Here is a 110,406-nt window from a genome sequence, read left to right on the forward strand (position 1 = left end):
GTGTAGGCGGCGTGGAAGCCGAGGTCCTCGGCCCGCCGCCAGATCTTCTGCCCCTCGCTCCACCGGTGGATGGGGAGGATCACGGTACTCAAGCGCATGTCCCGACCCTACGTCGCCACCGTCCCGTCCGAGCGCGACGCTGAAGACGCCCCCGGCCGGGCCGATCGTCGCGTTCCTCGACCTTCGGGGACGCCGTACCGGGCGTGAGCCGGATTCCCCCGCTCTCGGTGACCTGCCGACGTCGTGGGGCAGGTGGTCCTCCGCGGTGTCGAGGGACGACTCGTCGTCAGGCGCGGTGCCCCTCCACAGGTGTGGCGAACGGCGGCGCCGCCCGCTCTCGGTGCTTCGTCCCCGACCCCCCGGCGGTGGGCGGCGGGGGCGCCTTCTACGCTTCGGTCTCGCGCCGCGGCTGCGGCGGGTCGAGGGGAGAGGACCGGCGATGAGCAGCAACGGGGACTGGCGCGGGCCGCAGTACGGACCGGGCGCACCCGGCGGGGTGCCCTGGGGGTACGTCGTGGAGGCGCCGAAGCCCGGGGTGGTGCCGCTCCGGCCGCTGGGCGTCGGCGAGATCATCTCGGGCGTCTTCGCGACCGTGCAGCGCTACCCGGCCGCCCTGCTCGTGCCGGTGATGTGGACGGCCCTGGCCGCCGTCGCGGCGTTCGGCGCGTTCGCCGCCGTCGCCGCCGTCGCACTGGACGGGCCGTGGCAGGCCCTCCACAACGACGATCTGCCCTCCACGGCGGACGCGGTCGCCGTGGCGGCGACCGTCGCCGGCGCCTTCCTGCTCCTCCTGGTGGTCCTGGCGGCGCTCTCCGCCGTCGCCTCGGCGACCGCCACGGTGGTGGTGCGGTACGCCGTGATCGGCCGCAGGATCTCCACCCGGCAGGTCTGGGCCGAGGCACGGCCGGTGCTGTGGCGGGTGCTGGCGACGCAGCTGCTCACCGGCCTGATCTGCGCGGGCATCCTGGTGGCCTCCTTCGTGCTCCCGGTGCTCGCCGGGCTGCTGTTCGGCTCCGAGGCGGGACTCGTCCTGGGCGCGCTGTTCTTCCTGCCGGGCTGGGTGGGTGCGGTCTACGTGCAGGTGCGCCTGGTCCTGGAGGTGCCCGTCCTGGTGCTGGAGGACGCCCGGCCGGTCGCCGCGATCCGCCGCGCCTGGCGGCTGAACGAGGGCAACTGGTGGCGCAGCCTGGGCATCCCGTACATCGTCGGACTGGTCGGTTCCTTCGCCGCCCAGATCGTCGCGGTGCCGTGCATGGTGGTCGGCATGTTCGTGCTGTTCGCCTCGACGGGGAGCACGGCGGCGGGAGACCCGTACGCGCAGGCGTCCCCGCCGAGCGTGGCCGCACTGGTGACCTTCGCCTTCTGCACGGTGATCGGCGTCGTGCTCGCCACCGCGCTCACCGTCCCGCTGACGCCGCTCACCAACGGCCTGCTGTACATCGACCGCCGGATCCGGCGGGAGAGCCTGGACGTCGCGCTCGCCGAGGCCGCCGGGCTGGGCGGCGCGCCGGCCGCGTACGTCCCGGGCCAGCCCGGCGCCCCCGCCGCCGAGCCGACGCCCGCTCAGCCCACCGCGGACGGGCCCGCCGCTGACGGGCCGTCGGCCGCCGCTCCCGGGACGGCGGCGGAGCCGGGATCCGCAGAGGACTGACACCGGAGGAACCGCCGCTCGTTGCGCCCGCCGCTCAGGCGGCACCGGGGACGGCCGGAGCCCACCGCCAGGTGGCCCTGCCGCAGTCGCAGCCGCTGCGGTGATTCCGGGCCGATGCCGGGCCGACGGACCGGCCCCGGCAGGTCACGGGCGGCGGCGACCCCTAGGGGACGTCGCCGCCCCGTCATACCGGAGGATCACGCCGGGCTCGTCATCCCAGCTCATTCCCGTGGCGGCCCCGCACCACTACGTTGAGGGACGTGTCCACAGTCATCGCAACGGACGGCCTCACCAAGAGGTTCCCCCGGGTCACCGCCCTCGACCAGCTGACCGTAGAGGTGCAGCCCGGGGTGGTCGGCCTGGTGGGCGCCAACGGTGCGGGCAAGTCCACCCTGATCAAGATCCTGCTCGGGCTCTCCCCGGCCACCTCCGGGACCGGCCGGGTGCTCGGCCTCGACATCGCCACCGAGGGCGCCGCGATCCGCGAGCGGGTCGGCTACATGCCCGAGCACGACTGCCTGCCGCCGGACGTCTCCGCGACTGAGTTCGTGGTGCACATGGCCCGGATGACCGGCCTGCCCGCCGCGGCCGCCCGCGAGCGCACCGCCGACATCCTGCGCCACGTCGGCCTGTACGAGGAGCGCTACCGCCCGATGGGCGGCTACTCCACGGGCATGAAGCAGCGGGTCAAGCTCGCCCAGGCGCTCGTCCACGACCCGCAGCTGGTGCTGCTCGACGAGCCGACCAACGGCCTCGACCCGGTCGGCCGCGACGAGATGCTGGGCCTGATCCGCCGCGTGCACACCGACTTCGGCATCTCGGTGCTGGTCACCACGCACCTGCTCGGCGAGCTGGAGCGCACCTGCGACCACCTCGTGGTGATCGACGGCGGCAAGCTGCTGCGCTCGTCCTCCACCGCCTCCTTCACCGAGGCCACCCGGGTCCTCGCGGTCGAGGTCACCGACCACCCGCAGGACGCCCTCGCCGACCCGGACGCGGCCGTCCGCGAGCGCCTCGCCGCGGCCGGGCTCTCCGTCGCCATGGACGGCGCCCGCATCCTGCTCGTCGAGATCGAGGACGACAGCACGTACGACACCGTCCGCGACACCGTCGCCGACCTCGGCCTCGGTCTGGTCCGCCTGGAGCAGCGCCGCCACCGGGTCGCCGAGATCTTCACCCAGCCCGCCGACCGCGCCGAGCGGACAGGAGGTCCCGCAGATGCATCCGTCTCCTGACGCCCGCACCGCCGCCGACGGCGGAGTGATCCACAACATCGGCTACCGCCGTTACGAGGGCCCCAGGCTGGGCCGCGGCTACGCCACCCGCTCGCTGTACGAGCAGAGCCTGCGCGCCGCCTTCGGTCTCGGCCGCTCCGGCCGCTCCAAGGTGCTGCCGATGCTGGTGCTGGCGGTGCCGCTGCTCTTCGCCCTGATCCTGTCCGCCGTCCAGATCTTCATGAAGATGGAGAAGCCCGTCCTGGACTACGCCGAGTTCCTCGGCCTGACCGGCGTGCTGACCTGGATCTTCCTCGCCGCCCAGGCGCCGGTGCTGCTCTCCCGCGACCTGCGCCACCACACCGTGCCGCTGTACTTCTCCCGTCCGATCACCCGTGCCGACTACGTGCGGGCCAAGTTCGCGGCGTTGTCCAGCGCGATGCTGATCGTCATGGCCGGCCCGCTGCTGGTGCTGTACCTCGGCGCGCTGCTCGGCCGGATGGACTTCGGCCACCACACCGTCCACCTGCTCTACGGACTGGCCACCGCCCTGTTCTACGCGCTGCTGTACTCCGCGATCGGCATGCTGATCGCGGCGAGCACCCCGCGCCGCGGCTTCGGCGTGGCGTCGATCATGGGCGTGATGGCGGTCAGCAGCGTCATCGCCCGGTTCGTCTACGTGCTCGCCGGCGGCGAGTGGGCCGACGTCCCGGAGAAGGCCAACTGGGCCGCGATGCTCTCGCCGAGCTGGCTCGTCGAGGGCTTCACCAACCGGCTCTTCGGCCTGGTCACCGACTCGCGCGTGGTGCACGCCCCCGGTGCCGGGGCCGCCGTGCTCTTCGGCGTCGAGATCCTGCTGATCGCCGGCGCCTGCTACTGGTTCACCGACCGCCGCTACCGGAAGATCTGAGAGCTCGCCATGGCCGTCATCACCATCGACCGGGTCTCCCGCTGGTTCGGCAACGTCGTCGCCGTGAACGACGTCTCCATGCAGATCGGGCCGGGCGTCACCGGCCTGCTCGGCCCCAACGGCGCCGGCAAGTCCACCCTGATCCACATGATGAGCGGCTTCCTGCCGCCGTCCGCCGGCGAGGTCTCCCTCGACGGCACGCCGATCTGGCGCAACCAGGAGGCGTACCGGGCGATCGGCCTCGTCCCCGAGCGGGAGTCGATGTACGACTACCTGACGGGCTGGGAGTTCGTCCTCGCCAACGCCGAGCTGCACGGTCTCGCCGACCCGGGTGCCGCCGCCCGGCGCGCCCTCGGCCTGGTCGAGATGGAGTACGCCCAGGACCGGAAGACCGGCACCTACTCCAAGGGCATGAAGCAGCGGGTCAAGATGGCCTCCGCGCTCGTCCACGACCCCGCCGTGCTGCTGCTCGACGAGCCCTTCAACGGCATGGACCCCCGCCAGCGCCTCCAGCTGATGGAGCTGCTGCGGGGCTTCGGCGCCGAGGGCCGCACCGTGCTCTTCTCCTCGCACATCCTGGAGGAGGTCGAGCAGCTCGCCCGGCACATCGAGGTCGTGGTCGCGGGCCGGCACGCCGCCTCCGGCGACTTCCGCAGGATCCGGCGGCTGATGACCAACCGCCCGCACCGCTACCTCGTCCGCTCCAGCGACGACCGCCGGCTGGCCGCCGCCCTGATCGCGGACGGCTCCACCACCGGCATCGAGTTCGACGGCCAGGAGCGCGCCCTGCGCATCCAGGCGGTCGACTTCCAGGGCTTCACCACCCTGCTCCCCCGGGTCGCCAAGGACGCCGGCATCCGGCTGTACACGGTGTCCCCGGCCGACGAGTCGCTGGAGAGCGTCTTCTCCTACCTCGTCGCCTCCTGAGCGGGCCCGGAGCCCCGCCCGGCCCGCCGGGCCCCCATCCGAAGCCACGTCCGAAACCCACGCCCGAAACCTCGCCCGAAGGAAGGCCGAACCGTGAACGTGACCGTCGCCAGGCTGACCGTGCGCGGCCTGCTGGGGCGCCGCCGCGGCATCCTGCTGCTGGTCGTGCCCGCCCTGCTGCTGCTCGTCGCCGTCATCGCCCGGCTGACCGCCGACGCCCCGGAGGACCTCGCCGCCACCGTGCTCGGCCGGCTCGGGATGGGCACCCTGCTGCCGATCCTGGCGCTGGTGGTCGGCACCGGCGTCATCGCCACCGAGATCGAGGACGGCTCGATCGTCTACCTGCTGGCCAAGCCGCTGCCCCGGCACTGGATCGTCACCACCAAGCTCGCCGTGGCCGTCGCCACGACCTGGGTGCTCGCCGCCGTGCCCACCCTGATCGCCGGCCTGCTGCTCTGCGGCACCCGGGACGGTCTGGCCGTCGCCTACACCGCCGGCACGCTGGTCGCCGGCGCCGTCTACAGCGCGCTCTTCCTGCTGCTCGGCGTCGCCACCCGGCACGCGGTGGTGGCCGGTCTCGGCTACGCGCTGGTCTGGGAGAGCGTGGTCGGCAACTTCGTGCCCGGCGCCCGGACCCTCAGCGTCCAGCAGTGGGGCCTGTCGGTGGCCAAGTCGATCGCCGTCCAGGGTTCGGTCACCGCGGACGTCGCGCTCGGCGTGGCCGTACCGCTGCTCGTCGTCGTGGCCGTGGCCTCCACGCTGCTGGCGGCCGTCCGGCTCGGCGGTCTCACCCTCGCCGGCGAGGAGTGACCCACCGGGGCGAGGGGACGGGCCTCACCGGACGGTGACGTCCCGTCCCGCCCCCCAGCCCGCCGCGGCGGCCCCGCCCGCCAGCACCAGCAGCAGGGCCAGCGGCACCGTCCAGCCCCCGGTCGCCTGGTGCAGCGCCCCGGCGCCGACCGGCCCGGCCGCCGCCACCAGGTAGCCGACCGCCTGGGCCATCCCGCTCAGCCGGGCGGCGCCCGCCGCACTGTCGGTGCGCAGCACGATGAAGGCCAGCGCCAGGCCCAGCGAACCGCCCTGCGCGACGCCGAGGACGGCGGCCGCCGCCCAGGCGCCGGAGACCGGGGCGAGCAGCAGCACCGCGATGCCGACGCCGTTGAGGGCGGCCATCGCGACGGCCAGCGCCCGCTGGCGGGTCATCCGGCCGGCGATCAGCGGCACCAGGAAGGCCCCGGCCACCTGCACCAGGTTGGAGAAGGCGAAGACCAGGCCGGCCTCCCCGCGGTCCATCCCGTGGTCGGCCAGCACGGTCGGCATCCACGCGACCAGGCTGTAGACCAGCAGCGACGAGATGCCCATGAAGGCACTGATCCGCCAGGCCGTCGCCGAGCGCCACGGGCCGCGGCCCACGGCGGCGGGAGCGGTCCGCGGGGCGGCCGCGGCGGTGCCGGGCGACTGCGTCCGGCGGGCGAGCAGCAGCTGCGGCAGCCAGGCCAGCGCCGCCACCAGGGCCAGCAGCGACCAGGCGCCGAGCGAGGCCCGCCAGCCGCCGCCGAGCACCTGCTCCAGCGGGACGGACACACCGGCCGCCAGGGTGGCGCCGACCAGCATGGTGGTGGAGTAGACGCCGGTCATCGCGGCGGCCCGGTGCGGGAACTCCCGCTTGACCAGCGACGGCATCGACACGTTCAGCACGGCGATCGCCACGCCGATCACCACGCACCCGGCGTACAGCGCGGCCGACGAGGGCAGCACCCGCAGCAGCACCCCGCCGCCCAGCACCAGCACGGCGCCGAGCACGACCCGCTCGGCGCCGAAGCGCCGGGTCAGCCGGGGGGTGAGCGGGGCGCCGACGCCCTGGAAGAGCACCGGCACGGTGGTGATCAGGCCGCTCGCGGTGGCCGAGAGGCCCAGCGAGCGCTGGATCTCCCCGACCATCGGCGAGATCGCCGCCAGGCAGGCCCGCATGTTCAGGGCGACGAGCAGGATGCCGGCGAGCATCAGCGCGGGGTGCGCGAGAGCGGTGCGGGTACGGACCACCGGGGTGGCGAGGGGCTGCGGGGTGCGGGTGACCGCCATCGTGGGCAGAGCTCTTTCGGATTCGGTGCGTCAGGGGTCGGGAGTGCGGGGGCGGGCGCTCGGCCCCGTCGTCACTTCCTGGCCGCGATGGCGGCGATCAGCTGCTCGACGGCGGCCGTGGGCCCCGCCAGCAGCGCGCGACAGGCCGCCTCGGCGCGGTCGGGGTCGCCGCTCTCCACCGCGTCGACCAGCGCCCGGTGGGTCTCCAGCGAGACCTCCGGCATCTCGTGGTCGCCGAAGGCCGTCCGCATCGCCTCGCGCACCGAGGCGCCGAAGTAGCGGTACAGCTCGGCCAGCGCCGGGTTGTGGGCCGCCTCGACCACGGCGGTGTGGAACTCCAGGTCGTGCTCGACGGTGGCCTCGCGGCCGGCCCGCTCGGAATGGGTGGCCATCACCTCGGCCTCCCGGTCCAGCGCCGCGCGCATCCGGGCGACGTCCTCGGGGGTGTGCCGGACGGCGGCCAGCCGGGCGGCCTCGGCCTCCAGGGCGGCCCGCACCTCCAGCACGTCCCGGACGCCGGAGCGCTGCACGCCGCGCAGCACCGCACCCGGGTCGGTGGTGGAGCGGACGAAGGTGCCCTCGCCCTGCCGGGAGACCAGCATCCCGGCGTGCACCAGCACCCGGACGGCCTCCCGCACGGTGTTCCGTCCGACCTGCAGCCGCTCGGCCAGCTCGTGCTCGGTGGGGATGCGCTCCCCGACCTGCCACGCGCCCGCGCCGAGCTGCGCACGCAGCTGCTCGATGGTCTCGTCGACCAGGGAGCGGCGCCCTGCGGCGTGCAGTCCGTCGGTGCGGCCGGGCATGGCGGGGCTCCCTTCGCGGCTCGGAGGTCGGCTTGCCCAGTCATCCTACAACTGGACTGGAGGAACAACCGACCTAGAATCGGCTACTCCCGAGTTCGTCGCATCTCCTTCGAGAGTCGGCCACGGTACTTGTCCGATTGTGCAATCGGCGGCCCGGACCGTGACTCTTCAATGATGCCTTTATATGCTCCGCAGAAGCTCACGCGGCAGTACTCCACCAGGGTGCGTTGCTGCGGCACGTGTTGGCTGCGCCGGTGGAAGGTGTACGAATGTCAGGCCAGAGGGCGGGGGCGTCGGACCACGACGCCGGCTGGTGGCACGACGATGCCCCGTACCAGGACGGCTACCGCCACGACGCTCCGCACCGTGACGACGCGTTCACCGCGCCCCCGCGCCGTCCCGCCGCGCCCCGGCCGCGCCGCAGCGAGGAGCAGGACCCGCGGGTACCCCGCCAGGGCGGCCGTGCCGAGGCCCGGCGGGCCCAGCAGGGCGGCCGCGGTGGCGGCGGGGACGACGGCTCCGGCAGCGGCCGGGCGGACGCCCGCAGGTCCCGCAAGAGACCGAAGGGCCGCAAGAAGGTCGTCGTCTGGGTCGCGGTCGCGACGCTCGGCCTCGCCACCGCCGCGGGCGGTGCGCTCTACCTGAAGTTCAGCGGCAACATCAAGGCGTTCGACGGCGACGGCCTCAGCAAGAACCGGCCCGACGCCGCGACCCCGGACGCCAACGGCCACACCCCGATCAACGTCCTGCTGATCGGCTCCGACTCGCGCAGCGGCGACAACAAGGACCTCGGCGGCGGCGAGGACGGCGGAGCCCGCTCGGACACGACGATCCTGCTGCACGTCTACGCCGACCACAAGCACGCCGTCGGCGTCTCCTTCCCCCGCGACGCCCTGGTCGACATCCCGCCGTGCAAACTGCCGGACGGCCAGTGGACGAAGAAGAAGACCGACGTCATGTTCAACAGCGCCTTCTCGACCGGCAACACCGAGGAAGGCAACCCGGCCTGCACCCAGAACACGGTCGAGGCGCTCACGAACATACGCGTCGACCACACCATGGTGGTGAACTTCGAGGGGTTCTCCGCGATGACCTCCGCGGTCGGCGGAGTCAACGTCTGCCTCCCGAACGCCATCTACGAGGGCGACCTCAACCCCAACCTGGGCAGGAAGGGCAAGCAGCTCTACCCCAAGGGCGAGCAGAAGGTCGAGGGCAAGGCCGCGCTCGACTACGTCCGGCTGCGGCACGGCATCGGCGACGGCTCCGACGTCGGCCGGATGAAGCGCCAGCAGGCCTTCATGGCCTCGCTGATCAAGAGCGTCAAGAGCAAGGGCATGGACCCGACCACGCTGCTGCCGCTCGCCGACGCCGCCACCAAGTCGATGATCGTCGACCCGGGCCTGAACTCCCCGGCCAAGCTGATCTCCTTCGCCATGCAGATGAAGGACATCGACCTCCACAACATCAAGTTCCTGACCACGCCGTGGAAGTTCTCCGGCGCCCGGATCGACCTCGTCCACCCCGACGTCGACACCCTGTGGCAGGCCCTCAAGGCCGACCGCACCCTGGACGGCCAGGACGCCAGCGCCGACACGGGCGCCTCGGCCTCCGCGGCGCCCGCCCCCACCCCGACCCCGGTCGCCGTGGACGGCGCCGGCATCAAGGTCGGCGTCTACAACGGCACCCTGACCAGCGGGCTCACCACCAGGGCGGCCACCACCCTCAGCGGCTCCGGCTTCACCATCACGTCGCGGGGCAACGCCGCCGCGCAGAACCACGAGAAGACGCTCGTCCAGTACGGCCCCGGCCAGAAGGAGAGCGCCGAGCAGGTGGCCAAGCTCTTCCCCGGTGCCACCCTGCAGTCCTCCACCAAGGCCGGCATCAGCCTGGTGCTCGGTGCGGACTACGCCGGCGGGTCCGGCGGCGCGGCGAGCGCGGTGCCCAGCACCCTGCCGTCCAGCGTCGCCAAGGAGGCCCGGTCCGCGGACGACGACCCCTGCTCCAACGTCAGCTACGGCTGACCGGGCCGCGCCGGGCCGGCACCACCGGCCCGGCGGCCCCGCCGTCGCGGACGACGCGACGGAGGGCGGGCGGCCGGCTCAGGCCAGGCCGAAGACCCGCTCCAGCACCACGGCCACGCCGTCCTCGTCGTTGCCGGCGGTCACCTCGTCGGCCACCGCCCGCAGCTCCTCGTGCGCACCCGCCATCGCCACCCCGTACGAGGCCCAGGCGAACATCGGGACGTCGTTCGGCATGTCGCCGAAGGCGATGGTCTCGGTGCGCTTCACCCCGAGCCGCATCGCGGCCACCGCGAGCCCGGTCGCCTTGGACAGCCCCGGCGGCAGCAGCTCGACCACGCCCGGACCGGCCATCACCACACCCACCAGCCCCCCGGCCGCCTGCACCGCGGCCGCCGCGAGGGCGTCGTCGGAGAGCACCGGGTGCTGGACGTACAGCTTGGCCACCGGCTCCGCGAGCAGCTCCTCACGGGCGGCGTGCACCACCGGCAGCTCGGTGCCGATCCGCAGCCGGAACCCCGGACCGGCCAGCACCCGGCCGTCCGGGCCGTCCTGGTTGGCGGCCACCGCCAGCGGACCGGTCAGCTGCTCGATCGCGGCCAGCGCCCGGGCGGCCACCTGCCGGTCCAGGGTGAGCGAGGTGAGCAGCCGGTGCGCCCCGGCGTCGTACACCTGGGCGCCCTGGCCGCAGACCGCTATGCCCGTGTAGCCGATCTCGTCGAAGACCGGGCGGGCCCAGGCCGCCGAGCGGCCGGTCACGATGATGTGCCGGGCCCCGGCGTCGACCGCGCCCGCGAGGGCGTCCAGCGTCCGCGCGCTCACCTTCTCGGCGGAGGTGAGCAGGGTCCCGTCGAGGTCGGTGGCGACCAGCCGGTACGGCAGGCCGCCACCGGGGGCGGTGCTCACTTGGCGACGGGCTCGATCACCGAGCGGCCGCCGAGGAAGGGCCGCAGCGCCTCGGGCACGACCACCGAGCCGTCGGCCTGCTGGTGGTTCTCCAGGATCGCCACGATGGTGCGCGGGACGGCGACCAGGGTGCCGTTCAGCGTGGCCAGCGGGCGGACCTTGCCGTCCTCGCGCATCCGGATGGAGAGCCGGCGCGACTGGTACTCGGTCGTGTTGGAGGTCGAGGTGACCTCGCGGTACTTGCCCTGGGTCGGGATCCACGCCTCGATGTCGAACTTGCGCGCCGCCGAGGACCCGAGGTCGCCGGAGGCGACGTCGATCACCCGGTAGGGCAGCTCCAGCGCGTTGAGGAAGTCCTTCTCCCACTGGAGCAGGCGGCGGTGCTCCGCCTCGGCCTCCTCCGGCGAGGTGAAGACGAACATCTCCACCTTCTCGAACTGGTGGACCCGGATGATGCCGCGGGTGTCCTTGCCGTAGGTGCCGGCCTCGCGGCGGAAGCAGGACGAGAAGCCCGCGTAGCGCAGCGGCAGCTGGCCGCCGTCGAGGATCTCGTCCATGTGGTAGGCGGCGAGCGGGACCTCGCTGGTGCCGACCAGGTACCGCTCCTCCTCGGGGAGGTAGTACACGTTCTCGGCGGCCTGGCCGAGGAAGCCGGTGCCGTCCATGGCCGCCGGACGCACCAGCGCCGGGGTGATCATCGCGGTGAAGCCGGCCGCGGTGGCCTGCGCCATCGCCATGTTGACCAGGGCGAGCTCCAGCAGCGCGCCGACACCGGTCAGGTAGTACGAACGGGCGCCGGCGACCTTGGCGCCGCGCTCGGTGTCGATCGCGCCCAGGATCTGGCCGAGCTCGACGTGGTCGCGGGGCTCGAAGCCCTCGGCGGCGAAGTCGCGCGGGGTGCCGACCTCCTCCAGCGTGACGAAGTCCTCCTCGCCGCCGACCGGGGCGGCCGGGTCGATGAGGTTCGCCAGCGAGCGGAGCAGGCGGTCCGCCTCCTCCTTGGCCTCGTTCTGTTCGGCGTCGGCGGCCTTCACCTCGGCGGCGAGCTCCTTGGTGCGCTGGAGCAGCGCGACCTTCTCCTCGCCCTGGGCCTTGGGGACGAGCTTGCCGAGCGACTTCTGCTCGTTGCGGAGTTCGTCGAAGCGACTGCCCGAGGACCGGCGCCGCTCGTCGGCGGAGAGGAGGGCGTCGACGATGTCGACGTCCTCACCACGGACGCGCTGCGAGGCGCGCACTCGGTCGGGGTCCTCACGGAGCAGGCGAAGGTCAATCACGGGCCAAGCCTACCGGTGGGCGGGCCTCGGACCGGAACCGGATTCCCCGGGGTTTCGCGGCGAACTCCGCGCCCGACCCGGGCCGGGCGCGCCCCGGACTCGCCGGGACGGGCGCCCGGGGAGGGCTCCGGGCGGAGTCCGTGATTCACTGTTTTCGGAACCGACCGGTAACTCCGGCCGTTTTGTCCTTTCCCGTCCGGGAATCTGCGGTCCTGTTCGCCGCTGTTCCGTCCGGGGGCGCGACCGGGGCCGTGGAGAGCCCCGGACGCCCTGGGGATAACCCCCGCGATCCTGTGGATAACTCCTGTGGGAAACGCTTGCGGGCGGCACTTGTCCACAGGCTCCGTTCCGGCCCTGTGGACGAACCGAAAGCCAAGGCGCGCGACCCGATTCACGGCGGAATTGAGGTTTGAAACCTCGATGGGCCTTCTCGGGTGAGGGATTTCGCTCGCTCGGACGGGTGATTTGCCGACAGAAGGGTGACTCTGGTCCGATGAGTCGCCTCTGCAGCTAAATGTGATGATCTGACCAGTCCCAGCAGTGGCTATACCGGTTTGTCGACTCGACGTGCAGCCTGTGGATAACCCGGAGTCCGTGCAGCCTGTGGACGAAGCGCCCCGCCTGTGGATGAACGGCCGCCCGGCGGCCGCCCACGCACCGTGACCGAACCGGTCAGATCTCCCCGCGGCCGTCCAGGCAGCGCGACAGCCAGTCCGCAGCCTCCGAGAAGTCCGCGTCGGAGGTGCCGGGCCGCACCGGGCGCTGGCCTCCCCGGTCCGCCCGCGGGTACGAGCCGAGGAACCGCACCTGCGGGCAGATCCGCTTGAGGCCCATCAGCGCCTCGGAGACCCGCCGCTCGCTCAGGTGCCCCTCGCAGTCGATCAGGAAGCAGTAGTTGCCCATGCCCTCGCCGGTGGGCCGGGACTCGATGCGCATCAGGTTGATGCCGCGCACCGCGAACTCCTGCAGCAGCTCCAGCAGCGCACCCGGGTGGTCGTCCGGCAGCCAGACCACCATCGAGGTCTTGTCCAGCCCGGTCGGCGAGGAGACCCGCCCCGGCCGGCCCACCAGCAGGAAGCGGGTGGTCGCGTTCGCGGCGTCGTGGATGTCGCTGACCAGCGGCTCCAGCCCGTACAGCGCGGCAGCGAACTCGCCGGCGAAGGCGCCGTCGAACCGGCCCTCCTGGACGAGCCGGGCGCCGTCCGCGTTGGACGCGGCCGCCTCCCACTGGGTGTCCGGCAGGTTCGTCGCCAGCCAGCGCCGCACCTGCGGCTGGGCCACCGGGTGGCTGGTGACCGTCTTGATGTCGGCCAGCGAGGTGCCCGGACGCACCAGCAGCGCGAAGGTGATCGGCAGCAGCACCTCGCGGTAGATCATCAGCGGCGCACCGGAGGCCAGCTCGTCGCTGGTCGCCGTGACGGCGCCCTCGACCGAGTTCTCCACCGGCACGAACGCCCCGGCGGCCTCGCCCGCCCGCACGGCGTCCAGCGCCGCCGGTACGGAGGCGAGCGGCACCAGCTCGCGGGTCGCCGCCTCCGGCAGCGTGCGCAGGGCGGCCTCGGTGAAGGTGCCTTCCGGCCCGAGATAGGTGTAGCGGGTCGCCGACATGCCGCCTCCGTACGCAAGGGTGGTGCTGAGCAGGACTCGGCCTGCCACGATAGTCACTCCCGGCGCCCGCCCGGACACCGTTCCGCCCAGTGGTCGCCCGCTCCGGCCGGCCGCGCGCGGCGCCGCCGGCCGGGGCCGGGCCGTGGTCAGCCGACCTTCAGCTGCTCGGTGGCCGTGCTCTGGTCGATGTCCGAGGAACGCACGGTCACCGACACCACCCAGTTGCCCGCGAGAGGCAGCTGCGCGGTGCCCGACCAGCGCCCGGTGCCCTGGGCGGCCAGGGTGACCGGCAGCGGGCCGAGGTCCCGGTCCGGCAGGGTGAAGGCCAGCTGCACCTCCGGCACCGAGACCGGCTTGCCGGACTTGTCGTCCAGCTTCAGTGTCACCTCGTTCGGGCCGGTCGCGACCGGGTTGACCGTCACCGTGGCGGTGCCCTTGGCGTTCGGGGTGCTGCCGCCGGTGTCGTACGGCAGCTTCAGCTCCACCGTCCGGCCCGGCACCGTGCTCGCGGCGGCCGTGGGCGACTGCGAGGTCGCGGCGACCGCCCCGGCCACCCGGCCGGGCGGCGAGTTGGTCAGCATGGTGGTCACCACCAGGACGGCGACCGCGACCCCCGACTCCAGCAGCACCGTCCGCCGCAGCCCGGCACGGGCCGGGACGCCGTCCCGGGTGCGCCGCTCGGAGGCCAGGTCGCGGGCGGCCTGCTGGCGGGCCAGCTGGGCACGGCGCGCCGGGTCGTCCCCGCCCTCGGCGCCCTCCGAACCCTCGGCCGCCCCGGCGGCCGCTCCGGCCGCCCGCCTGCTGCCGACGGCGGCCTCGGCGCCCGCCTGCTCCTCCGCCTCCTCGTCCGCGGCCGTCGCGGCCTCCGCCGTGCCTTCCGAGGCCGTGCCGTCCGCCTCACCCGCCGTGCGCAGCCGGGCCACCCAGGCGCGGGAGATCCAGGCCAGGCCGACCATGACCGCCACCAGCCCGGTCTTGATCAGCAGCAGCCGTCCGTACTCGGTGTCGACCAGCGCACCCCAGCTGCCCAGACCGCGCCAGGACTGGTAGACGCCGGTCACGACCAGCACCGTCACGGCGGCCAGTGCCACCTTGGAGAACCGGTCGACCGCCGCGGCCGGCACGCCGTGCCGCAGCCCGACCAGCAGGGTGGCCAGGCCGCCGAGCCAGAACGCCATCGCCAGCAGGTGCAGGGCGGCGGTGGGCAGCGCCAGCGGCACCTGGATGCCGACCGAGGAGTGGTCGGCGCCCACCCAGGTCGCGCTCAGGGCGACGGCGAGCACCGCGCCGCCCACGCCGAGACCGAGCCGGGCGTCCCGCAGCGGGCGTTCGGCGGCGCGCTGCTCCAGCGCCCGCAGCTCCGCCTCCTCGCCGTCCTCGGCTCCCCCGGCCGCGGCGGCCACCGGCTCCGACGGCTCCCCGGCGTCGGGCGACTCCTGCGCCGTCCGCTCCTGGCCGAGCTGGCCGACCAGCAGCGAGAGGAAGACGCCGCCCGCGGCGAGCAGCAGCAGCCGGGCGGCGAGCGCGGTGCCGATCCGCTCGTCCAGGGTGGCCCGCACCAGCGACAGGTCGAAGGCCTGCGAGATCCCGGTGCCGCGCTCGTACGGGCCGCGCAGCAGCAGCACCGCGACGGTGGAGACCAGCAGCGCGATCCAGCCGGTCATCAGCAGCCGCTGCACTTGGTGCACGGCCACCCCGCGCGGCCAGCAGAGCAGCACGAAGGCGGCCGCGCCGACCAGCAGCGCGAAGGCCGCGTAGGCGACCGTCCGGGCGGTGCCGTAGGCGGCCGCGACCACGGCGTCCCGTTCGGCGCCCTGCACCGCGGAGGCCGAGACCGTGGTGTCCGAGGGCGCGCCGATGGAGAAGGTGAACGCGCCGCCCACCGGGTGGGAGTCCTCGGAGACGGCCCGCCAGGCGACGGTGTACGTGCCGTTGCCGAGGCCCTGGCGCAGGGTGACCCGGGCGCTGGCCTCCTTGCCGTCGGCGTGGGCCGCGTCGCCGTTGTCCACCTGCTTGCCGGCCGGGTCGAGCACCCGGACGGAGTCGGCGGTCAGCGAGACGCCCTCGCTGAAGGTCAGCGTGACGGCGGCGGGCGCGGTGGCGGTGACCGCCCCCTGCGCCGGGTCGGTGGAGACCAGTGTGGCGTGCGCGGCGGCGGTGCCGGCGCCCCCGAACAGCACGGCTACGGCCGCCGCCAGCACGGCCAGCAGCGCGGCGACTCTCCTCGGCATCAGTGTCAGCTCCCGGGCCGGTAGGTGAGCGGCTTCACCGGCACGGTGACGCTGATGGTGCCGCTCTTGGCGAAGGTGAGGTCCAGTTCCAGTTCGTCCCCGACGGCGGGCGGCTTCTGCCATCCCATGATCATCAGGTGGTGGCCGCCGCGGGCCAGCTGCAGCGAGCCGTGGGCCGGCACCTGGAGGCTGTCGACCGCGGTCATCGTCGACTCGCCGGAGGTGTGCATGGTGACGGAGCCGGCGTCCGGGCTGGTCACCGCGACGAGCCGGTCGGCCGTCCCGCCGTCGTTGCGGACGGTGAGGTAGCCGGCGCCCATCCCGCCCGGCAGCGCCGGCAGCGGGACGTAGCTGCCGATGACGCTCAGGTCGGCCCGTCCGTCGTCGGATCCCGTACCGCACGCCACGAGTATCGTCCCGGTGGCCAGCACGGCCGACAGTCCCGCGCCGATCAGCGCCGAACGCCGGAACGCGCGGCTCACGCCGGCACCCCCTTCGCCAGCAGCGCCAGGTCGTGGGTGTAGGTCTCGACGGTGCTGCTGCCCATCCACAGCACGTGCGCCTTGTCGTCGGAGGGCAGGAAGGCCAGCACCTGGGCGCCGTGCGCCGAGGTCACCGAGCCGTCCGCGTTCACCACCGGGTCCTGCACGGCCACGCCCACCGTCCGGGCGGCGGTCTTCACCCGGGCGAGGTCGCCGGTGAGGCCGATGAAGCCCTTGCCCATCGAGTCCAGCCAGGTGCGCAGCACCTTCGGGGTGTCCCGCTCCGGGTCGGTGGAGACGAAGACGACGTCGATCTTCTTCTGCTCCTCGGCGGACAGCTTGGACATCGCCACGCCGATGTCGCCCATGGTGGTCGGGCAGACGTCGGGGCAGCTGGTGTAGCCGAAGAACAGCACGACGGGCCGGCCGGCGGTCTGCTTGCGGAGGTCGAAGGGCTGCCCGGAGGTGTCGGTCAGGACGAGGTCGGGCTTGTCGAAGTGCTTGCTCAGCACGCTGCCCTGGTACGCGGAGTTGCTGCTCTGCCTGCTGACCGTGGCGGCGCCGGTGCCGCCGCCCCCGGAGGTCCCGGAGGAGGAGCAGGCGGTGAGCGCGAGGGCGCCGGTCAGGGCCAGTGCGGCCGGGCCGAGCAGCCGGGCCTTCGGACGGGGGGTGTGGGCCATGGCGTTGGGACTTCCGATCGTGCGGGGCGGGGATCGGCCCGGCGGGCCGCACCGGGGTGCGGCCCGCCGGGCACCGGGTCAGGAGGCTGAGCCGCTCTTGCGGCGCAGGCCGGCCACGCCGAGCGCGGCACCGATCACGCCGACCACGATGCCGACCACGCCGAGGGTACGGGCGGTGGAGTCGTCGGCCTCGGCGGCGGCCCGGTCGCCGGAGGCGTCCTGGGAGGCGTGGTGGTCCGCGGCGGGCGCGGCGGAGGCGTCGGCGGCCTTGGTGAGGGTCAGCACCGGGGCGGGCTTGGCGGGCTCGGGCTGGCCCTCCTTGGCCTCCTCGATCCAGCGGACGACCTCGCCGTTGTCGTACGTCTGCAGCGCCTTGAAGGTCAGCTTGTCGGTGTCGGTCGGCATGGCACCGAGCGAGACCCGGAACTCCTGGAACTGACCGGGGGCGATCTTCGTGCCGGCGTCGGCGGTCCAGGTGATCTTGGAGACCGCCTCGGTGATGTCCTTGCCGTGCGAGTTCAGCGGCTTGTCGAGCTTGGACTTCTCCAGGACGGCCGTCCACCCCGGCAGCGGCTGGATCCGCACCGAGGCCAGCGGGTGGTCCATCGGCAGGCTGACCTCCAGCTTCACGGTGGAGGCGGTGTCACTCTCGTCCGGCACCCGGAACGCCACGGCGGTGTAGCCGCCCTGCGGGACACTGCCCGGCTGGACGGTGACGTGGGCGGCGGCCGGTCCGGCCAGCACGACGACGGCGGCACCGGCGACGGCGGCGGCGAGGGCGGTCCGGCGGGCAGGAGTGGTACGCATGATGGGCTCTCCCTGGGGAGCGGGGCGCACGGCGGCGACGGGGCCGCACGGATGCGCCGGGCTGGTGGTGGGGGCTGTGAGGGCCGAGCCGCGTCGGTGCGGTCCGGCCGGCAGCGCGCCACGAGCCCGTCCCGGGCCCGGTCAGCGCGCGAACGCCACCACGGGCGGCCCGCGCCGCACCAGGCTGTGCACCAGGGCGAGCGCCCCGGGCAGCGGCACGTCCTCGGCCCGGCGCCGGGGCACGGCCGGCGCGGCCGCGGGTACCCCGAGCAGGACGGCGGCGAGCATCGCCACCGCACGGCGCAGCGGTGCGGACCACTCCCGGGCCGCCGCCGCGGTGAGCTTCACCAGGCGCCAGAGCGCGGCCTCGCCGCGCCGCAGCCACCAGCCGGCCACGACCGCCGCCGCCAGGTGGCCCAGCAGCATCGCCGGGCTCGTCCCGAACAGGCCGGAGGCGGCGTGCCCGGTGCCCGCCGCGGCGTACGCGTGCGGGTCCAGGCCGGCGTCGCTGATCAGCTGCTCCGGGGTCGTCCCCGCGGGCAGCTGCGTGGTCCCGTTGCCGGGCATGTCGTCGCAGAGCAGCCGGCCGGCCGCCTCCGGCATCGACATGCCCGCCATGTGGTGGGCACGGGCCGGGGTCAGCGTGTGGAAGAACAGGTGCAGGCCCAACTGGCCCGCGCCGAGCGCCACGGTGATCGCCCCGAGCGAGCGCTCGCGCCCGCCGAGCGCCGCCGCCAGCAGCACCACCGCGGCGAAGCCGGCCGCCAGCGCGGGCAGGGCGACGTCCCCGCCGCCCACCGCCGCGTGCCCGGCGGCCGCCACCAGCGTGCACACCAGCGCGAACGGCACGGCACGCGCCACCCGCAGGTCCCAGGCCGCGGCCTGCACCCCGTCGGCGGGGGCGGCGGCGCCTGCGAACGGGGCGGCGGGGTGGGCAGTCATGGCCGGGCCATCATCTCACCGCTCACACCCCTCCCACGGGCAGGGTGGGAAATGCGCCGAATGACCCTTTCGGCCCGGCGTGCAGGCCGGAGCGTGCGCCGCGCGGCACACTGTTCCGCACCAGTCCATCCGCCGAACGGGCGGTCGCGGCGCGCGCCGACGGTTCGCCGCCGAAACCCCCGGAGATACCTAGTCGTATGTGGAGCCGCAGCCAGGAGGGACCTCCCGTGGACATCTGGTGGACTCTGCACCTCAAGCGCGACCCGGCCAGCGTGCCGCTCGCCCGCCGCATCCTGCTCGGCGCCATGGACACCGCCGGCGTCGACCCGCAGGTCGCCCACGACCTCGGGATCGCCCTCACCGAGGCCTGCGCGAACGCGGTCGAGCACGCCGCGACCGGGCGGCCCGACGACGGGTTCCAGGTCACCGCCGCGATCGCGGGCGACCGGCTGCGGATCGAGGTCGTCGACTCCGGGCCCGGCCTGCCGCCGATCGCGCCGGCCGTCCCGGGCGTGCTGCCCGCCGAGGGCCACCGCGGCCCGGTCGGCCCGGCCCGACCGGCCCCGCGCCGCTGCCGCACCCGCCGCGGCCGGGCCACCCTCGGCCCCCCGGCACCCGGCGGCCGCCACCCGCGCCGCACCGACCGGCCCGGTCCGTACGACACCCACGTACTGCCGGCCGGCCGCCCCGTCCAGGTCCGCACCCCCGACCCGGACGTCCTGCCCGACCTCGGCGCCGAGTCCGGCCGCGGCCTCTTCCTGATCCACGCCCTCACCGACCACGTCCAGCTCCGCAACCACCCCCTCCGCGGCGCGATCGTCAGCTTCGACAAGGTCCTCAAGTGGCAGGACGACGCGCTGCTGCGCGCCGCCTCCTGACCGCCCGGGCGGAGCGCCCCGCCGGGTGCGCCCGGCCGCCGGATTGCCACCCGACCGGCCCCGGCGCAGCATGGCGGCATGAGGTATCAGATGCACGCCGAGTACGGCCCGTCCGGCCCGTCCGACGGGGTGAAGACCTGGCACATCACCCACGACGGCACCTCCGTCGCCCTCTGCGGGCGGGAGTTGAGCCCCACGGCGACGGTGCAGGACCCGGAGCTGTGGTCCCGCTCGCCGGACCACAACTGCCACACCTGCGGGGCGCTGTTCCTGCGCGAGACGCCGTACATGCCGGCCGAGCACGAGTGACCCGACCGCCTGTCCCGGGCCCGGCGGGCCCGTAGCGTGGGCGCCATGGAGCCGATCACGCCCCTCGTCCCCGCGGCCGCCCGTCTGCGGGCCGGCGAGCCGCCGCTCGCCGAGCACGTCGAGCGGCTGTGCACCCGCATCGACCGGATCGACCCGGCGCTGCGCGCCTTCGTCCCGGAGCTCGGCCGGCACGACCGGCTGGCGGCGGCCGCGAAGGAGCTGGAGGCGCGGTACCCGGATCCGGCCGGGCGTCCGCCGCTGTACGGCGTGGCGGTCGGCGTGAAGGACGTGGTGCACGTCGACGGCCTGCCCACGCACGCGGGTTCGGCGCTGCCGCCGGGCGTGCTGGCCGGGCCCCAGGGCCCGTTGGTGGGACGGCTGCGCGCGGCCGGGGCGCTGATCGCGGGCAAGACGGTGACGGCGGAGTTCGCCGTCCTCGCGCCCGGGCCGACCCGCAACCCGCACGACCCGGGCCGCACCCCGGGCGGGTCGAGCAGCGGTTCGGCGGCGGCGGTCGCGGCGGGCCTGGTGCCGCTGGCGATCGGCACCCAGACCGTCGGGTCGATGATCCGGCCGGCGGCGTACTGCGGCGTGGTGGGCTTCCGGCCGACGTACGGCCGGATCCCGCTGGACGGGGTCATCCCGCACGCCCCGACGCTGGACGCCCTCGGGTGCTACGCGGTGGACCTGGAGGGCGTGCGGCTGGCCGCCGCGCTGATCTGCGACACCTGGGCCGACGAGGACACCCGGGTCGACGGAGACACCCGGGCCGCCGCGGTCGGCCGGCCCGACGCGGCGTCCGAGCGCGGGCCCGTGCTCGGCGTCCCCGTCGGCGGGTACCTCGACGAGGTGCACCCCGAGGCGCTGGCCGTCTTCGAACGCACGGTGCAGGGACTCGGCCTGACCGTCCGCCGGGTCGACGTGCTCGGCGACTTCGACACCGTCAAGCACCACCTGCGGACGATCATCCGGTACGAGCTGGCGCAGGTGCACCACGACCTTTTCACCCGCTTCGGCAGTCTGTACCGGCCGGAGACGGTGGCCGCGATCCGGCACGGCCGGGAGGTCGACCGCGCCGACCACCGGGCGGCGCTGGCGGCGCGGGCGGACTTCCGGCGCCGGGTGGCCGAGGTGACGGCCGAGCAGGGCGTGGACGTGTGGGTGACCCCCGCCGCCACCGGCCCGGCGCCGGTCGGCCTGGACTCCACCGGCAGCGCGGTGATGTCGCTGCCGTGGAGTTACGCGGGGCTGCCCGCCGTCTCGCTGCCGGCCGGTGCGCTCGACGGGCTGCCGCTCGGCCTGCAGTGCGTGGGTGCGGAGGGCGGCGACGAGCGGCTGCTGGCCGCCGCGGCCGTGATCGGGGCGCGCCTCGCGGCGTAGGCTGGCCGCCGACAGCGAGGACGGCCGGCGGAGGAGCGCGGTGGAGACGCCGACCACGGACGGACGGGTGCAGCGGGGCAACGAGACCCGCCGCGCGGTGCTGGGGCGTGCCGTGGAGGTCGCCTCCGTCGAGGGCCTGGAGGCCCTGTCGATCGGCCGGCTGGCCACCGACCTCGGGCTGAGCAAGAGCGGGGTGTTCGCCAGCTTCGGCTCCAAGGAGGAGCTGCAGCTGGCCGCCGTGCGCGCCGCCCAGCGGATCTTCCGGGACGCGGTGGTCGTCCCGGTCGAGGACCTGCCCCCGGGGCTCGGCCGGCTGCGGGCGGTCTGCGACTCCTGGCTGGCGTACTCCCGGCGCAGGGTCTTCCCGGGCGGCTGCTTCTTCTACGCGGTGTCGGCCGAGTTCGACGCCCGGCCCGGCCCCGTCCGGGACGCCCTGGCGGCGGCCGCCCGGGTCTGGGAGGAGCACCTCGGCGAGCTGGCCCGGGCCGCCCGCGCGGCCGGTGAGCTCCGCGCCGACGCCGACCTCGACCTGCTGGTCTTCGGCCTGATCGGCATGCTGGAGGCGGCCAACGCCCAGTCGCTGCTGTACGGCGAGGAGCGCCGCTACGACCTCGCCGCGGCCGGCGTCCTGGCGCTGCTGCGCGGCGCCGCGACCACCCCCGAACTCCTGGCCTGACCTTCCGTGCCGCCACCCGGGGAATTCCACGGCCCAAAAACTGCACGAACGATCGTGCTAATATCTCGCTCCGTCAGGCTCCACCCGCCCCGCACCTCCACCGGGGAGACACCATGGACCGCACCAAGACCCTCGTCGGCGCCGCGCTCAACACAGCCGCGCTGATCTCCCCGGACCTCGCCGGCCGGGCCGCCTTCGGCCTCTTCCGCCGGCCCGCCGGGCGCAGCCGCGTCCGCCCGGCCGAGCGCGAGGTCCACGACCGGGCGCGCACCTCGCACCTCACGGTGGCCGGCAAGCGCACCGCGGTCTACCGCTGGGGCGACGGCCGCCACCCGGTGCTGCTGGTGCACGGCTGGCAGTCCCGGGCCGCCCGCTTCGCCCCGCTGGTGACCCGGCTGCTGGCGGAGGGCCGCAGCCCGGTCGCCTTCGACGCCCCCGGCCACGGCGGTTCGGCCGGCTCCACCACCACGATCCTGGAGTTCGGCGAGGCCATCGGCCGGCTGCACGAGCAGGACGGCGGCTACGAGGCCGTGGTCGCGCACTCCTTCGGGGTGGCCTGCGCCTTCCACGCGCTGGCCGAGGGCCTGCGGGCCGACCGCCTGGTGGCCGTCGCCGGGGTCACCGACTTCCGCTTCGTGATCGGCGGCTTCCGCGCGCAGCTCGGGCTGTCCGAGCCCGTCTCCCGGCAGGTCGCCCGGCGCGTCGAGGAGGTGCTCCTGCCCGGGGCCGGCAACGTCTGGGAACGCTTCGACGCCGCGGGCCGGCCGGCCGACAGCGTCCCGCCGACCCTGGTGGTGCACGACGAGGGCGATCCGGTGGTGCCGTTCCGCCAGGCCGGCCGGCTGCAGGCCGCCTACGGGGAGCGGGTGCGGCTGCTCGCCACCACCGGGCTCGGCCACCAGCGGGTGCTGACCGATCCGGCCGTGCTCGACAACGTGCTCGGCTTCCTCACCGAGCCGGCCGGCGGGGCCGCCGTCCCGGCCGAGGGCGGCACCTCGGGCGCCGCCGTGCCGGCGGCGCGGTAGGAGAGGGGAGCCGGGAGGCGGGCGCCCGGCCGGAGAACGCACGGCGGGCGGACCCCTTCCGGGATCCGCCCGCCGTCCTGTGTCCGGTCAGCCGCCGCTCTTGCGGCGGAAGGTGCGCTTGCCGCCGGCCGCCGAGTGGGTGCCGTGGATCTTCGAGCCCTCGCCGCCCTGCCCGGCGCCGCCGCTCCCGCGGCCGCCCTGCTTGCGCTCCAGCGCGGCGAGGAACTTCGCCTTCACGTCCTCCTGGGCGGGTGCCTCGGCGGCCGCCTCGGCCGGGGCTGCCCCGGTCTCGGACTGCTCGGCGGGTGGGGCTGATTCCTTGCTCATGGCGCGACCTCCGGTACGGGGCCCCGGGACAGGGGCCGGGTGCAGTGCACACCCTGCCACGGCGGCGGTCGCTCGGCGGGTTCATTTCACTTCGTCGGGGAAGCGGGGGCCGCCGATCAGGTAGAAGAGCGCGAGGATCGGGAACCCGATCGACGCGATCACGAGGACGAAGAACTGCCAGACCATCGCACACTCCTGGGGCGAGAGCGGGTGATCCCCCGACCGTAAGCCGCGCTCCGACCGGTCGCCACCGCGCGCCCCGGCGCACGCCGGCCGAGCCGCACGAGCCCGTCCGACCCCTGTACCGGGCGGCCGCCCGCCCGCAGACTGGTCCGATGCAGGTACAGCTCGCCGGAGAACCGTACGGGCCGGGACGCGAGAGCGAGGACTTCGCCGCCGCCTCCGCCGAAGCACTGGTGCTGCTCGACGGCTCCAGCATGCCGAAGGACCTGGAGTCCGGGTGCCGCCACGGCACCGCCTGGTACGCCAGACGGTTGGGGGTGCACCTCCTCGCCCGGCTCACCGACCGGGCCGACCGCTCGATCGCCCAGTGCCTGGGCGACGCCATCGTGGAGACGGCGGCCCTGCACGGCGGCCGCTGCGACCTCGGGAACCCGAACACCCCGGCCGCCATGGTGGTTGCCGCCCGCACGGTCGGCGGCTCGCTGGAGTACCTGGTGCTCGGCGACTCGCTACTGGTGCTGCACCCGCGCGAGGGCGCGCCCCGGGTGATCGGCGACAACCAGCGCTTCCCCGGCGGCGAACTGCTGCGCCGGCAGGTCTGGACGACCGTGCCGGGCAGCACCGAGCGGGCCGAGCTCTACCTCGCGTACGCGCAGGCCGTCCGGGCGGCCCGGAACTCCGGGCACGGCCCGTGGATCGCGGCCGCCACGCCGCGCGCCGCCGAGCACGCGGAGACCGGCTTCGTCCCGCTCGCCGACCTGCGGGGGGTGGCCGCGCTGACCGACGGCGCGGCCCGCTTCACCGAGCGCTTCCGGCTCGGCAGCTGGTCGGACGCGCTGCGGCTGCTGGCGGAGTCGGGCCCGGCCGAGCTGATCGCCCAGGTGCGGGCGGTCGAGGCGGCCGACGCCGAGTGCACCCGCTGGCCGCGTGGCAAGAAGTCGGACGACGCCTCCGCGCTCTACGCCCGGATCTGAGCCCGGCCCGGACGCGGCGGGAGCCGCTGACACGCCCCGGGCCCGGCATCTGCCGGGCCCCGGTCGGGTCGATCGGTGCGGGTCAGTCGGTCGGCTGCCCGAACGAGCCGGACTGGAAGTCCTTCATGGCCTGCTCCAGCTCCCGGTGGCTGTTCATCACGAACGGGCCGTACCAGGCGACGGGCTCGCGGATCGGCCGCCCGCCCAGGACGATCACGTCCAGGTTGGGGTGGCGCGAATCCTGCTTGGCGTCCGCGGTGATGGTGACGGTGTCGCCGTCGCCGAAGACCACGGCCTGGCCGGTGCGCACCGGACGCCGCTCGTCGCCGACCGTGCCGTCGCCGTTGAGCACGTAGGCGAGGGCGTTGAAGTCCGGCCGCCAGGGCAGGGTGACCGAGGCGCCCGGCGTGATCGTCGCGTGCAGCAGGGTGATCGGGGTGTGGGTGGCGCCCGGGCCCCGGTGGCCGTCCAGCTCGCCGGCGATCAGCCGCAGCACGGCCCCGCCGTCCGGGCTGGTCAGCAGCTTCACGTGGCCGCCGTGGATGTCCTGGTACCGCGGCTGGGTCATCTTGTCGCTCGCGGGCAGGTTGACCCAGAGCTGGATGCCGTGGAACAGGCCGCCGCTGAGCACCAGCGACTCCGGCGGGGTCTCGATGTGCAGGATGCCCGAGCCGGCCGTCATCCACTGGGTGTCACCGCCGCCGAGGTGGCCGCCGCCGCCGTGCGAGTCCTTGTGGATGAACTCGCCGTCGATCAGGTAGGTGACGGTCTCGAAGCCGCGGTGCGGGTGCCACGGGGTGCCCTTGGGCTCCCCGGCCGCGTACTCCACCTCGCCCATCTGGTCCATCATGATGAACGGGTCGAGGAACTTGGTGTTGATCTTGGCGAAGGCGCGGCGGACGGGGAAGCCCTCGCCCTCGAAGCCCTCGGGCGCGGTGGCGACGGCCAGCACCGGGCGGGCGGCCGCGACCGCGGGGTCGGGGGTGGCGACGCGCGGAAGGGTCAACGGGTTCTCGACGGTCACGGCGGGCATGTCGGCCTCCTTCTGGGGGGTTCTCCGGCCTACGTCCGACAGATTAGTTCAATCCTCAACCAATAGCAAGTTGAAGATTGAACTAAATGGTCACGGATGTGCGGGAGGTCGGAGGACCTCCCGCACGGTTCGGGTCAGCCGTACATCCGGCGCATGGTGAAGTCCACCATCTGCTCGACCGCCTTCGCGTCGAAGACCATCCGGTGTTCGCCCTCCATGTCGAGCGCGAAGCCGTAGCCGGTCGGCAGCAGGTCGAGGATCTCCGCGCCCGTGACACTGAAGTGCTTGGACTCCTTGCCGGCGTAGCGACGCAGCTCCTTGAGCGAGCTGAACATCGGGATCACCGGCGTGGGGGTGTTGTGCAGGGCGAGGAAGCCGGGGCGGTCGCCGCGCGGGCAGTGCACCTTGGAGGTGATGAAGATCGCCTGGAAGTCCTCGACCGGCATCGAGCCGGTGGTGAAGGCCCGGACGGCGTCGGCCAGCGAGGGCGGCGAGGGTTCCGGGTAGAGGGACTGCTGGCCGGCCCCCTGCTGGGGGTCGCCGTACGGGCCGGGGCCGGGCATGCCGTTCATCCCCGCCTGCTGCTGGTAGGGGTCCTGGTACGCGGTCTGCTCGTAGCCGTACACGGGACAAGGCTAGCGGGCCGGGGCGCATTGCAGGGGGGACGGACCTCACAACGTGTGCGCGCCCGGGGTTGTGGGACGTGACCACGTTCATAAGGCTTTGCCGTGAGAGGGCTTGCCCAAGTTACTGCCGGGTAGCATCATGGTGCGTACTGGTGGGTAAGTGGCGCTCGATCGGCGGGCCCACGGCAAGCAGACGAACCGGAGAAACGGTCATGGGTCACTACAAGTCCAACCTGCGGGACGTGGAGTTCAACCTGTTCGAGGTGTTCGGCCGCGAGCAGGTGTACGGCACCGGCCCGTTCGCCGACATGGACGTCGACACCGCGAAGAACATCCTCAGCGAGATCTCCCGTCTCGCCGAGAACGACCTCGCCGCGTCCTTCACCGACACCGACCGCACCCCGCCGGTCTTCGACCCGGAGACCAACACCGCGCCGATCCCGGCCACGTTCAAGAAGAGCTACCAGACCTTCATGGACGCCGAGTGGTGGCGCCTGGGCATCCCGGAGGGCATCGGCGGCCAGGTGACCCCGTCCTCCCTCGTCTGGGCCTACGCGGAGCAGGTCCTCGGCTCGAACCCCGCCATCTGGATGTACTCCTCCGGCCCGGCCTTCGCCGGCGTCGTCTACGAGGAGGGCACCGAGGAGCAGCACAAGGTCGCCCAGCGCATGGTCGACGGCCTCTGGGGCGCCACCATGGTGCTGACCGAGCCGGACGCCGGCTCGGACGTCGGCGCCGGCCGCACCAAGGCGATCAAGCAGGAGGACGGCTCCTGGCACATCGAGGGCGTGAAGCGGTTCATCACCTCCGGTGAGCACGACATGTCCGACAACATCATCCACCTGGTGCTGGCCCGCCCCGAGGGCGGCAAGCCCGGCACCAAGGGCCTCGGCCTCTACATCGTGCCGAAGTACGACTTCGACTGGGAGACCGGCGAGCTCGGCGAGCGCAACGGCGCCTACGCCACCAACGTCGAGCACAAGATGGGCCTCAAGGCCTCGAACACCTGCGAGATGACCTTCGGCGCCAAGCACCCGGCCAAGGGCTGGCTGCTCGGCGAGAAGGTCGACGGCATCCGCCAGATGTTCAAGATCATCGAGTTCGCCCGCATGATGGTCGGCACGAAGGCGATCGCCACCCTGTCCACCGGCTACCTGAACGCCCTCGAGTACGCCAAGGAGCGCGTGCAGGGTGCGGACATCGCCAACTTCCTGGACAAGACCGCCCCGCGCGTCACCATCACCCACCACCCGGACGTCCGCCGCTCGCTGATGACGCAGAAGGCGTACGCCGAGGGCATGCGCGCCCTGGTGCTCTACACCGCCTCCGTCCAGGACGACGTGCTGGCCGCCCGCCTGCGCGGCGAGACCGACGAGGCCGCCGAGCGCCTGAACGACCTGCTCCTGCCGATCGTCAAGGGCTACGGCTCGGAGAAGTCCTACGAGCAGCTCGCCCAGTCCCTGCAGACCTTCGGTGGCTCCGGCTACCTGCAGGAGTACCCGATCGAGCAGTACATCCGCGACGCCAAGATCGACACCCTGTACGAGGGCACCACCGCCATCCAGGGCCAGGACTTCTTCTTCCGCAAGATCGTCAAGGACGGCGGCCAGGCGCTCACCGCCGTCTCCGAGCAGATCCAGAAGTTCATCGCCACCGGCGAGGGCGGCGACGCCCTGGCCGCCGAGCGCGAGGCGCTCGGCAAGGCCGCCGGCGACCTGGAGGCGATCGTCGGCAAGATGCTCGCCGACCTGACCGCCGTCCAGCAGGACGTCACCAACATGTACAAGGTCGGCCTCAACGCCACCCGCCTGCTGCTGGTCTCCGGCGACGTCGTCATCGGCTGGCTGCTGCTCCGCCAGGCCGCCGTCGCGCTGGCCAAGCTGGAGGCCGGCGCCTCGGAGAAGGACGTCCCCTTCTACCAGGGCAAGGTCGCAGCGGCCCGCTTCTTCGCGCGCAACGTCCTGCCGACCACCGCCCCGCAGCGCCTGATCGCGGAGGCCGTGGACAAGGACATCATGGACCTCGCGGAGGAGGCCTTCTGAGGCCCCTGAAGTCTGCCTGACACACCCTCACGCCGTGGGGCCCGGTCCACCGACCGGGCCCCACGGCGTTTCTCCGCCGGACGGAACCGGGCAAACTCCACGTCACGGACGGTCTGACGGACGGTCCGGAATGCACTGTGTCCCGGTGTCCTCACCGTTGTGTCACCGTTTTTGAGTTCGCCGCGTCATGTCCGTGTACGGGCATATGCTCAGATGCGGACCCGGTACCCCCATCCGGCGTCCGACCTCCCTCAACCCAGGAGCAGCATGTCGACCGCCGACCGCCCGGCCCACTTCGACCGGACGCACACCGACGATCTGATCGCCTTCCTCGGCGCCGCGCCCTCGCCCTACCACGCCGTGGCCGCGTCGGCCGAGCGCCTGGAGAAGGCGGGCTTCCGCAGGGTCCTGGAGACCGACGCCTGGGGGGCCGAGGCCGGCGGCCGGTACCTGATCCGCGGGGGCGCGCTGATCGCCTGGTACGTGCCCGAGGGGGCGGGGCCCGAGACGCCGTTCCGGGTGGTCGGCACGCACACCGACTCGCCCAACCTCCGGGTCAAGCCGATCCCGGACACCGGCGCCTCCGGCTGGCGCCAGGTCGCCGTGGAGATCTACGGCGGCGTCCCGCTGAACACCTGGCTCGACCGCGACCTCGGCATCTCCGGCCGCCTCGCGCTGCGCGACGGCAGCGCCCGGCTGGTGCAGATCGACGAGCCGCTGCTGCGCGTCCCGCAGCTGGCCATCCACCTGGACCGCGCCGTCAACGAGGGCCTGAAGCTCGACAAGCAGCGCCACCTCACCCCGATCTGGGGGATCGGCGAGGTGACCGAGGGCGCGCTCCTGGAGTACGTCGCGGGCAAGGCCGGCGTGGCCGCCGCGGACGTGGCCGGCTGGGACCTCATGACCCACGACGTGCAGCCCGCCTCCTACCTCGGCCGCGACCGCGAACTGCTGGCCGGCCCCCGGCTGGACAACCTGCTCTCGGTGCACGCCGGCACCGCCGCCCTGGCCGCCGCGGCCACCGGCGACGCCCCGCTGGCGTACATCCCGGTGCTGGCCGCCTTCGACCACGAGGAGACCGGCAGCGAGTCCGACACCGGCGCGCAGAGCCCGCTGCTCGGGAACGTGCTGGAGCGCACCGTGTACGCCCGCGGCGGCACCGCCGAGGACCGCGCCCGGGCGCTGGCCGGCACCGTCTGCCTCTCCTCCGACATGGGGCACGCCGTGCACCCCAACTACAGCGAGCGGCACGAGCCGGGCCACCACCCGATGCCCAACGGCGGCCCGATCCTCAAGGTCAACGTCAACAACCGGTACGCCACCGACGGCGTCGGCCGGGCGGTGTTCGCCGCGGCCTGCGAGAAGGCCGGCGTGCCGTGGCAGACCTTCGTCTCCAACAACGCCATGCCCTGCGGCACCACCATCGGCCCGATCACCGCGGCGCGGCTCGGCATCACCACCGTGGACTGCGGCATCGCCGCGCTCTCCATGCACTCCGCCCGCGAGCTGTGCGGCGCGGAGGACCCGTACCTGCTGGCGAGCGCCCTCAAGGCGTTCCTGGAGGGCTGAGCCCGGGCGCAGGCGCCCCCCAAGAGGAACCCCGGGCCCGGAGGGCCGTCCGCAGGCGGTGGGGGCCGCCGGGCGGGCGGCCCCCGGGCCTTCACCCGCCGCCGGTCACTCCATGCCGGCGAGCACCAGTGGCAGACGGCCCGCGCCGCCGGCCACCAGCTTCACCGGCACGCCCCAGTCCTGCTGGTGCACGTGGCAGGCCGGGTACTCGATCTCCGGGTCGTCGTCGCAGGACGCCGCCATCGCCGACACGTGCAGCACGCCCTCGGCGACCGCCTCGTTCAGCACCAGCTCGCGGGAGAGGTCGGTGTCCGCACCCGCGCCCGAGAGCAGCAGCTCCGGGGGGGTGGAGCTGACCAGCAGCCGGGTGGACGGGCCGTAGCGCTCGTCCAGCTTCTGCCCGGACGGAGCCTGGAAGACCACGTCCAGCTGCAGGGCGCCGGGGGCCACCTCGGTGGCGGCGCGCTGGGTGCGGTGCGCCACCGACTCGACCCGGACGGCCTCCTCGGGCAGCCGCAGCCGGGTCAGCCGGTGCCGGGCCGACTCCACCACGACGATGTCGCCGTCCACGACCACCGCGCCGGAGGGCTCGCGGACGTCCGTGGCGAGGGTGGTCACCTCGCCGGTCGCCGGGTCGAAGCGGCGCAGCGCGTGGTTGTAGGTGTCGCTGATCGCCACCGAGCCGTCGGGCAGCACGGTGACGCCCAGCGGGTGCTGCAGCAGCGCCTGCTCGGCGGCGCCGTCGCGGTGGCCGAAGTCGAACAGGCCGGTGCCGACCGCGGTGTGGACCGAACGTGTTTCACGTGAAACCCAGCGCACCGCCGAGGTCTCCGAGTCGGCCACCCAGAGCCGCTCGCCGTCCGCGGAGACCGCGAGGCCGGACGGCTGGGCGAACCAGGCCTCGGCCACCGGGCCGTCGACCAGGCCCTCGTTGGTGGTGCCGGCCGCGACCGCGACCGTGTCGGCCGCCGGGTCGAAGGCCCACAGCTGGTGCACGCCCGCCATGGCGATCCACACCCGGCCGTCGAACCAGGCGACGTCCCAGGGCGAGGAGAGGTCGACCTCCCGGGCGGGCCCCTCGGTCGCCGAGCCCTGCCACCACTGCCGGCCGGTGCCGGCCAGCGTGGTGGCGCTGCCGTCGGAGAGCCGGACGCCGCGCAGTGCGTGGTTCACGGTGTCCGCCACCACCACGTCGTAGCCGAGGTCCAGGCCGTCCGGCACCAGGGCGAGGCCCTGCGGCTCGCTGAACCGCGGAGCGGCGCCGTCCACCAGGCCGCGCTCGCCGTCGCCGATCCGGCGCAGCACCGTCTCGCCGTCCTCGGCCAGCTCCACCAGCGAGTGGTGCCCGGAGTCGGCCACCAGGTAGTGGCCGTCCGGCAGCCGCACGGCCTTGCCGGGGAACTTCAGGTCGCCCGCCTGCGGCTCGGGCGGCACGTACGGGCCGTCGCCGCGGCGCAGCGTGCCCTTGGCGGCGTGCTCGGCCTCCAGCTCCTCGACCAGGGCGGCGATCGCGTGCGCGTGGCCCTCGCCGGCGTGCTGCGCGACGACGTAGCCCTCGGGGTCGATCACCACCAGCGTCGGCCAGGCCCGCACCGCGTACTGCTTCCAGGTGGCCAGCTCCGGGTCGTCCAGCACCGGGTGGTGCACCTCGTACCGGTCCACCGCGTCGACCACGGCCCGGTGGTCGGCCTCGTGGACGAACTTGGGCGAGTGGACGCCGACGATCACCACCGTGTCGCGGTGCGCCTCCTCCAGCTCCCGGAGTTCGTCCAGAACGTGGAGGCAGTTGATGCAGCAGAAGGTCCAGAAGTCGGCGATGACGATCTTGCCGCGGAGGTCGGCCAGCGTCAGGTCCTTGCCGCCGGTGTTGAGCCATCCGCCCTTGCCCACCAGTTCGGGGGCGCGTACGCGTGCACGTGTAGCCATGACCTCATCCAACCCCATCGGGCCCGGCCGGCATTCCGGGCCGGGCCCCGGCCGCCGCGGCGGCCGGGGCCCGGGTGGTCACCGGCGCGACCGCCGGCGCGGGGCTACGCCCTGCCCCAGGTCCCGGTGGACCAGAGGGCGCCGGCGGGGTCCGACCGGCCGGGCCGGTAGATCACGAGGTTGCCGTCGTCCTGCACCCGCGCGTAGGCGCCCGGGGCGTGCAGGTTCGGGGTCGACCAGCCGATCAGGCCGTTGGACGCGTTGGACAGGTACATGGCGCCCGTGACGTTCGAGAGGAACGCGATCGACGCCGGGCGGTTCCACGTCCCGGTGGACCAGAGCGCGGCGCCGTCCCGCTTCCGGTAGAGCACCAGGTTGCCGTCGGTCTGGTTGACCAGCCAGGTCGAGTTCGACCTGATCCACTGGCCGGGCCGGATGCCCCGGCTCCGGTCCAGGACGCCCTCCGGCCGCGAGGCGCCGTCGACCGCCGGTGCGAGGCCGGTGGTGGTCTGCCAGAGCGTCCCGTTGATCGAGCTGCTGACGCCCCACCAGCCGTCCAGCAGCTGGGCGTACGCCCCCGGGTGGCCCCAACTGCGGGTGCTCCAGAGCGCGTCCGCCGGTGCGCTCCGCCCCTGGCGGTAGACGACCAGGTTGCCGTCCGGCTGCATGACGGCGTAGGCGCCGGGGTGGCCGTAGGTGCCGCTGCTCCACACGGCCGGGCCGTGGTTGCCGGTCGGGCCGACCAGGTAGAGCACCAGGTTGCCGTCCCCCTGCATCACCAGGGCCGTCTCGCCGCTGACGAGGCTCTGACCCGGTGTGAGCTGCTGACCGCTCTGCAGGAACGCCGACGTTCCCGCGGCGGCGGGCTGCAGTGCGGGCACGGCGGTCGCGGCGGTCGCGGTCGCGGCCGGGGCCGAGAGCGCGAGCGCCGCGGCGCCGGCCAGGGCCGCGACGGCCCGTCTGAACACGATCTTCCGCATGAGTGGAAGTCCCCCTCTTCATGTAGGCACACGATTCATACACCCTGCCGTCCGCCGCCGTGCGGGCCCCCGGGCCAGAAGCCGGCCGGACCGGGCGAGAATGGGGCGGTGATCGTCGCCAGTGAGCCCCGGGGGCCCGTCGCCGTCCCGCCGTCCGTCGTGGAGTTCGCCGCCGGGCGACCGGTACGGCCGGTGTGGCGCAACCTCCTCGGAGGGCTGACCTTCCAGGTCGGGGCCGACGGGGAACGGGAGTTCGTGAAGTGGCTGCCGGCCGGTGCCGGTCGCGGACTGGAGGCCGAGGCCGTCCGGCTGCGCTGGGCGGCGAGGTTCACCGCGGTGCCGGTGGTGCTCGCCGCCGGGTCGGACGAGGACGGCTCGTGGCTCGCCACGGCCGGGCTGCCCGGGCGGTCCGCGGTGGACGACCGGTGGCTGCGCGATCCCGCGATGGCCGTCCGGGCGGTCGGCGAGGGGCTGCGCGCCCTGCACGAGGCGCTGCCGGTCGACGGGTGCCCGTTCGACTGGTCGGCCGGGGCCAGGCTCGGCGCCGTCCGGGCCCGGGCCGCGGCGGGCCTGATCGACCCCGCCGACCGGCCCGAGGGGCTGCCGCGGTTCACCACCGTCGACCAGGCGCTGCGCGTGCTGGAGGACGTCCCGCCGCCGGACGGCCCGGCGGTCTGCCACGGCGACGCCTGCGCCCCCAACACGCTGGTCGGCGACGACGGGCGGTGGACCGGCCACGTCGACCTCGGCGCGCTCGGCGCCGCCGACCGCTGGGCCGACCTCGCCGTCGCCACCTGGAGCACCGTCTGGAACTACGGCCCGGGCTGGGAGAAGCCGCTGCTGGACGCCTACGGCATCGCACCGGACGGGGAGCGGACGGCCTACTACCGGCTGCTCTGGCACCTGTCCGACTGATCGCGGGCGCCCCGTGCCGGTGACCGGATCGTTCCGGTGCGGGACGTGATCATGTCTGGGGTGCGGGCCCGCCGGCGGCCACCATGGAGGACATGAAGAGCGCACTCGTCGTGATCGACGTCCAGGAGTCCTTCCGCCGCCTGCCCAACTGGGAGGCCGTCTCCGATCCGGGGATCGCCGACAAGGTCGGCCGGCTGGTCGCCGCCGCCCGGGAGAAGGACGACCTCGTGGTGTGGATCCTGCACACCGAGCCCGGCAGCGGCACCCCCTTCGACCCGGAGTCCGGGCATGTGCGGCTGATGGACGGCCTCAAGCCCGAGGACGGCGAGCCCGTCCTCACCAAGACCTCGCACAACGCATTCACCACCACCAACCTGCAGCAGCAGCTCACCCGGCACGGCGTCGGCGAGGTCGTGGTCAGCGGCATCCGCACCGAGCAGTGCTGCGAGACCACCGCGCGGGTCGCCTCCGACCTCGGCTACCGGGTCGTGTTCGTCACCGACGCCACCGCCACCCACCCGATCGAGCACCGGGACGCCCCCGCCGGCCGCAGCCTGGCGGAGGTCCTCGCCGACCCGCGTACCCTGTCCACCGACGAGATCATCACCCGGACCGAGTACGCCCTCGCACGGCGCTTCGCCCGGATCGCCACCGTGGAGGAGCTGACCGGATCGTGACCAGGGTGGTCTTCCTGCTGGCGCCGCGGCTGCACCTGCTGGACCTCGCCGGTCCGGCCCAGGTCTTCTCCGCGGCGGCCGACCTCGGCCACGCCTGGGAGATCGGGTACGTGGCCGAGCAGGAGGACGTCACCACCGCCCAGGGCATCGGGCTGAAGGCCGCCACCCGGTGGCCCGGGCTGTCCGCCGGTGACCTGGTGGTCGTCCCGGGCTGGCGCTCGCCGAGCCTGCCGACCGGGCCGGTGTTCACCCGGGAGACCCTGCAGCGGGTGGTCGCCCACCACGCGGCCGGCGGCACCGTGGCCAGCATCTGCTCCGGCGCGGACGCGCTGGGCCGGGCCGGCCTGCTGGACGGCCGCCGCTGCACCACCCACCACGACCTGCAGGACGAGCTCGCCCGCCGCCACCCGCGGGCCTCCGTCGTCCCCGACGTGCTGTTCGTCCAGGACGATCGCGTCCTCACCTCCGCCGGGATCGCCAGCGGGATCGACCTGGCGCTGCACCTGCTGGCGGTCCGCCACGGCCCCTACGTCGCCGCCCAGGTGGCCCGCACGATGGTCGTCCACACCCGCCGCAACGGCGACGAGCAGCAGGACAGCGCGATGCTGCGGCACCGCGCCCACCTCAGCGACGCGGTGCACCGGGTGCAGGACGTCATCGACGCCCGGTTCGCCGACCCGCTGCTGCTCTCCGGGCTGGCCGCCGGCGCCGGGGTCAGCGAACGGACCCTCACCCGGCGCTTCACCGAGGCGACCGGCCTCACCCCGCTGCGCTACCAGCAGCTGCTGCGCCTGGAGCACGCCGAGCACCTGATCGGCCGGGGCGCCACCGTGGAGTCGGCCGCCCGCTCGGTCGGCTTCCAGGACGCCCGGATGCTGCGCCGGCTGCGCGCCCGGCCCGCCGCGGACTGACGGCACCCGGACGGCCGGTCTCCGCGCCCCGCCGCGCGGCCGAGGGCTGACCTGCGGCCCGGCGTCCGGCACGATGTGCTCGGCAGTGTCCGTCGAGGGAAGCAGGCAGGCATGAAGTACGTGGTCAAGGAGCGGCTGTTCGCGGTCGGCGACGACTACTGGATCGAGGACGGCGACGGCGAGAAGGCCTTCCTGGTGGACGGCAAGGTGCTGCGGCTGCGCGACACCTTCGAGCTGCAGGACCCGTCCGGCGCGGTGGTCGCCGTCATCAAGGAGAAGGTGCTCACCGTCCGCGACGCGATGCGGATCGAGAACGCCGAGGGCGACACCGTCGCGACCGTCCGCAAGAAGCTCTTCACGCCGTTCCGCGACAAGTACCTGGTGGAGCTGGAGGCCGGCGGCGAGCTGGAGGTGCACGGCGACCTCATCGACAAGGAGTACAAGGTCGAGTCGGACGGCGACACCGTCGCCGAGATCTCCCGCAAGTGGTTCCGGATCCGCGACACCTACGGCGTGGAGATCGCGGACGGCGCGGACGTGCCGCTGCTGCTCGCCGTCGCCGTCTGCCTGGACCGGATGGTCGAGCACAACGCCTGACGCCCCGCCGGCCCGCGGCGGTGCGCCGCGGGCCGGCCGGCGCTCAGACGATGACGTGCGGCAGGAAGCGCGCGCCGACGTGGGTGATCGGCGAGTCGTGCGTCTCGCGGATGCCGAGGCCGGCGGCCTCGCCGTCCACCACCCAGGCGCCCAGTACCGGCTGGTTGCCGTCGAAGACCGGCAGCGGGCAGAGCTGCTGGAAGCAAAACCCCTCGGCGCCGTAGCGGTCCGGTGCGCCGGCCCAGGCGGGCAGCAGGGTCTCGTCGCCGCCCGGTTCGACGATCCGCACGCCCGAGCCCTCCCGGCCGAGCAGCGGCTTGGCCGCGTACCCGGTGGCGGTGAGCTCGCGCGGCCCGTCGAGGTAGGCCGGCAGCAGGTTGGGGTGGCCGGGGAAGAGCTCCCACAGCACCGCCAGCAGCGCCTTGTTGGAGAGCAGCATCTTCCACGGCGGCTCGATCCACAGCGTGGAGCCGGTGGAGCCGCCGAGGTCGACGGTGGCCAGCAACTGCTCGCCGAACTCGTCCTCCGCCAGCCACTCCCACGGGTACAGCTTGAACGCGGAGCGGATGTAGCGGTGCTGCAGGTCGACGAACCGGCCGGTCAGCCCGTCCAGGCCGATGTCCTCCACGGCGATCGACACCGTCTCCAGACCGGCCTGCTCGGCCGTCTCCTGGAGGTAGAGGGTGGTCATCCAGTCCTCGCCCTCGGAGTCGCCGCGCGAGTGCGCGAAGTGCACCGGGCCGGGCGGCAGCAGCTCCTTCTGGCGGGCCCAGGCGGCGACCAGCCGCTCGTGCAGCGAGTTCCACTGGTCCGCCTCGGGGAAGCGCTCCTCCATCCAGAACCACTGCGGGCTGGCCGCCTCGATCAGCGAGGTCGGGGTGTCCGCGTTGTACTCGAACATCTTCGCCGGGCCGGTGCCGTCGTACGCCAGGTCGAACCGCCCGTACAGGGACGGCTGTTCCTCGCGCCGCCGCCAGGAGGCGGCGATCACCTCGGCGAGCCGCGGGTCGGTGATGCCGTAGTCGGCGAACCGGCCCGTGCGCACCACGTGGTCGGCGGCCTCCAGGCACATCCCGTGGAGTTCCTCGACCACCTCCTCCAGCGACTCGACCTCGGGCAGCGAGAACTCGTAGTAGGCGCTCTCGTCCCAGTACGCGTACTCGGCGCCGGGGTCGCGGGGGTCCTCGCAGACGGCGTAGATCAGGCCCTGGGCCTCGACCGCGGCCTGCCAGCCCGGCCGCGGTTCGACGGTGCGGCGGCGCATCGCGGTCAGCCCCCGCCCGAACCGGAGCTGCCGCTCGGGCAGCCGAAGCCCCCGCGCTTGGTGGCGGCCTTGTCGAAGGTGCCGCCGGCGGCGTTCAGCGAGCCGGAACCGCAGTAGTACCAGCGGCCGGCGGCCGCGGTGGTGCCCGTGGAGCAGGAGTGGTCGTCGAGCACCTTGAGGGTGCCCGGGTCGACGCAGCGCCGGGGCGCGCTGCCGCCGGACGAGGAGCAGCCGGTGAGGGCCAGTGCCAGCGTCCCCACCATGCCGAGGGCGACGACGCCCGAGCGGCGGCGGGCGGAGGAGGGGTCGGTCTGCGTCATGACGGGTGATGGTACTTAAGGCTCCCCAGCGCCGGAACCATGGGATATCTTTTGCCGGTCCTTGACACTTCGGGTGGCACCTGGCGTGGCACTCCGCCCTGGGGGAGCAGCATGAACGACATCGTCCACGGCCTCGGCGTGGCCGCCGCCTACGGCGCCGTCGGCCTGGTGCTGCTGCTGCTCGGCGTGGGCCTGGTCGACGCCCTGACGCCGGGCAAGCTCGGCCGGCAGATCTGGCTGGAGCGCAACCGGAACGCCGCCGTGGTGCTCAGCTCCGCGCTGATCGGCATCGGCGGGATCGTCTTCACCGCGATCATGTACACCTACGACGAGTTCGCGAAGGGCCTGGCCGCGACCGCGCTCTTCGGCCTGCTCGGCCTGGTGCTGATGGCCGCCGCGTTCTGGCTGGTGGACCTGCTGACCCCGGGCAAGCTCGGCGAGGTGCTGGTCGACCCCGAGCCGCACCCGGCGGTCTGGGTGACCGCCGCCTGCAACCTGTCGGTCGCCGCCATCGTCGCCGCGTCGATCGCCTGAGCCGCCGCCCGAGCGGCCCGCACGCGGCCGGCACCCCGACCACCGGGGTGCCGGCCGCTGCCGTTGCCGCGGGCGGCGGCTCAGCCCGCGGCCAGCCGCTCCGTCAGCCGGGCCTTCGCCGCGGGCCACTCGTCGTGGAGCATCGAGAAGTAGACGCTGTCGCGCCAGCTGCCGTCCGGCCGGCGGCGGTGGCGGCGCAGGGTGCCCTCGTACCGGGCGCCGAGGCGGCGGATCGCGTTCTGCGAGCGCTCGTTGAGGTGGTCGGTCTTCCAGGTGACGCGGCCCATGCCGAGTTCCTCGAAGGCGTGGGTGAGCAGCAGCAGCTTCGTAGTCCTCGTTTAGAGACGCACGTTATCGGGCTGGCGTGCGGGCCGCAACGCTCAACAACGGTTCCCGCCTGCCCTTGTTGGCCGACGTGCCGTTCTGCCTGGTCAGACCGGCTGCGGCGAATCTTTGCGATGAGCTGACCAGGTAGGTTCGGCCGCATCCAAGGCGGCCGAAGCGTCGTCGAGGCTCCGAAGGAAGGGTGGTAGCTCATGTGGAAGTGCGAGGTTGTCGTCGGGGCTGAGCTCGACGTCGCGGAGGTGGCCGAGCTCTACCGCGCCTCGACCCTTGCCGAGCGCCGGCCGGTCGAGGACGTCGAGCGTTTCGCGGCCATGGTCAGGCAAGCGAACCTGATCGTCACGGCCCGCCACGAGGGCCGCCTCATCGGTATCGCCCGATCGCTGACCGATGGCGTCTACGCGACGTACCTGTCTGATCTTGCGGTCGACCGGGCGTATCAGCGCCAGGGCGTAGGCCGAGCCCTGATCGAAGCCACGCGCGAGGCCGCGCCACTGGCGAGCGTTGTTCTTCTTGCCGCGCCGGCCGCCGTCAACTACTACCCGCGGGTTGGCTTCAAGCAGCACACCTCGGCGTGGGTACTCGACCGTCCGGAGTGACCCAGCAACGCGAAGCGCCGTCCGCTTCGGCCGAAGGGGTGGCCGAAGCGGGCGGCGCTGTGCTGGTGGGGCCGGGTGCTGGGGCGTTAGTGGCTCTGGGAGCCTGCGCACGGCCGGCAGAGCCATCGAACGAACGGCGGGCCGCTCTGGCGTTCGACGCACCCGGTGGGGACGGGGTCGGACGTCTCAGCGCCGCAGCGGGCGCAGTGCACGGTCATCACGCCACCGCCCCGACGAGGCGGTGCGCACCGGGGTAGCTGTACCCGGGATCGGGCAGCCCCTCGGCGATCGCCCACAGGGCGGCGAGGCGGGCGGCCTGCCGTTGTGCCTCGGCGTCTGCTTCCCATCGGCGGACCCACAGCGGGACTACCCGGACGGTGGCGGGTCGGGGCAGCACTGCAGGGTCGAGCTTCGGTGCCCGGTGTGCGCGCTGTTCGCGCTCGATGGCATCCGCGGTGACTTCCTGCAGGGTGGGGCTGACGGGCGGAGTCCGTTCCGGCTCGGGCAGGCGTGCGGGCGCCGGGACCGGTCCGGGGGTGGCGACCGGGAACGGCACTCGCTCGCGGCGGCTGTAGGAGGGCGCGCGGAGGCCGTCCAGCTCGACCCGGATGGGGCGGGGGGCGCCTGCACGGTGACGTCCGGTGGGGGCATCCGTCCCGCTGCTGAGGAACAGAGCCACAGCGAATGCGAGGACCAGGCTGCCGGCGCATGTGTAGAACCAGGCCCAGAATGTAAGGTCAGACATAGTTGGCAGCTCCCTAAAGCTGTCGACTGCGACCCCCGGGGCCGGCCCTAATCGGCTTCCGGGGGCTTTTTTGTTGGCGAGTTCGACCGTAGTCGCCACTTGTCTAAGTTGTCTACACGTCTACTCGTCTAAGTGGATGCGCGGAAGCGCGCTCCGTAGGCTGCTGCCATGTCTGAGACCTCCGGTGATCGTCCGCGGCGCGTACCGCCGTATATGGAGGCGGCCCGAGAGCTGGCCGACGAGATTCGTGCGGGGCGCTACGACGACGGCACGTCGTTTCCGTCCGAGACGCAGTTGACTGCCCGATTCGGCATGGCCCGAATGACCGTTCGCCGAGCCTTGGGCGTGCTGCAAGAGGCCGGGCTGATCACCACTCGATGGGGCAAGGGGTCTGCGGTCGTCCCGCCGGACCAGCGGCCGAACTGAGATACCGCGGCCCCGCCCGGCCGGATCAACAGCGGGACGGGGCCGAAGCGCGGGGGTGGTCATGGTCGAGGACTAGGCCAGCAGTGCAGCACGCACCGTCTCTGCGGTCTCGCCAAGATCCACGCGGCCCAGGTGCGACACCAGCGCCGTCCGAACCTCGTCGAGGGTGGTCGGCAACGCGCCGCCGGCCAGCCTGCTCGGAGCCACTCCGACGCGGAACTCTCGCTGTGCCAGGGCGGTATGGACCAGCTCTCGCGCGAGGTCGAGCACTGTCCGTTCCCGCAGCGCGAACGTGAGGTGCAGGCTCGTGTCATCACCGACGCAGTAGGGGCTGTGCACCCAGCCCCGCGGGAGCACGAGCGTGTCGCCAGGCTCCAACTCATACTCTGCGTAAGGCTCGGTGGTGTCCCACCGGTCTTGCATGTCCTGCGTCCACATGACCGGGGAGTCCAGGAAGTCATCGACGGGCAACTCGACCTCCGGACGCCAGATCGGCCACCGCTTACGGCCGTGCATCTGCGTGACCACGGCTGTGAACTGGTCCCAGTGGTGCCGAAGCCCCTGCCTGCCTGCGGGGGTGACGATAGCCGAGACATACAGCGAGTACCCGGTCTCGTCCTGAATCGCGCGGCACAACTCGGCGAGGTACGGCACGCTGCGTTGCAGCTCCCGCAGGTTGACCGTGTGCCCGTCGTTGAACAGCTCACGGAGCCGTCCGGGCTTCATCTGTCCGTCCTTCGAGAACCGCCCCGGGTGGACGGCCCGGCCGTCCTTGACCGCGGCGGTTGCGGCCGGGTTCAGCAGGCCGTGATCAATGTGACTGTCCATGAGTCGGAGCGTGATCCGCTCGTCCAGCTCGGACCCGATACGGCGGTAGAGCTGCGGCTCGGTGGGGCAGCCGCGGAGTAGAGACTCTGCGGCGGAGCCCATCAGTGCCGAGAGGGACATGAGGCTGTCTCCTTCATCCGAGCGGGCATGGAATCTCTGGGTGGAGAGGAAGGTTCGGGCACGAGATCACGGCGTAGCTGATCAGCCGGTCGCCGGTGATGTAGTAGCACCACACCGAGTCCGTGCCGTGAGCGATAGCCGTCCGGGCATGGTGGGTCTTGGCGTCGAGCCCGCAGTCGACGGCGCCACCGTCGAAGCGCGGTGCGGGGAGGTACCGCCGGTAGATGCCGGCGAGCCATTCCACCGCCGAGTCCGGGTCCTTCCACGTCCTGTCGGCGAGATCTGCGGGGCGCCGCAGCAGGTAGTGACCGGTGAACATGGGCGGGATGGTGCGCTGCTCGAACGGTTTGTAGTGCTCTGCATCGAACGCCTGCCCCTTGGGGCTCTTGAGGGTGGCGGGGTCGATTGGCTGCGGACGGCGAAGGTACTCGGTGTGATACAGCGCGCTGGTGCCGATCCAGGGGCCGTACCCGTGCCAGTGGCCGGAGAAGTCCACGGGTTATCCTCCAGGAAGCGGACGCGCCTGCTCCAACTACACCTTGGAGCAAGCGCGTCCGTGTTTCAGGGGTGGGTCAGCCTAGGTCGTCAGACCGTCAGTCCCCGGGACCTGACCCAGTTGACGGCGAAGGCGTCGAGCTCGGCGCCCTCGTACCGCACCTCTCGGCCGGCTCCCTCCGTCTTGCTGTCGCGCAGGACGAAGCCCTCCTCCGCGCCGGGGATGGCGGCGAGGTCGACGCACGACTCGTTCTCGCTGCCGAGGTTGCCGCCGCACTGCAGCTCGAAGACCGCACCGTCGAGCGGCAGCTCGTACAGGTTCTGCTTGGACACGTTCCCTCCATCAGGGTTGGTAGTGCCGTCCGGCCGGTTGGTCAGACGGATGGAGCAGGTTGGTACCAAGCCGCGTCCCGGGAGGCGCGCGCAGTACCGGGACCGCCCGGCCGGTGTGCCTAGGGGCTGGCATCGGGCGGAGTCTCAGAGGTGGCGCGGCTCTTTGCCGGCCGTATCCGCAGGTCGGCGTGAACGGTCTTGCCGAGAGCCTCGGGTGTCACTCCCCAGTGACCTTGGGTGAGGCGGTGCACTAGGCCCATGCCGCGCCCAGAGGTGTCGGTCGGGCCCGCGGTGACCATGACCGGCAGCGAGCGTGAGCCGTCGCGAACCATGATGCGAACGGTGTCGTCAGTGATGCGGCGCACGGCAACACCCATACGGCGCTGACAGCCGGTCTTGGCGGCGTTTGTCGCGAGCTCGGACACGATCAGCTCGGCCGCGTCGACCAACTCGGCCAAGCCCCACTCATCAAGCTTGTTCCGAACTAAGTGCCGTGCCGCACGGACGGATTCGGGTCTGTAGGGGAGAAAGGCCGTGGCGGGTGCCGGCGCGGCCGGTCGCACAGTCTCAGGCCCCGGCTCAGGCTCCCGGCACTGCGAGATTGCCGTCTTCGCAGTGGGCCGGGGGCGCCGTTGGTGAACCCTCTCCGAGGTAGAACCGCATACCGTCGTCGCACTGGCCACCGCGGCATTGCCGAGCGGCGGCTCGATGCCGCTTGTGACGCGAGCGACAACCATGCAGTCCTCCAGATCGACGGCCCTGCGATGCCGCCCCGACGGGGGCGCAGGGCGGACATCGCTTCCAGTGCGCCGCCCGGTGGCTCCCGACAGCACCGGTTCCACGGCCCTTTCGTCCGGGCGGCTCGACAAGTGAACGACCGTCAGCGGCTCGTGCGTCAGGAAAATGTCGTTGCTGCGTGCTTGCTCGCCACCGGAAAACTTGACCATCTCATTACGTAGCCCCCTGCACGGCAGGTGATCGCGACGCTACGGTCGGCTCATGGGTGACAACGCTGCACTCCGCCGGCACATGGACGATCTCGGCCTCACGCAGGCAGACTTAGTGCGACTGGTGAACGAAGCGATCCAGGAGCTCACGGGGAAGCCGGGCACGGTATCAGAGCGAACGGTCTACAACTGGCTGTCAGGCAAGACGCGTTGGCCGCCCGCCAAGATCCGCGCCGCACTCCGGGCAGTATTTGGGTGTACAGGTCCAGACCTCGGATTCATCCCGCCGGCCAAGGCCAGCCAGACACCCCCGGAGATGCCTGTGAAGCGTCGCAGCTTCATCACTGCCCTTGGGGGCGCGGCCCTCGCTGCCACGGCGCCCCCTGCAGGCGGGCAGCATCGGATCGGCACTGCGGATATCGAGCGGCTCAATGCCCGATTCGCCGACGTGATCGCTAGCGACCACAGGCATGGCGGACGAGCCAGCATTGAGGCCCAGGCTGCCGCACTCGCCGATGAAGCCTTGGCTCTCCAACGGAGCGGATCGGCGGGGCAGCGGGTCCGCTCGGGCCTCTACGCCTGTGCGGCAGCGTTCATGTCCAGCGCGATGTGGGCGGCCATCGACGGACGTCGCTTCGATGCCGCACTGCAGCACCACCAGAAAGCGGCTGCTCTGGCTGCTATGTCTGGTGACTCCACCATCCAGTTCCGGATCTGGTCCCACGCGGGCAGCCTGTACCGTCACATGGGCCGCCCTTCCGATGCCCTCGCCGCGAACGATGTGGCCAGGGGGCTGCCAATCGGCCGCCGAGACCCGCTGTTTGCCTCCCTGGGGCACGCGAGGCATGCGGCCATTCTCGGACTGACCGGCGACGCCAACGCCGTTCAGCGTCTAATCGGACGTGCCCAAGCCGCCCTGGACCGAGCAGACCCGCAGGCATCACGGCCGGTCTGGATAACCGCTCATTACGATCAGGCCGAGCTGGAATCGCTTGCTCTTGCCGCTCACCTGGCACTAGGCCGGCACGCTGATGCTGAGGCGCACGCCCACCGAAGCCTGGCCCTGCTCCGGCCCCACATGCAGCGCAGCCGCGCCATTACTCGTGCCCGACTCGCTCGCGCCCAGCTTGGCCAAGAGGACGTCGAGCCGGCAGTCGCCACCGCAGTGGATATCCCGGCCAGCCTGGCCCGCCATCCGCGCGTTGCGGGAATGCTCGACCGGTTCGGTACCCAGCTCCATGCCCTTGCCCCGGGAAGTGGTCACACCCGAGTGTGGGACGACTACACCCGCGAGGCCCGGAGGACTACCGCATGACCGGAATCGAGCTGCGCCACTACTACGACTTGGCCCATCCCGCGCGACAGACGCTCATTGACGTGTACTCCGATGTCCGCGCGCCACTTCTCCACCTGCCCAACTACGCGGTCGAGACCTTCGCCGAGCGCGTCGACCGGCACGCAAGCGAGCCAGGTTTCGAGGTCGTATTTGCATACGATCAGGGCCAGCCGGCCGGGTACGCCTACGGCAATACCATCGAAGGTGGCGACCGATGGTGGACTCGCATGGCTAAGCCTCTGCCCGCTGAGATCACCAGTACCCCCACGCTCGCGCTGAAAGAGATCGGCGTCCGTATCCCGTGGCGCGGCACTGGCCTGGCCCGCCGGATTCATGACGAGCTGGTCACTGGGCGGACCGAGAAGCGCGTGACGCTCATGGTCAACCCTGCTGCCGGCGACGGCAAGGTGCTGGCCCTGTACGAGTCGTGGGGGTACGAGGCAATCAACGAGGTACGGCCGTCACCAGATGCGCCGCCGCTGATCGCAATGCTTCGTAGCCTGCCGTAGGGCTGTGACTTGGAGAACGACGAAGGCGCCCCCATACCGGCCGCAGGGCCGGTACGGGGGCGCAGTTGTGTCTACGGGGGGTCGAGGTGGCGGGCGGTGCGCTGGTCGACGCGGTCGACCGCATCACGCAAGCTTCCGCCCGAGTTGGGGTGCAGCTCGTGCTCGACGGTGCCGAGCTTGTGCTCGATCCGGTCGAGCCGGGCCATGACGCCGGGGTGCTCGTCGGTGCCGGCCCAGTCGTCGACGAAGTCCTCGACCTTGCGGGCGAGCCGGTGCGCGCCGCGGGTGGCGCGCCAGAGCAGGCCGGCCGGGCCGGCGATGGCGACGACGGCGCCGCACCACAGCACGAGGGCGTCGAGGTGGTCGACGCCGGTCGTCGCGTCGGTCACTGGTCGGTGTCCTCCTTCGGCGGCGGGGTGCGCAGCCACGCGGGCAGCAGCTGCTCGACGACGGGAAGCGCCATCACGCGAGTGACGGCGCCGGCGACGGTGAGCGCGACGGCGACGCCGGGCAGGGCGTGCGGGACGCCGGCGGTGTCGACGAGCAGAGGGAGGGCGGCGAGCAGACCGAGCAGGGTCTGCAGACCGGTGCGGATGGTGCGCCGGGTGGCGTCGGTCATGGGGAATCGTTTCCTCTCGGTTGGTGTCAGGTGAGGGGCGCGGTCCACGCGGCAGCCCAGGTGGCCGGCCCGAGGATCGAATCCGGGTCGAGCCCCTTCTCGGCCTGGAAGGCGTGGGCTACGCCGGCGGACTGCGGGCCGAACACGCCGTCGACGTCGATGCGCCACCCGCGGTCGCGCATGCGCTGCTGCCACTGACGGACGTCGTCGCCGCGCATGAACGGGGAGCGCAGGGAGATGTACCGGCCGGGCCACGACGGGTAGCTCGACGCCGGCGGGCTCGGCTGCGCGGGGGTGGGCTTGCCGAGCAGCTCGGCGGCGCGGGCGATGATCGCGCCGCGCTGCGCCTTGCGGATCTCGCCCGGGCAGTCCGGGTGTCCGCCCCACGCTGCACCGCCGGCCCCGTGGAAGGTGAGGCCGCGGCCGGTGGTGGAGTCGATGACCTGCAGGGGCCAGCCCCACAGGCGGGCGCCCCAGGCGTAGATCTGCGCGACGCCCTCGATCTGCGCGTCGGTGAGCGGCTCGTCGGGGTAGCCCTCGGTCTCGACCGAGGCGTACGCGCGGTTGCCGGCGCCCTGCGCCCATGCGCGGTCGGACCCGGTGTCGACGTACTGCTCGATGCGGCCGGAGGTGCTCACCCAGAAGTCGGACGAAGCCTCCGAGTCCTCGTCGTTGAACCAGCCATACGGGCTGTTGCGGCCGTCCTGCACGTGCAGGACGAGGCCGCGCTGCTCCGTGCGGCCGGAAGGGGTTCGGTTGATCACGGGGCGCCAGGCGGCGCCGGGCATACGTGCCACGGTGGTTGTCTCCAGACATGCGAAAGCCCCCGAGCCGGGGGGCTCGGGGGCTGTGGTGGTTGGGGGTTGGTGGCGGCCGGCTAGGACTGCTGGCCGATTGCGGCGTCGGGGCAGACCCGGACGCGGCCGGTGCCGGACACGCGCCATGCGCGGATCGAGATGTCGACGTACTGCATGTAGTTGCCGGGGCACGGCTTTGCCCCGTCGCTCCAGTAGTCCCACCCGCCGTTGGTCTGGTGGACGTCGCCCCACGGGTCGTCGTTGATGTAGACCTGGCAGGCCCCGACGGTGCCGGCGTCAGCCTGCAGGTAGCCGGATACGAAGAGTTTCGGGTGGTGCCGGACGTGGGAGCCGGCCCAGAGCTCGTAGGGGGTGCTGGAGTCGGTCCAGCCGTACTGGTCGAGGTTGTTGGTCGGGTAGAGCGGGGTGGAGAGGTAGGGGCGGGCGAGCCCGCCGGCGACCCGGTCCTCGGAGAAGATGACCTTCCCTCGTGAGTCCCAGATGTCGATGCCCTGCGGCTCGGGCCCGCCGGTCCACATGGACAGGGCGAGGGTGCCGTCTTCGCGGCGCACGAGCATCCCGTACTGCGGGGTGCCGTCGGTGTGGTTGGGCTGCACACCTCCGATGTGCAGAACCTTGGTGCCGTCCCCGTCCTGCACGGTTAGGGTGCCGCCCTCGGCGATGACGACCTGCCCGTGCTGGATCTGGTCGAGCGCGGGCCGGGTCTGACCACGGCCGGCGAGCTCGCGCACGGTCCGTTCGAGGGTGCGGATTCGGTCGAGCAGATCCTGCGGGATCGCAGCCACTAGGCAGCCTCCAATAGCAATTTGGCCGACTCTGGCCGGCCTCGTTGGGGTGGGGTGACGGACCAGCCGACGATCCGGTAGCGGCCGGTCATGCCCTCGGGCCACCACAGGTCGGTGATCCGGACTCGGATGGTCGCGCCGAGTAGGGCGGGAGTGATCTGTCCGTCCAGGCGCACGGTGATCTCGGGGACGCTGGCCGGGCGTAGCCGCGCGGCGGCGTCGGCCCGGGCGTGCGCGTCGAGGGTTTCCTGCACCTCGACCGTGGTGTAGTCCGAGCTGCCGTCGAGCCGGGGCCAACCGGCCGCGACGTCGTCGGGGTAGTCGAGCAGCTGCGACATGAGCGGCGTCGAGGCGACGGTCTGATTCCGGTTGGTCGACGAGCCGCGGCTCTGCCAGGCGTTCGCCTGCCCGGTCGCGTCGGTGGGCCAGGCGTAGGACAGGATCGGGCCCGGGTGAGTCATCACGATGTCCCGGGCGCCGGCCCGGATCACCGGTGATCCGAACTGCAGCAGTTTGATCCTGCGGCCGGTCGCCGGGTCACGATTCGAGGTGATCCGCCACTCGAAACCGTTCTCGACCTTGGCGAGTTGGTCGATCAGATCGCGGATGATCGGCAGGTCGAACCGCGAGTAGCTGCGGTCGCGGGTGACGCCGGACAGGGCGGTGTCGTACTCGATGCCGATGTCTCCGCCGGGCTGCGCCGCGGCGTAGTCGATCAGGTCCCGGACGATGTCGAACTGATCGATCCCGGTGGCGATTTGGGAGTCGTACAGCATCCGGCGGGCGAGGTAGCTGTCCCAGGTGGCAGCCTGCAGCTGCAGCGCCGAGTACCCGCGGGCGTCGCTGCTCCGGTGGGTGGTCCACAGGATGCCGCCCCACCACAGGTCGGCGCCGCGCTCGACCCACAGCGCGGTGCGCCCCGGGATCAGGCTTTCGCGGGCGCGGGCGGCGAGCTGCCGATCGGTGAGCCGCACTGCGGCCGACAGGGTCCCGGTCTTCCCGAGGAACTCGTCGAAGGAGACATCCCACAGCGGTAGGACGTCGAGCAGCTGATCGGACCGCAGGTCGCAGATCAGTACGCGGTACGGGGTGCGCAAGCGGCCCCCTCACACGCTCTCGTACGTGATGGCCCAGCTCAGGCCGATGACGGACGACGTCGCGACGGGAACCGTGTTGCTGACGTTGTCGTACTGAGCGGCGTTGGTCGCGGTCTTGACCGTGAATCCGACGGCCGTTGCGCCGGGGGCGATGGCGGCGTTTCCGATGTAGTTGTTGCTGCCGAACGCCACGTACGAGCAGGGTCCTTGGACGGTGATGCCGTTGTTGGCGGCCTGCACGGGCAGGGTCATGTTCCAGACGCCGTTGCCGCCGTTGGTGGTGGTGCCGGCCCGCAGCGTGCCCACGTAGGTGATCGTTTTGCCGACGCGGGAGTACCGGGTGACGAGCGTGCCGTTTCCGAGGATCGGGTTCGTGGTGGTGGCGGTCCACGTCGGGGTGTAGGCGGTCCACGCCCCGAAGGGCTGCCAGGCCGAGCCGTTCCACCGTTCGGGGCCGTTCGCGCCGTCTCGCCACTGGCCGATGTAGGAGCCAGCGGCGAGGGTGCTCGGTGCGATCCCGCCGAGCGCGGCCGGGTAGGGCACCCACGCGGTACCGGACCAGCGTTCGATCCGGGCTCCGGTGTCGCGAAGCTGCCCGACGTAGGCGCCCGGGGTCGTGCTGGCGTCCGGGCGGATGCCGCCGGCCGCCACCGTGTAGGCCCGTAGGTCGGTGAGCGCCGAGGCCCAGGTGATCGCGGACGCGCCGACCGGTACGCGGACCTGCCAGAGGGGGAGCGAGCAGGCCGGTGTCGCCGGCGGCTGCGGGGCCGCGGCCGGCAGGCCGGGCACGATCTCGACCACGGCCAGGCTCTTGCCGGTCGAGTCGAACAGGGTGTCGTACACGCGGAGCACGACCAGGTCGAGCCGGTCGTACTGCGCGTGTCCGGGGGTGAAGGTGAGCACCTCGGGCACGGTCACAACGACGGAGTAGGCGCCCTGCGCGGTGGTGCCCTGCACGATGGCGCGGCCGACGTCGAGCTGCGCCTGCAGGCCGGCGGTGCCGGTGAGGGCGAGGGGGTTGCCGCCGGGGATGATGCCGGGGGCGGTGGTGAGGGGGCCGGCGGGGGTCATGGTGCCGGTGGGGGCGGCGCGGGTGTCGGCCCGGGTCTGGCCGGCCGGTGGCAGCCAGGCGGCGCGCACGGTCAAGGCGGGTGCCTCCTTACCAGTAGGCGTGCCTCCAGCGCAGGACGGCGCGGGCGGCGGGATCGGTCGGGGTGTCGGGCGCGGCACGAAACGCGAACTCGCGGACTCCGGGCGGGATGACGAGCAGTTGTTCGGGCGCGCTGGTGCTGGTGGCGGTGTAGAGCCGGGAGGCGCCGCCGAGCGTGACCGTGCCGGCCGCGGAGTCGACGAGCAGCTCGTCGCCGGCGGCGAGCTCGATGTCGTACGACCAGGTGCGGCCGGTGGTCATGTCGGTGAGCGTCGGACCGGAGATCGGCCCGCGGATGGCGAGCTGCGCGGGGGCGTCTGCGTTGCCGGCGTTGTACGCGGTGAGGGTGCCGGTCGAGCCGGCCGTGCCCAGGTCGAGCGAAAGCAGGCTCTCGCTGTAGGGGCTCGGGACGGTGAGCGTCGAGGCGCCGATCGGCACGGTTGCCGGCGTCGGGATCGCGTCCCATTCCATGATCGGCCGCACGTAGGCGGCGTTCGCCGGAGCGGCGCCGGACACCTGATCCGCGCTCTGCCCGTACGTCGTCGAGAGGTAGTCACCGGCGGCGCTCGACCACTCGATGTTGACCTCGGCGCCGGCCGGCAGCTGCAGCGCCCGGAACGTGACGCTGTCGCCCGGCCGGACCGGGAACGCACTCGTGCCGCCGGCCGGCCCGACCCACGCCACCTGTGCCGGCAGGTTGGACGTTGCGGCGGTGACGGTGACCGTTGCGGCGCCGGCGGTGCTGCCCAGGGTGAGCCCCTGCAGCGCCCACCACGCGGTGAGCGGCGTCTGCCCTGCGGCCTGCAGGGCGGGCAGGACCTGCACCGGGCCGGACGGGGAGACGTGCCAGTCGAGGCCGGCCTCGTCCCGCGGCAGGCCGGTCTCGGCGCTCTGCTCGGCGAGCGAGTACCGGCGCGGGTCGCTCGCCTCCCACTGCAGCGCCGCGCCCGTGATGGTGCCCACCCGGTAGCCCTTGCCGACCGGGATCGCGCGGCGCAGGCACCGGGCGAACACCATCAACGGGCCGCGCTCGTCGAGCTGGACGACGAGCGGCTGCTCGTCGGTGCTCAGCGCGGTGCCGGCGGCGAGCTGCCGAACGGTGGCGCCGATCTGGTCCGCGGGCGAGCGGATCGTGATCCCGTCGAGCGTGATCGTCCGCGGCTGCGCCCACAGCTCACCGGGGTAAGCGCCGTGCGCGGCCGGGCGGTTGATCGTGCCGGAGTCGAGCCCGGGTGTGTCTTCCCATCCGGCGATCGTGCGCCACCGGTACGGGGTGCCCGGGCCGAGCAGCAGGTCGCCGAACTGGACGTGACCGGGGGCGGTGACCTTGTCGCCGGCAGGCACTGATCACCACCCCCGTCCCTTCATCTGCCACGCGAGCGCGGCGGCGGTCTGATCGGCTGACTGGTCCGCCGCGGCGTGCCAGTTGTCGATGTGCACGAGAGGCCCGCCGGCCGCACCGAACGGCGCTGCGCCTGCAACGGCAAGCGCAGGCCGGGGAGTTGGCACCGGGCGGGCGACCGCGGACAGCGCGGGAGTGTCGGGGACGTCGACCAGGTCGCGCATGGTGCGGGCGAGCGCGCCCTGCCCGCCCTCGATCCCCGAGATGATGCCGGCGGGAATCCAGCGGCCGATGTCGCGCGCCATGACCCGCGACGGCGAGTGGATGCCGAGAGCCTTCGCGATCGGCCCCGGAATCAGGTTCTTGGCCCAGCCCATCAGGGTGTTTCGCAGCCAAGAGCCCATGGACTGAATTCCCTCCCACAGGCCGCGCACGACGTCGCGGCCCTTGTCGAGCAGGAGAGAGCTCAGGTTTCCGATTCCGTCCGCGATCCGGCCTGGCAGCCCGCGTACATAGTCGATCAGGCCCGTTGCTTTATCAACCACGCCGGATTTGATCGAGTCCCAATGCTTGATGATCAGGCCGACCAAAGTCCAGTTTAGAAAGAAGTTGATGAGCTGCTGCGGGATCGCCTTTACGAAATCGATTACGGCATTCCATGCGGTCACGGCTCCCGACTTGATGGAATCCCAGTGCTTGATCAGGAGTCCGGGGAGTGTGAAATTCATGAAGATGTCGACGAGGAATCCGGCGACAGCCTTGATCTTGGACCAGATCCAATCCCAGGCTGCGGCCGTCGCGTTGCGGATCGTGTCCCAGTTGGCCACCACGAGCGCGACTAGGGCGACCACCGCGGCGATGATCCAGCCGACCGGGCCCATGGCAAGCACCCACGCAGCAGCCATGCGGGCGGCCTGCAACAGGCTCTGTGTGCCCATGAGCACCCAGGAGGCGACGACCCGCACCGCGGCGGCGCCGGCCGCGACACCCTGCGCCACCCACCCGGCGACCATCTCGGCGTTGGTGACGAGGTAGGTCGCTGCCGTGCGGACGGCTGCGGCTGACTGGGTAGCCCACCCGACAACCGCGGTAGCCGCGGTGGTCGTGCCCTGCACGGCAAGCGCGATCAGGGTCGGCAGCAGAACGGCCGTGATCACGCCGGCCACGATCGAGAACGCGAGCCCGTGCTCGCGCACGAACGCGGCAGCCGTGCCGAACTTGCCGGCCAGCGTGCCGACCCAGTTCGCGGCTACGAGCAGCGCGGGCACGACCTTGGAGCCGAGCACCTCGACGAGCCCCTGCTGTAGCCCGCGCGTGAACTCGGTGAGCTTGGTCGAGGCGTTGTCGCGCATCGTGTCGCCGGCCTTGGCGGCGGCGCCGTCGACGGCGCCCAGGCCGGCGACCGCGGCTGAGGGGTCCATGGAAAAAAGGGCTTGCGACAGGTCTTCGGCCTGAGTTCCTAGCATCTGGAACGACAGCTTCGATCGCTCGGTCGGGTCCTTGACCTGCCGTAGCCGGTCCATGATCTGATCAAGCGCAGCATTCGCGGCCGGCCCGCCCTTGTTGAAAGCCGTGGCCATCTGGTCGGCGTTCAACCCAAGAGCTTTGAGCCCGTCCGCCGCGCTGCCGTCCTTAACTCGGATGTTGAGTTCTTTGAATGCATCGGCGACGATATCGGCGTCGCGTGCGCCGGCCTGCAATCCCTGTTGGATTAGGCCCATGGCTTGCTTGCCGTCGATGCCGAGATCCCGAAACTGCACGGGGTATTCGTTGAATGTGTCGAGCAGATCCTCGGCTTTATTGGCGCCGATCTGAGTGCCGCGCACGAGAATGTCGAATGCCTCGTCGGCGTTCTTCGCCATTCCCGTTTTGAGCATCTGCCCGACCGCGTTCGCGGTCGGGCCGACGTCCTCGCCCATGATGTCGGCGACCTGCTGCAGTCGTCCGCCCACCTTGGTCAGCTGCTCGGACGTTGCGTCGGCCGGTACGAGCCCCTGCTGCCACAGAGCTTTGAGTGACTCGTTCGCGGCCTCGACAGAGTCGGTGTAGCCCTTGGAGTACAGGGCGCCTGCCGCCTTGCCAAGCTCGGCGGCCTGCTGCGGGGAGGCGCCCACCTTGGCGGCGAGTAGGTCGGACTGCTTGTCCTGGTCGATCGCCTCGTGCAGGCCGGCCATGACCGCGGCGCCGATCGCGCCGCCGATGATCAGCCCCTTGACCTTGCCGAGCGCGTCGGCGATGCCGGCGCCGGCCTTGTCGGCGCCGTGCTCGGACTCGTCGGCGATGCCCTCGCCGAGCTCGCGCCCGGCCTGCCGGCCGCCGCGGCGCGCCTCGTCCTCGACGACCCCGGCTGTTCGGCGGATGCCGGCCTCGACCCGGTGCAGGCCCTGCTCGGCGCCGGAGTCGTCGACGTCGATCACGGCGAGCAGCTCGCCCACGGTCAGAGCCACGGCTGCTCACCCCCTTGCCGAGCGCAACCTGCGCCGGATGACTCGAACCAGCGAAGCCGTGGTATTCGACCTGATGCAGCCGGTGATGCCTAGCCGTTGGGTGACAGCCCGGTGATCGCTGCGATGTCCGCGGGGTCGTCGACGAGTCGGGGCGTGCGGGCCCACAGCTCCCGAAAGCGGCTTTGCTCGTCGAGTCCGCCGAGCAGCACCACGAACCGACGCTCGGTCAATCCGGCGATCTGCTCGGCGGTCAGGTGGTAGGTGCGGGCGAGATCCGACTCGACCGCGGCCCAGTGCGTCAGGACCGCCGACCAGAGCCCGCCCGACCCTTGCTCTTCCCGCGCCGCGCTGCCCGGTTCGGGGCCGGCGCAGGGGCTTTTCCCGCGGCCTTGGTCGCGGACTGCTCGTCGTGCAGCTCGGCCGCGCGCTCCATGGTGAGGCTGCCGGGCCGGCGGACGTTGGCCGCGGTCCAGATCAGCACGATGCCGAGCTGCCGGTCGGTCATGCCGTGCTCGGCCCAGAAGTCGAGGGCATCCTCGCCAACCAGGGTGCGCAGCATGGTGCGGACGTCGTCGGGGTTCTCCGAGTGCTGGAGCCGCTCCATCTGCAGCGCGAACATGATCGGCAGCGAGTCGGGCAGGTGGTACTCGCGCCCGTACAGGCGCAGGACGGCGCCGGCCTGCCGGGTCTGTTCGGCAAAGAACGCGTCGAAGTCCGCGACGTCCGGCGCGGCGCCGTCGACCTGGTCGTGCTCGTCGAGGTCGAGCAGCTCGTCGGGGTGGGTCACGAGCCACCCCCGCTCACGGCCGCCGTGGTGGGCTTGCCGCACCGGGTGATGGTCGCCGACCAACTCGTCTTCTCGTTGACGCCGCCTCCCTGCTCGCCGGGGGTCACGGTGGCGTCCCACACGACCCATGTCGTCTGTGTCCGGTGGCGCCAGCGCACGGGGTTGTGCGAGTCGACGCCGAGCCGGTTCGCCCACACGGCGTCGATGTAGTGCTGTCCCGGGTCCTGTACGCCGGTCTTGTCCGCGGCGTAACGAGATTCGAGCTCGATCGTCGCGCCGCGCTGCATGACGTCCTGGTTGTAGTAGCCCTCATCGTCGAACGAGGTCGTCTCTTCGGTCTCCTCGTTCTCACCAGGGTTGTGCGTGAAGCTGGTGAGCATGCCGATTCGCAGCCACGTCTCGGTGGCGGCTGTGATGTCCTGCGCCTCGAAGATCCAGCCTCGTGCGTCGATGGGGCGGGCAGTGGTGGCCACAAGTCACCTCCTAGGTAGGTCGGTTGGGTCCCTCGATGTCGAGGCGGTAGTTCGTGGTGTGCTCGTGCCGGCCGGTGGCGTCGACGCCGAGCGGGTAGGGGGTCTGCTGCGCGATGCACAGCACGAGCCATGCCCCGCCCGGGAGTTCGATGCCGGCGAGTCCGTGCAGCGCTGCGTAGATCGCTTCGGCGCGGGTCCGGGAGATGCGGGGGTCAGCGGTGCCGCGCACGCGGACCTGCAGCGACCGCTCGTCCCAGGGGTTCGCGGCGTCGGGTTCGCCGGCGCCGTAGAGGGAGAGCTGCACTGCTCGGTCGGGTGACTGCGGCAGTGTCTCGATGAACGTGTCGCCGCGGGTGCCGGTGGGGTCGTAGGTGAGCAGGCCGGCAGCCTGCAGGTAACGGGCGAGCCCGTCGAGCAGGTCGGGCAAGTGCATCGCCTCCGGACGATTCGTCGGGAGCCGCTCGGTCGAGGTAGCGCCGAAACACGGGTTCGAACGAAGGGAAATCGACGCCGGTCCGGGGCGGCCTAGTGCCGTGACGGCGCATATTCATCGGATTGGCGCGAGGGTGTTGCCACCGCCGCCCTCTAAGGGCGCTTTGCTGCAGCATTGATCGACTTGCACAAGGACTGCTGGTTGGGCAGGTTGAAAGTGGTTGCACCTGACGAATGTGGCATCCAAGCCTCCCGTCTCGGAGGACTCCCACATGGATGACAAAGCCCCACTGGTGACGCTCCGCTCTGACATGCTCGACCGGGCAGCTGTCGCTGCAGCTGCAGCGGAAACACATGCCGGTGTCGAGATACGAGAAGTCGCCGACGTTCCCACCCTCAAGATGATGGCCAAGCTGTTTTCTGATATATGGAAAACCGGACCTGCCGAGCCGGTTAATTCCGCCATTCTGCGCGCGCTGGCTCATGAGGGGAACTACATCGTAGGGGCATTCAGGGGTGGCGAGTTGCTCGGGGCCTGTGCTGCCTTCCTTGGTTGGCGCGATGAGCTCTCCCTGCACTGTCACATCACGGGTGTTCGCCCTGGGGTGCGAAGCCAGGGAATCGGCTTCGCCTTGAAGCTGAACCTGCGGGTGTGGGCTATGCGCCGCGATATCAACACAGTGACCTGGACCTTTGACCCATTAGTGCGCCGAAATGCGCACTTCAACCTTGTGAAGCTTGGCGCCAGAGCCGCTGAGTATCTGGTCGACTTTTACGGTTCCCTCGATGACGGGATCAACTCCCTGGATGACGGGATCAACGCTGATCAAGCCAGTGATCGACTATTCGTCATCTGGCCACTGTTTGCCCCCGACGTCATCGAACTTCTCGACTGTATGCCATACAGAAAGGCTCCAGAGCCGATCGTAAGGCCCGGTGCGTGGCGCCGACTGGACAAAGGGATGGATGGCGAGCCGGAGCTGCTCGTCGCTCATTTCAGAACGCAGCAGTTGTGTGCCATCCCTCCGGACATCGAGACCATGCGCCGCGAGGACCCCGCACGTGCCGGACGCTGGCGACATGCGCTGCGCACAGCGCTCATTGACGCTCAGGCGCAGGGTTTCTGCATTCAGACACTCACCAGCTCCTGTGACTACCTCCTCATTAGGCATCTCTCGCGGGAAGCCGGCAACTGGGAGGAAGAATTGTAATCGACGGTAGATTCACAGTTTATGTCGTTGATATGGAGTTGCGCAATGCAGCCAGCCATTGCCACGTTAATTGCTGCCGGGTTCGGCCTTGTCGGTCTACTTGCGGGGCGGCTTTCGGATGCGAGGCGAGAGTCGGAGCGGTGGCAGAGGGACCGGCGAGTTCAGGCGTGCCAGGAGCTCGGGAAAGAATTCTATAAGATCCTCGATCTGATTCGTGAAATGGGCTGCACAGCTTCGAACTCAAAGGAGCGATGCGATGCGATTGAAAGCATCTATAGAGCTGGCATCGCGTGGAATGGCGCGCTGACCTCCGTATGGCTTTATACTCCCGAGCCTGTCGCGTTAAAGGCTAGAGAGTTGGACGATAGGATCCACGAGCTATTCGTCCATGTGCGCGATTCTGAAACATTTACCGTTGAGAGATTTCGGGAGGAGTGGCGTCCGGCTTACCAGGCCCTTGACGACTTCATTAACGCCGTGCGAAAGGAGCTTTCTTTCGGGTCTCATTCAGTCCCTCACCATTGGTCCGGCTACTCTGATCATCAATCAGTGCTTACGGGTCAGAATGAATTACATAGCACACTGACCTGACGGGTGGGCCGCTCGACTGGTTAGACGGTGTGAGACGTCCAGCTCAGAAGGGCGCGATGGCGGTGGAGCTGGTCAGGGGCCGCAGGCGCAGGATCACAGCACTAGTGGAGGGCCTGCCGTACTGCTGCAGCGATGATCTGCTTGACCGTCCCGGCCTCTTCGGCGAGCGGGCGTTCGAGGTACTTCGCGCTCCGGCCGGCGTCGTGCCGGGCGTTCATGTCCTCGTGCACCCGGACGGCGTACTGGGTGTCGTAGGACACGGCGGCGGTCAGCTGCTGCTCGTTGATGGACGCGACCCCGGAGCGTTCGAGGGTGCCCTCTTCGATCGGCACGCGCTCGCGGGACCGCTGTAGCACGTGCTCGGCGGCGGCGAACAGGCCGAGGGCAGCGCCGGCGCGCTCGGCCTGCAGGACGGCGTCACCGGTCCACGTAATCCGGGCGCGGCTTGGGCTCATTCGCAGCTCACCTCCAGGTGGGCGGGCACGGGCAGGCCCGGGGCGTCGACCGTGGCGACGGTGATTGGGGTCGTGATCCGGCCGGATGGGAGCGTGATCCGAGAGCCGGGCGGCACGACAGCGTCGAGGCCGAGCAAGACCTGCGCCGAGCTGACGACCTGCCGGCCGTCCGGGGCCCTGACGAGTCGGACCGTGTCGGAGACGAGCGCGGGCACGTCGGCCACCGGCGGGCCGTAGACGGGTCCATACGCCGAATCCCCGAGGTAGGGCTCGACGGTGATCCGGTGGCGCAGCAGCCACCCCGGTACGCGGCTCACCATGGGTGCACCCCGTGTCCGGTCAGTCCGGCTCGCTGCAGGGCGCGGCGTGCCCGCGGTGCCAGGTCGACGGCGCCGCCGGCCGGGCCGGGGCTGCTCGCCGACAAGCTGATCGAGCCGGCGCTCACGCTCGACCAGCGGGCCGACGCGCCGGTGCCGTCCTCTCCCGCGGCGAGCTGATACTCGACCTGCGCACAGACCGAGTCGGCGAGGGCAGCCACGTGCACGGGGTCGGTGGGAACGCCGGCCGGGTCGACCGGGTAGCGGGCGGTGAGCAGTCCGGCGTCGATGTCATCGGACGCACGGGCGAGCAGCCGCTCGGCGTCCGACGGCGCCGGCTGGCCGAGCCACGCGGCGAGCTGCTCCGGGGTGGCATAGGCGCGTGCCACGGTCACCCCCTCTACTTGGCGCGGGCGGTGCGCCCCTTGGATGTGGAAGGGGCCGGCGAGCTGTCGCCCGCCGGCCACATGCCGGTGTCCTCGGTGCCAGCGTCGCCGGGGTCGTCGTCGAGCTGCTCGACCTCGTAGCCGTGGCGACGGAAGTACAGCAGCGCCCCCTCGTCGGGGTCGGTGGCGGTGGCGCAGCCGGCGGCGAAGTGGACGCCGGCGATCGTCTCGTCGTCCGTGGTCGGCGCGGTGATCGAGTACCGCATCACTGCACCTTGATGTTCCGCAGAACCGCCGCGGCCTTGGTCGCCTTGAGCGCGACCGCCACCGGACCGAGCTCGACCTCACCAGTCTTGACCGCGCCACTCGTTGAGAAATCCGGCAGCCACTGCCGCACGATCGCGTTGCCGGTCGTGCTCACGCCGTGGAAACCGTCGAGGCCCAGGCGGACCGCGTACAGGTCGGTAAGGCCCATGATCGCGGTACCGGGGCCGGCGCCGTCGACGTCCCGGCTCTCGATCGGGATCACGGGGTTGGAGCTGCCCGCGACCGCACCCAGGTCGACGAACGGGACGCCGTTGTAGCTCTCGATCGTCTGGCCGAACGCGTTCTCGGTGCGGCTGTAGTAGCCGGCCCGCCGCGCCAGGCTGCGCACCCGGGCAATGGTCTTCTTGTTGCCGAGCAGGCCCGACGGGGTGCCGTCGAGTAGCCCGAGGAACTCGTCGAGGACGTCGAGCGCGGCGTGAATCTTGCCCGGATCGGTGCCGAGCGTGGCGCCGGTCCAGTCGAGGGAGGCGCCGGCGCCCATCTCGGTGGAGCTTCCGGCGAGCGCGCGGTCGAGGCCGTCGAAACCGGCCTCAGCGCCCGGGGTTGCGATCCGCTTGCCGTTGATCACCTGGTCGGAGAAGAACGCGTTCGCGCTCTTGATCGTCTGGTCCATCTGGAACGCGACTTCCGCCGTGGCGGCGGGGCCCAGGTTCGCGAGCGTGCGGTCGATCTCGAAGCTACCGCCGAGCGGCGACAGGTCGACCGTGTACCGCTGCCGCTTGGCCTGCTGCTTGGGGTACTCCGTGCCGATCGGGCGGAACTGCGCGCCGCGCTCCGCCACGAGCCGGGTGTATCCGTAGGTGAGGGTCGCGCCGCCACCGGCGGGGTTCACGACGTTGTCGAAGGTGAGGTTGTCGAGCAGCCAACTCGACTTCCGGAACTCGTCGATCACCTGCATGTCGACGTCGTCCTGCGCGTTGAGCCGCGCGTCGGCCAGGGTGATAGCCATAAGGCGGGTGCCTCCTTACTTGTTGAGCCGGGCCGAGATCGCTTCGAGCAGCGATGCCGGCTGTGGGCGGGTGGTGGGCGCGCCGCGGAACTCGCCGCCGGACCGGGCCGGCGCGGTGGTGGCGCGGTAGAGCTCGGGGTCGCTCTCAACGGCGGCCGTGATCGCGGCCTGCAGCGCCGTGTCGAACTGCGCGTCGGACGGGTCGAGGGCGGACAGCGCGGCGACGAACGCGCGGCTGTTGAGGAGCCGGTCGGGGCGCGCGCCGGCGGTCTCGGCCGCCTTGTGCGCGGCGAGCTCGACCCGCGCGGCGCGCAGCTGCTCGCCCAGGCCGGCGAGCTGCCGGTCACGGTCGGCCACGGCGGCGGCGAGCTGTGCCGGATCGGACTCCGCGCCGGTCGCGTCGGGGTTGATCGCCTTGTTGATCGCGTCGAGGGCGGCCTGCAGCTGGTCGCGCTGCTCGGCCGCCTCGGTGGCCTGGCGCTGCGCTTCGGCCAGCTGCTCGGCGGTCGGGCCCGGCTCGGCCGGTGGGGCGGCCGGGGCCGGCATCGCGGGCGTGGTCGGGTCGCCGGTCGCGGGGGTCGGGGCCGGCGGCGTGGTGGGGTCGCTTCCCTCGCCGGAGCCGCCTCGGACGGGCCAGATCGGGCGGCCGTCACGGCGCAGGCCGATCGCCTGCAGGCCGGTGTACGGGTGGATGGGGAGTGCCGTTGCGGGCATGGTTGTTGGGTCCTCCGGGGTGCGTGCGGATATGGGAAAGGGCCCGCCCCGGGACGGGTGCGGGCCCTGCATCTCGTGCTTAGGCGGTTATGCCGGTGTGGTGCGCGAGACGATCACAAAGCTGCTTGAGTTCCTCGATCAGCGCAGCCGGGTCGCCTCCGGCCTGTGCCAGGTCGTTGTATCGAGTGGTGATGCGACGGTAGTCGTCGGCGAGCATTCCTTGAGCCGCAGTGGGCACGGTGCGGGCCCAGCTCGACGTGTACGGGATCTCTACTCCGAGGATGGAGGCGGGGTTCCTTGCGCGGTAGTTGACGTAACGAGGAGCCTTGGTCGACGCGCGCCCCTCGGCCTTGTTGCAGCCGCCGCAGAGCCAACCGCGCATGAGGTTCGTCCTGTGGTCGTGGTCTCGCTCCAGTGGACCGCGTATTGCTCGGAGTCCCTTCCCGCAGATGGCACACCGCCATTTCTGCCACTCCAGCATGACGGACATGAGTTGATCACGCCGGACTGAGAGATCGGGGGAGAAGCTGTCGGAGCCGTACCACTCGACGTGGTTGCGGAATCGATCGTTGACGCGCCATGACCAGCACGCAGGCGGTCGGTTGGGGTCATCCCTGCGGGGACTCGGTGGGACCATCATCCCAACTTACTTGGCACTACTGACAATTACTGGTCGCCTGGACCCCAGCGATTTTGCTCGGCAAGTAGGAAGGTGGGCCGTTCGGCGGCGTACCCGCGGACCCACGCGAGCCGCAGCAGGGACTCGCGCGGGTGCGGGCACACGGTCACCGACTGTCCGGCTCGGGCGGCGTCGCGGCCCGCTGCCGCGGCGCGCACAGCGTCGCCTCGAAATCCCATGGCACCCCCTGTCAGAAGCGGTTGCGGACGTCGGCACCGCTCTTGCGGGCGGTGTCGGCGGCGGCCGAGCGCACGCCGGTGAGCTGCTCGGTGTACTCGGCGAGCGTGGTCCGGGGGCTGACCTCGGCCCAATACCTTTTCAGCTCCTCGGATGCGCGGGCGTAGGCGATGTGGGCGGGCCCACTGAACAGCGAGAGCGGGTCGACGCCGTCGCGCTCGGCCCTCTTGGTGAGCAGGTAGCCGCGGCACCACTCCTCAGCATCGAGCCACTGCTGATACACGAACTCGTCGTACATCTGCCGCACCTGCTCGCGGCTGAACGCGCTTCGGTTGCCGGCCTCCCTCCACTCCCGTTCGGCGAGCCACCGCTCGGCCGCCGGGAGGCGGTCCCACGGGTGTTCGTCGGGCGCCTGGTCGATCCACGACCAGTCGTCCATCCGGGAGCCCGGGCGCAGCGCGTCGTCGAGGGCTGCCCGGTTCGCGAGCTGCGCCTCGACGCCGTGCCCGGCCGCCGGGGCGGGCGGGGTGACGGGGTATCGGCGGTCGAGCTCGTCGGCGATGCTCGCCGCCTCGGACGGGTCGGTGTAGCGCATCGCCCAGCCGAGCACGTCGTCGGCCATGGTGGACAGGTCGTCGCGCAGCCGGCCGCCGGGGAACACCTGCGCGAGCAGCTGCCGGCGGTCCGCCTCCGCGGCGAGCTGGGCGAGCTCGTCGCCGGTGGCGTGCCGGGCTCGTTCGGCGAGCTGCCGCTCGGACATGGCGATCAGGTCGCGGCGGGCGCCGGGCAGGGCGGCGTCGATGTCGCGCCGGTCCAGCTCGGCCGCCACCCGCAGTACCCCGCGGTCGTCGAGCAGCGGCAGCGCGCGGGCGAGCTCGTCGTCGCCGAACTCGACGAGGTTCTCGGCGAGTCGGCCGCCGGACCGGATGCGGTCGAGCAGCTGCTGCTCGTCGCGCCGGCTCGCTTCGGCCTCGATGCGGGCGCGGTCGCGCTCGTCGAGGGTGCCGTGCCGCATGGCGGCGCCGAGCTGCTCGTCGCTCATCTCGGCCGGCGTCCGGTGGTCGCCGGCCCGCACCCGGGCGGCCTCGACCGAATCCGGGTCGAGCGGCCGGCGGGGCTCGGGCAGGTTGCCGGCCCCGGGCTGCTCCCGGTACCGGAGTCGTTTCAGGTCGGGGTGTGCGGCGAGATGCTCGCGCATCCGGCCCTGCCAGTCGCGCACGCGCTGCTCGGCTACCTGCCGCGCTTCGGGGGTCATGGCGCCGGCGGCGCGGTTCTTGTACTTGCGGATCTGGCGCTCGATCGCGCGCTGCCTCTGGCCGGCCTCGTAGCCGGTGCCGTCCGAGCGCATCGGCGGCACGATCGACGTCACGCCCGGGGTGTACGCCGAGAGGCTGTGTCGGCAGTTGGGGTGCTGGAATCCCGCCTTGCGGGCTTCCTCGACGCTGCCGGCGACCCACACGCGCAGCATGCGGCCGTCGTCGGTGGCGTGCTCGACCTCGACCTCGTGCCGCCCGTCCGGGCCGGACAGGGTCAACAGTTTGCCCTCCCACTTGCGGCACAGGGGGCACTCGCGGGGGGCGTTGGACACGATGACCAGGTCGACGCCGGCGGCCTGCAGCCGGTCGGTTTGGCCGGCGACCGCGGCGCGGCCGACGGCGGTTCGCACGGCCATCTCGGCGTAGCTCGTCATCTGCCATGCCCGGCCGGACCGGTCCACGAAGGATTTCAGGCCGCGGTCGGCGAATCGCTCCATGGCGCGGGCGGCTGCCTGGCGGCGGGTGTCGATGCCGAGCAGGGGAGTAGCGGCGACCTCGGAGACGACCTGTCGGTATCCGTCCTCGACGCCGCGCAGGATGCCGCGATGCGTGGCGGTGACGAGCTCGATCGTTTCGGCGGCGAGCCGGTCGACGGCGCGGCCGGCCGGCGTCGACTCCGCGATGCGCGCGGCGTCGACGTCGGCCAGGGCGCCGAGCTCGGCCAGGCCCGTACGGGCGCCGCGGTTGAAAGCCTCCGCGACGACGTCGTGCACCTCGGTCGTCATGGCGGTGCCGAGCGCGTCGACGACGCCCTGCGCCGCACGGCGCAGCGGCTGCACGTCCGCCAACTTGGCGACCGCCCACCCAGGGGCCTCGAATCCGTCGGCGAGCTGCCTGGCCACGATGCCGAGCAGACGCTGCTCGGCATCGGCGTACAGGTCCCGGACCCGGTCGGCGAGATCCTCAGCCATCCACGGGGAGACGGGCACGCGATCACCCCCCAACGGCCAACGGCGTTGTCAGCGCGGCCAGATACCGTCGGTCCATGACGAATGCGCCCGCCGAGTTCAAGCTCGGACAGATCGGCACCCGCCCGCAGATCTGTGCCGTCTACGGAGGTAGCCGGAACAGTGGTGGGATCGTGCCCTCACGCGAGCGGAAGAGCATCACTCTGTTCTCCGATCACGAGGTCGGAGTCACGTTCGGGTACCACGACGGATGGCTCGCCGAAGAGGACGAGGTCGGCCCGATCTTCGAATACACGGGCGCAGGCAAGAAGGGACACCAGACCTTCACCGGCAAGTACGGCGGTAACAATGCTGCTGTCCGGGACCACGTCAAGGCTGGTCGTCGCCTGCATGTGTTCGTCGCGGTCGACACGGTGCCGGGCACCGGCACCAAGCGGCACCGGTACGTCGGCGAGTTCACTCTCGACACGGCAAAGCCCTACGTCGTCCGCGAATCCCTTGGCGAGGACAAGCAGCCGCGGCGTGCGATCGTCTTCCGGCTGCGTCCGGTCGGCATCGTGCAGCGTGTAGCCGAAGACGAGATCCCGCCGGCAGCAGTCACCGGAGGGAAGCTGGTCGCCGCGGCAATCACCGCCTGCAAGCTCATCGAGCCGGAGAAGAACACGAAGAAAAAGGGCAAGCGGTCCGCCGTGCCGGAAGTCGAGGCGCAGCGCCGTGAGGCGTACCTCAGCGACGCATTCGAGGCGTACCTCACCGCGCAGCAGCACACCGTCGGCCGCTTCCAGATCAAGATCAAGGGCCGAACGTCAACCCTGCTCACGGATCTGTACGACCAGACCGACCACGTGCTGTACGAGCTCAAGGGCACCAACACCCGTGAGGCGGTCCGCATGGCGCTCGGCCAGCTGCTCGACTACGGCCGGTACGTGAAGACCGACGAGCACCCCGAGATGCCGCGCCGCGTGGTGCTGCTGCCCTCCCTCCCCGACGAGGACCTGCAGGAACTGCTCGCCGATCACGGGATCGGCATTGCCTACCAGGACGGCGACACGTTCATCGGTGTGCCGCCGTCCCTCAGCTGACGAACGCCGGGACCGGGTCGGCAATGGCCAGTCCGGTCTCGGCGTGGATGCGCTGCACCTCGGCCGCGACCGCATTGCGGTCCCACTCGGGGTGCAGGATGCGCACCTTCGTCTCGGTGGATACGGCCTGCGCCTGCGCGAGGAGAGATAACGTCTGTGCTGTCGACGTTGGGTCTTCGGCGACCGCCGGCCCGACGGCGACTCGGGGCCGCTCGGGGGTGACGGTGGAGAAGCCGAGCGCCCGGTCCAGCTGCAGCAGCGTGCCGAGAATCCCGGCCAGCGGCGGGCAGGTGTAGCGGGCTTTCGTCTTCCGGGTGGTCATGCTCCGATGCTCGCGCGCGTCAACCTCCGTGGCAGTCATGGCGGTTGATCCACCGTCGAGCCCGAACGTCTGCGCCGAGTAGCCGGCGCTCTCGGCGATCTGCCGCACGAGCGCGTCGGCGGACCGCTGGTGCTCCTCGACCCGGATCGCGAACTGCGACAGCGTGATGCCGGCACCGGTCTCGGTCGGCGGGATATCGAGGGCGTGCCAGATGTCCCGGTCCTCGTCGAACGTGGCCCCGTTGCCCGGCCCGCGGTCGCGGAGATAGCCGGCCGGCACGATCAGCCGGGCCCGGGCGAGGCGGATGTCGCGCATCCACGACGTCCACACGCTGTCGAGCGCGTCGAACAGGTGGTGCACCCCCTGAAAGTCGGAGCGGCCAAGCGGGGAACCGCGGTGCTTCCGGTTGGGGCCGATGTTGGGCAGATAGGCGGCGGTCACGGTGTCGATGCCGGTCTCGATCACACCGGACGGGCCAAGAGAGTCGACGTAGGCCGCGGTCGTCGGGTGCTCCGTGAGCGGCACGGCGCGGCCGAGATTGTCGACGGTGCCCAGGTACAGGCCGTGCGAGATCATCCCGCGCTCGTGCCGCTCCAGCCGGCGCAGGACCTGCGAGCCGGTGCGCTCCAGCTCAGACCAGAACGTGACGGCGACCAGGTGCCCGAACCGGATCTCGGGCACGGCGGCGTCGTGGTGCACGGCGGTGAGCAGCGGACGCGGGCCGATCTCGGCATCCCATGCCGCAGAGAGGTACACCCCGCCCAGAGCCGCGGACACCTCGGCCGCTTCGAGCAGGGTGTTCGCGAGCCCGGTCGCGTCGGTGATCTCGTCGAGGCGGGCCTGCGTGGCGGTGTCCTCGACGGTGAGCGTCGGCGGTTCGGCGAACAGCAGGCGGGCCGATGTGCAGGCGACGTCGGCCGGCATGGGGATGTGCAGCCGGGTGTCGGGCCGGCCCGGGGCCGGGGTCCGGTCGCGTCCCCACAGCCGGCGCCGGCCGCTCTGCTCGGCGGGCTGGTCGCGGTAGACGGTGGCGAGCTTGGTCGGGTCGCCGGAATACCACGCATCGTCGATGCGCATCTCGGCGAGCTCGCCGGCCCACTGCCGGGGCGGCCACGGCACGTTGTTGTCAGGCAGCGGCACGGGTCACCTCCTGCAGCAGGTCGGAGATCAGGTACCGCCACTCGGCGGCGGTGGAGTGGACGACGTAGCGCAGCGCGTCGGCCGAGTGGTCGTCGCGCTTGAGCGGTCGGTCTTCGCCGGCCGCCGCGGCAGTTGCGTCCCATGAGTAGCCGGGCAGCTCGCCGAGCAACCCCTCGCACGAGCGGTGCACGAGCAGCAGGCCGGACGCGAGAGCGGTCGACGTCGACCGGATGCCGTCCAACACGTCGTTACGGGCCCGGGTCACCCCGGGGTGCCCGTCCTCCCACAGCTGTGCCAGGAACGAGGCGGCCGACGGGTCAATGAACGTCCACTCGGGCTCAACCTGCAGCGCATCCAGCCACCCGCGCAGGGCCGCGCTGTACTGCGCATCGGTCATCTGCCGGCGCCGGGCGCGGGAGTCGTATCGCCACTCAGCGCAGGCGTACAGCCGGCCGTCGTCGCCGAGCCCGAGCAGGATCGCGGCGAAAGGATTCGTCGTCCCGTAGTCGATGCCGAGCCAGTAGCGGGACATCGCCGGCAGCTCGTCGACGACGTGCTGCTGCTCGTCCCAGCAGTCGTAGATCGCGCCCTCGGCCACCACCCACGCACCATCGATCATCCGCCGCCGCCACAGACCGACGTACTCGGCCTGCAGCGACGCCACATAGGCCGGCGACAGCGAGGGATTGTCCGCGAGACGGAAGTGCCATGACCTCAAGTCGAGCTCGTGCTCGCGGTCGAGGTAACCGGCCTTGAGCCAGTGGCGCGGACTGTCAGGGTTGGTGGTCGCCAACAGCTTGGCGCCGGGCACCGAGAGGCGCGCGAGTAGCTGGGTCCAGAAAGCCTCTGGCAGCAGGGTCGCCTCGTCGACGTACGCGAGCGAGGCAGTCAGGCCACGCAGCCGGCCCTCGGCCCGCGCATCCGCCGCGCCGATCAAGTGCACCGTGCGGCCCAGGATGACCGCGGTTGTCGCGCCGCGGGTATGCCGGACCTGCGCCGCGACCGGCCCAAACAGCGCCGGATCGGCGAGCGGCTCCAGCACGTTGCGCTCGATCGTCTGCAGGCTGCGCCCAACGATCACGATCAGGCCGGACCGCGACGCCTCGGCCACGGCCAGAAGGAACGCGAGCAGGCTCGCCACCGTCTTGCCGCTTCGCACGGCGCCGTGCCAGAGGTTGATCCGGGCCTGCGCCTGCGCCACAGACCGAAGCTGCTTGCGAGACAGCGGAAGGGAGTCGAGCACAGCTCACCCCCCGTCCGCGGCCCCCTCGTCCTCGTCGGCGAACGCAGCCCGCAGCCCCTTGGCCAAGTCGGTGAGCATCGACCGCACCTCGTGTCCGGACGTGCCGGCGTCGATCTCGGCGAGCCGTGCCGCACTGGTCAGATAGCCGCCGATGGCCTGTGAGTGGTGCCTCTCGTCCTGCGCTGGCGGGTGATCGCTCACCACCTCGACCGTGTCACCGGTCGGCAGCAGCTCGACCCGCACGTACTCGTCGGCCTCGACCCGGTCCAAGTTGGCTGCGGCCCGCCGGTACAGACGGGCAGTCAGGTCGCGGCGCAGCGCCGCGAGATCCTCCTGCCGCGCAGCGGTAGCCGCGGCAATCCGAGCGCCGCCGGTGAACGGCAGGCCCAACTCGCGCGCGATCTTCGACACGGTCGAGCTGCTGCGCCCGATCGCGGCGGCGATGGCGTTGCGGCTGCGCCCTTCAGCGTGCAGGCGGCGGACTTGGTCGCGGTCGTCTTCGCCGATCGGATCTCGCATGTTGACCCCCAACTCGCTGTCGAAATCGAGGTGAAAGAGCGTCGATCTCGTTCACTCTTTCGGCGGTATCGGCTCCCCGAATAGGCCCATCTCTTGGCGGTATCCGCTGCGCCAAATGGGTCCATCTTTTGGCGGCTGTGCAGGCATTTTTCGTCCCGGCAGACTGGTCGCAGAGCGGCGCCGCCCATCACTCAGTCAGCGAGGGAGGGTGCTCTGTGGGCAGCATGGAACGGCGGCGGCGGGTCGCGTCGTCGAGGGGAGGTTGGACGCCGGCGTTGGTGATCGAGCTGACGCGCTCGGTGCTGGCGGCCGTCGTGACGGTCGTTATCGTCGTGTGGCATCCGCAGCTTGATGGAGCATCGGTGCCGTTGCTTGGCAGCGGGTTCGCGGCGATCGCGGTTCCGGCGCGCCGGGTTGGCCGCCGGTAGAACGTGCGACGGCCCGTCACCGGGGGGAGGTGACGGGCCGTAGGTCTGGGGTTCTTCCGGGCACGCCGGGAGCGCCTCCAAATATAGGTCACGGAATGATAACGGCGCAAGCTTGTTTGGATGCTTCCAGCCGACGTGCCCAGGTGTCGCCTGTGCGCTGGCCGGCGATGAACAGACGTGCAGCCTCCAGGTCTTTGGAGTATGCGGGTGAGGCTAGGTCTGGTCGGTGGGCCCAAAGATGGCCTTGAGGTCGGCCTCTGCCTTCTCGATGGAAACCTCCGACAGGAGGTTTCCTTCTCGGATCTCCGCAAGCGTGGTCGCTGCAAGCGTGAGCTCTCCTGCGCGAAGGGCGTCAGCGCCCGCGTCTGGGTGGGCCATGCGCAGAAGGTAATGACTCGGCGTCTCAGAGTGGCGCCGCTCAGGGTAGTCGCAGCCGTGCTTAACGCTGCTCTTGGGCGGCATGTTCCACACTCCTTTGGTTCTTCTCTGCCTCGCACCACGGGCAGAGGTTCGCCGACTGCAGGATCGGAGCCAGGCACGCCATGGCTTCTTGCTCGCAGCACGATGTCTGCTTCGGCCCGTCGGGACAAATCGCCTCGTCGGCTTGGAGGTCCACGGTACGTTCCCAGCAGTCCTGTGCATATAACTCATCGGTGTGAACTTCGATAAATCTTCTAGCGAACTGAGCCTCGACAGGCGTGCCGGAGCCGTTCCTCATGTCCCACAGCTTGCGGATACTCACTGTTCATCCCCGTCATTGGACGGTGCCGCCGCGATGGGTGCGCTCCTGTAGCTGTTCATCAGCTGCATGACCTGAGTCTCGATCTCGGAACGTGTCGCGCGCCTCATGGCTGCCAGGCGGCGCGCGAACAGCTCGCCTGCGAAGATGCCGATTACCGTGGGTAGCGCAATCCACCCGACTGCGCCAAGGATGCAGCCGAGGGTCTGACTAAGTGACCCATGGGTAACCTCTAGCGGGTTGGAGAAGCCTAGGAGGATCGCATAAGACTTCGAGTAGCCCGCTGTCTGGCCCAGCCAGACGTAGGGCGTAACACCGAGCACTATGGCGACTACCGCTAGTACGAACATGATCCGCCTGAAGGCGCTCAGTCTGTAGCTGCGCCACCAGTTCTTGATCTGGCCCTTACTCCGCCGCACTGGGGCGCGGCGGGGGCGGCGTTCGATCTGTGCAACCGGTGGCATGCGGTTGTCGGCCATGCCTTGACGCTAACTTGGCCTCAGGGGCGCGGCAAAAGATCTTGTTCGGTGCAGTAGCTGGCTGCGACGGCTTTCTGGGCGACTCAGCGACGGCGGCCCTGGGCCGCGCGATCAAGAACTTCCAGCGGCTCGACGGGCTCGGCTGCCTGCCGCGACTGCCGCCCATGGCCGTCCACGCTGGTTGGGGCCGGGCGGGTCGGCCCGGCGGGGCGGGTGGCCTGCGGGGCGCGGTGCGGGTCGGTGTGCAGGGTCAGCTGTCCGCGCATCACGGGCACCGCCGGCCGGTGTCGGCCGAGCGCGCGTCGAGCCGCAGGGCGACGAGCACGAGCCGCTCGTACTGGCCAACAACCCTGATGGCCTCGTGCTGCAGGTGGAAGACGGTTGCGACCTCCGGCGCGGTCACGTTGCTGCACCCAAACGGCCTGGGCGACTGATGTGCGGGGCGGGCCGACGGCGGGTGGCGGCAGACCCGGTTGTCCGCAGGGGTGGAGGTGTTTGCCGCCCCAAGCTTGCGGGAAAGGGGCATTCACTATCAAAAAGGACATTGCTATGAGTGACTCCCGGAAGGCCCACTGAGACCTGAGCGAGTTCAGCAAGCTGTATCGGGAGATCTTTGGTGACCCGGACGACCCCGTCCTCGCCGCGTTCCTTCGGATGCGAACCGAGTGGTTCAGATACGTTCTGCCGGTTGACGACCCTCCGGAGGTGCCGGAAGCTGCGACAGCCCCCGCGGTGATCCGCCCGACGTTGGACCCGTGTGCCGGTGGCTGTGTTGGTTGTGTTGGCCGCTGCGGCTACGACTACTGCTGGGGTTGATTGGATCGGGAGTGCTGCGATGCGAAACAGCCCGTCACCGAGAGAGGTGACGGGCCGTCGCCCGGACGCGTGCCTGGGCCCGCTGGCCGGGGGTATCCCCCTCATGCGGCGCGCTCGATGCGTGGTCCGTCGTCGAGGGTGGCGAGCAGCTCAACGAGCTCAGCCGCGCGCCACGTGCGCCGCCCGTATTTGTCGGCCCCGGTCGGGGCTGGGCAGCTTGGCCCGGTGGGGCAGGTCACCCGCGGGGCGCCGTGCGGGTCGGTATGCAGGGTCAGCTCGGCCGCGCACCACGGGCACGGCCGGCCGATGCCGGTCGAGCGCGCGTCGAGCTGCAGCGCGACGAGCACGAGCCGCTCGCACTGGCCGGCGACCCTGACGGCCTCGTGCTGCAGGTGCTCGGGCAGCAGGCCGAACAGCGCCGGCCCGCGGCTGTGTGCGCCGGCGTGCTGCTCCGGCTCCGTGTCCTCGTCGAGCAGCCGACCCTCGACCCACACCGCGGCCCAGTGCAGGCCGTGCCGGCGGCTACCGGGGTCGGTGGGGCTGCGGTAGGTCCACCGGCGCGGGTCGCCGGCGTCGACCTCGTCGACCGTCCACACAGCGGGCCGGCCCGGGCTGGACACGAGGCGCCGGCCGATCGGGCGCTGCGCCGCGGCGGCGAGTGTGTCGGCGAGATCGAACAGCAGGGACTCGACCCGCAGCGCGGCGTCGAGCGCGTCGAGGTTGGCCGGCGCCGGGTGCTGGCGCAGGGTGAGCGGCGCGCGGTCGCCGACGAGCAGCTCGACCTCGTCGGCGGCCTGCCGGGCGAGGTGGGTCGATAGCTGTGCCGGCGGCCACTCGGCGGTGGGTGCAGCTTCGATGGCGACGAGCAGCGACCCCCAGTGCTCCCGCACGGTGCGAAGCTGCTCGACCGCTCGACGAACGCGGGCGGATGGGTACATGTGGATTCCCCCAAGAGTGTTGCGGTGGTGGCGAGTTGGTGAGCCCGGGCGTCCCTCTGTGGCGGTACGGGGACGCCCGGGCCGGTCTATGCGCCGCGTCGGGTGCGGCGGGCGACGGGTTCGAGGCGGGCCGCGGCGCGGGCGAGTGCCCACCCGTCGAGCAGCTCGGCGGCGAGCAGCTGCTCGTACGCTGCGCCGCTCGGCCGGGCTGGCGCCGGCCGCGCGCCGTCGAGGGTGGCCTGCAGGCGGGCGAGCTCGACCTCGGCGAGCCGGCCCCGCTGCGCCCGGCCGAGCGCCCGCTGGAGCGCGCGCAGCCGCTGTGCCGCGATCCGGCGCAGTCGGGTGTGCCGGCGGCTCCACTCGCCGCACCACTCCCGGTACTGCGACAGGTCGGTGATTCCGACGCGCAGCAGCTCGGCCTCGGCCGGGAGCAGGGTGCCACGCTCGGCTCGCTCGACCAGGTGCAGCAGCTGCTCGACGTCCGGCCGGGTGCCGGCGGCGGGGGCGTTCACCGGACGTCCCGCGGGTCGAGGACGTACGCGACGACGAGCTGCCCCTGCTCGTCCACGCTGAGCGCGGCATCGGACGCGGGCCGGCCGGCGGCGCGCAGCTCGGCGCGGACGGTGTCGAGCACTTCGGCCACGGCGGGGAGAGGCACGGGGATGGGCAGGGCCCGCGCGGCGCGGGTCTCGTGCACGAGGAATCGGGAGGGGACAGACACGGGCTGTGACCTTTCGGAAGGGGCGGCGCGGACACCCGCGCGCATGAGGGGCGCATCGACCGGTCGCGGCGCGCGAGGTAGCGAATTCACTTACGGTGAGCGACAGTTCGAGCTTTCGGGCTTGGCCTGCCGGGGTGGTTCGGGCGCTTGTTGTGGGCGGCTTGCCGCGGCTATGCGGCGTGCTCGGCGGGCCGGATCGCGGCGGCCTCGACGCGGGATGGGTGCGGCGTCTTTCGGCGGTGCCAGGTGCCGGCCTGCTCGGTCCCGCGATGGGTCCGACGTCGGCACGGCTCACCGGCCGACGCCCGGCACCATTCGCACGCCACGGTGAGCGCGTCCGGATGGCCGGCCCGGGCCGCGGCCTCCCGCGCCGCGCGCACCGGCCGGAACGGCGCGAGCTGCTCGGCAGCCCCGGCGGGCAGCGCCCGGCCGACGCCGAGCTGCCCGGCGACCGACGGGTGCGGCCCACCGGTCAGCTCCCGCGAGCTGGACGGCACGGCCTGCCCAGTGGCGACCGCCTGCCGCTGTGCCCGGATCGCGGCCTGGTACGCCGCGACGTTGTCGGGGTCGACGGCCGGGCGCGGGTCGGTGTGCCGGGCGAGTAGGGACCGGCGGTGCGCGGCCCATGGGCGGGTGATGTCGACGGCCAGGATCGGGAACGGGGACTCGGCGACGTGCCGGCGAACCGTGGCGGCGGCGTCCCACCCGTCGGGCGCGGTGGCCGGTACGTCCTGCAGCAGCTCGCACCACCGGGACAGCTGCGCGACGGCCTCGGCTGCGGTCGCGTTGGCGGTGCGCGGGTCGAGCTCGGCGACGTAGGCGAGCAGCGCGGCAACTTCTTCCGGTGTCATCGGGCACCCCCTCGGGCGTTCAGTTCGTCGAGCGCGGCCTGCAGTAGCGCGGCGTTCCGGTTAGCTGGCTGTGAGGGGCGGGAGGCGCCCCCGGGGATGGCCCGCAGCGGACCGCGGGCCGGCCGCTCCCGGGCGATCCACTGCTGCCAGTCAGCGCGCCACTGACCGGCGGTCCGCTCGGGCGCAGTCGCGCGGTGAGCGAGCCACTTCGCGGTGGCGGTGTCGATGCCGTCGAGGCCGAGCCGCTGCAGGTGGCCGGAGACCGCGGCCCACCCGATCAGTTCGTCGTCGGGCTGCCAGTCGGGAGGCAGAGCGCAGGTAGCGGAGGAACGAGCGGCGGCAGAGCCCGTGCGCGTGCGCGCACTCTGCTTCCCTCCCGTTACTCCCGTTCCCTTCTGGTTCTGGGGTGCAGAATCCGCACCCCCACCGGTGCAGGAACTGCACCCCTGCCCTGCAGTTTCTGCACCCCCGCTGGTGCAGTTTTCGCACCCCCCGCCCGGCGGGGGAGCAGAATCCGCACCCCCGTCCGAGTCGGCCCCGGGCACCCATCCGACGGCGTGCGGGAGCCGGTAGACGCGCTCACCGCGGGGACCGCGCCGGCCCTCGACGAGCTGCAGCTCGCCGGATGCGAGCGCGGTGTCGACGGCCGCGACGACGGCCCGCTGTGACGCGCGGGTCCGGGCGGCAAGGCTCCGGGTCGAGCCGTAGGCGGTGCACGCGGGGCCGGCGTGCTCGGCGAGCGACAGCAGCACGAGGCGGGCCGTGCCGCGGGCGCGAGACTCCTCCCACACCCAATCTCGGGCGGCGTGACTCAACGTGGTTTCCCCCTTGGGTGGTTCGGGACGGATGGCGGTGCGGGGCGGTTGGCGACCGCGGCCGGCGTGTGCCGGTCACAGCGCGGCCCGCATGGATACGGGCGGGCAGGCCGGCCGCACGAGATGCGGCCGGCCGCGCAGAGCGGGCTCACGAGGCGACGCCGAGCCCGTCGAGCTGGCCGGGCCCCGGAGTAGGCCGGTCCTCGACGATCGGCAGCACCCGCGGCCGGCGCCGCTGGCGCGGAGGCGCGGCGTGGGTCGGGTAGGGGTGTGTGGTCCCGTCGATGGCGAGCTGCAGCGGCGTCTCGACGATGTCCTCGACGGCGGTCCGGCTGCTCACGCGACCGCCCTCGACGACTCGCCGACCCCGGCGCGGCGTCGCCCGACGCGCGCGATCAGGTCGAGGTACCACCGCGGCTCTCCGGCGGCCTGCGCCGCCCGCCAGATCCGCCGCACTTCCTCGACGTCGTCGGCGACCACGGCAGCGGCCAGGAACAGTGGGCGGGCTCGCGGAAGGGCGTGCACGCTCATTGCTCGTACTCCAGTTCGATGTGGCGGCGGCCGGCAACCGTGCGCGCCGCAAGCTGCTGCAGCTGCTCGCCGAGCCCGACCGCGGCCCGGTAGGAGAGATCGGCGGCGAGCAGGCCGTCGCCGGCCGGCAGCAGGTCGACGAGCTCGGCCCGCCGGCGGCGCATCACGGCCGCGCGCCGGCGGCGGACCGCCCAACGCAGCAGAGCGGAGCGCACCCCGGCACGAGCCCGGTCTCGGGAGGCGTCGAGCGCAGCGCCGGCCCAGTCGAGGCCGTAGTCGCTCCCGTGCGGGTCGAGCGCCCGGGCCCGGTGGTGAGCTGCCGCGATGGCGAGCTCGCGAAGTCGCTCGCCGACGAGCTGCTCGTCGGCAGCGAACGCGAGCGCGACCAGGTCGAGCAGCCGCTCGGCCCCATCGGTCACGTCGAGCCGGACCGTGTAGCCGTCCGGGTGGAGTTCGGCGCGGATCACGCGGCTTCACCCCCGACCACGGCCGGTCGGCTCGGCTCGCCGATCCACCGGGCGTAGACCCGGTGTTCGCCCTCGACGGTCCGCGCAACGGCCTGAAAGGCGCCGGCGGGCTCGTACGCCCCGAGCTTCGCGGACCGGATCGCCTGCGCCGCGGACGCGGCCCGGGTGATGCTGGCCGACCGCTGGACGACCGCCCACTCAGACGGCCGATCCCGCAGAGCCCGCGCGATCCTGCCGTGCTTGGTCTCCGCCGCGGGCGGCGGCCCGAGAAACTCGACAACCTGCCCCGCGCTCATGCCGCGATCCGCTCGACGCTGGGCTGGGCGGCCTGTTCCGCGGCAGCCTGTTCGGCGGCGAGCCGCTCGGCTCGTGCCCTGAGAACATGCGGCCCCAGGATGCGAGCGACGAGCGAGAGCTGCTCATCGGTGGGATCTGGCCACGCGTGCAGGTGTGCAGACCGGGCGACACGGTCACGGTTAGACATCTACTCCCCCTTGACTCTGTTACGGAACGAAGACAAGGGGAACGCTGGAACTTGCAGCTCAGGCCGTTGCGCTTGTCTCCGTTTCGAGACAGCTACGAACCTAGGACGGCCAATACTGCACGTCAACGCCATATCACGATTGGTTCAACCAGCGGCATGTGCGCTTCAATGGGTGTGTTCGCGTAACGCGACACGAACGGAGATGAGAACTGATGTGGGAATCGACCCCGTTCGCCGACATGGTGCGCGAAGCGGCAGCAGCAGACGGCGTGACCTATCGGCGACTGGCCGAGAGTGCCATTGACCCGCAGACCGGGCAGGGCCTCACTCACAACTCCCTGTGGAAGATCGCCAACGGCGAGCCGGTCAAGATCGCCCCCTGGATCGTCAGAGCTGTTGCCGCGGCAATAGGTCGCGACCTCCGAGAGGTGCAGGCCGCAGCCGCCGAGCAGTACATCGGACTGACCGCCGGCGACCCGTTCGACGCCACCACCCCAAGCGCGGCCGTAGTCGTCGCCCACGTGCCGGGACTACGACCGGCGGACATGCCGAAGGTCGAGGAGCTTTTGAGGAACTGGGCGTCAGGTTCTGTGCGTAACTAGTGATTGAACACGCAACCGAACATGAGTGACCTGCGGCTTTCCCGACGGTAGTGTGTGCAGGCCCGATTCGTAACTGTGTACGAATCGGGCATGCGAGGCATGCTCTAAGGGGGAACCAACCGCATGATCAAGGTCTGCCGCACCCGACTCGACCCCGGCGCCCCGGCCGTCGTCCGGGCAACCGACGAGGACCTCGTCCTCGCGGTTGACGACCGACACATCACGCCAACAGGCGCAACCGCCATCGAGGTTGCGCTCAACGGACTGATTGACCGCGGCCCAGAGTCGAGCCAAGGGGGCGACTGTTAATGAGGTTCCCCGGCGACGCCAACGGGCCGCACAGCGAACGCTGTGCGGCCCGTTGGCTGTTCGGGGCTATGCCCCGAGCGTCATCCCCTTCGGGGTGACGACCACATACCGCTCGATGGTCTCGGCCGTGGGCCGAACGCCCTGCCCCGGACTCTTCAGCCGGACATCAAGCAAGGCCGCGGCGATGAGGCGTTGCTGCTCCAAGTCAAGCTGCTTCCAAGCCTTCGCGACGTCCTCGCGACTCCCGACGGCGATGTCCTTGACGACCGGAGGCACTCGCAGGGTCGTCAACTCCTTCTCCGCCTCCTTGATCTTGGGTTCGAGATCATCCTCGATCGCGGCCAGCGCCGCCGGAGAGATCTCGCCGGCCGCTGCCGACTTGTAGAACGCACGCAGGCGTGTCTGAAGGATCGTGAGCTCGGCCTGCTTGTCGGCGTGCTTCTTCGCCCGCTTCTCGTCGGCCGCAAGGTAGGCCGCGAACCACTTCGGCTCTGACAGCCAGTCAAACATCTGGCCCGCGACGTACTTGTCGACGAGCTCGACGTCGAGCGAGAAGTGGAAGCCCTTGGTCTCCCCGTGTCCCGGCGTCTTGCACTTGTACTGGGTGACCTGCTTGCCCTCGCCGGTTTCCGGGTCGATCGTCCGGTGCCGGCGGCTGCCGGTGTAGAAGATGAAAGTGCACTTGTGGCAGCGCCCGATGCCCGAGAGCCAGTGTGCTGCGGCGGTCGGTCGAGAACCTTCCCGTGTCGACGCGCGCTTCGTGCTGATCGCCAAGCAGCGCGCGTGTGTTGACGGGTCGATGATGGCCGGCCACGCGTTCTCTTTGGTCGCGACGCCATGGCTTACCCGAATGCCCAGGTAACGGGGGTCATTCGCGATCTTCTTGATCGTCCACGTGTTCCACTCCGCGGCCACGGCCGGCAGGGCCCGCTCGTTGAAGTCGGCGGCGATGCTTGCCGCAGGCTCCTCGTCTCGGAGCAAGCGGCTGTTGGCCTCTGCCCGGATCTCGGCGTGCATCGGGTGATCCCTCACCGGACCCAAGGCGACCGTCTCGACCTGCTTCGCGGTCCACCGCTCGGCCGGCGGTGGAATCCTCTTCGCCTCCAGCTCCCGCCTGATCTTGGCCGGCCCGTCGCCGTCGGCGTACCGGGTGCAGATGAACCGGACGACCGGCGCCTCGTCCTCCTGCAGCACGACCTCGACAAACGCGCCAGTGCGCTCGTCGTAGACGCGCCTGTACCCGTACGGGGTCGGACCGTGCGGCCGGCCGTTCGCAGCGTTCGCGCGAAGCGACCGCTTGACGTTGTCCCGAAGCTCGTCGACCTCGCGCTCGCCGACCAGTGCATCGAGGCCGGTCCGGAACCGGTCATCCTTCGACGCCATGTCGTAGACGCGACCACCGTAGACCAGCAACACGCCAGCAGCGGCGCACGCGTCCCGCAGACGGACGTACACCGCCAAGTCACGCTGCAGCCGGGTCGATGCCCACGAGATCACCATGTCGAGCCGGCGGTGCGCAATGTCGTCGAGCAGCCGCTCGAACTCGTCACGCTCGCCACGGCCGTAACGCGACGCCGAGATGCCGTCATCGACGTACTCGCATCCCAGGTCAACCGTCACGCCGAGCCGGCCGGCGTCCGCGTGCGACGCTTCGAGCTGCTCCGCGACCGACCGGTGCTTCGACTTCTTCTTACCCGCGTAGTTGGACTTGCGGGCGTAGATGCCCGCCCGCATCCCCTCGTAGGACACCCGCTGCCCAGGCGCTCCCGCGAACGTTTCCAGCGCCATGCGACCCCCTCTGATGATCACACGATATACGTGCGTCTCTAAGAGAGAACTACCTTGGACTCGGTGTTCACCGCGGTGCGCCAGGCCCGCCGGGCGTACCAGGTGCCGCCGATCTCCACGAGTTCGTCGCGCGCGCTGAAGTCCAGGTAGCAGGTGACGCCGACGGCCCGGCCGTCCGCCGTGGCGACGACGGCGAAGGGCACGCAGCCGCCCGAGGCCGCCTCGGCGAGCCGACCGGCGACGTTCGCGGCCATCTCCTCCTCGGTGGCCGGCGCCCCGTGCGGCAGCCAGCGCCAGACCTCCTCGTCGCCGCCGCTCGCGGCGAACAGGTCCGGCACGTGGCCGGGGGTCAGCGGCTCCAGCCGGACGTGGCGGCCGGTCAGGACGGTCGGTGCGGGCAGCTTCGCGGTCATGCGCCGACGATAGACCCGTTCTGCACTAGGTGCAATCCAATTATGCACTAGTGCAACGGTCTTCGGGCATGCGGAAGGGCCCCGCACCGGGATCGGCGCGGGGCCCTCCGTCGGGCGTCCCGGAGGCGTTCCGGGAGCCGCCGTCAGATGAAGGAGTTGATCTGGATGGTCTCGGTGCGGCCCGGGCCGACGCCGATCGCCGAGATCGGTGCGCCGGACATCTCCTCCAGGGCCTTCACGTAGGCCTGCGCGTTCTTCGGCAGGTCGCCGAAGGTCTGCGCCTTCGAGATGTCCTCGCTCCAGCCGGGCAGGGTCTCGTAGATCGGCTTCGCGTGGTGGAAGTCCGACTGGTTGTACGGGAGCTCCTCGACCCGGCGGCCGTCGATCTCGTACGCCACGCAGACCGGGATCTGCTCCCAGCCGGTGAGCACGTCCAGCTTGGTCAGGAAGAAGTCGGTGAGGCCGTTGACGCGGGTCGCGTAGCGGGCGATCACCGCGTCGAACCAGCCGCAGCGGCGGTCGCGGCCGGTGGTGACACCGCGCTCGCCGCCGATCCGGCGCAGCGCCTCGCCGTCCTCGTCCAGCAGCTCGGTCGGGAACGGGCCCGAGCCGACGCGCGTGGTGTACGCCTTGAGGATGCCGATGACCCGGTCGATCTTGGTGGGGCCGATGCCGGAGCCGGTGCACGCGCCGCCGGAGGTCGGGTTCGACGAGGTCACGAAGGGGTACGTGCCGTGGTCGACGTCCAGCAGGGTGCCCTGGCCGCCCTCCAGCAGGACGACCTTGCCGGCCTTCAGCGCCTCGTCCAGGACGAGGGTGGTGTCGGCCAGGAACGGGCGGATCTTCTCGGCGTAGCCGAGGTACTCCTCCAGCACCAGCTCGGCCGGCACGGCGCGGCGGTTGTAGAGCTTGACCAGGATCTGGTTCTTGTCGTGCAGCGCCGCCTCGATCTTCTGGCTGAGGATCGACTCGTCGAAGAGGTCCTGCACCCGGATGCCGACGCGGTTGATCTTGTCCGCGTAGGTCGGGCCGATGCCGCGGCCGGTGGTGCCGATCCGGCGCTTGCCGAGGAAGCGCTCGGTGACCTTGTCCAGGGTGCGGTGGTACGGCGTGATCAGGTGGGCGTTGCCCGAGATCAGCAGCTTGGAGGTGTCGATGCCGCGCTCGTTCAGGCCGTTCAGCTCGGAGAGCAGCACGCCCGGGTCGATGACGACGCCGTTGCCGATGACCGGAGTCACGTTCGGGCTGAGGATGCCGGAAGGCAGCAGGTGGAGGGCATACTTCTGGTCGCCGATGACCACCGTGTGACCGGCGTTGTTGCCGCCCTGGTAGCGGACGACGTAGTCGACGGAGCCACCGAGGAGGTCAGTAGCCTTCCCCTTGCCCTCGTCTCCCCACTGGGCACCAACGAGCACGAGTGCCGGCACAGGCGTACACCCCTTCCGGTTGGGGCATCCTGCGGAGGACCGCAGTCTGCCCCGAGATAGACGAAGCCCCTGGCGCAATAGCGCAAGGGGCTCTTGCACCGAGAGATTACCTGAGGAAGGACCGGTCGTGTCGTCCCTGTCCACGCCCGCATCCCGCCCCGACGGACGCGGTGCGGGGGAGCCGCTGCTGGTGCTGGTCGACCCGGCGGCCGGCCGGGCCGACGGCGAGTCGGTGCGGATCGCCCGGGACGTGCTGTGCGGAGGCGCCGACGCGAAGGTCGTGCTGCCCGAGAGCCGGTCCGAACTCGACCGCGTGCTGTCCCACCGGGGTCGTCGCAGACCGGTCGTGATCGGCTCCGACCAGGCCGTGCACAAGGTGCTCCAGGCCCTGCACCGGCAGCGTGACCTGGGCACGGATCCGGTCGGAGTGGTTCCGGTCGGGCCGGCCGGCGCCCTCCTCGCCTGCCGCTCCCTCGGGGTGCCGGAGCAGCCGGTGGCCGCCGCCCGGGCGGTGCTCGGAGGCGCCCCGCGCAAGCTCGACCTGGTGGTGGACGACGGCGGCGGGGTGGTGCTCGCCGAGTTGCGGATCGGCGCGGAACCCCGCAGGGCCCTGCCGTCCCTGCGTTCGCTATGGGCGAAACGGGCTGCGCCCGACCAGGCGACCGTCCCCGACCCGGAGTCCACCCCGATGCGGGTCGAGGCGGACGGCCGGCTGCTCGCCGACGTCCACGAGCGCATCCGGCTGCTGGCGGCCAGGCCGGTCGGCGGCGAGCTGGAGCTGGTCATCCGCACCGCCGGGGCGGAGCGCCGGCTGCGCGCCACCGCGCTCAGCGTGGCCGGTCGGAGCTTCGGCTACAGCGCGGACGGCTGCCCCGTCGGACCGGTCCGGCATCGGACGTGGACGGTGCACCCGGGGGCCTGGGCGCTGCTGCTGCCCGCCGGGTGAGCAGGATCACGCCGGGCCCCGGGCGCCGACGCCCCGTCAGGCGGGTCCGCGCCCCGGAGAGCGCGCGTGACAAGGGAGTGCGCCGATCGGCGGAAAACGCGCCGGAGAAATGGCACGCCGTGTAAGGGGTTTTGTCTACGCGCGTTGCCGTCGGTTCGGCCGATAATCCCGGACTCCCCTGTTCGGGAAGGCGTGCGGAACTGTCCTAGACTCGAAGACGTGCCACGTGGTGACGGACGACTCAACCACGATCTTCTTCCCGGCGAGAAAGGCCCCCAGGACGCTTGCGGCGTCTTCGGTGTCTGGGCTCCCGGCGAGGAGGTCGCCAAGCTCACGTACTTCGGCCTCTATGCCCTGCAGCACCGCGGTCAGGAATCCGCGGGCATCGCAGTGAGCAACGGCTCCCAGATTCTCGTCTTCAAGGACATGGGACTCGTCTCCCAGGTCTTCGACGAGACCTCCCTGGGGTCGTTGCACGGGCACATCGCCGTCGGACATGCCCGCTACTCGACAACAGGCTCGTCGGTCTGGGAGAACGCCCAGCCGACCTTCCGTGCGACCGTTCACGGGTCGTTGGCCCTCGGCCACAACGGAAACCTGGTGAACACCGCCGAACTGGCGGCCATGGTCGCCGAGCTGCCCGGCGAGGAGCACGTCTCCCGCTCCGGCCGCACGGCGGCGACCAACGACACCGACCTGGTGACCGCGCTGCTCGCCGGCCACCCGGACCTCTCCATCGAGGAGACCGCCCGGAAGGTCCTGCCCCAGGTCAAGGGTGCCTTCTCGCTCGTCTTCATGGACGAGCACACGCTCTACGCCGCCCGCGACCCGCAGGGCATCCGCCCGCTGGTCCTCGGCCGGCTGGAGCGCGGCTGGGTGGTCGCCTCCGAGACGGCGGCCCTCGACATCGTCGGCGCCTCGTTCATCCGCGAGGTCGAGCCCGGCGAGCTCATCGCCGTCGACGAGCAGGGGATGCGCACCTCGCGCTTCGCCGAGGCCAAGCCCAAGGGCTGCGTCTTCGAGTACGTCTACCTGGCCCGCCCCGACACCTCCATCGCCGGCCGCAACGTGCACCTCTCCCGCGTGGAGATGGGCCGCAAGCTGGCCGCCGAGGCGCCCGTCGAGGCCGACCTGGTGATAGCGACCCCGGAGTCCGGCACGCCGGCCGCCATCGGCTACGCCGAGGCCAGCGGCATCCCCTACGGCTCCGGCCTGGTGAAGAACGCCTACGTGGGCCGCACCTTCATCCAGCCCAGCCAGACCATCCGCCAGCTCGGCATCCGGCTCAAGCTGAACCCGCTCAAGGAGGTCATCCGGGGCAAGCGCCTGGTGGTCGTCGACGACTCCATCGTCCGCGGCAACACCCAGCGCGCCCTGGTCAAGATGCTCCGCGAGGCGGGCGCGGCCGAGGTCCACATCCGGATCTCCTCGCCGCCGGTCAAGTGGCCGTGCTTCTTCGGCATCGACTTCGCCACCCGCGCGGAGCTGATCGCCAACGGCATGACGATCGAGGAGATCGGCCGCACGCTGGGCGCCGACTCGCTGGCGTACATCTCGATCGACGGCATGATCGAGGCGACCAAGCAGCCCAAGGACAAGCTCTGTCGGGCCTGCTTCGACGGCGAGTACCCGATGGAGCTGCCGGACCCGGCCCTGCTCGGCAAGCTGCTCCTGGAGGCCGAGATCGCCGGCAGCCAGCAGCCGCCGGCCGTCCGCGGCAAGCCGACCAGTGACCTGGACGGCGTCCAGTCCCTGATCGGCGGGCACGGCGCGGCGGACGCGCTCCGACGGCCGTAGCACGATGTACCACCCGGGGCGCGGGGCACTGCGCGGCCGGGCGCTCCACGGAGCCGCCCGGCCGACCGCGCAGCCCCCGCGCCCCCACGGGTTTAACCGTTTCTGAAAGGGCCACACCAAGGTGACCAGCAACGAGGGCGGCGCGACCTACGCCGCCGCAGGTGTCGACATCGAGGCCGGCGACCGCGCCGTCGAGCTCATGAAGCAGTGGGTGAAGAAGGCGAACCGCCCCGAGGTGGTCGGTGGCCTCGGCGGCTTCGCCGGGCTCTTCGACGCCTCCGCCTTCAAGCGCTACGAGCGTCCGCTGCTGGCCACCGCCACCGACGGCGTCGGCACCAAGGTCGCCCTCGCCTCGGCGATGGACAAGCACGACACCATCGGCCACGACCTGGTCGGCATGGTCGTCGACGACCTGGTGGTCTGCGGCGCCGAGCCGCTGTTCATGACCGACTACATCTGCGTCGGCAAGGTCGTCCCGGAGCGGGTCGCCCAGATCGTCAAGGGCATCGCCGAGGGCTGCGCCCTGGCCGGCTGCGCGCTGATCGGCGGCGAGACCGCCGAGCACCCGGGCCTGCTCGGCCCGGACGAGTACGACGTCGCGGGCGCCGGCACCGGTGTCGTCGAGGCGGACGCCCTGCTCGGTGCGGACCGCGTCCGGGCCGGCGACGTGGTCATCGCGATGGCCGCCTCGGGCCTGCACTCCAACGGCTACTCGCTGGTCCGCCACGTGCTGCTCAACCAGGCCGGCTGGAAGCTCGACCGCCAGGTCGAGGAGTTCGGCCGCACCCTCGGCGAGGAGCTGCTGGAGCCCACCCGGATCTACTCGCTGGACTGCCTGGCCCTGGCCCGCGCCACCGAGATCCACGCCTTCTCGCACGTCACCGGCGGCGGCCTGGCGGCCAATCTGGCCCGGGTCATCCCGAACGGCCTGCACGCCCGCCTGGACCGCGGCACCTGGACGCCGATGCCGGTCTTCCAGACCGTCGCCGAGGTCGGCCGGATGAAGGCGCTGGAGATCGAGAAGACCCTCAACATGGGCGTCGGCATGGTCGCCGTCGTCCCGCCGTCCTCGGTGGACGTGGTCCTCGCGCTGCTGGAGGACCGCGGCGTGGAGGCCTGGCTGCTGGGCGACGTGGTCGACCGCACCGACGAGCACGACGGCGGCGCCGCGCTCTACAACTCCTACGAGGGCCTCACCCTCGCCTGAGCCCGTCCGGTGGGCCCGCCCGGTGTGGGCGGGCCGACCGAGGCCCGGGAGCCCCGCTGCGGGCCCGCCCGGGCCGTCGCACGGCCGCGGACACGCCGAAGACCGGCCCGGCGCTCGATGAGCGCCGGGCCGGTCTCGTGCGTGCTGTCAGGCTCGGCGGCGGGAGTGACCGTTGTCGGCGGTGTCCTCGTCGTCCTCGTCCTCGTCGGCGTAGAGATCCGCATACGCCGCGTAGGGGTCGTCCTCGTCTTCCTCGATCGGCTCAGGCTCGATCGCGGTGGACGGAGATACGCCCAGCTCATGAGACAGACGGTTCGCGTCGAACCCGCCGCTGTTGTACTTCAGCTCGCGGGCGACCTTCGTCTGCTTGGCCTTGGCCCGGCCGCGCCCCATGGGTCGACCCCCTCAACGATGGGGCTCACGGCCCCGAGTCTGACACGTGTTCATGATCAGGAGCGGCCTGCCCGGAGTGGGAGAGCCGTCCCTTGGAGCATTAACGGTACCTGTTTCCGCCGCCGGACGGTACGTCGCGCGTGTGACGTGGCGCGCACGGCCGACCTCCGAAACCGGGTCTTTCCAGGTCACAGGAGGTTTCTCGGGCTTCTGCAGGCTGCCCGGAGCGTACCCGGGCCCGTCGTTACGGTTCCGATTATCCCTCGCCAGAGGGTTCGGTATCGCCCGATCGGGCTACGAAGTGAGAATCCGGTTCCACATTGTGATCCGGAGGGGGGCGGAGCCGCTCCGCCCCCCTCCGGACCACCGCACACGGTCGATCAGGACCGGCGGGCGCCCGGGAGCAGGATCGAGCGCAGGGCGCTCACCTCCCGCATGCGCTTCTCCGCGAGCCGGTCGGCGGCGACCGCCGGCGGCACGCCGTCGGCGGCGGCCCGGGTGAAGATCTCCAGGGTGGTGTCGAAGATCTTGGTCGCCTTGTTCTTGGCGCGGTCGAAGTTGAAGCCCTCGATCTCGTCGGCGACCTGGATCACGCCGCCCGAGTTCACCAGGTAGTCCGGCGCGTAGAGGATGCCGCGGTCGGCCAGGTCCTTCTCCACGCCGGCGTGCGCCAGCTGGTTGTTGGCCGCGCCGCAGACGATCGCGGTGCCGGTCGAGCCCAGCAGGCCGACGGTCGCGTCGTCCAGCGCGCCGCCCAGCGCGCAGGGGGCGTAGACGTCCAGGCCGGACGCCAGCAGCGCGGCGGTGTCGCCGGCCACCTCGACCTCCGGGTGGGCCGCGCGCACCCGGTTCACGGCCGCCTCGGAGACGTCCGTGACCACCACGGTGGCGCCGTCGGCGACCAGGTGGCCGACGAGGTAGTGGCCGACCTTGCCGACGCCGGCCACGCCGACCCGCTTGCCGCGCAGGGTGGGCTGGCCCCAGCGGGCCTTGGCCGAGGCGCGCATGCCCTGGAAGACGCCGAACGCGGTCAGCACCGAGGAGTCGCCCGCGCCGCCGTACTCGGGGGAGCGGCCGGTGACGAAGCGGGTCTCACGGGCCACCACGTCCATGTCCTGGACGTAGGTGCCCACGTCGCACGCGGTGACGTAGCGCCCCTGCAGCGACTCGACGAAGCGGCCGTACGCGCGGAGCATCGCCTCGTTCTTGTCACCGCCCTCCGCGCTGGGGGCAGGGTTGCCGATGATCACTGCCTTGCCGCCGCCGAGGTCCAGACCGGCCAGCGCGTTCTTGTAGCTCATGCCGCGGGACAGTCGCAGCGCGTCCTCCAGCGCCTCCTCCTCGGAGTCGTACTGGTGGAAGCGGGTGCCGCCGAGGGCGGGGCCCAGCGCGGTGGAGTGGATGGCGATGATCGCCTTGAGACCGGTGGACCGGTCGTGGCAGAGGACGACCTGCTCGTGGCCGTCCCCGGGGGCAGCGTCCTGCCCGGTCGCGAAGATCCTGCTGAGCACTCCTGATGCGGGGTGCGCGGCGGACGCGGTGTGTACGTCGGTCACTGTGGTGACTCCAGTATTCGTGGGCCCGCGGCGGTGGTGCGGGCGTCTGGTCGAAGCCTAGCCCCGGGTCCGTCGCCCGATCTGCCCCCTGACGGTCCCATGGAGATAACGACGGCGGGCCCCGGACGGCACCCTCCCCGGCGGCCCCCGGGCCGTGCGACGATGCCGGGTGTGACCGCCGTGCGCACTTCGGTGCTCCCGCCCTACGCCGCCCAGCTGCGGGTGTACGAGCCGCTGGCCGCCTATCCGGAGCCGGAGCGGGCCCGCTGGCAGGCGTACGCGGCGGAGCACGGCCCGGACGCCGAGGGGCCCGCCGAACCGGTCGCCGAGGCCGCCCTGGCCGAGCAGCGGCAGGCTCTCGCCGAGCTGGCCGGGCGGACCCCGGGGGCACTGCCCGACCGGGAGAGCCGCCGGGCCCTGGTGCGGGTCGTCGACCGGGTCACCTACATCTGCCCGTGGACGACCCGGCTGCGCAGCTGGCAGGCGATGGAGGAGCTCCGCGCCGCCCTGCCGGCCTTCCTGCTGGACACCGTGCTGCCGCCGGCCGTCCGGGCCGAGGCGGAGGCCGACCAGGCCCGCTGGCGGACGGCGCACCCGGACGCCCGGCCGTGGATCCTCACCTCGCGCTGGGAGGTGCCCGTCCGCTGGTGCCTGCCGTTCGGGGAGGAGGACCGCCGGTTCGTCCCGGCCGGGCCCGGGCGCACGGCCGGGGACCGGCCGGTGCCGGCCTCCCTCTTCTACCTGACGCCGATGGCGCAGGCGCGCCGGCGGGTGGCCCGCGGCTACCGGGCGCTGCGGACGGCCGTGCCCGGGTCGCAGGGCGGGCCCGGCCACGAGCTGGTGCTGGGCGTGGAACAGGTCGGCCGGTGGCTGGAGGAGTTCCACCCGCGTTCGCTGGTGGAGCTCGACTACGGGGGCCTGGTGCACCTGCTCGGGGCCGAGGGGCTGGCGGCCGAGCGCTCGGTGGCCGAGGTCGAGGCCGGCATCGGCGCGCTCCGGGCCGGGGACACCGCGGCCGCGGTGCGGGCCTACGAGGCGGTGACGGCGCGTTGGCGCAGGGTGCTGGCCCTGCGGTACGCCAGCTGACGCCGGGTCAGCCGAGCCGGGTAGCCGGGGTCGGACGGGGGTAGGGGAGGGAGGGACCTTCGGCCCTTGCGCCGGGGGCCGACGTCCCGACCCGGTCAATCCCCCAGGAACGTGACACTACTCACCGTTGACGCGAACTTACCCCTATATGCAAAAATGGGACAACCAGCCCAAGTTCAACCTGGTGTGTCCACTTCTGGGTCGATCTGACGGTGGTGCGTACTTTGTAGGGAAGCGGAGGGTCTGGTCGTCCCGTCACCGGACGTCACGGAAACGTGACTGTCCGTTATGGGATGGTCCATGGCCATCCGTCTCGCTTGAACCCCTGAGGGGCCAATTTAGGCGGTTTGGCCGATGGGGCTGGACGGATGGTGTAGTTGTAGACATCAGGACAAGCCGTTCGTCCTATAACCGACTCGGTCCGTGTGTGCCATTTCGGGCATCGCGGGTCAAGGTGCAGAATTTGAAGGATAGAACCGCCCTGGTTCGGTTCTCCCGAGGAGGCCGCTCATGACCGCTCGTACCCCTGACGCTGAACCTCTGCTGACGCCGGCGGAGGTTGCCACCATGTTCCGCGTTGACCCCAAGACGGTCACTCGCTGGGCCAAGGCGGGCAAGCTCACGTCCATTCGCACGCTGGGCGGCCACCGCCGCTACCGCGAGGCCGAGGTGCGTGCTCTGCTGGCCGGGATTCCGGCTCAGCGAACCGAGGCCTGACAGGTCTCAGGGGATTTCTCGAAGGGCCGTGTCCCCGACTCCGCCGGGTCGGGGGGACGGCCCTTCGGCATGCCGGAATCAGCCATTCCCGGTGGGGCCGGTGGGGGTGGGGGGAATTACCGGGAATGCATGTGCAATTTTACATATTAAATTCCCTCCCTCGGGGAGGGGGGTCCCGGTGTCCGATCTCAAGAACGGATAAGTGACGACTGTCACGCTGTCGTTATCTTGAGGTCTAGACCTGGAGGGGTGTAGGGGCTGACCCGGCGTCAGTGATCCGGTCGCGCGAACGCCAGAGGCCCGGAACCTTACGGCTCCGGGCCTCTGCCTGTACTGCGATCCCGACGGGACTTGAACCCGCGACCTCCACCTTGACAGGGTGGCGAGCTAACCAACTGCTCCACGGGACCAGAGATTTCTGATCCGTTCGCTTGCTCTCGCTCGCGAACAAGACAGATCGTACTGCATTGCGGGGCCCCAGGTCGAACCGGCCGCGCGGGCCCGCCCCGGCGTCCGCCGGACCGGGCCCGCCGGGGGTCAGAGCGTGGCCGCCGCGGCGTCCATCGCCTTGAGGATGCGCTTCTCCGAGACGGGCGCCGGCGTGCCCAGCCCCTGGGCGAAGAAGCTCACCCGCAGCTCCTCGATCATCCAGCGGACCGCCCGGACCTCCGGCGACGGCCGACGGCCCTCCGGCACCCGGGCCAGCAGCTCCCCGTAGGCCTGCTGGACGGCCTGCACCTTCAGCAGGTTCTGGGCGTCCCGCTGCGGGTGGTCCGGCAGCGCCTCCAGCCGGCGGTCCACCGCCAGCAGGTAGCGCTTCAGGTCCGGCAGCCGCTGCCAGCCCGTCCCGGTCACGAAGCCCGGGTGCACCAGCGAGGCCAGGTGCAGCCGGACGTCGTTGACCGCGTTGAGCAGCACCGGGCTGGAGACCGACTTCAACCGGGTCGACGCCCGGTGGAAGGCGATCAGCGCCGTCGCGGTCTTCAGCGTGGTGTCCGCCGACAGCTCGTACAGGTCCGCCCGGACCTTGTCGAACAGCGCGGTGAACGCCGCCTCGTCCCAGGCCGGTCCGCCGTTCAGCTCCATCAGCCGGTCGACCGACGCCCCGACCACGTCCTCGAACAGCGCGGGGATCGACCCGTGCGGGTTGTACGAGAGGGCGAGCTTCGCCTGGTTGCCCAGCCGGCCCTGGATCGACTTCGCCGGGGAGTTCACCCGGAGCATCAGCAGCCGGCGGGTGCCCGCCCACATCGCCTGCTCCTGGGCCTCAGGGGTGTCGAACAGCCGCACCGCCACCGAGTCGCCCTCGTCCACCAGCGCCGGGTACGCCCGCACCGAGTGGCCGCGCGAGCGCTGCTCGAAGGTCCGCTGCAGCACCGGCAGCCCGGCCGGCCAGGCGGTCAGCCCGGTCTGCTCGATGCCCCGGCCGGAGGCGGCGCTGGACAGCGTCGCCGACAGCTTCGGCTGCAGCGACCGGCGCAGCTCCTCCAGGTCCTTGGACTCGGCGAGCTTCTTGCGGCCGTCGACCACCCGGAAGGTGACCTTGAGGTGGTCCGGTACCCGCTCGTCGTCCCAGGCCTCCGGCGGGATCACCACCCCGCCCATCCGGTGCAGGATCCGCTCCAGGGTCGGCAGCAGCGGCTCCTGGCGGTCCTTCACCTGCCGCAGCGCGGCCGCCGCGAAGTCCGGCGCCGGCACGAAGTTGCGCCGGACCGCCTTCGGCAGCGAGCGGATGTAGGCGGTGACCAGCTCGGCCCGCAGGCCCGGGATCTGCCAGTCGAAGCCCTCGTCGGTGACCTGGTTGAGCACCGGCAGCGGGATGTGCACGGTGACGCCGTCCGCGTCGCTGCCCGGCTCGAACTGGTAGGTCAGCAGGAAGCGCAGCGCGCCCTGCTGCCAGTGGTCCGGGTAGTCGGCCTCGGTGACGCCGTCGGCCGACTCGTTGATGAGCATCGACTTCTCGAAGTTCAGCAGGTCCGGCTGCTCGTGCCGGGCCTTCTTCCACCAGGAGTCGAAGTGCCGGGTGGAGACGATCCCCTCCGGCAGCCGGGCGTCGTAGAAGTCGAACAGGGTCTGGTCGTCCACCAGGATGTCCCGGCGGCGGGCCCGGTTCTCCAGCTCCTCGACCTCGCCCAGCAGCTTGCGGTTCTCCGCGAAGAAGCGGTGGTGGGTCTCCCAGTCGCCCTCGACCAGGGCGTTGCGGATGAACAGCTCGCGGCACAGCTCCGGGTCGATCCGGCCGTAGTTCACCTTGCGCTGGGCGACGACCGGCATCCCGTACAGGGTCACCTTCTCGTACGCCAGCACCGCGCCGGCCTTCTTCTCCCAGTGCGGCTCGCTGTACGACCGCTTGATCAGGTGGGCGGCCAGCGGCTCCACCCACTCGGGCTCGATCTTCGCGTTGATCCGCGCCCACAGCCGCGAGGTCTCCACCAGCTCGGCGGACATCACCCAGCGCGGCGGCTTCTTGAACAGGCCCGACCCGGGGAAGACCGCGAACCGGGCGCCGCGGGCGCCGCCGTACTCGCGCTTCTCCACGTCGAACAGGCCGATGTGCGAGAGCAGGCCGGACAGCAGCGCCTGGTGGATCCGGTCCGCGTCCGGCTCGGCGTCCTCGTGGGGCTCGTCGATCGTCACGCCGAGCTGCTTGGCGACCGTCCGCAGCTGGACGTAGACGTCCTGCCACTCGCGTATCCGCAGGTAGTTGAGGAACTCGGTCTTGCACATCCGGCGGAAGGCCGAGGAGGAGAGCTCCCGCTGCTGCTCCCTGACGTAGCGCCACATCGCCAGATAGGAGAGGAAGTCCGAGGTCTCGGAGTTGAACCGGCGGTGCCGGTCGTCGGCGGCCTGGCGCTTCTCGGCCGGCCGCTCGCGCGGGTCCTGGATGGACAGCGCGGCGGCGATCACCATGACGTCGCGGACGCAGCCGAGCCGGTCCGCCTCCAGCACCATCCGGGCCATCCGCGGGTCCACCGGAAGCTGGGCCAGCTTGCGGCCGAGCGGGGTGAGCCGGTTGCGGTGGTCCTTCTCCGTCGGGTCGAGCGCGCCCAGCTCGTGCAGCAGGCTGACGCCGTCCTTGATGTTCCGCGAGTCCGGCGGGTCCAGGAACGGGAAGGCCGCGATGTCGCCCAGGCCCGCCGCCGTCATCTGCAGGATGACCGAGGCCAGGTTGGTGCGCAGGATCTCCGCGTCGGTGAACTCCGGACGGGAGAGGAAGTCCTCCTCGGAGTACAACCGGATGCAGATGCCGTCCGAGGTGCGGCCGCAGCGGCCCTTGCGCTGGTTGGCGCTGGCCTGGCTGATCGCCTCGATCGGCAGCCGCTGCACCTTGGTGCGGTGGCTGTAGCGGGAGATCCGGGCGGTGCCCGGGTCCACCACGTACTTGATGCCCGGCACGGTCAGCGAGGTCTCGGCGACGTTGGTGGCGAGCACCACGCGCCGGCTGTTCGACCGCTGGAAGACCTTGTGCTGTTCGGCCGAGGAGAGCCGGGCGTAGAGCGGCAGCACCTCGGTGGACTTCAGCTTCATCCGGTTCAGCGCGTCCGCGGTGTCGCGGATCTCCCGCTCGCCGGAGAGGAAGACCAGGACGTCGCCCGGGCCCTCCGCCTGGAGCTCCTCCACCGCGTCGCAGATCGCCTGGACCTGGTCGCGGTCCCGGTCGACCTCGTCCTCCTCGGCGCCTTCTTCGAGGATCGGACGGTAGCGGACCTCGACCGGGTAGGTGCGGCCGGAGACCTCGACGATCGGGGCGTCGCCGAAGTGGGCGGCGAAGCGCTCCGGGTCGATCGTCGCGGAGGTGATCACGACCTTGAGGTCGGGGCGGCGCGGCAGCAGCTGCTTGAGGTAGCCGAGCAGGAAGTCGATGTTGAGGCTGCGCTCGTGCGCCTCGTCGATGATCAGCGTGTCGTACTGGCGCAGCTCGCGGTCGGTCTGGATCTCCGCGAGCAGGATGCCGTCGGTCATCAGCTTGACCAGGGTGTCCTGGCCGACCTGGTCGGTGAACCGGACCTTCCAGCCGACCGCCTCGCCCAGCGGCGTCGCCAGCTCCTCGGCCACCCGTTCGGCGACCGTGCGGGCCGCGATCCGGCGCGGCTGGGTGTGGCCGACCAGGCCCTTCACCCCGCGGCCCAGCTCCAGGCAGATCTTCGGGATCTGGGTGGTCTTGCCGGAGCCGGTCTCGCCCGCGACGATCACCACCTGGTGGTCCCGGATCGCCGCCAGGATCTCGTCCTTCTTCTGGCTGACCGGCAGCTCCTGCGGGTAGCCGATCTCCGGCACCGCGGCGCGGCGCTGTTCGACCCGGAGCTCGGCCTTCGCGATCTCGGCGGCCAGCTCGTCGGCGATCTTCTGCCGGGCCTCCGGGCTGCGCACCCGTCGGGTGCCGTCCAGCCGCCGGCCGATCCGCTGCTGGTCGCGGAGCATCAGCTCGGGCAGCCGGGCGGCCAGCTCCGCGATGTCGGGGGCATCGGCGGACCGGGCTACGGGAGAACTCACTGCGGGCATCCCTCTAGATTCGCAAGGAGGCGCGGGGCGGCGCACCTCGGTTTTCGAGCCCCTCCAGTGTCACAGCCCCGGCCCGCGATCTGCGAACGGCCCGGCGACGGGCCGCCCGGCCGGCTCACCCGCGTGGCGCGCACCGCGGCTCACGGGCCGCTTCGGGCGCCCGTTCGAGCCTGTTCGAGGGGTCGGTAGGGTGCTCGGACCAGGCACGACGATCGAGGGGGAGACCGTGGCCGGTGAGTTCGACGCGCACGAGCGACGGATGTGGGAGGGCAAGGCCGTTCCGTACCAGCGCACCTTCGCGGGGCTCTGCGGGGCCGCGGTGCCCGAGCTGGTGGCCGCCGCCGGGGTGGGTCCGGGGGCGGCGGTGCTGGACGTCGGCACCGGGCCGGGGACGGCCGCCGCGGCCGCGGTGCGGCTCGGCGCGCGGGTCACCGCGGTGGACGCCGAGCCCGGGATGGTGGCGCTGGCCGCGGAGAACGTGCCCGCGGCGGACGTGCGGCACGCCGTCCTGCCCGTGCTGCCCTTCGCGGACGCCTCCTTCGACGCGGTGGTGGCCAACTTCGTGATCAACCACGTGGAGGACCCGGCGGCCGCCCTGGCCGAGCTGCGGCGGGTCACCCGCCCCGGCGGGCGGATCGCCGTCACCGTCTGGGCGGCGGTCGGCAACACCGCCCTCGGCCTCTTCGCCGAGGCGCTGGACGCCGCCGGGGCCGTCCGCCCGGCCTTCCCCCCGCTGCCGGTCGACTTCGACCGGACGCCGGAGGGCCTGGCCGGGCTGCTGGCCGGCGCGGGATGGCGGAACCCGGAGGGCCGGCACCTGGCCTGGACCCACCGGGTCTCCCCCGAGGAGTTCTGGCAGGGGCCGGCCTCCGGCATCGCCAACCTCGGGCTGGTGATCACCGGACTGCCGCCCGCGACCGCGGCCCTGGTGAAGCAGCACTACGACCGGATCGCCGGCGGACGCACGGACGGGGACGGGCTGCTGGCCCTGCCGGCGGCGGCCGTTCTCGCCGTCGCCCGCCGCTGACCGGGCTCGCCCGGTCGGCTAGCCTTTTGACCGACTATCAGCCTGTAGTGCAAGAGAAGCATGGGGGAACGGCTGTGGGACTGTGGGACGACGTCAAGGACCTCGGGAGCGCGGCGGTCAACGTCGTCGAGGACGTGTTCTGGGCTCCGACCAAGATTGCCAAGTGGGTGCTCGGCGAGATGTTCGGCGACCCTGACGCCGAACTGGAGAAGTACGCCGCCGAGCTGCAGCAGATGGGCAAGGACGTCGAGGCGTTCGGCAAGGAGATCAGCACCGCGCTGAGCCACCTCACCTGGCACGGACCTGCCTCCGACGCCTTCGTCGCGCACGCGCAGAACCGGGTGAAGGAACTCAACACCGTCGCCGACGAGCTCGACGAGCTCGGCAAGGCGATCAAGGGCCTCGCCGACGCCTTCTGACCGGCCGTCGCACCACCCACCGTCCCAGGCACGTACCAGCAGGCACGAGGAGACACCGCGCCATGGCCGATCAGTTCGGCGTCCAGCTGCAGGAGCTGGCGAAGATCCAGAGCGACTTCCAGAAGATCAACGCCAAGATGACGGAGATGAGCCAGCGGGTCGGGGCCATCAAGAACGCCGTCGCCAAGGCCGCCGCGACCGACCTGAGCGCCGGCGGGCTGCTCGGCGTCGCGAACTTCTTCGCGGTTGCCGCCCAGGTGGCCTCCAAGGTCAAGGACATCTCCGACCGGGCCGACGCCCTGGAGAAGACCAAGAAGCAGCTCACCGAGGAGCTCGGCCAGGACGCCGAGAAGATCAAGAAGGTCCTCGCCGAGTACAAGGAGATCGAGCGCAAGATCGAGGAGGCGCTCAAGAAGCCCCACGCGGGCCAGGAGCAGCCCAAGGGCCCGCACACCGGCATCGACGGCACCGGGGGCGGCGGCAGCGGCAGCGGGAACCACGGCGGCGGAGGCCAGACGGGCGGCGGCGGCCACACCGGCGGGGGCGGGCAGACCGGCGGTGGCGGCCACACCGGTGGCGGCGGCAACCACGGCGGCTCCGACGACTCGGGCAGCGACGGCAGCGGCATCAGCACCAGGCCCGGCGGCCGCCACGACGGCCCGAAGATCAAGGACCGCAGCCGCGGCGACTGGCAGACCCACATCATCAACGGCTCCGGCTGGGACTCCTGGAGCGACCACTGGCACCGCCACAACGGCCAGGGCGTCGGCCCCAAGGACCAGCCGATCCTCGACGGCGCCTCCGACGAGCGGAAGGCGATGGTCGACCGGGCGATGGAGCGGGTCAACCGCAAGCTCGGCTACAGCCAGGGCGCCGAGACCAACGGCTACCGCGTCGACTGCTCCGGCTTCGTCTCCGCGGCGTGGGGCCTGCCCGGGCCCGGCACCACCACCGGCCCGCTGATCAGCGAGAGCGGCGGCATCGCCCACCACATCTCCAAGAGCGCGATGCTGCCCGGCGACGCCATGGTCGTCCACCAGGCCCACGGCGAGCAGCACGTCGTGCTGTTCGGCGGCTGGGCGGACAAGGCGCACACCCGGATGGTCATCCTGGAGGACAACGGCAGCCTCGGCTGCGTCTCCCGCGAGGTCCCGCTCTCCAAGTACGCGGAGTACACCGCCGTCCGCAAGAACGGCATGTGACCGGCCCGGCGGGCCCCGGCGGTGCACCACCGCGGGGGCCCGCCGGCTTCCGGCCAGGAGCTGAGGGTCAGGACCTCCCGGTCATGAGTCCAAGGTCAGGACCTCCCGGTCAGGAGCTCCAGGTCTCCTTCAGCGAGGTGATCGCGCCCTTCGCGTCCACCGTGTACTCGTACAGGTCCTGGTAGCAGAAGTAGCCCTTGGGCAGGCTGTCCGGGTCGGTCGCGTGGTTGCTCTCGGCGCAGGTCTTCACGTGCGCCAGGCCGTCGCCCGCGGTGCCCGAGCGCACGGCGACGGTCTTCGCCTTCAGGCTCTCGTCCGTGTAGACGGTGATCTTCGCGTCGGATGCGACGGTGTAGGGCTTCGGCTTCTCGTCCGGGTTGAAGAAGAGGCCGTTGGGGCTGCAGTTCGCCTCGACGGAGTCCGCCGTCAGCTTGCCGAGGCCCTTGTCGACCGTACGGACCCGGACGACCTTGTGGGTCTTGAAGTACTCCTTGCAGTTCGGACCGCGGCCGCCGTTGTCGGCGTCCGCGGCGCCGGTGGCCGCGGACGACGCCTTGCCGGCCGGGGCGGTGGCGGCGGGCTCGGACCCGGTCGCCGGGGCGGACGGCGCGGCGGCCGCCTTGCTCGGCGCGGCGACCGCGTTGTCGCCCGTGGAATCCTCCGGGCCGCAGGCGGCCGCACCGAAGGCGGTCGCGACGAGGAGAGCGGCAACGGCCGCAGGACGGATGCGCATGGCGGACTTCCCCCTGGACGAATCTGGCGCGGCCCGCCGTTGACACCGGCCGGCCGTCCCCCGGGCCGCGGCGGTCTGCACGCGGCCATCCCGCGGAGCCTACTGGCAGCCACCGACCCAGCTGCGCCGTGCCGGTGCGGCTCCTGTCACACCGTCGGCTGACGAAGCCTCATGTCCGGGCGTCCGGCCTCAGCCGGTCGCGCAGTTCGCGCAGCCGGTCCGCGGGGGCGCCCAGGCCGTTGATCCGCTGCCGGGCGGCCTCGCTGCGCGGGCGGTGGTGCCCCGCGAACGCCAGGTTCGCCGACTGGTGCAGCATCCACTGGTGGTACGCCACCAGCCGGATCGCCAGGTCGCGGACACCCGCCAGTTCGCCGTCCGCGGGCAGCGCCCGAAGCCAGCCCGCCAGCCTCCCGTACCGGACGGCCTGCCGGGACAGCAGCTCCGCAAGGCCCGGCGGCACCGGGCCCGGCTCCCCGCAGACGGCGAGGGCGCGGTCCGCCGCGGCCTGCTCCGCCACCGCCGCGTCCAGCACCGCCAGCAGGGCGGCGGCCTGCGCGTCCAGGTCCGGCGGCCGGTTCCCGGAGTCCGGCAGCGGGCGGCCGCGGCCCCGTCCGAGCCCGCCGGCCAGCCTGCGGAGCACCGTCGAGGGGCCGCGCCGGGGGGCTGCCGGGGCTGAGGACACGGGCACCTCCGGGCCGGGGGCGGACGGCGGACCGCCGGCCGCGGTCACGGCCGGTCCCGTTCCACCGCGCCGGAGCGCCCGGCGTGCACCTCCAGTGTGCGCCCGGCCCGGCCGCCGCGGGCTTCGGCTGCGGCGGCCGGGGTGCGGAGGCGGGTGGGGGCGGCCCGGTCAGGGCGTGCGGCGGCGGGCGGCCGCGGCGCGCAGACGCAGGGCGGCAGTGACCGCGGTGCGGACGGGCGCGGGGGGCCGTGGCGCGCCGAGGGAGGCGCGCAGCGGCTCGTCCAGCAGGGCGGCGGCCAGGACGGGGGCGAGCGGTGCCAGCGGGCCCGGGAGGCGGGAGGCGAGCAGGCCGCGGGCCGACGCCCACAGCTCCCGGGCCTGCGGGGAGGGCGCGAAGCGGCGGCGTTCGACCCCGCGCATCCACTGCTCGGTGCCCGTGAGGTCGCCGCCGGGCGGCTCGGGCAGGCCGAGCGCCTCCGCGAGCTCCAGGTGGAAGGCGTACGCGGCGTCCCGTTCCGGCGCGGTGGGCCGCCACGGGCCGTGCTCGTCCATGAAGCGCAGCGGGCAGACGGTGAAGCAGGCCAGGACGTAGTGCATCAGCTCGGGCGTGATGCCGGGGCGGTCGTGGACCCGGCGCAGCCCGTCCACCACCCGGCGGCCCTCGGCACTGCCGGGGCCCTGCCCGATCAGGGTGAACATGGCCGCGCCGGTGGCCTTGGCCCGGCTCTTCGGCTGCCCGGTCACCCGGCCGGTGCCGTGCAGCACGGCGGCGATCTCGGGAATGCCGAAGGTCCGGACGAAGCCCAGGGTCAGCCCGACCCGGGACTCCTCCGGCATCACCTCCAGCACCAGCCGCGCGTAGGGATCGCGGGCGCCGGCCGGGGCCTGCGTCTCGTCGGGCGGCCGGGCGTCCTCGGACGGCTGCGCGCCGCCGGGCGGGCGTGCGCCGCTCACGGTGTTCCCGCGGTGGCGAGCGCCTGTGCGGTCAGCGGGCCGTCGAGGCCGCGGGCCACCCGGACGAGGTGCGCCCGCTCCTCGGCCGGATCCGCGTCGAGGCCGGGCAGCACGGCCTGCTCCTCGCGGGGCCGCGGCGGCCGTCCGGCGTCCAGCGCGGCGACGGCGGAGCGCAGCGCGGCGGCGACCACCAGCGCGGACCGCTCGGGACCGTCCAGCCCGGCGTTCTCGGCGATCCGGGCGCTGCTGGCGACCACCGCCGGGTCCACCCAGGGCCGCAGGGTGAGCTGGCCGTCCCGGATCTCCAGGCCGCGCCGGGTGGTGCGCCATTCGAGGTCGCGCAGGGCCAGTCGCTCCGTCCAGCGGGCGGGCGGCGCCTCCAGGGCGAGTCGCCGGTCGGCGCGGTAGACGAGGTCCCAGAGCGGGCGCAGCGCCCGGTAGTCGCGTCGGCGCCGGGCCCAGTTGGCGCCCGCCGGGCCGGCGAAGCCCACGGTGATCAGCAGGGCGCCGGCGGCGGCGAAGGCCGGTCCGGCGGCGGTGCTCAGCCACTCGGTGCCGCCGGCCCCGGCGGCGGCCGCCCCGATCGCGACGATCTTGCAGAGCACGTAGCCGCAGGCGGTGACCGATCCGAGGGCGATCAGCCGGATGCCCCGGCGCAGCCAGCCGGCCGGCAGCCGGGCTGCGTGGCCCCGGCAGACCCGGGCGATGTCGATCAGCGCGAAGGCGAAGGCGCCCTGGTACAGCGCCAGGAAGCAGGCGATCGCGGGCACGGTCGCGAAGGTGGTGTCGAAGGTGAGCGGGGTCTCCGGGGCGGTCGCCCGGCCGGCGGCGAACAGCACCGCCATCAGGGCCGCCAGCACCGCGAACAGGGTCAGCCGGGTCCGGATCCGCCGTCGGGTGCCGGCCGCGGAGACGTCCCAGATCCGGTCGCCGTCCCGCTCGTCCGGCGGGGTCCAGATCAGGGCCAGCACCACGGTGGCGGCGGAGAACCCGGTGATGCCGAGGTACACCAGCAGGGTGGCGAGGTTGCCGGTGTGCGCGAGCCGGTCGATCGCCCGGTAGAGGACGGGCGAGGCCATCAGGAAGGAGCTCGCCGGCGAGGCGATCGCCAGCGCCACCACCAGCAGACCGGGCGAGGGATCGCGCCGCCAGGCCCGGAGCTTGAGCGCGGCGACCGTCCAGGCCGCCGCACCGATCGCCAGGTAGACGGCGTTGAACGGCGCCTCGGACACCGCCGGGGCCGCGAGGTGCTCAGACATGCTGGCCCTTGCGGTGCTCCAGGGCGGGCGCCAGCTGCGAGGTCGTCCCGGCCCCCGGGGCCAGCACCAGGATCCGCAGCAGTTCGGCGCCGAGCACCTCGGCCTCCTCCTCCGCCGCGTCGTCGTAGTGGGAGCGGCCGAGGACCATCCGCAGGACGTCCGGATCGATGGTGGGCAGCTCCACCGCGGCGGTCTCCGCGTCCGGCGGGGCGGCCTCCGGCAGGTGCCCGCAGAGCAGGTGGGCGAGTTCGTGGCAGACGATGTGGGCCTGGTGCAGGCCGGAGGTCTCCTGCTCGTAGTGGACGACGTCCTCGTCGGGCAGCCGCTCGACGAAACCGGACGGCTCCCCGACCCGCATCCGGCGCGGTGCCAGCCGGACGGGACGGCCCGTCCGCTCGGCGACCGCCGCGCACAGCTCCTCCACGGTGCTCAGCGGAGGCAGCCCCAACTGCCTGGCCGCGGACCGCATCCGGCGGCGGGTACGTCCCACACCTCGCACGTGTTCCCCTTCGGGAAGCCGCCAGTGGCCCAGCGGCGTCTCCTGCTGCCCGGTCACGTCACTCCGCCGCCGGGCCACCGTCGTCGGGCAGTCCGACCGCCCGGCGCAACTGTTCCACGACCGTGAGGGCGGCGTCCTGCATCTCCGGCGGAAGCCCGGCCGCCCGCATCGCGATCCGCTCCACCCGGGCGTCGCGGAGCGCCTCGATCCGCTGCAGGTCGCGCTCGACGGCCTGGGCGGTCGCGGAGTCGCTGAAGTAGTCCAGGGGCACGCCGAAGAACTTGGCGATCTTCACCGCGTTCTCCAGGCTCGGCTTCTGGGTGCCCTTGCGCAGGTTCCCGATGTACGTCCCGCTGAGGCCGGTGCCGAGGGCGATCTCGGTGTCCCGCCAGGGGCGGCCGAGATCCTTCGGGTAGATCACCTTGATCAGGCGCCGGAAGCGGGCCGCGAAGTCGGGGGAGCCCGTGCAGGGCCCGGCCTCCTCACCGGACGGCCCGGCGGAGCCCTCCGGTCGCGCAGATTCGGTGGACATGCGCGGATCATAGAACGATCTGACGCCGCGCCAGAATCCCCCGACCGGCCCGTCCTGCACGATCGTTGAGGAAGAAGTGCCGTTCCGGTGCGCGAGCGGTGCCGGAATCCGGGAGCCCCTCCCATAGCGATCCACGATAGTTGACAGCCAGTCACGCATTGAGCAGGATCGACCACACCGGCCGCCCCCGCTGCGGCCGCCCGGCCGCACCCCCCGGCCCCCACGCTCCGGCGCGCCGCTGCCCCACGGGGGTGGGCAACGGCGCCCGGCCCTCCCGTTCCGGGCGCAGTTCCCCGGAACCACCCGGTCGTTTGCACACCTGTACTACTGTGCGTCGGACGCCCGTGGGCGGTGTGTGCGGGGTGGCCGAGCGGAGAAGGTGCGTGCGATGAGTCTGCTGTCCCCTCCCGGACCGCTGGTGTCGGCCGACTGGCTGGCGGAGCGCCTGGGCCGGCCCGGGCTGGTGGTGCTGGACGCGAGCGTCGGGGTGTACCGCGGGATCCGGCGGCCGATCCCGGGATCGCGGACCTTCGACATCGACGGGGCGCTCTCCGACCCGGCGGACCCGCTGCCGCACACGATGCCCGGCCCCGAGCAGTTCGAGCGCGAGCTGCGGGCCCTCGGCGTCGACGAGGACAGCACCGTCGTGGCGTACGACAACGCCGGCATCTACTCCAGCGCCCGGGCCTGGTGGATGCTGCGGGCGATGGGCTTCGACCGGGCGGCCGTGCTGGACGGCGGACTGCCGGTCTGGGAGGCCGCCGGACTGCCGCTGGCCGAGGCCGGCGCAGAGGAGCCGCCCGCCGCGCCGGGGAACTTCACCGCCCGGCCCCGCACCGGGCTCCTGGTGGACCGCCGGGCCGTGGACGCCGCGCTCGCCGACGGGGCCGCCGCCGTGCTCGACGCCCGCAGCCGGGAGCGTTACGCCGGACGGGTCGAGGAACCCCGTCCGGGGCTGCGCCGCGGCCACATCCCCGGCGCCGCGAACCTGCCCTACCTCGACCTCCAGACGGACGGCCGGATGCGGCCCGCCGAGGAGCTGAAGGCGCGCTTCGGGGCCGTCGCCGACGGGCGCGAGCGGCTGGTGGTCAGTTGCGGTTCCGGCGTGACCGCCTGCGTGCTGGCCCTCGGCGCCGAACTGGCCGGATACCGCGACGTCGCCGTGTACGACGGCTCCTGGAGCGAGTGGGGCCGCCCCGGCGACCTCCCGGTCGAGAAGGGGCCCGGACCGGAGTGACCGCCACCGGCGGGGGCGGACCGCCCCCGCCGGCGACGTGTCGGAAGCCGCGTGCGGGAACACGAAGGAGCCCCCGCAGCGATCTTCGCTGCGGGGGCTCCGGGCTGTGGCCAGGGCCGGGGTCGAACCGGCGACCTTCCGCTTTTCAGGCCGCGTGATGACCCTGAGTCCGCTGTGACCCACAAGGCCGCCGGTCCTTGGACGTGTTCGGTCGGGTGTTGTTGTACGCCGCTGTTGGCATACACGTTGGCATACACCGATCAGCCCAGGGCATCCGCGATGACCTGCATGGACTCCACAATCACGACGGCACCGGCAGCAGCCAACCTCGCGTCCTTCCCCGGCTTGTTGGCGTACCCGATGGTGGCCACGCCCGCCGCCTCCCCGGCCTCTACGTCCCTCGCTGCGTCGCCAATGAAGATGCACTCCTCGGGTTCGCTTCCGGCGGCTTCCATGGCCGCTAGGAGAAGCTGCGGGTTCGGTTTCATGGACGATGGGTCACCCGGGGTCCTACCGAATACACCACCCACGTAGTCACTCAGGCCATGGTCGGAGAGGTAAGCCGCAATGGCGACCCCCGCATTATTGCTGACCACTGAGACAGACCGGCCGGACCGTGCGCATGCCCGCAGGACCGATTCGCCGCCCACATTGGGCCGTCCGAGCCGCACTGCTTTGGTCTCCAGTTCGGCCAGTGCGCCGTCGGTCATCGCCGCAAGGTCTGGGCGGGTGTCCGCGATGAGACGGAGCAGGGCAAGGGGGTCAGTCTCGTTCTCTGCCCCAGAGGGGGCCTGCTCGCCGCTGGCGAGCAGGCCCGCACGGAGCCGTCGTGCGACTTCCGGCGCAGGCAGCCCGGCGAAGACCGAGCAGACTGGGCCGTCGAAGTCGAGTAGGACGTGCTTCACCGGTCGGAGCACGTCAGCCAGCGACGGAGTGGCGCCGGTCACGGCTGACGCTCGTACGCGATCGTGGACCACACGCTGTCGAACCACATCTGTGCCTGCTGGACGTACTGCGATCCGAGCGAGGCATCGTCCGGGCCGGCGGCGTGGTGAAACAGGGTGGTGTCCTTGCCGGTGACGTCGTAGAACGTGTGGTCGCTGCCGTCGATCGCCACCGTGCGTTCCCGGAGCGGGTAGAACCCGAAGAACGCTTCAGCGCGGTTCAGGATGTACAGCTTGAACAGGCTGGACGCACGGTGCACCTTCACCTGGACCGTGGCCGACTGGACGAGACCGAGCTCCGCCAGCACCTCGACGGAGTGGGCGATGCCACCGGCGTTGGTCAACGCGATGTTGCGTGCGCGCTCCCGGAGGGCGGGTTCGTCCTTGAGTCCGTCTACCAGGACGGGCACGGCCATGGGCTCAGACGTGTCTGGCAGCAGGAGTCGCACGGTGATGGACTCCGGGGCAAGCCTGCCAGAGCGGACCTTGTCGAGCGGTTCCTGTAGGGCGTTGTGAAGCGTCTCGCTGGAGAAGCCGGCGAAGTCGAGGGTCACCTGCTGCTGCTCGAAGGCTGCTTCGAGGTGAGGCCGAAGACCAACGGGCCGTGACGTGCGCTCTCGGACGAAAGAGCCGCTGCCCTGCCGGGTCACGATCAGCCCCTCCGTCCTGAGCAGGTCGAGGGCCTTGTCGATCGTGCCGCGTGCCACGCCGAAGTGCTTGGCGAGTTCGGGGCCGGACGGGAGCTTGTCGCCGGTTTCGAAGCCGGGCTTCTTCGTGAGGATCGAGGCCCGCAAAGAACTGCTGACCTGCTGATACGGCGGGCGGGAGTCATCCGGGTCGAGGCTCATGCACCCATGCTAGGACAGATGCCCAACACACGCGAGAAACCCAACTCTCTTGACCTGCCTAGGCAGGTTGTCTATGTTGAGTGTGTCGCAACCGAGAGATGCGGGAGCGGCAAGGAGGGGCCTTCTTTGGGCTGCTCTGACCTGCACAAATGCACCACTTGCTCAACAACTCAAGAGAGTGATCCACCACCGCAGTCCTTCCGTGACCACGCCGGTCGGGGTGAGTGGAGACCAGTCGGCAGAGAAGGGGCGTACGCCCTGACACCTCGGTCGCCCTTCAGACGGCGGCCGTACATGGGACACGCAGCCGACTTCTACGTAAAGAACGGCGCGGCAGACCTTTGCCGGCGACGACCTCCGGGAGGGATCTCTCCGGAGCGAGCCCGGACCGCGTCCAGAGGAGATCCGACCCCGTTGATTCACCCGCTTCACCAACGACCACAGGCCCCGACACCCTCCCCGGCTTATCGCCGGGCGCGAGTGCCGGGGTCTGTGGCTGCTCGTGACGCAACGAGTGGCCTGGGCCCATAAGAACGGGCCGCCGCGCTCCGGCCAAGGAGTGCGCGGCGGCCCTGGGGCCCACCCCCTTCTAGGAAGAGGTAGACCCGTGAAGTCGATTGTTGCAGGCCAGCATGCCGTGGACCCGGAGGAGTTCGCGGAGCTGGCGTTGGGCGTGGACGAGAAGCTGTTCGCCGGCGTGCCGGGCGAGTCGCCGATCGAGCGTAAGGCCCGGATGGACGCGGCGCGGGACATCCTGGCGGACCTGCGCCGGGAGGACCGGGAGCTGGCCGACTACGCCGAGCGCCTGATGAGCGAGGCCCCGGTCCCGCTGCACACCGCCCGCCGCACCGGCGCCCGCCGACCGGTCCGGCTGGGGGTGGCGGCGTGAACCGCCGGGCGAAGTTCTGGATGGTCGCCGCGCTGCTGGTGGTCGTCGCGATGGCGTTCCGGGTGTCGTGGAACGCGCTGAAGGATGTGGCGCACGCGGTCGGGGCCGATTGGCTTGCCGCCGACCTCTACCCGCTGGTGGTGGACGGGCTGATGGCGCTGGCGCTGGTGGCGGCGCTGGTGCTGACCGGTCGGGACCGGCGGTTCGCACTGTGGGTGCTGGGCGGCTACACGGTCGCCTCGCTGGTGCTCAATTACGTGCACGGTCTGGTGCCCGCCCTGCATGACGGCGGTCGGGTCCGGTTGGCCGACTGGCCGCCCGCCCACTACGCGCTGGTCCTGCTCGCGTCGTGCCTGCCGGTCGGCTCCATCTTCTTCGGATCCGACCTGGTGGCCAAGGTGCTGCACCACCAGCCCGAACCGGAACAAAACATCCAGGTAGTGACAAACCGGTCGGTGTCTGAGCTGGCCGTTTCCGCCGACCCGGAGCCGTTCGAGTCGGTGTACGAGTCGGCCGACCCGGAGCCCACCCCGGTGGCGGCGGCTGCCGAGGCGAAGCCGACCGCGACGCGGGCGAGTCGGCCCCGCCGGGCGACCGGCAGCGTGCCGCCGTCGGCCCGCGCCAAGGTCCCGACCCGCACCCTCGACCAGCTTCTGACCGAGGCCCGGTCGGCCACCGTCGACTGGTCGGACGCCGAGCTGACCGCCGACCGCATCCGCGAGGCCGTCCGCACGTCGTCCGCCAACGGCCGACTACTGCGCGAGGCGCTGAAGGCCGAGCGCGTCGAGTCGGCCGACCGGCCTGCGCTGCACGCCGTCCCCGACCCGGCCCCCACCGCCACTACCGACTCCGCCGACGCGGCGGAGGGCGAGGAGAAGGCATCGTGAGCACCCGCACCGCTGAAGACCAGATCAACGCCGCCCGCGTGCTGGTGACCATGGCCGCCGCGTTCCGCCACCTGCCGGCCCCGGCGCCTCGACTTGAACGACTCCCCAAGAGCACCGACAGCACCGTGTTCACGTGGGGCGTCACCCTCGCCGTCCACGACCACCTCGGCTACTTCGAGCTGTGGCGCGAGGCCCTGGGCCTCGACCCTGCCGCCGTGCGCGCCAGCCTGGAGGAGGACTACACGAACTGGCTGGAGGTCTCGGGCGTCTGGTCGGGGGTCCCGGTGCAGGTCATCGGCTACTTCCGGTTCCAGGACCCCGAGCACGCCCGGTGAGCCGGCCGCGCTTCTGGGACCCGGCCGGTGAGCGGTTCGGCATCCCCACCTTCCCCTGGAAGATGGCCCCGGACGGCCTCTGCACCCGCCGCCAGCTCCGCGCCCGGGACCTGCGGCCGAACGGCCAGCCCGTGGCCGCGCAGATCCTCTGGTTTTCCCGCCGCTACGCGGGCGGGGTGCGGGCGGCGTTCCTGTACCGGCCCGAACTCGCCGCCCCCGTCCGGCCGATGACCGACGCCCGACGGCGCGCACTCGCGGCTGCGAACCGCGCCCGCCGGATGTGCCCCACCTGCGGGCTCGACGCGGGCTACGTCCTGCCGGCCCATCTGGGCTGCTGCCTGATCTGCGAGTACGGCGATCCGCTCGCCGCCTGAACCCCTGCGACACCCACTGACCTCGCCACGATCCCAGGAGAGTCACCGATGACGGACGCCCTGATCCAGGTCGGAATCGAGACCATCGGCACGCTGCACCCCGAGGCCCTCGGCCTGATCCGCGACGGCCTCTACTTCGACCTCGGCGGCCAGTTCCGCAACCCCCACCACGACCCCGCGATGCGCTACCGCACCGGCCTCGACCCCGAGGTCCGCGAACACGTCCTTACCACCCCCGGCGTGATGCCGATGGTCGAGCGGATCGCCGAGTCCGCCAAGGCCGTCCACCGCGCCTACGCCGACCCCCGCCACCTGCTCGTGAACGTCACGATCGCCTGCCGCGGCGGCCGGCACCGCTCCGTCGCGGTCGCCGAAGCCGTCGCCGCCTACCTGCGCACAGACGGCATCGGCGTCGAGGTCCACCACCGCCACATCGACCGGCCGGTCATCGAGAACCAGGCCGACTGACCACAGGGGAGGAACCGATGTCCCAGACCTACGCCGAACCGCCCCTCACCCCCACTACCCCGGCGCCGGCCGAGCAGACGGCCCGCCCGGCCACCGCTCCGGCTGAGCAGGTCCGGGGGCAGGCCTCTGCCCCGGTCTTGCACACCCGGGGCGGTCTGCCGGCCGTCCCGCTCGCGGTGACCACCGCGAACGCGATGGTGGGCCTGACGTCGGCCGCCGTGCTGACCTCCGGCCCCCTCGCCGCCGCTGCCGCGACCGTCGGCACCGTGGCGACCAGCGCCCTCGCCGCCCGGATCGCCCGCCGCACCGCGAAAAAGGCCGCCCAGCGCGCCACCTCCACCGCCCGGGGCACTGCCGGGCGACGCCCGGGGCACCTGTCCCTGGTCAAGTCACCCGCTGGAGGCCGTGGTTCGTCCCCGCGTGCCGGCACCGGATCGGTGGGGCCGCCGCGCCCGACCCGGAGCGGGACCGGCACCACCGGCCGCACCGGCACCGGCCCGGCCGCGAGTTCGCTTCCGCTGTCGGCGGGAAGCCGCGGGCCTCTGTCCGGCACGTCCGGTTCGGTGCGGAAGTCGTCGTCCGGTACAGGCAAGGCGGCCCCGGGCCGTCTGGCCGCGCGGGCCGGTGAGGTGAAGGCGGTCCGGAAGGCGGACCGTGAGGTGATGCCGTCGCGGGCCGAGCGCCGGACCGGCCAGACCGCGGCCCGCCGGCAGGTCGCCGACACCCGCCGCGCCGCCAAGGCCGCCGACCGCGAGCGGAAGGACGCCCGGCGCGGCCGGATCGGGAAGGCCCTGGCCAAGCCCGCCGCGCTCGCCCGGCAGTCCCTGGACAGGGCCCGCACCAGGAACCGAACGGCCGCCGACAAGCGGGCGGAGCGGAGGGTTGCGGACGCCCGCCGGGAGGCCCGCAAGGCCCCGCTCCGCCGGGCGGCGATGTTCGCGCTCCGCAAGTCCGCGGCCCGGTTCCACGGCCGGCGCCTGATCGCCGCGCTGCTGGCGCTGCCGGTCGGGGCCCTCGGGGCGCTGACCACCCCGCTCGGGCGCCGGCTCGGCGCCTCGTGGTTGATGCACCCCGGCCGGCGCCTCTACCACTGGCTGGTGGGCAGGGCCGCCGGGGCCCGCGCCGAGCGGGACGCCCGGATCCGCGCGGAGCTGGCCGACGCCGAGCAGGCCGTGGACGAGGCCATCGACCACCCCGAGGACGCCCCCGAGCCCGTGGCCGACACCGTGCCGCGCGCCCCGAAGAGCCACAACGCCCAGCCCGAACTGACCGCCCTGGGAGGCGACATGCCCAGCACCACCGAGTCCGGATTCAACTTCTCCGAGGTCGCCTCCGAGATGTACAGCGCGGCGATGAACTACGACCCCGACGGCATGATGTCCGTCCTCGCCGCCATGGAGTCCATGCCCGAGGGCCTGGAGTCCATCGCCAACACCTTCCGCGTCCTCGCCGAGCGCTCCGACGGCGAGTTCCCCCTCGACAAGTCCGTCGGCGAGGCCCTGAACGAGGTCTTCATGCTCCTCATGTCGGCCGTCAGCGCCTCCGAGGAGGTCTCCAAGCTGTTCCGCCTCATGCACGCCCACGACATCTCCCGCCACGAGGACCCCCGCAACGGCGAGGAGAAGTGGGACATCAGCAACAACCAGTAGCCCGCCGGAACCACAGGCGCTCATCGGGCCGCCCCGCCACTTGCGCTGGGCGGCCCGACCCATCCCCGCACCCCGCACTACCCGCCACCGCCCCTGCTGCCGCCTGGAGCTGCCGTGAATCAGCCCGAGCACACCCTGAACCTCACCAACCTCCCCCAGCCCAAGACCCCCAAGCCCCGCACCACCAAGGGGAAGACGTCCCTGCTGCCGCCGCTGGACTGGGCCGCCACCCACGGCCCCGTCTCCGGCGCCGTCTCCGCCGCGACCGGCGCCGGCGCACTCGCGCTGCTCGGCGCCGCCACCCACATGCCCCCCGGCATCCCCCTCTACGTCGGCGCCGCGGGCGCGGTCGGGCACGGCATCGGCGTCAGCATCCGCCGCCGCCTCACCGGCCGCACCATGGCCGGCCGCGCCGCCTCGTGGCTGCTCGCCGGAGGCTGGACCACCTGGGCCATCTCCACCGGCCCGCTCTCGTGGGCCGCGGCCGGGACGCTGGCCGCGCTCGGTGTCGGGATCGGCGCTATGGCCTCCAACGCGGCGATCCGTGAGGAGGCTGTGGAGCTGGAGCGCATGAGCGACGAGGCCCGCACCGCCGCCGCCAAGATGAACGGGGAGCGCGAGAAGATCGCCCGGGAGTGGGCGGAGCGGATCCACCGCGTGACCGGGGTCCAGGTCGCGGTGTTCGCGGTCGAGTTCTGGAAGACCGGCGCCGGGTTCTCCCTCGCTGCCGAACTCCCCGGCGGCTCCGCCACCTGGGACCGCATCGCCTCCCAGGCCCGCGCGCTCGCCACCGACGCCCGGCTGCCGCTCGGCTGCACGGTGTGGGTCGAGGAGGGCGACCGTCAGGGCCGCATCGTCCTCGACATCGCCACCGTCAACGTCATGGCCCAGGACTTCCCCTATCCGGACGACTTCTCGGCTCTGTCCATCCTCACCGGCATCCCCTGGGGCCTGCTGCCCAACTCCGACGCCGCCACGGTGCTGCTGCGCGAGGCATGCGCGCTCGTCCTGGGCCCGCCCGGATCCGGCAAGTCCACGTTCATCGACGTCGTCCTCGCCGGGTTCGCCCGCTGCACCGACGTGCTCACCTTCGTCATCGACCTGAAGGCCGGCGCCGCCGGCATCCCCTGGGTCCGCCCCTGGCTGGAGGCCCGCGGGCTGAAGGCACCGAAGGCCGGGGTCGTCCCGGTGCCGCAGGACACCGAGCCCGGCATCGACTGGCTCGCCTCCACCCCGGACGAGGCACTGCGGCTGATGCAGGCCGTCCTGCGGATCAACGCCGCACGCCAGCACGGCTACCAGGATCTGTTGGACGCCCGGGACACCACTCTGCTGCCCGTGTCGGCGGACCTGCCGCAGATCGAGGTGGTCGTGGACGAGGGCGCCGAGCTGCTGTCCGCGGCGTCGTTCGGCGACCCGACGATGAAGGCCCTCCAGGAGGCCGTGAAGAAGGCCATGCGCACGACCCGCGCGATGGGGATCCGGTTCGTGCTCACGGCCGTGGACGGCAACGTGTCCGCGCTCGGGGACACCGCCGTCCGCAAGTTCTCCCCGGTCGGGGTCGCGCTGACCTCCGGGGAGTCGTCCGGGAACAACCTGCACAAGCTGTTCCCCAGCGCGAAGGTCGACACCCGCCAGCTCCGCGCGAAGGGCTGCGGCGTCATCGGCGCCGCCGGCGCGGACGGCTTCGCCCCCACCGGCTTCAAGGGCTGGAAGACCAGCCCGAGCCTGGTCCGCCAGGTCGTCCTCGCCACCAACGCCCGCCGCCCGGCCCTCGACTCCATCTCCGCATCAGCCGCGGGCGAGGACTACGCCCGCCGCTGGTCCCCCGAGCGCGCCGGATGGCTCTGGGAAGGCACCACCGCGACCCCGACCGCGCCGGCGCCCGCACCGACATCCGGGGGCGGGCTGAACCTCTCCGCCCTCCGCACCATGGCCGCCCCCGGCGACGGCGGCGACGCGGCCCGGGACGGACTGGCGGAGGTCATCGCCTTCCCCAACACCCGGCCCCAGGGCCTCAACCTCTCGTCCCTTCGCGAGGACACCCTGACGCCGACGCCGACGCCGACGCCGCAGCCGCACGCCGCCACGGCCGGGCCGGAGTGGCTGGCCGACGCGATCGACGCGATCGAGTCCGCCGGGCCGATGGGCCTGAAGGTCGCCACCGTCGCCGACATGGTCGACCGGAACCGCAAGACCGTCCGCGCCGCACTCCAGGACGCCGCCGAGCGCGGCGAACTGGTCTACCGCGAGAACGGCCCGCAGTCCGTGTTCCTCCACCCCGACCATGCTTGACCATCCATCACTCTCCGCTACTGGCTACTGGTTACTGGCACCGCCCCAGTAGCCAGTAGAGCGGTCCCGTGGACCCAGAATCGGGTTCTGTCCTGCGGATTACCCACTACCCAGTAGCCAGTAGCCACCCCAGTACGACCATGCACAGCAACCAGCAGGGCCCCGCCCAGCACGCCCCGGGCGGGGCCCTGCGGCTGCCCGAAACCGGCTCGAAGGGATGCCCACTGTGATCGTCTCCGTCAGCCTCACCGTCCTGTTCACCGTCCTCGCCCTGGTCCTGATCTGGAGCCGCCGGGTCGGCGCGTTCGCCGGCACCGTGCTGTTCCTCGCCGGGTTCACCCTCGCCTCGACCGGCATCGCCGGGCCCGTGAACGCCTTCCTCGCCGCGATCGCCGCCGCCGTCACCAGCCGCTGACCCGAACGGAGCCCAGTGCCGTGCAGCCCACCGTGCCCGGGATCCGGCCGCTCGCCGCCGTCCACCTGCGCGAGGCCCTCACCGCCACCGCCAACGGTGACCCGACCCTCGCGCTCGCCGCCCTCATGCACATCGACAACGAGTCCTGGCAGGGCATCCACCACCGCCTCGCCGTGCTCGGTACCGACCTGCTCGACGTCCTCGCCCACACCGCAGCAACGGGAGGCACCCAGTGAGCACCACCAGCGACCTCATCACCGCCGCCGTCCTCTTCGGCCCCGGCGCCCTGCTCTCCATCCCCGTCATCGCCTCCCAGCGTGGCGCCCGCGCCGACTCCGAGCGCGTGCAGGCCGTCCTCGCCCTCTCCGCCTACGAGCGCGCCGCCGCCCTCGCCGAGACCGAGCAGGACGCCCCCGCACCGCCGGACGGCGGCGAGCCCATCACCCCCGTGACCGAGCCCGCCCAGCGGCTCGCCACTGTCATCGACTTCCCCGCCCGCCACGCCGCCTGAAAGAGGATCACGTGGACCACGACGAGTACTACGAGGACCCCGACGGCTGGTACGACGCGAGCGAGCCGTACGACCCGGCCGAGGAGAAGGCCGCCGAGATCGCCCTCGACCTCGCCGACGAGGCCCGCTGGGCCGCCGAGGAAGCCGCCAACCCGCAGCCCGGACACACCGAGATGTGCGAGGGCTGCCACGGCACCGGCGGCGGCTACGAGGACGAAGCCTGGGACGACGAGGCCCAGGACTACGTCCCCATCGACTACGAGGACTGCCCCGAGTGCGGCGGCTGCGGCTACTACGACTGCGACGCCACCTGCGACAACGCCGGATAGGCGCCGGCCGTGGCCGCCCTCGACTGGCGAGACGCCCGGCACTACGACCGCACCACCGACAAGCCCTGCCGCTGGTGCGGCCTGCCCACCCCACTCCGCGACGACCAGCGTAGACCCGCACACAAGGTCTGCGCTGAGCAGCAGCAGAACACCGACACCAGCACCCCGCCCGCCGCTGCCGTCCCGGTCGCGGAAGGCGGAGTGCTGCCCCAACTCGACAGACAGGAGAAGTCATTGGCCCATTGGGACCATGCGCTGGCCGCCGCGCACTTCGCCGCCGAGCGCGGCATGCGGGTCTTCCCCATCACCCGTATGAAGAAGCCCGCGATCCCCAGCCCGCACCCGCCCGGCCACGAGCGCGACGAATGCCGCGCCGCATGCGGCCGGTTCGGTCACGGCGTCCACGACGCCACCACCGACCACGCCCGGATCGACGCCATGTTCCGCGCCGCCCCGTGGGCGACCGGGTACGGGATCGCCTGTGGCCGGGCGCCGCATCACCTGATCGGCCTCGACCTCGACCGCAAGAACGGCCTCGACGGCGTCGCCGAACTCGCCCGCCTTGCCGCCGAACACGGCTTCACCGTCCCGGCCACCGCAACCGTCTCCACCCCGACCGGTGGGCTGCACCTGTGGCTCACCGCCCCTCCCGACGCCGTGTTCCCGAACTCGGTTGGCGTCGTCGGCCCCGGGATCGACGTGCGCGGCCCGGGCGGCCTGCTGGTCGGCCCCGGATCGTATGGGGCAAGGGGCCGCTACGGCTTCGCCTCCGGAACCGACCCCAGCACCGTCGCACCGTGCCCGCCGGAGCTGCTGGCCCTGCTCACGCCGCCGCCCGCACCCGCCGCACCGGTCGTGGATCCGGCCGAGTTGCGGGACCGGGTCCGCCAGCAAGACGCCTACACCCGGGCCGTCCTCGACGGCGAGGCCGCGAAGGTCCGGGCCCAGTCCCACCCGGGGCGGGCGAAGCGGCTGTTCGCCTCCGCCGCGTCCGTCGGCCGCCTGGTCCACGCCGGCACCATCCCCGAAGCCCTCGCCCTCGACACCCTCCTCGACGCAGGCATGGCCACCGGCCTCACGCGCTCCGAGTGCGAGCGCACCATCACCCGCGGCCTCGCCCGAGGCGCAGGCACCCTCCGATCTGCCGCCTGACCGCACGTCCTGGGCCAAGGCGCGGGGGCGGAGAAAGCTGCTTTCTCCGCCCCCGCCCCTTCCGGCCCGCACCTGCCCAACCCACCCCGTGTGAGAGGACTTCTGC

121 protein-coding genes, 1 tRNA gene and 2 pseudogenes are annotated in these 110,406 nt (G+C 72.0%); 48 read left to right on the forward strand and 76 right to left on the reverse strand.

Annotation, left to right across the window (positions count from 1 at the left end; translation table 11 throughout):
* Positions 1–98 (reverse strand): annotated as a pseudogene (locus IE98_RS48125) (LLM class flavin-dependent oxidoreductase); the annotation flags it as partial.
* Positions 99–439: 341 nt separating this feature from the next.
* Here IE98_RS48125 and IE98_RS0120950 point away from each other — a divergent pair.
* From IE98_RS0120950 to IE98_RS0120970, 5 genes are all read left to right on the forward strand, one after another.
* Positions 440–1,651, forward strand: a complete 1,212-nt coding sequence (locus IE98_RS0120950; protein ID WP_030271072.1) for a DUF7544 domain-containing protein — start codon at positions 440–442, stop codon at positions 1,649–1,651.
* A gap of 260 nt (positions 1,652–1,911) precedes the next feature.
* Complete coding sequence (locus IE98_RS0120955) at positions 1,912–2,886, forward strand: ABC transporter ATP-binding protein (protein ID WP_030271074.1); 975 nt, start codon at positions 1,912–1,914, stop codon at positions 2,884–2,886.
* Positions 2,870–3,775: an ABC transporter permease gene (locus IE98_RS0120960; protein ID WP_030271076.1), complete on the forward strand. Its 906-nt coding sequence runs from the start codon at positions 2,870–2,872 to the stop codon at positions 3,773–3,775. The genes IE98_RS0120955 and IE98_RS0120960 overlap by 17 nt, the downstream gene beginning before the upstream one ends.
* 9 nt (positions 3,776–3,784) lie before the next feature.
* Positions 3,785–4,702 carry an ABC transporter ATP-binding protein gene (locus tag IE98_RS0120965; protein ID WP_030271079.1) on the forward strand — a complete coding sequence of 306 codons (918 nt, stop codon included), beginning with the start codon at positions 3,785–3,787 and terminating at the stop codon, positions 4,700–4,702.
* A gap of 93 nt (positions 4,703–4,795) precedes the next feature.
* Positions 4,796–5,512, forward strand: coding sequence for an ABC transporter permease (locus IE98_RS0120970; RefSeq protein WP_030271081.1), 717 nt, complete (start codon positions 4,796–4,798; stop codon positions 5,510–5,512).
* A 24-nt stretch (positions 5,513–5,536) separates the two neighbouring features.
* On the opposite strand, the gene IE98_RS0120975 is transcribed toward IE98_RS0120970, so the two are convergent.
* Both IE98_RS0120975 and IE98_RS0120980 read right to left on the reverse strand, forming a co-directional pair.
* Positions 5,537–6,784 (reverse strand): MFS transporter, encoded by a 1,248-nt coding sequence (locus IE98_RS0120975; protein ID WP_030271083.1) that lies wholly within the window; start codon positions 6,782–6,784, stop codon positions 5,537–5,539.
* A gap of 71 nt (positions 6,785–6,855) precedes the next feature.
* Entirely contained in the window at positions 6,856–7,587 is a 732-nt protein-coding gene (locus IE98_RS0120980; RefSeq protein WP_030271085.1) for a FadR/GntR family transcriptional regulator, read from the reverse strand.
* A gap of 269 nt (positions 7,588–7,856) precedes the next feature.
* Here IE98_RS0120980 and IE98_RS0120985 point away from each other — a divergent pair, with 269 nt between their 5' ends.
* Positions 7,857–9,608: an LCP family protein gene (locus IE98_RS0120985; RefSeq protein ID WP_030271087.1), complete on the forward strand. Its 1,752-nt coding sequence runs from the start codon at positions 7,857–7,859 to the stop codon at positions 9,606–9,608.
* 78 nt (positions 9,609–9,686) lie between these two features.
* Here the strand turns inward: IE98_RS0120985 and IE98_RS0120990 are convergent, their stop codons facing one another.
* The 8 genes from IE98_RS0120990 to IE98_RS0121025 all read right to left on the reverse strand — a co-directional run bounded on the left by IE98_RS0120990 (position 9,687) and on the right by IE98_RS0121025 (position 18,535).
* Positions 9,687–10,511, reverse strand: a complete 825-nt coding sequence (locus IE98_RS0120990; RefSeq protein ID WP_030271089.1) for an HAD family hydrolase — start codon at positions 10,509–10,511, stop codon at positions 9,687–9,689.
* Complete coding sequence (serS, locus tag IE98_RS0120995; RefSeq protein WP_078661179.1) at positions 10,508–11,785, reverse strand: serine--tRNA ligase; 1,278 nt, start codon at positions 11,783–11,785, stop codon at positions 10,508–10,510. Before serS ends, IE98_RS0120990 begins: the two co-directional genes overlap by 4 nt.
* Before the next feature lie 672 nt (positions 11,786–12,457).
* A complete protein-coding gene (pheA, locus tag IE98_RS0121000) occupies positions 12,458–13,393 on the reverse strand; it encodes a prephenate dehydratase (protein WP_030271093.1) in 936 nt (311 codons plus the stop codon).
* Positions 13,394–13,539: 146 nt separating this feature from the next.
* The gene (locus IE98_RS0121005; protein WP_030271095.1) at positions 13,540–15,624 is read right to left on the reverse strand and encodes a FixH family protein; all 2,085 of its coding nucleotides are present in this window, start codon (positions 15,622–15,624) and stop codon (positions 13,540–13,542) included.
* 5 nt (positions 15,625–15,629) lie between these two features.
* A complete protein-coding gene (locus tag IE98_RS0121010; RefSeq protein ID WP_030271097.1) occupies positions 15,630–16,106 on the reverse strand; it encodes a copper chaperone PCu(A)C in 477 nt (158 codons plus the stop codon).
* Complete coding sequence (locus IE98_RS0121015; protein WP_030271098.1) at positions 16,103–16,786, reverse strand: SCO family protein; 684 nt, start codon at positions 16,784–16,786, stop codon at positions 16,103–16,105. Before IE98_RS0121015 ends, IE98_RS0121010 begins: the two co-directional genes overlap by 4 nt.
* A gap of 78 nt (positions 16,787–16,864) precedes the next feature.
* On the reverse strand, positions 16,865–17,593 hold the full coding sequence (locus IE98_RS0121020) for a YcnI family protein (protein ID WP_030271099.1): 729 nt from the start codon (positions 17,591–17,593) through the stop codon (positions 16,865–16,867).
* Between the two features lie 141 nt (positions 17,594–17,734).
* Positions 17,735–18,535 carry a hypothetical protein gene (locus IE98_RS0121025; protein ID WP_052390761.1) on the reverse strand — a complete coding sequence of 267 codons (801 nt, stop codon included), beginning with the start codon at positions 18,533–18,535 and terminating at the stop codon, positions 17,735–17,737.
* A 227-nt stretch (positions 18,536–18,762) separates the two neighbouring features.
* Here IE98_RS0121025 and IE98_RS0121030 point away from each other — a divergent pair, with 227 nt between their 5' ends.
* The 5 genes from IE98_RS0121030 to IE98_RS0121050 all read left to right on the forward strand — a co-directional run bounded on the left by IE98_RS0121030 (position 18,763) and on the right by IE98_RS0121050 (position 22,803).
* Positions 18,763–19,413: an ATP-binding protein gene (locus IE98_RS0121030; protein WP_030271101.1), complete on the forward strand. Its 651-nt coding sequence runs from the start codon at positions 18,763–18,765 to the stop codon at positions 19,411–19,413.
* Between the two features lie 78 nt (positions 19,414–19,491).
* The gene (locus IE98_RS0121035; protein ID WP_030271102.1) at positions 19,492–19,722 is read left to right on the forward strand and encodes a hypothetical protein; all 231 of its coding nucleotides are present in this window, start codon (positions 19,492–19,494) and stop codon (positions 19,720–19,722) included.
* A gap of 45 nt (positions 19,723–19,767) precedes the next feature.
* Complete coding sequence (locus IE98_RS0121040) at positions 19,768–21,102, forward strand: amidase (protein WP_030271103.1); 1,335 nt, start codon at positions 19,768–19,770, stop codon at positions 21,100–21,102.
* A 40-nt stretch (positions 21,103–21,142) separates the two neighbouring features.
* Positions 21,143–21,778 (forward strand): TetR/AcrR family transcriptional regulator, encoded by a 636-nt coding sequence (locus tag IE98_RS0121045; RefSeq protein WP_030271105.1) that lies wholly within the window; start codon positions 21,143–21,145, stop codon positions 21,776–21,778.
* Positions 21,779–21,891: 113 nt separating this feature from the next.
* Complete coding sequence (locus IE98_RS0121050; protein ID WP_030271106.1) at positions 21,892–22,803, forward strand: alpha/beta hydrolase; 912 nt, start codon at positions 21,892–21,894, stop codon at positions 22,801–22,803.
* Between the two features lie 87 nt (positions 22,804–22,890).
* On the opposite strand, the gene IE98_RS50145 is transcribed toward IE98_RS0121050, so the two are convergent.
* Positions 22,891–23,130: a DUF5302 domain-containing protein gene (locus tag IE98_RS50145; RefSeq protein ID WP_030271108.1), complete on the reverse strand. Its 240-nt coding sequence runs from the start codon at positions 23,128–23,130 to the stop codon at positions 22,891–22,893.
* A 335-nt stretch (positions 23,131–23,465) separates the two neighbouring features.
* Here IE98_RS50145 and IE98_RS0121065 point away from each other — a divergent pair, with 335 nt between their 5' ends.
* Positions 23,466–24,287, forward strand: coding sequence for a protein phosphatase 2C domain-containing protein (locus tag IE98_RS0121065; protein ID WP_030271110.1), 822 nt, complete (start codon positions 23,466–23,468; stop codon positions 24,285–24,287).
* Between the two features lie 82 nt (positions 24,288–24,369).
* Here the strand turns inward: IE98_RS0121065 and IE98_RS0121070 are convergent, their stop codons facing one another.
* Positions 24,370–25,320: a pirin family protein gene (locus tag IE98_RS0121070; protein WP_030271112.1), complete on the reverse strand. Its 951-nt coding sequence runs from the start codon at positions 25,318–25,320 to the stop codon at positions 24,370–24,372.
* Positions 25,321–25,454: 134 nt separating this feature from the next.
* Complete coding sequence (locus IE98_RS0121075; RefSeq protein ID WP_030271115.1) at positions 25,455–25,946, reverse strand: SseB family protein; 492 nt, start codon at positions 25,944–25,946, stop codon at positions 25,455–25,457.
* Between the two features lie 212 nt (positions 25,947–26,158).
* Between IE98_RS0121075 and IE98_RS0121080 the strand changes: the two genes are divergently transcribed.
* Both IE98_RS0121080 and IE98_RS0121085 read left to right on the forward strand, forming a co-directional pair.
* Positions 26,159–27,988, forward strand: a complete 1,830-nt coding sequence (locus IE98_RS0121080) for an acyl-CoA dehydrogenase (RefSeq protein WP_030271118.1) — start codon at positions 26,159–26,161, stop codon at positions 27,986–27,988.
* Between the two features lie 267 nt (positions 27,989–28,255).
* On the forward strand, positions 28,256–29,557 hold the full coding sequence (locus IE98_RS0121085) for a M18 family aminopeptidase (RefSeq protein ID WP_030271120.1): 1,302 nt from the start codon (positions 28,256–28,258) through the stop codon (positions 29,555–29,557).
* A 105-nt stretch (positions 29,558–29,662) separates the two neighbouring features.
* On the opposite strand, the gene IE98_RS0121090 is transcribed toward IE98_RS0121085, so the two are convergent.
* Together IE98_RS0121090 and IE98_RS0121095 are read right to left on the reverse strand one after the other, a co-directional pair.
* The gene (locus tag IE98_RS0121090) at positions 29,663–31,483 is read right to left on the reverse strand and encodes an NHL domain-containing thioredoxin family protein (RefSeq protein ID WP_030271132.1); all 1,821 of its coding nucleotides are present in this window, start codon (positions 31,481–31,483) and stop codon (positions 29,663–29,665) included.
* Between the two features lie 104 nt (positions 31,484–31,587).
* Positions 31,588–32,463: a hypothetical protein gene (locus tag IE98_RS0121095; RefSeq protein ID WP_030271135.1), complete on the reverse strand. Its 876-nt coding sequence runs from the start codon at positions 32,461–32,463 to the stop codon at positions 31,588–31,590.
* A 108-nt stretch (positions 32,464–32,571) separates the two neighbouring features.
* Here IE98_RS0121095 and IE98_RS0121100 point away from each other — a divergent pair, with 108 nt between their 5' ends.
* The 4 genes from IE98_RS0121100 (at position 32,572) to IE98_RS0121115 (ending at position 35,563) form a co-directional block, all read left to right on the forward strand.
* Positions 32,572–33,378 carry an aminoglycoside 3'-phosphotransferase gene (locus IE98_RS0121100; RefSeq protein WP_030271137.1) on the forward strand — a complete coding sequence of 269 codons (807 nt, stop codon included), beginning with the start codon at positions 32,572–32,574 and terminating at the stop codon, positions 33,376–33,378.
* Positions 33,379–33,470: 92 nt separating this feature from the next.
* The gene (locus IE98_RS0121105) at positions 33,471–34,055 is read left to right on the forward strand and encodes a cysteine hydrolase family protein (protein WP_030271140.1); all 585 of its coding nucleotides are present in this window, start codon (positions 33,471–33,473) and stop codon (positions 34,053–34,055) included.
* Positions 34,052–34,966, forward strand: a complete 915-nt coding sequence (locus IE98_RS0121110; protein ID WP_030271143.1) for a GlxA family transcriptional regulator — start codon at positions 34,052–34,054, stop codon at positions 34,964–34,966. Before IE98_RS0121105 ends, IE98_RS0121110 begins: the two co-directional genes overlap by 4 nt.
* A gap of 111 nt (positions 34,967–35,077) precedes the next feature.
* Complete coding sequence (locus IE98_RS0121115) at positions 35,078–35,563, forward strand: LURP-one-related/scramblase family protein (protein WP_030271145.1); 486 nt, start codon at positions 35,078–35,080, stop codon at positions 35,561–35,563.
* 43 nt (positions 35,564–35,606) lie between these two features.
* Here IE98_RS0121115 and IE98_RS0121120 read toward each other — a convergent pair whose 3' ends face one another.
* Positions 35,607–36,827 (reverse strand): glutathionylspermidine synthase family protein, encoded by a 1,221-nt coding sequence (locus IE98_RS0121120; RefSeq protein ID WP_030271148.1) that lies wholly within the window; start codon positions 36,825–36,827, stop codon positions 35,607–35,609.
* A gap of 5 nt (positions 36,828–36,832) precedes the next feature.
* Positions 36,833–37,147, reverse strand: a complete 315-nt coding sequence (locus IE98_RS0121125) for a hypothetical protein (RefSeq protein WP_030271150.1) — start codon at positions 37,145–37,147, stop codon at positions 36,833–36,835.
* Between the two features lie 111 nt (positions 37,148–37,258).
* Between IE98_RS0121125 and IE98_RS0121130 the strand changes: the two genes are divergently transcribed.
* Positions 37,259–37,681 (forward strand): DUF350 domain-containing protein, encoded by a 423-nt coding sequence (locus tag IE98_RS0121130; protein WP_030271153.1) that lies wholly within the window; start codon positions 37,259–37,261, stop codon positions 37,679–37,681.
* An 80-nt stretch (positions 37,682–37,761) separates the two neighbouring features.
* Here the strand turns inward: IE98_RS0121130 and IE98_RS0121135 are convergent.
* Positions 37,762–38,010: pseudogene (locus IE98_RS0121135) on the reverse strand (GNAT family N-acetyltransferase); the annotation flags it as partial.
* 207 nt (positions 38,011–38,217) lie between these two features.
* On the opposite strand from IE98_RS0121135, the gene IE98_RS0121140 reads away from it, so the two are divergent.
* A complete protein-coding gene (locus tag IE98_RS0121140) occupies positions 38,218–38,622 on the forward strand; it encodes a GNAT family N-acetyltransferase (RefSeq protein ID WP_030271158.1) in 405 nt (134 codons plus the stop codon).
* 217 nt (positions 38,623–38,839) lie between these two features.
* On the opposite strand, the gene IE98_RS42800 is transcribed toward IE98_RS0121140, so the two are convergent.
* Positions 38,840–39,367: a hypothetical protein gene (locus IE98_RS42800; protein WP_043174726.1), complete on the reverse strand. Its 528-nt coding sequence runs from the start codon at positions 39,365–39,367 to the stop codon at positions 38,840–38,842.
* Positions 39,368–39,535: 168 nt separating this feature from the next.
* Here IE98_RS42800 and IE98_RS0121150 point away from each other — a divergent pair, with 168 nt between their 5' ends.
* Positions 39,536–39,793 (forward strand): GntR family transcriptional regulator, encoded by a 258-nt coding sequence (locus IE98_RS0121150; protein ID WP_078661181.1) that lies wholly within the window; start codon positions 39,536–39,538, stop codon positions 39,791–39,793.
* Positions 39,794–39,865: 72 nt separating this feature from the next.
* Here IE98_RS0121150 and IE98_RS0121155 read toward each other — a convergent pair whose 3' ends face one another.
* The 4 genes from IE98_RS0121155 to IE98_RS48135 all read right to left on the reverse strand — a co-directional run bounded on the left by IE98_RS0121155 (position 39,866) and on the right by IE98_RS48135 (position 42,516).
* The gene (locus tag IE98_RS0121155; protein WP_030271162.1) at positions 39,866–40,741 is read right to left on the reverse strand and encodes a JmjC domain-containing protein; all 876 of its coding nucleotides are present in this window, start codon (positions 40,739–40,741) and stop codon (positions 39,866–39,868) included.
* Positions 40,742–40,754: 13 nt separating this feature from the next.
* Positions 40,755–41,237 carry a hypothetical protein gene (locus IE98_RS0121160; RefSeq protein WP_052390763.1) on the reverse strand — a complete coding sequence of 161 codons (483 nt, stop codon included), beginning with the start codon at positions 41,235–41,237 and terminating at the stop codon, positions 40,755–40,757.
* 89 nt (positions 41,238–41,326) lie between these two features.
* A complete protein-coding gene (locus tag IE98_RS0121165; RefSeq protein ID WP_030271166.1) occupies positions 41,327–41,569 on the reverse strand; it encodes a DUF397 domain-containing protein in 243 nt (80 codons plus the stop codon).
* 119 nt (positions 41,570–41,688) lie between these two features.
* On the reverse strand, positions 41,689–42,516 hold the full coding sequence (locus IE98_RS48135; protein ID WP_106976651.1) for an ATP-binding protein: 828 nt from the start codon (positions 42,514–42,516) through the stop codon (positions 41,689–41,691).
* Positions 42,517–42,568: 52 nt separating this feature from the next.
* Here IE98_RS48135 and IE98_RS42810 point away from each other — a divergent pair, with 52 nt between their 5' ends.
* Complete coding sequence (locus IE98_RS42810) at positions 42,569–43,831, forward strand: helix-turn-helix domain-containing protein (RefSeq protein WP_030271170.1); 1,263 nt, start codon at positions 42,569–42,571, stop codon at positions 43,829–43,831.
* On the forward strand, positions 43,828–44,361 hold the full coding sequence (locus IE98_RS0121180) for an acetyltransferase (protein WP_030271172.1): 534 nt from the start codon (positions 43,828–43,830) through the stop codon (positions 44,359–44,361). Before IE98_RS42810 ends, IE98_RS0121180 begins: the two co-directional genes overlap by 4 nt.
* A 71-nt stretch (positions 44,362–44,432) precedes the next feature.
* On the opposite strand, the gene IE98_RS0121185 is transcribed toward IE98_RS0121180, so the two are convergent.
* The 12 genes from IE98_RS0121185 to IE98_RS0121245 all read right to left on the reverse strand — a co-directional run bounded on the left by IE98_RS0121185 (position 44,433) and on the right by IE98_RS0121245 (position 54,312).
* Positions 44,433–44,750 carry a hypothetical protein gene (locus tag IE98_RS0121185; RefSeq protein ID WP_030271174.1) on the reverse strand — a complete coding sequence of 106 codons (318 nt, stop codon included), beginning with the start codon at positions 44,748–44,750 and terminating at the stop codon, positions 44,433–44,435.
* Positions 44,747–44,980, reverse strand: coding sequence for a hypothetical protein (locus IE98_RS0121190; protein WP_030271176.1), 234 nt, complete (start codon positions 44,978–44,980; stop codon positions 44,747–44,749). The genes IE98_RS0121185 and IE98_RS0121190 overlap by 4 nt, the downstream gene beginning before the upstream one ends.
* 26 nt (positions 44,981–45,006) lie before the next feature.
* Positions 45,007–45,768: an N-acetylmuramoyl-L-alanine amidase gene (locus tag IE98_RS44845; protein ID WP_052390765.1), complete on the reverse strand. Its 762-nt coding sequence runs from the start codon at positions 45,766–45,768 to the stop codon at positions 45,007–45,009.
* Positions 45,769–45,857: 89 nt separating this feature from the next.
* Positions 45,858–46,583, reverse strand: coding sequence for a hypothetical protein (locus IE98_RS0121200; protein WP_052390766.1), 726 nt, complete (start codon positions 46,581–46,583; stop codon positions 45,858–45,860).
* Positions 46,583–47,680 carry a hypothetical protein gene (locus tag IE98_RS0121205; protein WP_030271182.1) on the reverse strand — a complete coding sequence of 366 codons (1,098 nt, stop codon included), beginning with the start codon at positions 47,678–47,680 and terminating at the stop codon, positions 46,583–46,585. The genes IE98_RS0121200 and IE98_RS0121205 overlap by 1 nt, the downstream gene beginning before the upstream one ends.
* A 9-nt stretch (positions 47,681–47,689) precedes the next feature.
* Positions 47,690–48,826: a hypothetical protein gene (locus IE98_RS0121210; RefSeq protein WP_052390767.1), complete on the reverse strand. Its 1,137-nt coding sequence runs from the start codon at positions 48,824–48,826 to the stop codon at positions 47,690–47,692.
* 13 nt (positions 48,827–48,839) lie between these two features.
* Positions 48,840–50,174 carry a phage tail family protein gene (locus IE98_RS44850; protein ID WP_052390768.1) on the reverse strand — a complete coding sequence of 445 codons (1,335 nt, stop codon included), beginning with the start codon at positions 50,172–50,174 and terminating at the stop codon, positions 48,840–48,842.
* Between the two features lie 3 nt (positions 50,175–50,177).
* Positions 50,178–52,619, reverse strand: coding sequence for a phage tail tape measure protein (locus tag IE98_RS0121225; RefSeq protein ID WP_030271185.1), 2,442 nt, complete (start codon positions 52,617–52,619; stop codon positions 50,178–50,180).
* Between the two features lie 89 nt (positions 52,620–52,708).
* Positions 52,709–52,831, reverse strand: a complete 123-nt coding sequence (locus IE98_RS52000) for a hypothetical protein (protein ID WP_267882357.1) — start codon at positions 52,829–52,831, stop codon at positions 52,709–52,711.
* Between the two features lie 86 nt (positions 52,832–52,917).
* Positions 52,918–53,406 carry a hypothetical protein gene (locus IE98_RS0121235; RefSeq protein ID WP_106976652.1) on the reverse strand — a complete coding sequence of 163 codons (489 nt, stop codon included), beginning with the start codon at positions 53,404–53,406 and terminating at the stop codon, positions 52,918–52,920.
* Positions 53,403–53,879, reverse strand: a complete 477-nt coding sequence (locus tag IE98_RS0121240; protein WP_030271189.1) for a phage tail tube protein — start codon at positions 53,877–53,879, stop codon at positions 53,403–53,405. The genes IE98_RS0121235 and IE98_RS0121240 overlap by 4 nt, the downstream gene beginning before the upstream one ends.
* Positions 53,880–53,889: 10 nt before the next feature.
* Positions 53,890–54,312, reverse strand: coding sequence for a minor capsid protein (locus IE98_RS0121245; RefSeq protein ID WP_030271191.1), 423 nt, complete (start codon positions 54,310–54,312; stop codon positions 53,890–53,892).
* A 271-nt stretch (positions 54,313–54,583) separates the two neighbouring features.
* Between IE98_RS0121245 and IE98_RS0121250 the strand changes: the two genes are divergently transcribed.
* On the forward strand, positions 54,584–55,522 hold the full coding sequence (locus IE98_RS0121250; protein ID WP_052390769.1) for a GNAT family N-acetyltransferase: 939 nt from the start codon (positions 54,584–54,586) through the stop codon (positions 55,520–55,522).
* A 692-nt stretch (positions 55,523–56,214) separates the two neighbouring features.
* Here IE98_RS0121250 and IE98_RS0121255 read toward each other — a convergent pair.
* The 9 genes from IE98_RS0121255 to IE98_RS0121290 form a co-directional block, all read right to left on the reverse strand.
* Positions 56,215–56,568 carry a hypothetical protein gene (locus IE98_RS0121255; RefSeq protein ID WP_030271193.1) on the reverse strand — a complete coding sequence of 118 codons (354 nt, stop codon included), beginning with the start codon at positions 56,566–56,568 and terminating at the stop codon, positions 56,215–56,217.
* Entirely contained in the window at positions 56,565–56,888 is a 324-nt protein-coding gene (locus tag IE98_RS0121260) for a hypothetical protein (protein WP_324605791.1), read from the reverse strand. The genes IE98_RS0121255 and IE98_RS0121260 overlap by 4 nt, the downstream gene beginning before the upstream one ends.
* Entirely contained in the window at positions 56,882–57,274 is a 393-nt protein-coding gene (locus tag IE98_RS0121265) for a hypothetical protein (RefSeq protein ID WP_030271196.1), read from the reverse strand. The genes IE98_RS0121260 and IE98_RS0121265 overlap by 7 nt, the downstream gene beginning before the upstream one ends.
* Before the next feature lie 11 nt (positions 57,275–57,285).
* Positions 57,286–57,537, reverse strand: coding sequence for a hypothetical protein (locus IE98_RS0121270; RefSeq protein ID WP_030271198.1), 252 nt, complete (start codon positions 57,535–57,537; stop codon positions 57,286–57,288).
* Positions 57,537–58,547: a major capsid protein gene (locus IE98_RS0121275; protein WP_030271200.1), complete on the reverse strand. Its 1,011-nt coding sequence runs from the start codon at positions 58,545–58,547 to the stop codon at positions 57,537–57,539. The genes IE98_RS0121270 and IE98_RS0121275 overlap by 1 nt, the downstream gene beginning before the upstream one ends.
* Before the next feature lie 15 nt (positions 58,548–58,562).
* Complete coding sequence (locus IE98_RS0121280; RefSeq protein ID WP_030271202.1) at positions 58,563–59,261, reverse strand: hypothetical protein; 699 nt, start codon at positions 59,259–59,261, stop codon at positions 58,563–58,565.
* Between the two features lie 79 nt (positions 59,262–59,340).
* Entirely contained in the window at positions 59,341–59,901 is a 561-nt protein-coding gene (locus IE98_RS46570; protein WP_078661183.1) for an endonuclease domain-containing protein, read from the reverse strand.
* A gap of 26 nt (positions 59,902–59,927) precedes the next feature.
* On the reverse strand, positions 59,928–60,119 hold the full coding sequence (locus IE98_RS52280) for an Rmf/CrpP fold protein (RefSeq protein WP_078661184.1): 192 nt from the start codon (positions 60,117–60,119) through the stop codon (positions 59,928–59,930).
* 11 nt (positions 60,120–60,130) lie between these two features.
* The gene (locus IE98_RS0121290) at positions 60,131–62,344 is read right to left on the reverse strand and encodes a phage minor capsid protein (RefSeq protein WP_030271205.1); all 2,214 of its coding nucleotides are present in this window, start codon (positions 62,342–62,344) and stop codon (positions 60,131–60,133) included.
* 74 nt (positions 62,345–62,418) lie between these two features.
* Between IE98_RS0121290 and IE98_RS0121295 the strand changes: the two genes are divergently transcribed.
* Complete coding sequence (locus tag IE98_RS0121295) at positions 62,419–63,423, forward strand: hypothetical protein (protein WP_052390770.1); 1,005 nt, start codon at positions 62,419–62,421, stop codon at positions 63,421–63,423.
* Here IE98_RS0121295 and IE98_RS0121300 read toward each other — a convergent pair.
* From IE98_RS0121300 to IE98_RS0121310, 3 genes are read right to left on the reverse strand one after another with little or no spacing between them, the layout of a single operon-like run.
* Positions 63,416–64,885, reverse strand: coding sequence for a phage portal protein (locus IE98_RS0121300; protein ID WP_030271210.1), 1,470 nt, complete (start codon positions 64,883–64,885; stop codon positions 63,416–63,418). The genes IE98_RS0121295 and IE98_RS0121300 overlap by 8 nt on opposite strands.
* Positions 64,872–66,128, reverse strand: a complete 1,257-nt coding sequence (locus tag IE98_RS0121305) for a PBSX family phage terminase large subunit (protein ID WP_030271212.1) — start codon at positions 66,126–66,128, stop codon at positions 64,872–64,874. Before IE98_RS0121305 ends, IE98_RS0121300 begins: the two co-directional genes overlap by 14 nt.
* 3 nt (positions 66,129–66,131) lie before the next feature.
* Positions 66,132–66,647, reverse strand: coding sequence for a helix-turn-helix domain-containing protein (locus IE98_RS0121310; RefSeq protein ID WP_030271214.1), 516 nt, complete (start codon positions 66,645–66,647; stop codon positions 66,132–66,134).
* Between the two features lie 278 nt (positions 66,648–66,925).
* Between IE98_RS0121310 and IE98_RS0121315 the strand changes: the two genes are divergently transcribed.
* The gene (locus tag IE98_RS0121315; RefSeq protein WP_159401001.1) at positions 66,926–67,075 is read left to right on the forward strand and encodes a hypothetical protein; all 150 of its coding nucleotides are present in this window, start codon (positions 66,926–66,928) and stop codon (positions 67,073–67,075) included.
* Between the two features lie 213 nt (positions 67,076–67,288).
* On the opposite strand, the gene IE98_RS0121320 is transcribed toward IE98_RS0121315, so the two are convergent.
* From IE98_RS0121320 to IE98_RS49305, 13 genes are all read right to left on the reverse strand, one after another.
* Positions 67,289–67,537, reverse strand: a complete 249-nt coding sequence (locus IE98_RS0121320; RefSeq protein ID WP_030271217.1) for a hypothetical protein — start codon at positions 67,535–67,537, stop codon at positions 67,289–67,291.
* Between the two features lie 276 nt (positions 67,538–67,813).
* On the reverse strand, positions 67,814–68,293 hold the full coding sequence (locus IE98_RS0121325; protein WP_159401002.1) for a hypothetical protein: 480 nt from the start codon (positions 68,291–68,293) through the stop codon (positions 67,814–67,816).
* A gap of 83 nt (positions 68,294–68,376) precedes the next feature.
* Positions 68,377–68,559: a hypothetical protein gene (locus tag IE98_RS49295; RefSeq protein ID WP_159401003.1), complete on the reverse strand. Its 183-nt coding sequence runs from the start codon at positions 68,557–68,559 to the stop codon at positions 68,377–68,379.
* Complete coding sequence (locus IE98_RS49300) at positions 68,559–68,696, reverse strand: hypothetical protein (protein ID WP_159401004.1); 138 nt, start codon at positions 68,694–68,696, stop codon at positions 68,559–68,561. Before IE98_RS49300 ends, IE98_RS49295 begins: the two co-directional genes overlap by 1 nt.
* A gap of 514 nt (positions 68,697–69,210) precedes the next feature.
* A complete protein-coding gene (locus IE98_RS0121335; protein WP_052390771.1) occupies positions 69,211–69,999 on the reverse strand; it encodes a hypothetical protein in 789 nt (262 codons plus the stop codon).
* A 134-nt stretch (positions 70,000–70,133) separates the two neighbouring features.
* Positions 70,134–70,559, reverse strand: coding sequence for a hypothetical protein (locus IE98_RS48140; protein ID WP_030271222.1), 426 nt, complete (start codon positions 70,557–70,559; stop codon positions 70,134–70,136).
* Positions 70,556–70,768 carry a hypothetical protein gene (locus tag IE98_RS0121345; RefSeq protein WP_159401005.1) on the reverse strand — a complete coding sequence of 71 codons (213 nt, stop codon included), beginning with the start codon at positions 70,766–70,768 and terminating at the stop codon, positions 70,556–70,558. The genes IE98_RS48140 and IE98_RS0121345 overlap by 4 nt, the downstream gene beginning before the upstream one ends.
* 170 nt (positions 70,769–70,938) lie before the next feature.
* The gene (locus tag IE98_RS0121350; protein WP_030271226.1) at positions 70,939–71,619 is read right to left on the reverse strand and encodes a hypothetical protein; all 681 of its coding nucleotides are present in this window, start codon (positions 71,617–71,619) and stop codon (positions 70,939–70,941) included.
* Positions 71,620–72,582: 963 nt separating this feature from the next.
* A complete protein-coding gene (locus IE98_RS0121365) occupies positions 72,583–72,774 on the reverse strand; it encodes a hypothetical protein (protein WP_030271228.1) in 192 nt (63 codons plus the stop codon).
* Positions 72,771–72,965: a hypothetical protein gene (locus tag IE98_RS0121370; protein ID WP_030271230.1), complete on the reverse strand. Its 195-nt coding sequence runs from the start codon at positions 72,963–72,965 to the stop codon at positions 72,771–72,773. The genes IE98_RS0121365 and IE98_RS0121370 overlap by 4 nt, the downstream gene beginning before the upstream one ends.
* Positions 72,962–73,432 carry a hypothetical protein gene (locus IE98_RS0121375; protein ID WP_030271231.1) on the reverse strand — a complete coding sequence of 157 codons (471 nt, stop codon included), beginning with the start codon at positions 73,430–73,432 and terminating at the stop codon, positions 72,962–72,964. Before IE98_RS0121375 ends, IE98_RS0121370 begins: the two co-directional genes overlap by 4 nt.
* Positions 73,429–73,728, reverse strand: a complete 300-nt coding sequence (locus IE98_RS0121380) for a hypothetical protein (RefSeq protein ID WP_030271233.1) — start codon at positions 73,726–73,728, stop codon at positions 73,429–73,431. The genes IE98_RS0121375 and IE98_RS0121380 overlap by 4 nt, the downstream gene beginning before the upstream one ends.
* Positions 73,725–73,916 (reverse strand): hypothetical protein, encoded by a 192-nt coding sequence (locus IE98_RS49305; protein WP_159401006.1) that lies wholly within the window; start codon positions 73,914–73,916, stop codon positions 73,725–73,727. The genes IE98_RS0121380 and IE98_RS49305 overlap by 4 nt, the downstream gene beginning before the upstream one ends.
* A 212-nt stretch (positions 73,917–74,128) precedes the next feature.
* Between IE98_RS49305 and IE98_RS0121385 the strand changes: the two genes are divergently transcribed.
* Positions 74,129–74,518, forward strand: a complete 390-nt coding sequence (locus IE98_RS0121385) for a hypothetical protein (protein ID WP_030271235.1) — start codon at positions 74,129–74,131, stop codon at positions 74,516–74,518.
* Between the two features lie 375 nt (positions 74,519–74,893).
* Here IE98_RS0121385 and IE98_RS44860 read toward each other — a convergent pair whose 3' ends face one another.
* From IE98_RS44860 to IE98_RS0121405, 3 genes are all read right to left on the reverse strand, one after another.
* Positions 74,894–76,615, reverse strand: coding sequence for a recombinase family protein (locus IE98_RS44860; protein ID WP_159401007.1), 1,722 nt, complete (start codon positions 76,613–76,615; stop codon positions 74,894–74,896).
* Positions 76,616–76,653: 38 nt separating this feature from the next.
* Entirely contained in the window at positions 76,654–77,028 is a 375-nt protein-coding gene (locus IE98_RS0121400) for a GNAT family N-acetyltransferase (RefSeq protein WP_052390772.1), read from the reverse strand.
* A gap of 143 nt (positions 77,029–77,171) precedes the next feature.
* The gene (locus IE98_RS0121405; RefSeq protein ID WP_030271243.1) at positions 77,172–78,455 is read right to left on the reverse strand and encodes an adenylosuccinate synthase; all 1,284 of its coding nucleotides are present in this window, start codon (positions 78,453–78,455) and stop codon (positions 77,172–77,174) included.
* Between the two features lie 127 nt (positions 78,456–78,582).
* On the opposite strand from IE98_RS0121405, the gene IE98_RS0121410 reads away from it, so the two are divergent.
* The 3 genes from IE98_RS0121410 (at position 78,583) to purM (ending at position 82,405) form a co-directional block, all read left to right on the forward strand.
* On the forward strand, positions 78,583–79,401 hold the full coding sequence (locus tag IE98_RS0121410) for an acylglycerol kinase family protein (protein ID WP_234443618.1): 819 nt from the start codon (positions 78,583–78,585) through the stop codon (positions 79,399–79,401).
* Positions 79,402–79,620: 219 nt separating this feature from the next.
* On the forward strand, positions 79,621–81,198 hold the full coding sequence (gene purF / locus IE98_RS0121415; RefSeq protein ID WP_030271246.1) for an amidophosphoribosyltransferase: 1,578 nt from the start codon (positions 79,621–79,623) through the stop codon (positions 81,196–81,198).
* A gap of 121 nt (positions 81,199–81,319) precedes the next feature.
* A complete protein-coding gene (gene purM / locus IE98_RS0121420) occupies positions 81,320–82,405 on the forward strand; it encodes a phosphoribosylformylglycinamidine cyclo-ligase (protein ID WP_030271248.1) in 1,086 nt (361 codons plus the stop codon).
* Between the two features lie 147 nt (positions 82,406–82,552).
* Here the strand turns inward: purM and IE98_RS0121425 are convergent, their stop codons facing one another.
* Complete coding sequence (locus IE98_RS0121425) at positions 82,553–82,798, reverse strand: DUF3073 domain-containing protein (protein WP_030271250.1); 246 nt, start codon at positions 82,796–82,798, stop codon at positions 82,553–82,555.
* Positions 82,799–83,178: 380 nt separating this feature from the next.
* On the reverse strand, positions 83,179–84,354 hold the full coding sequence (locus IE98_RS0121430) for a Glu/Leu/Phe/Val family dehydrogenase (RefSeq protein ID WP_030271252.1): 1,176 nt from the start codon (positions 84,352–84,354) through the stop codon (positions 83,179–83,181).
* 162 nt (positions 84,355–84,516) lie between these two features.
* Between IE98_RS0121430 and IE98_RS0121435 the strand changes: the two genes are divergently transcribed.
* Entirely contained in the window at positions 84,517–85,440 is a 924-nt protein-coding gene (locus IE98_RS0121435) for a hypothetical protein (RefSeq protein ID WP_030271254.1), read from the forward strand.
* A gap of 510 nt (positions 85,441–85,950) precedes the next feature.
* Positions 85,951–86,157, forward strand: coding sequence for a developmental transcriptional regulator BldC (gene bldC, locus IE98_RS0121440; RefSeq protein WP_014137253.1), 207 nt, complete (start codon positions 85,951–85,953; stop codon positions 86,155–86,157).
* Between the two features lie 336 nt (positions 86,158–86,493).
* Here bldC and IE98_RS0121445 read toward each other — a convergent pair.
* Positions 86,494–86,567 (reverse strand) — tRNA-Asp (locus tag IE98_RS0121445).
* 127 nt (positions 86,568–86,694) lie between these two features.
* On the reverse strand, positions 86,695–90,660 hold the full coding sequence (gene hrpA, locus IE98_RS0121450; RefSeq protein WP_052390773.1) for an ATP-dependent RNA helicase HrpA: 3,966 nt from the start codon (positions 90,658–90,660) through the stop codon (positions 86,695–86,697).
* Between the two features lie 226 nt (positions 90,661–90,886).
* Between hrpA and IE98_RS0121455 the strand changes: the two genes are divergently transcribed.
* The 3 genes from IE98_RS0121455 to IE98_RS44865 all read left to right on the forward strand — a co-directional run bounded on the left by IE98_RS0121455 (position 90,887) and on the right by IE98_RS44865 (position 93,308).
* On the forward strand, positions 90,887–91,687 hold the full coding sequence (locus IE98_RS0121455) for a class I SAM-dependent methyltransferase (RefSeq protein WP_234443619.1): 801 nt from the start codon (positions 90,887–90,889) through the stop codon (positions 91,685–91,687).
* A 74-nt stretch (positions 91,688–91,761) separates the two neighbouring features.
* Complete coding sequence (locus tag IE98_RS0121460) at positions 91,762–92,106, forward strand: WXG100 family type VII secretion target (protein WP_106976654.1); 345 nt, start codon at positions 91,762–91,764, stop codon at positions 92,104–92,106.
* 62 nt (positions 92,107–92,168) lie between these two features.
* A complete protein-coding gene (locus tag IE98_RS44865) occupies positions 92,169–93,308 on the forward strand; it encodes a hypothetical protein (protein WP_052390774.1) in 1,140 nt (379 codons plus the stop codon).
* A gap of 109 nt (positions 93,309–93,417) precedes the next feature.
* Here the strand turns inward: IE98_RS44865 and IE98_RS0121470 are convergent, their stop codons facing one another.
* From IE98_RS0121470 to IE98_RS46580, 6 genes are all read right to left on the reverse strand, one after another.
* Positions 93,418–94,041: a hypothetical protein gene (locus IE98_RS0121470; RefSeq protein ID WP_030271262.1), complete on the reverse strand. Its 624-nt coding sequence runs from the start codon at positions 94,039–94,041 to the stop codon at positions 93,418–93,420.
* Between the two features lie 169 nt (positions 94,042–94,210).
* Positions 94,211–94,723 carry a hypothetical protein gene (locus IE98_RS0121475; protein ID WP_234443620.1) on the reverse strand — a complete coding sequence of 171 codons (513 nt, stop codon included), beginning with the start codon at positions 94,721–94,723 and terminating at the stop codon, positions 94,211–94,213.
* A 168-nt stretch (positions 94,724–94,891) separates the two neighbouring features.
* Positions 94,892–95,677, reverse strand: a complete 786-nt coding sequence (locus IE98_RS0121480; protein WP_052390775.1) for an oxygenase MpaB family protein — start codon at positions 95,675–95,677, stop codon at positions 94,892–94,894.
* Positions 95,674–96,936, reverse strand: a complete 1,263-nt coding sequence (locus tag IE98_RS0121485; RefSeq protein ID WP_030271267.1) for an MAB_1171c family putative transporter — start codon at positions 96,934–96,936, stop codon at positions 95,674–95,676. The genes IE98_RS0121480 and IE98_RS0121485 overlap by 4 nt, the downstream gene beginning before the upstream one ends.
* Positions 96,929–97,426 carry a hypothetical protein gene (locus IE98_RS0121490; RefSeq protein WP_159401008.1) on the reverse strand — a complete coding sequence of 166 codons (498 nt, stop codon included), beginning with the start codon at positions 97,424–97,426 and terminating at the stop codon, positions 96,929–96,931. The genes IE98_RS0121485 and IE98_RS0121490 overlap by 8 nt, the downstream gene beginning before the upstream one ends.
* Positions 97,427–97,493: 67 nt before the next feature.
* Positions 97,494–97,967, reverse strand: a complete 474-nt coding sequence (locus IE98_RS46580; RefSeq protein ID WP_052390777.1) for a helix-turn-helix domain-containing protein — start codon at positions 97,965–97,967, stop codon at positions 97,494–97,496.
* 388 nt (positions 97,968–98,355) lie between these two features.
* Here IE98_RS46580 and IE98_RS0121500 point away from each other — a divergent pair, with 388 nt between their 5' ends.
* Positions 98,356–99,204, forward strand: coding sequence for a sulfurtransferase (locus IE98_RS0121500; protein WP_030271272.1), 849 nt, complete (start codon positions 98,356–98,358; stop codon positions 99,202–99,204).
* Between the two features lie 260 nt (positions 99,205–99,464).
* On the opposite strand, the gene IE98_RS0121505 is transcribed toward IE98_RS0121500, so the two are convergent.
* Together IE98_RS0121505 and IE98_RS0121510 are read right to left on the reverse strand one after the other, a co-directional pair.
* Positions 99,465–100,151: an HAD family hydrolase gene (locus IE98_RS0121505; RefSeq protein ID WP_030271273.1), complete on the reverse strand. Its 687-nt coding sequence runs from the start codon at positions 100,149–100,151 to the stop codon at positions 99,465–99,467.
* Positions 100,148–100,996, reverse strand: a complete 849-nt coding sequence (locus IE98_RS0121510) for a GntR family transcriptional regulator (RefSeq protein ID WP_030271274.1) — start codon at positions 100,994–100,996, stop codon at positions 100,148–100,150. The genes IE98_RS0121505 and IE98_RS0121510 overlap by 4 nt, the downstream gene beginning before the upstream one ends.
* 607 nt (positions 100,997–101,603) lie before the next feature.
* Here IE98_RS0121510 and IE98_RS0121515 point away from each other — a divergent pair.
* The 12 genes from IE98_RS0121515 (at position 101,604) to IE98_RS0121570 (ending at position 110,300) form a co-directional block, all read left to right on the forward strand.
* Entirely contained in the window at positions 101,604–101,885 is a 282-nt protein-coding gene (locus IE98_RS0121515; RefSeq protein WP_030271277.1) for a hypothetical protein, read from the forward strand.
* Positions 101,882–102,772, forward strand: a complete 891-nt coding sequence (locus tag IE98_RS0121520; RefSeq protein ID WP_078661186.1) for a DUF2637 domain-containing protein — start codon at positions 101,882–101,884, stop codon at positions 102,770–102,772. The genes IE98_RS0121515 and IE98_RS0121520 overlap by 4 nt, the downstream gene beginning before the upstream one ends.
* Complete coding sequence (locus IE98_RS44875; protein WP_052390778.1) at positions 102,769–103,107, forward strand: hypothetical protein; 339 nt, start codon at positions 102,769–102,771, stop codon at positions 103,105–103,107. The genes IE98_RS0121520 and IE98_RS44875 overlap by 4 nt, the downstream gene beginning before the upstream one ends.
* Positions 103,104–103,481, forward strand: coding sequence for an RRQRL motif-containing zinc-binding protein (locus IE98_RS0121530; protein ID WP_030271287.1), 378 nt, complete (start codon positions 103,104–103,106; stop codon positions 103,479–103,481). Before IE98_RS44875 ends, IE98_RS0121530 begins: the two co-directional genes overlap by 4 nt.
* A 48-nt stretch (positions 103,482–103,529) precedes the next feature.
* Entirely contained in the window at positions 103,530–103,949 is a 420-nt protein-coding gene (locus IE98_RS0121535) for an RNase adapter RapZ (RefSeq protein WP_030271289.1), read from the forward strand.
* Positions 103,950–103,966: 17 nt separating this feature from the next.
* Complete coding sequence (locus tag IE98_RS50990; RefSeq protein ID WP_052390779.1) at positions 103,967–105,598, forward strand: hypothetical protein; 1,632 nt, start codon at positions 103,967–103,969, stop codon at positions 105,596–105,598.
* Positions 105,599–105,712: 114 nt separating this feature from the next.
* Positions 105,713–107,893 carry a hypothetical protein gene (locus IE98_RS0121545; protein WP_052390780.1) on the forward strand — a complete coding sequence of 727 codons (2,181 nt, stop codon included), beginning with the start codon at positions 105,713–105,715 and terminating at the stop codon, positions 107,891–107,893.
* 217 nt (positions 107,894–108,110) lie between these two features.
* Complete coding sequence (locus tag IE98_RS0121550; protein WP_159401009.1) at positions 108,111–108,308, forward strand: hypothetical protein; 198 nt, start codon at positions 108,111–108,113, stop codon at positions 108,306–108,308.
* A gap of 20 nt (positions 108,309–108,328) precedes the next feature.
* Positions 108,329–108,544, forward strand: a complete 216-nt coding sequence (locus tag IE98_RS0121555; protein ID WP_030271297.1) for a hypothetical protein — start codon at positions 108,329–108,331, stop codon at positions 108,542–108,544.
* Positions 108,541–108,819: a hypothetical protein gene (locus IE98_RS0121560; RefSeq protein ID WP_030271299.1), complete on the forward strand. Its 279-nt coding sequence runs from the start codon at positions 108,541–108,543 to the stop codon at positions 108,817–108,819. The genes IE98_RS0121555 and IE98_RS0121560 overlap by 4 nt, the downstream gene beginning before the upstream one ends.
* An 11-nt stretch (positions 108,820–108,830) precedes the next feature.
* Positions 108,831–109,148 (forward strand): hypothetical protein, encoded by a 318-nt coding sequence (locus IE98_RS0121565; RefSeq protein WP_030271301.1) that lies wholly within the window; start codon positions 108,831–108,833, stop codon positions 109,146–109,148.
* Positions 109,149–109,157: 9 nt separating this feature from the next.
* Positions 109,158–110,300 (forward strand): bifunctional DNA primase/polymerase, encoded by a 1,143-nt coding sequence (locus tag IE98_RS0121570; protein WP_420706209.1) that lies wholly within the window; start codon positions 109,158–109,160, stop codon positions 110,298–110,300.
* Positions 110,301–110,406 lie beyond the last annotated feature (106 nt).

The organism is Streptomyces sp. NRRL B-24484 (genome assembly GCF_000717715.1).
In the GTDB taxonomy this organism is placed as follows: domain Bacteria; phylum Actinomycetota; class Actinomycetes; order Streptomycetales; family Streptomycetaceae; genus Kitasatospora.

Excerpts from the sequence above, each read along its gene's own strand:
- IE98_RS0120950 (WP_030271072.1), top strand. The coding sequence starts at position 440 with ATGAGCAGCAACGGGGACTGGCGCGGGCCGCAGTACGGACCGGGCGCA.
- IE98_RS0120960 (WP_030271076.1), top strand. The coding sequence starts at position 2,870 with ATGCATCCGTCTCCTGACGCCCGCACCGCCGCCGACGGCGGAGTGATC.
- IE98_RS0120965 (WP_030271079.1), top strand. The coding sequence starts at position 3,785 with ATGGCCGTCATCACCATCGACCGGGTCTCCCGCTGGTTCGGCAACGTC.
- IE98_RS0120975 (WP_030271083.1), bottom strand. The coding sequence starts at position 6,784 with ATGGCGGTCACCCGCACCCCGCAGCCCCTCGCCACCCCGGTGGTCCGT.
- IE98_RS0120980 (WP_030271085.1), bottom strand. The coding sequence starts at position 7,587 with ATGCCCGGCCGCACCGACGGACTGCACGCCGCAGGGCGCCGCTCCCTG.
- IE98_RS0120985 (WP_030271087.1), top strand. The coding sequence starts at position 7,857 with ATGTCAGGCCAGAGGGCGGGGGCGTCGGACCACGACGCCGGCTGGTGG.
- pheA (WP_030271093.1), bottom strand. The coding sequence starts at position 13,393 with ATGTCGGCGACCCGCTACACCTATCTCGGGCCGGAAGGCACCTTCACC.
- IE98_RS0121005 (WP_030271095.1), bottom strand. The coding sequence starts at position 15,624 with ATGCCGAGGAGAGTCGCCGCGCTGCTGGCCGTGCTGGCGGCGGCCGTA.
- IE98_RS0121015 (WP_030271098.1), bottom strand. The coding sequence starts at position 16,786 with ATGGCCCACACCCCCCGTCCGAAGGCCCGGCTGCTCGGCCCGGCCGCA.
- IE98_RS0121020 (WP_030271099.1), bottom strand. The coding sequence starts at position 17,593 with ATGCGTACCACTCCTGCCCGCCGGACCGCCCTCGCCGCCGCCGTCGCC.
- IE98_RS0121025 (WP_052390761.1), bottom strand. The coding sequence starts at position 18,535 with ATGACTGCCCACCCCGCCGCCCCGTTCGCAGGCGCCGCCGCCCCCGCC.
- IE98_RS0121035 (WP_030271102.1), top strand. The coding sequence starts at position 19,492 with ATGAGGTATCAGATGCACGCCGAGTACGGCCCGTCCGGCCCGTCCGAC.
- IE98_RS0121040 (WP_030271103.1), top strand. The coding sequence starts at position 19,768 with ATGGAGCCGATCACGCCCCTCGTCCCCGCGGCCGCCCGTCTGCGGGCC.
- IE98_RS0121050 (WP_030271106.1), top strand. The coding sequence starts at position 21,892 with ATGGACCGCACCAAGACCCTCGTCGGCGCCGCGCTCAACACAGCCGCG.
- IE98_RS50145 (WP_030271108.1), bottom strand. The coding sequence starts at position 23,130 with ATGAGCAAGGAATCAGCCCCACCCGCCGAGCAGTCCGAGACCGGGGCA.
- IE98_RS0121065 (WP_030271110.1), top strand. The coding sequence starts at position 23,466 with ATGCAGGTACAGCTCGCCGGAGAACCGTACGGGCCGGGACGCGAGAGC.
- IE98_RS0121070 (WP_030271112.1), bottom strand. The coding sequence starts at position 25,320 with ATGCCCGCCGTGACCGTCGAGAACCCGTTGACCCTTCCGCGCGTCGCC.
- IE98_RS0121080 (WP_030271118.1), top strand. The coding sequence starts at position 26,159 with ATGGGTCACTACAAGTCCAACCTGCGGGACGTGGAGTTCAACCTGTTC.
- IE98_RS0121085 (WP_030271120.1), top strand. The coding sequence starts at position 28,256 with ATGTCGACCGCCGACCGCCCGGCCCACTTCGACCGGACGCACACCGAC.
- IE98_RS0121090 (WP_030271132.1), bottom strand. The coding sequence starts at position 31,483 with ATGGCTACACGTGCACGCGTACGCGCCCCCGAACTGGTGGGCAAGGGC.
- IE98_RS0121095 (WP_030271135.1), bottom strand. The coding sequence starts at position 32,463 with ATGCGGAAGATCGTGTTCAGACGGGCCGTCGCGGCCCTGGCCGGCGCC.
- IE98_RS0121105 (WP_030271140.1), top strand. The coding sequence starts at position 33,471 with ATGAAGAGCGCACTCGTCGTGATCGACGTCCAGGAGTCCTTCCGCCGC.
- IE98_RS0121115 (WP_030271145.1), top strand. The coding sequence starts at position 35,078 with ATGAAGTACGTGGTCAAGGAGCGGCTGTTCGCGGTCGGCGACGACTAC.
- IE98_RS0121120 (WP_030271148.1), bottom strand. The coding sequence starts at position 36,827 with ATGCGCCGCCGCACCGTCGAACCGCGGCCGGGCTGGCAGGCCGCGGTC.
- IE98_RS0121125 (WP_030271150.1), bottom strand. The coding sequence starts at position 37,147 with ATGACGCAGACCGACCCCTCCTCCGCCCGCCGCCGCTCGGGCGTCGTC.
- IE98_RS0121130 (WP_030271153.1), top strand. The coding sequence starts at position 37,259 with ATGAACGACATCGTCCACGGCCTCGGCGTGGCCGCCGCCTACGGCGCC.
- IE98_RS0121140 (WP_030271158.1), top strand. The coding sequence starts at position 38,218 with ATGTGGAAGTGCGAGGTTGTCGTCGGGGCTGAGCTCGACGTCGCGGAG.
- IE98_RS42800 (WP_043174726.1), bottom strand. The coding sequence starts at position 39,367 with ATGTCTGACCTTACATTCTGGGCCTGGTTCTACACATGCGCCGGCAGC.
- IE98_RS0121150 (WP_078661181.1), top strand. The coding sequence starts at position 39,536 with ATGTCTGAGACCTCCGGTGATCGTCCGCGGCGCGTACCGCCGTATATG.
- IE98_RS0121155 (WP_030271162.1), bottom strand. The coding sequence starts at position 40,741 with ATGTCCCTCTCGGCACTGATGGGCTCCGCCGCAGAGTCTCTACTCCGC.
- IE98_RS48135 (WP_106976651.1), bottom strand. The coding sequence starts at position 42,516 with ATGGTCAAGTTTTCCGGTGGCGAGCAAGCACGCAGCAACGACATTTTC.
- IE98_RS42810 (WP_030271170.1), top strand. The coding sequence starts at position 42,569 with ATGGGTGACAACGCTGCACTCCGCCGGCACATGGACGATCTCGGCCTC.
- IE98_RS0121180 (WP_030271172.1), top strand. The coding sequence starts at position 43,828 with ATGACCGGAATCGAGCTGCGCCACTACTACGACTTGGCCCATCCCGCG.
- IE98_RS0121190 (WP_030271176.1), bottom strand. The coding sequence starts at position 44,980 with ATGACCGACGCCACCCGGCGCACCATCCGCACCGGTCTGCAGACCCTG.
- IE98_RS44845 (WP_052390765.1), bottom strand. The coding sequence starts at position 45,768 with ATGCCCGGCGCCGCCTGGCGCCCCGTGATCAACCGAACCCCTTCCGGC.
- IE98_RS0121245 (WP_030271191.1), bottom strand. The coding sequence starts at position 54,312 with ATGCACTTGCCCGACCTGCTCGACGGGCTCGCCCGTTACCTGCAGGCT.
- IE98_RS0121250 (WP_052390769.1), top strand. The coding sequence starts at position 54,584 with ATGGATGACAAAGCCCCACTGGTGACGCTCCGCTCTGACATGCTCGAC.
- IE98_RS0121255 (WP_030271193.1), bottom strand. The coding sequence starts at position 56,568 with ATGAGCCCAAGCCGCGCCCGGATTACGTGGACCGGTGACGCCGTCCTG.
- IE98_RS0121260 (WP_324605791.1), bottom strand. The coding sequence starts at position 56,888 with ATGGTGAGCCGCGTACCGGGGTGGCTGCTGCGCCACCGGATCACCGTC.
- IE98_RS0121270 (WP_030271198.1), bottom strand. The coding sequence starts at position 57,537 with ATGCGGTACTCGATCACCGCGCCGACCACGGACGACGAGACGATCGCC.
- IE98_RS0121275 (WP_030271200.1), bottom strand. The coding sequence starts at position 58,547 with ATGGCTATCACCCTGGCCGACGCGCGGCTCAACGCGCAGGACGACGTC.
- IE98_RS0121280 (WP_030271202.1), bottom strand. The coding sequence starts at position 59,261 with ATGCCCGCAACGGCACTCCCCATCCACCCGTACACCGGCCTGCAGGCG.
- IE98_RS46570 (WP_078661183.1), bottom strand. The coding sequence starts at position 59,901 with ATGATGGTCCCACCGAGTCCCCGCAGGGATGACCCCAACCGACCGCCT.
- IE98_RS52280 (WP_078661184.1), bottom strand. The coding sequence starts at position 60,119 with ATGGGATTTCGAGGCGACGCTGTGCGCGCCGCGGCAGCGGGCCGCGAC.
- IE98_RS0121290 (WP_030271205.1), bottom strand. The coding sequence starts at position 62,344 with ATGGCTGAGGATCTCGCCGACCGGGTCCGGGACCTGTACGCCGATGCC.
- IE98_RS0121295 (WP_052390770.1), top strand. The coding sequence starts at position 62,419 with ATGACGAATGCGCCCGCCGAGTTCAAGCTCGGACAGATCGGCACCCGC.
- IE98_RS0121310 (WP_030271214.1), bottom strand. The coding sequence starts at position 66,647 with ATGCGAGATCCGATCGGCGAAGACGACCGCGACCAAGTCCGCCGCCTG.
- IE98_RS0121320 (WP_030271217.1), bottom strand. The coding sequence starts at position 67,537 with ATGCCGCCCAAGAGCAGCGTTAAGCACGGCTGCGACTACCCTGAGCGG.
- IE98_RS0121325 (WP_159401002.1), bottom strand. The coding sequence starts at position 68,293 with ATGGCCGACAACCGCATGCCACCGGTTGCACAGATCGAACGCCGCCCC.
- IE98_RS49295 (WP_159401003.1), bottom strand. The coding sequence starts at position 68,559 with ATGCGCGGACAGCTGACCCTGCACACCGACCCGCACCGCGCCCCGCAG.
- IE98_RS0121350 (WP_030271226.1), bottom strand. The coding sequence starts at position 71,619 with ATGACACCGGAAGAAGTTGCCGCGCTGCTCGCCTACGTCGCCGAGCTC.
- IE98_RS0121370 (WP_030271230.1), bottom strand. The coding sequence starts at position 72,965 with ATGAGCGTGCACGCCCTTCCGCGAGCCCGCCCACTGTTCCTGGCCGCT.
- IE98_RS0121380 (WP_030271233.1), bottom strand. The coding sequence starts at position 73,728 with ATGAGCGCGGGGCAGGTTGTCGAGTTTCTCGGGCCGCCGCCCGCGGCG.
- IE98_RS49305 (WP_159401006.1), bottom strand. The coding sequence starts at position 73,916 with ATGTCTAACCGTGACCGTGTCGCCCGGTCTGCACACCTGCACGCGTGG.
- IE98_RS0121385 (WP_030271235.1), top strand. The coding sequence starts at position 74,129 with ATGTGGGAATCGACCCCGTTCGCCGACATGGTGCGCGAAGCGGCAGCA.
- IE98_RS44860 (WP_159401007.1), bottom strand. The coding sequence starts at position 76,615 with ATGGCGCTGGAAACGTTCGCGGGAGCGCCTGGGCAGCGGGTGTCCTAC.
- IE98_RS0121400 (WP_052390772.1), bottom strand. The coding sequence starts at position 77,028 with ATGACCGCGAAGCTGCCCGCACCGACCGTCCTGACCGGCCGCCACGTC.
- IE98_RS0121425 (WP_030271250.1), bottom strand. The coding sequence starts at position 82,798 with ATGGGGCGCGGCCGGGCCAAGGCCAAGCAGACGAAGGTCGCCCGCGAG.
- IE98_RS0121435 (WP_030271254.1), top strand. The coding sequence starts at position 84,517 with ATGCCGGGTGTGACCGCCGTGCGCACTTCGGTGCTCCCGCCCTACGCC.
- bldC (WP_014137253.1), top strand. The coding sequence starts at position 85,951 with ATGACCGCTCGTACCCCTGACGCTGAACCTCTGCTGACGCCGGCGGAG.
- hrpA (WP_052390773.1), bottom strand. The coding sequence starts at position 90,660 with ATGCCCGCAGTGAGTTCTCCCGTAGCCCGGTCCGCCGATGCCCCCGAC.
- IE98_RS44865 (WP_052390774.1), top strand. The coding sequence starts at position 92,169 with ATGGCCGATCAGTTCGGCGTCCAGCTGCAGGAGCTGGCGAAGATCCAG.
- IE98_RS0121470 (WP_030271262.1), bottom strand. The coding sequence starts at position 94,041 with ATGCGCATCCGTCCTGCGGCCGTTGCCGCTCTCCTCGTCGCGACCGCC.
- IE98_RS0121485 (WP_030271267.1), bottom strand. The coding sequence starts at position 96,936 with ATGTCTGAGCACCTCGCGGCCCCGGCGGTGTCCGAGGCGCCGTTCAAC.
- IE98_RS46580 (WP_052390777.1), bottom strand. The coding sequence starts at position 97,967 with ATGTCCACCGAATCTGCGCGACCGGAGGGCTCCGCCGGGCCGTCCGGT.
- IE98_RS0121500 (WP_030271272.1), top strand. The coding sequence starts at position 98,356 with ATGAGTCTGCTGTCCCCTCCCGGACCGCTGGTGTCGGCCGACTGGCTG.
- IE98_RS0121510 (WP_030271274.1), bottom strand. The coding sequence starts at position 100,996 with ATGAGCCTCGACCCGGATGACTCCCGCCCGCCGTATCAGCAGGTCAGC.
- IE98_RS0121535 (WP_030271289.1), top strand. The coding sequence starts at position 103,530 with ATGACGGACGCCCTGATCCAGGTCGGAATCGAGACCATCGGCACGCTG.
- IE98_RS50990 (WP_052390779.1), top strand. The coding sequence starts at position 103,967 with ATGTCCCAGACCTACGCCGAACCGCCCCTCACCCCCACTACCCCGGCG.
- IE98_RS0121550 (WP_159401009.1), top strand. The coding sequence starts at position 108,111 with ATGCCCACTGTGATCGTCTCCGTCAGCCTCACCGTCCTGTTCACCGTC.